Annotated in this window: 110 protein-coding genes and 4 tRNA genes (2 of these 114 cut by a window edge); 61 read left to right on the top strand and 53 right to left on the bottom strand. The window is 34.9% G+C overall.

Going from position 1 to position 115,343, the window contains the following annotated elements; genetic code table 11:
• The 9 genes from AC1DY0_RS06075 to AC1DY0_RS06035 all read right to left on the bottom strand — a co-directional run.
• Positions 1-396 carry the 5' end (the start) of a PstS family phosphate ABC transporter substrate-binding protein gene (locus AC1DY0_RS06075; protein WP_477187746.1) on the bottom strand. The gene continues 552 nt to the left of window position 1, outside the view, so only the first 396 of its 948 coding nucleotides appear in the window; the start codon lies at positions 394-396; its stop codon lies beyond the left edge, outside the window.
• Between the two features lie 92 nt (positions 397-488).
• The gene (locus tag AC1DY0_RS06070) at positions 489-3,101 is read right to left on the bottom strand and encodes a TonB-dependent receptor (RefSeq protein WP_477187745.1); all 2,613 of its coding nucleotides are present in this window, start codon (positions 3,099-3,101) and stop codon (positions 489-491) included.
• Positions 3,102-3,355: 254 nt separating this feature from the next.
• Positions 3,356-3,769, bottom strand: coding sequence for an RrF2 family transcriptional regulator (locus tag AC1DY0_RS06065; protein WP_477187744.1), 414 nt, complete (start codon positions 3,767-3,769; stop codon positions 3,356-3,358).
• Between the two features lie 339 nt (positions 3,770-4,108).
• Entirely contained in the window at positions 4,109-6,598 is a 2,490-nt protein-coding gene (locus AC1DY0_RS06060; protein WP_477187743.1) for a WG repeat-containing protein, read from the bottom strand.
• A gap of 192 nt (positions 6,599-6,790) precedes the next feature.
• Positions 6,791-7,618, bottom strand: a complete 828-nt coding sequence (locus AC1DY0_RS06055; RefSeq protein WP_477187742.1) for a TPM domain-containing protein — start codon at positions 7,616-7,618, stop codon at positions 6,791-6,793.
• Positions 7,615-8,052 (bottom strand): TPM domain-containing protein, encoded by a 438-nt coding sequence (locus tag AC1DY0_RS06050; RefSeq protein ID WP_477187741.1) that lies wholly within the window; start codon positions 8,050-8,052, stop codon positions 7,615-7,617. Before AC1DY0_RS06050 ends, AC1DY0_RS06055 begins: the two co-directional genes overlap by 4 nt.
• 43 nt (positions 8,053-8,095) lie before the next feature.
• Positions 8,096-8,683: a LemA family protein gene (locus AC1DY0_RS06045; RefSeq protein WP_477187740.1), complete on the bottom strand. Its 588-nt coding sequence runs from the start codon at positions 8,681-8,683 to the stop codon at positions 8,096-8,098.
• Between the two features lie 41 nt (positions 8,684-8,724).
• Positions 8,725-9,060 carry a MerR family transcriptional regulator gene (locus tag AC1DY0_RS06040; RefSeq protein ID WP_111411317.1) on the bottom strand — a complete coding sequence of 112 codons (336 nt, stop codon included), beginning with the start codon at positions 9,058-9,060 and terminating at the stop codon, positions 8,725-8,727.
• An 85-nt stretch (positions 9,061-9,145) separates the two neighbouring features.
• Entirely contained in the window at positions 9,146-10,123 is a 978-nt protein-coding gene (locus AC1DY0_RS06035) for a M23 family metallopeptidase (RefSeq protein ID WP_477187739.1), read from the bottom strand.
• A 355-nt stretch (positions 10,124-10,478) separates the two neighbouring features.
• Between AC1DY0_RS06035 and alaS the strand changes: the two genes are divergently transcribed.
• From alaS to AC1DY0_RS06020, 3 genes are all read left to right on the top strand, one after another.
• Positions 10,479-13,109: an alanine--tRNA ligase gene (gene alaS, locus AC1DY0_RS06030; RefSeq protein ID WP_477187738.1), complete on the top strand. Its 2,631-nt coding sequence runs from the start codon at positions 10,479-10,481 to the stop codon at positions 13,107-13,109.
• Between the two features lie 176 nt (positions 13,110-13,285).
• Positions 13,286-14,101, top strand: a complete 816-nt coding sequence (locus AC1DY0_RS06025) for a hypothetical protein (protein ID WP_477187737.1) — start codon at positions 13,286-13,288, stop codon at positions 14,099-14,101.
• Between the two features lie 20 nt (positions 14,102-14,121).
• Complete coding sequence (locus AC1DY0_RS06020) at positions 14,122-14,889, top strand: hypothetical protein (protein WP_477187736.1); 768 nt, start codon at positions 14,122-14,124, stop codon at positions 14,887-14,889.
• Between the two features lie 98 nt (positions 14,890-14,987).
• Here AC1DY0_RS06020 and AC1DY0_RS06015 read toward each other — a convergent pair whose 3' ends face one another.
• Positions 14,988-15,638 carry a hypothetical protein gene (locus AC1DY0_RS06015; protein ID WP_477187735.1) on the bottom strand — a complete coding sequence of 217 codons (651 nt, stop codon included), beginning with the start codon at positions 15,636-15,638 and terminating at the stop codon, positions 14,988-14,990.
• Between the two features lie 5 nt (positions 15,639-15,643).
• On the bottom strand, positions 15,644-16,492 hold the full coding sequence (locus AC1DY0_RS06010) for a hypothetical protein (protein WP_477187734.1): 849 nt from the start codon (positions 16,490-16,492) through the stop codon (positions 15,644-15,646).
• A gap of 549 nt (positions 16,493-17,041) precedes the next feature.
• Here AC1DY0_RS06010 and AC1DY0_RS06005 point away from each other — a divergent pair.
• The 5 genes from AC1DY0_RS06005 to tamL all read left to right on the top strand — a co-directional run bounded on the left by AC1DY0_RS06005 (position 17,042) and on the right by tamL (position 26,814).
• Positions 17,042-17,545 carry a hypothetical protein gene (locus AC1DY0_RS06005; protein WP_477187733.1) on the top strand — a complete coding sequence of 168 codons (504 nt, stop codon included), beginning with the start codon at positions 17,042-17,044 and terminating at the stop codon, positions 17,543-17,545.
• 129 nt (positions 17,546-17,674) lie between these two features.
• On the top strand, positions 17,675-18,637 hold the full coding sequence (locus AC1DY0_RS06000; RefSeq protein ID WP_477187732.1) for a GSCFA domain-containing protein: 963 nt from the start codon (positions 17,675-17,677) through the stop codon (positions 18,635-18,637).
• Between the two features lie 2 nt (positions 18,638-18,639).
• The gene (locus AC1DY0_RS05995) at positions 18,640-19,260 is read left to right on the top strand and encodes a DUF4230 domain-containing protein (protein ID WP_477187731.1); all 621 of its coding nucleotides are present in this window, start codon (positions 18,640-18,642) and stop codon (positions 19,258-19,260) included.
• 206 nt (positions 19,261-19,466) lie between these two features.
• Entirely contained in the window at positions 19,467-24,530 is a 5,064-nt protein-coding gene (locus AC1DY0_RS05990; protein ID WP_477187730.1) for a translocation/assembly module TamB domain-containing protein, read from the top strand.
• Positions 24,520-26,814: a translocation and assembly module lipoprotein TamL gene (gene tamL / locus AC1DY0_RS05985; RefSeq protein ID WP_477187729.1), complete on the top strand. Its 2,295-nt coding sequence runs from the start codon at positions 24,520-24,522 to the stop codon at positions 26,812-26,814. The genes AC1DY0_RS05990 and tamL overlap by 11 nt, the downstream gene beginning before the upstream one ends.
• A gap of 439 nt (positions 26,815-27,253) precedes the next feature.
• Here the strand turns inward: tamL and AC1DY0_RS05980 are convergent, their stop codons facing one another.
• The 7 genes from AC1DY0_RS05980 to AC1DY0_RS05950 all read right to left on the bottom strand — a co-directional run bounded on the left by AC1DY0_RS05980 (position 27,254) and on the right by AC1DY0_RS05950 (position 35,382).
• Positions 27,254-29,017, bottom strand: coding sequence for an aromatic amino acid hydroxylase (locus tag AC1DY0_RS05980; protein WP_477187728.1), 1,764 nt, complete (start codon positions 29,015-29,017; stop codon positions 27,254-27,256).
• 227 nt (positions 29,018-29,244) lie between these two features.
• Positions 29,245-29,637, bottom strand: coding sequence for a group III truncated hemoglobin (locus tag AC1DY0_RS05975; protein ID WP_477187727.1), 393 nt, complete (start codon positions 29,635-29,637; stop codon positions 29,245-29,247).
• 81 nt (positions 29,638-29,718) lie between these two features.
• Positions 29,719-30,963 (bottom strand): threonine ammonia-lyase IlvA, encoded by a 1,245-nt coding sequence (gene ilvA, locus AC1DY0_RS05970; protein ID WP_477187726.1) that lies wholly within the window; start codon positions 30,961-30,963, stop codon positions 29,719-29,721.
• Positions 30,964-30,994: 31 nt separating this feature from the next.
• Complete coding sequence (locus AC1DY0_RS05965; RefSeq protein ID WP_477187725.1) at positions 30,995-31,516, bottom strand: ACT domain-containing protein; 522 nt, start codon at positions 31,514-31,516, stop codon at positions 30,995-30,997.
• Between the two features lie 335 nt (positions 31,517-31,851).
• Entirely contained in the window at positions 31,852-32,415 is a 564-nt protein-coding gene (locus AC1DY0_RS05960; RefSeq protein WP_477187724.1) for a DUF4136 domain-containing protein, read from the bottom strand.
• A 381-nt stretch (positions 32,416-32,796) separates the two neighbouring features.
• The gene (locus AC1DY0_RS05955; protein ID WP_477187723.1) at positions 32,797-34,776 is read right to left on the bottom strand and encodes a urocanate hydratase; all 1,980 of its coding nucleotides are present in this window, start codon (positions 34,774-34,776) and stop codon (positions 32,797-32,799) included.
• 429 nt (positions 34,777-35,205) lie between these two features.
• Positions 35,206-35,382 carry a DUF5522 domain-containing protein gene (locus AC1DY0_RS05950; protein ID WP_348823460.1) on the bottom strand — a complete coding sequence of 59 codons (177 nt, stop codon included), beginning with the start codon at positions 35,380-35,382 and terminating at the stop codon, positions 35,206-35,208.
• Positions 35,383-35,475: 93 nt separating this feature from the next.
• On the opposite strand from AC1DY0_RS05950, the gene AC1DY0_RS05945 reads away from it, so the two are divergent.
• The 4 genes from AC1DY0_RS05945 to hemL all read left to right on the top strand — a co-directional run bounded on the left by AC1DY0_RS05945 (position 35,476) and on the right by hemL (position 39,059).
• On the top strand, positions 35,476-35,817 hold the full coding sequence (locus tag AC1DY0_RS05945) for a hypothetical protein (RefSeq protein WP_477187722.1): 342 nt from the start codon (positions 35,476-35,478) through the stop codon (positions 35,815-35,817).
• A gap of 89 nt (positions 35,818-35,906) precedes the next feature.
• Positions 35,907-36,800: a 1-aminocyclopropane-1-carboxylate deaminase/D-cysteine desulfhydrase gene (locus AC1DY0_RS05940; RefSeq protein WP_477187721.1), complete on the top strand. Its 894-nt coding sequence runs from the start codon at positions 35,907-35,909 to the stop codon at positions 36,798-36,800.
• A gap of 64 nt (positions 36,801-36,864) precedes the next feature.
• Complete coding sequence (locus tag AC1DY0_RS05935) at positions 36,865-37,698, top strand: glucosaminidase domain-containing protein (RefSeq protein WP_477187720.1); 834 nt, start codon at positions 36,865-36,867, stop codon at positions 37,696-37,698.
• 74 nt (positions 37,699-37,772) lie between these two features.
• On the top strand, positions 37,773-39,059 hold the full coding sequence (gene hemL / locus AC1DY0_RS05930; RefSeq protein ID WP_477187719.1) for a glutamate-1-semialdehyde 2,1-aminomutase: 1,287 nt from the start codon (positions 37,773-37,775) through the stop codon (positions 39,057-39,059).
• Positions 39,060-39,167: 108 nt separating this feature from the next.
• On the opposite strand, the gene AC1DY0_RS05925 is transcribed toward hemL, so the two are convergent.
• On the bottom strand, positions 39,168-39,608 hold the full coding sequence (locus AC1DY0_RS05925) for a hypothetical protein (protein ID WP_477187718.1): 441 nt from the start codon (positions 39,606-39,608) through the stop codon (positions 39,168-39,170).
• A gap of 126 nt (positions 39,609-39,734) precedes the next feature.
• Between AC1DY0_RS05925 and AC1DY0_RS05920 the strand changes: the two genes are divergently transcribed.
• The 5 genes from AC1DY0_RS05920 (at position 39,735) to AC1DY0_RS05900 (ending at position 44,557) form a co-directional block, all read left to right on the top strand.
• A complete protein-coding gene (locus AC1DY0_RS05920) occupies positions 39,735-40,109 on the top strand; it encodes a hypothetical protein (protein WP_477187717.1) in 375 nt (124 codons plus the stop codon).
• A 112-nt stretch (positions 40,110-40,221) separates the two neighbouring features.
• Positions 40,222-41,022, top strand: a complete 801-nt coding sequence (locus tag AC1DY0_RS05915; RefSeq protein ID WP_477187716.1) for an MbnP family protein — start codon at positions 40,222-40,224, stop codon at positions 41,020-41,022.
• A gap of 152 nt (positions 41,023-41,174) precedes the next feature.
• Entirely contained in the window at positions 41,175-42,215 is a 1,041-nt protein-coding gene (locus AC1DY0_RS05910; protein WP_477187715.1) for a cytochrome-c peroxidase, read from the top strand.
• Between the two features lie 6 nt (positions 42,216-42,221).
• The gene (locus AC1DY0_RS05905; RefSeq protein WP_477187714.1) at positions 42,222-43,190 is read left to right on the top strand and encodes a transporter family protein; all 969 of its coding nucleotides are present in this window, start codon (positions 42,222-42,224) and stop codon (positions 43,188-43,190) included.
• Between the two features lie 197 nt (positions 43,191-43,387).
• The gene (locus tag AC1DY0_RS05900; protein WP_477187713.1) at positions 43,388-44,557 is read left to right on the top strand and encodes a molybdopterin molybdotransferase MoeA; all 1,170 of its coding nucleotides are present in this window, start codon (positions 43,388-43,390) and stop codon (positions 44,555-44,557) included.
• A gap of 4 nt (positions 44,558-44,561) precedes the next feature.
• Here AC1DY0_RS05900 and AC1DY0_RS05895 read toward each other — a convergent pair whose 3' ends face one another.
• From AC1DY0_RS05895 to AC1DY0_RS05825, 15 genes are all read right to left on the bottom strand, one after another.
• Positions 44,562-45,023: a GyrI-like domain-containing protein gene (locus tag AC1DY0_RS05895; protein WP_477187712.1), complete on the bottom strand. Its 462-nt coding sequence runs from the start codon at positions 45,021-45,023 to the stop codon at positions 44,562-44,564.
• A gap of 30 nt (positions 45,024-45,053) precedes the next feature.
• Complete coding sequence (locus AC1DY0_RS05890; RefSeq protein WP_477187711.1) at positions 45,054-46,019, bottom strand: D-2-hydroxyacid dehydrogenase family protein; 966 nt, start codon at positions 46,017-46,019, stop codon at positions 45,054-45,056.
• Positions 46,020-46,051: 32 nt separating this feature from the next.
• Positions 46,052-46,378, bottom strand: coding sequence for a putative quinol monooxygenase (locus tag AC1DY0_RS05885; protein ID WP_477187710.1), 327 nt, complete (start codon positions 46,376-46,378; stop codon positions 46,052-46,054).
• A 169-nt stretch (positions 46,379-46,547) separates the two neighbouring features.
• Positions 46,548-47,006 carry a VOC family protein gene (locus AC1DY0_RS05880; protein ID WP_477187709.1) on the bottom strand — a complete coding sequence of 153 codons (459 nt, stop codon included), beginning with the start codon at positions 47,004-47,006 and terminating at the stop codon, positions 46,548-46,550.
• A 64-nt stretch (positions 47,007-47,070) separates the two neighbouring features.
• Complete coding sequence (locus AC1DY0_RS05875; protein ID WP_477187708.1) at positions 47,071-47,484, bottom strand: VOC family protein; 414 nt, start codon at positions 47,482-47,484, stop codon at positions 47,071-47,073.
• Between the two features lie 70 nt (positions 47,485-47,554).
• Positions 47,555-48,082: a GNAT family N-acetyltransferase gene (locus AC1DY0_RS05870; protein ID WP_477187707.1), complete on the bottom strand. Its 528-nt coding sequence runs from the start codon at positions 48,080-48,082 to the stop codon at positions 47,555-47,557.
• 80 nt (positions 48,083-48,162) lie between these two features.
• Positions 48,163-48,993: an SDR family oxidoreductase gene (locus AC1DY0_RS05865; protein WP_477187706.1), complete on the bottom strand. Its 831-nt coding sequence runs from the start codon at positions 48,991-48,993 to the stop codon at positions 48,163-48,165.
• A gap of 354 nt (positions 48,994-49,347) precedes the next feature.
• The gene (mnmL, locus tag AC1DY0_RS05860; protein WP_477187705.1) at positions 49,348-50,298 is read right to left on the bottom strand and encodes a tRNA modification radical SAM protein MnmL/YtqA; all 951 of its coding nucleotides are present in this window, start codon (positions 50,296-50,298) and stop codon (positions 49,348-49,350) included.
• Between the two features lie 94 nt (positions 50,299-50,392).
• Positions 50,393-51,400 carry a GTP 3',8-cyclase MoaA gene (gene moaA / locus AC1DY0_RS05855; RefSeq protein ID WP_477187704.1) on the bottom strand — a complete coding sequence of 336 codons (1,008 nt, stop codon included), beginning with the start codon at positions 51,398-51,400 and terminating at the stop codon, positions 50,393-50,395.
• Positions 51,390-52,304 carry a bifunctional molybdenum cofactor biosynthesis protein MoaC/MoaB gene (gene moaCB / locus AC1DY0_RS05850; RefSeq protein ID WP_477187703.1) on the bottom strand — a complete coding sequence of 305 codons (915 nt, stop codon included), beginning with the start codon at positions 52,302-52,304 and terminating at the stop codon, positions 51,390-51,392. Before moaCB ends, moaA begins: the two co-directional genes overlap by 11 nt.
• Before the next feature lie 82 nt (positions 52,305-52,386).
• Complete coding sequence (locus tag AC1DY0_RS05845; protein ID WP_477187702.1) at positions 52,387-52,833, bottom strand: molybdenum cofactor biosynthesis protein MoaE; 447 nt, start codon at positions 52,831-52,833, stop codon at positions 52,387-52,389.
• Positions 52,834-52,867: 34 nt separating this feature from the next.
• On the bottom strand, positions 52,868-53,935 hold the full coding sequence (locus AC1DY0_RS05840) for a ThiF family adenylyltransferase (RefSeq protein WP_477187701.1): 1,068 nt from the start codon (positions 53,933-53,935) through the stop codon (positions 52,868-52,870).
• A gap of 141 nt (positions 53,936-54,076) precedes the next feature.
• Entirely contained in the window at positions 54,077-54,319 is a 243-nt protein-coding gene (locus AC1DY0_RS05835) for a MoaD/ThiS family protein (protein ID WP_477187700.1), read from the bottom strand.
• Entirely contained in the window at positions 54,316-54,885 is a 570-nt protein-coding gene (gene mobA / locus AC1DY0_RS05830; RefSeq protein WP_477187699.1) for a molybdenum cofactor guanylyltransferase, read from the bottom strand. The genes AC1DY0_RS05835 and mobA overlap by 4 nt, the downstream gene beginning before the upstream one ends.
• Positions 54,886-54,893: 8 nt before the next feature.
• Positions 54,894-55,223, bottom strand: coding sequence for a winged helix-turn-helix domain-containing protein (locus AC1DY0_RS05825; protein ID WP_477187698.1), 330 nt, complete (start codon positions 55,221-55,223; stop codon positions 54,894-54,896).
• A 319-nt stretch (positions 55,224-55,542) separates the two neighbouring features.
• On the opposite strand from AC1DY0_RS05825, the gene AC1DY0_RS05820 reads away from it, so the two are divergent.
• A complete protein-coding gene (locus AC1DY0_RS05820) occupies positions 55,543-56,340 on the top strand; it encodes a DUF5995 family protein (protein WP_477187697.1) in 798 nt (265 codons plus the stop codon).
• 83 nt (positions 56,341-56,423) lie between these two features.
• Here the strand turns inward: AC1DY0_RS05820 and glgA are convergent, their stop codons facing one another.
• The gene (gene glgA / locus AC1DY0_RS05815; protein WP_477187696.1) at positions 56,424-57,650 is read right to left on the bottom strand and encodes a glycogen synthase; all 1,227 of its coding nucleotides are present in this window, start codon (positions 57,648-57,650) and stop codon (positions 56,424-56,426) included.
• Between the two features lie 499 nt (positions 57,651-58,149).
• On the opposite strand from glgA, the gene AC1DY0_RS05810 reads away from it, so the two are divergent.
• The 4 genes from AC1DY0_RS05810 (at position 58,150) to AC1DY0_RS05795 (ending at position 62,125) form a co-directional block, all read left to right on the top strand.
• Complete coding sequence (locus AC1DY0_RS05810) at positions 58,150-59,247, top strand: AI-2E family transporter (RefSeq protein WP_477187695.1); 1,098 nt, start codon at positions 58,150-58,152, stop codon at positions 59,245-59,247.
• Positions 59,248-59,523: 276 nt separating this feature from the next.
• On the top strand, positions 59,524-59,946 hold the full coding sequence (locus AC1DY0_RS05805) for an SRPBCC domain-containing protein (protein ID WP_477187694.1): 423 nt from the start codon (positions 59,524-59,526) through the stop codon (positions 59,944-59,946).
• 33 nt (positions 59,947-59,979) lie between these two features.
• Positions 59,980-61,509, top strand: coding sequence for a glycosyltransferase family 39 protein (locus AC1DY0_RS05800; RefSeq protein WP_477187693.1), 1,530 nt, complete (start codon positions 59,980-59,982; stop codon positions 61,507-61,509).
• Between the two features lie 127 nt (positions 61,510-61,636).
• Positions 61,637-62,125 carry an SRPBCC family protein gene (locus tag AC1DY0_RS05795; protein ID WP_477187692.1) on the top strand — a complete coding sequence of 163 codons (489 nt, stop codon included), beginning with the start codon at positions 61,637-61,639 and terminating at the stop codon, positions 62,123-62,125.
• A 106-nt stretch (positions 62,126-62,231) separates the two neighbouring features.
• Here the strand turns inward: AC1DY0_RS05795 and AC1DY0_RS05790 are convergent, their stop codons facing one another.
• A complete protein-coding gene (locus tag AC1DY0_RS05790; protein WP_477187691.1) occupies positions 62,232-63,083 on the bottom strand; it encodes an AraC family transcriptional regulator in 852 nt (283 codons plus the stop codon).
• A gap of 137 nt (positions 63,084-63,220) precedes the next feature.
• Between AC1DY0_RS05790 and AC1DY0_RS05785 the strand changes: the two genes are divergently transcribed.
• Together AC1DY0_RS05785 and AC1DY0_RS05780 are read left to right on the top strand one after the other, a co-directional pair.
• Positions 63,221-64,180 carry a phytanoyl-CoA dioxygenase family protein gene (locus AC1DY0_RS05785; protein WP_477187690.1) on the top strand — a complete coding sequence of 320 codons (960 nt, stop codon included), beginning with the start codon at positions 63,221-63,223 and terminating at the stop codon, positions 64,178-64,180.
• 63 nt (positions 64,181-64,243) lie between these two features.
• Positions 64,244-64,864, top strand: coding sequence for an HAD family hydrolase (locus tag AC1DY0_RS05780; protein WP_477187689.1), 621 nt, complete (start codon positions 64,244-64,246; stop codon positions 64,862-64,864).
• A gap of 129 nt (positions 64,865-64,993) precedes the next feature.
• On the opposite strand, the gene nadB is transcribed toward AC1DY0_RS05780, so the two are convergent.
• On the bottom strand, positions 64,994-66,535 hold the full coding sequence (gene nadB, locus AC1DY0_RS05775; protein ID WP_477187688.1) for an L-aspartate oxidase: 1,542 nt from the start codon (positions 66,533-66,535) through the stop codon (positions 64,994-64,996).
• A 2-nt stretch (positions 66,536-66,537) separates the two neighbouring features.
• Positions 66,538-67,464 (bottom strand): quinolinate synthase NadA, encoded by a 927-nt coding sequence (nadA, locus tag AC1DY0_RS05770; RefSeq protein WP_477187687.1) that lies wholly within the window; start codon positions 67,462-67,464, stop codon positions 66,538-66,540.
• Between the two features lie 261 nt (positions 67,465-67,725).
• Here nadA and AC1DY0_RS05765 point away from each other — a divergent pair, with 261 nt between their 5' ends.
• Positions 67,726-69,546, top strand: coding sequence for a hypothetical protein (locus tag AC1DY0_RS05765; protein WP_477187686.1), 1,821 nt, complete (start codon positions 67,726-67,728; stop codon positions 69,544-69,546).
• A 61-nt stretch (positions 69,547-69,607) separates the two neighbouring features.
• Here AC1DY0_RS05765 and AC1DY0_RS05760 read toward each other — a convergent pair whose 3' ends face one another.
• The 9 genes from AC1DY0_RS05760 to ric all read right to left on the bottom strand — a co-directional run bounded on the left by AC1DY0_RS05760 (position 69,608) and on the right by ric (position 77,632).
• Positions 69,608-70,351 carry a DUF3667 domain-containing protein gene (locus tag AC1DY0_RS05760; RefSeq protein WP_477187685.1) on the bottom strand — a complete coding sequence of 248 codons (744 nt, stop codon included), beginning with the start codon at positions 70,349-70,351 and terminating at the stop codon, positions 69,608-69,610.
• A gap of 111 nt (positions 70,352-70,462) precedes the next feature.
• Positions 70,463-71,191, bottom strand: coding sequence for a hypothetical protein (locus AC1DY0_RS05755; RefSeq protein WP_477187684.1), 729 nt, complete (start codon positions 71,189-71,191; stop codon positions 70,463-70,465).
• 61 nt (positions 71,192-71,252) lie between these two features.
• Positions 71,253-71,687 (bottom strand): RrF2 family transcriptional regulator, encoded by a 435-nt coding sequence (locus tag AC1DY0_RS05750; protein WP_477187683.1) that lies wholly within the window; start codon positions 71,685-71,687, stop codon positions 71,253-71,255.
• Between the two features lie 271 nt (positions 71,688-71,958).
• A complete protein-coding gene (locus AC1DY0_RS05745) occupies positions 71,959-72,408 on the bottom strand; it encodes a CopD family protein (RefSeq protein ID WP_477187682.1) in 450 nt (149 codons plus the stop codon).
• Between the two features lie 174 nt (positions 72,409-72,582).
• On the bottom strand, positions 72,583-73,806 hold the full coding sequence (locus AC1DY0_RS05740) for a hypothetical protein (protein WP_477187681.1): 1,224 nt from the start codon (positions 73,804-73,806) through the stop codon (positions 72,583-72,585).
• A complete protein-coding gene (locus AC1DY0_RS05735) occupies positions 73,803-74,525 on the bottom strand; it encodes an anaerobic ribonucleoside-triphosphate reductase activating protein (RefSeq protein ID WP_477187680.1) in 723 nt (240 codons plus the stop codon). The genes AC1DY0_RS05740 and AC1DY0_RS05735 overlap by 4 nt, the downstream gene beginning before the upstream one ends.
• The gene (gene nrdD / locus AC1DY0_RS05730; protein ID WP_477187679.1) at positions 74,479-74,646 is read right to left on the bottom strand and encodes an anaerobic ribonucleoside-triphosphate reductase; all 168 of its coding nucleotides are present in this window, start codon (positions 74,644-74,646) and stop codon (positions 74,479-74,481) included. The genes AC1DY0_RS05735 and nrdD overlap by 47 nt, the downstream gene beginning before the upstream one ends.
• Before the next feature lie 119 nt (positions 74,647-74,765).
• The gene (locus AC1DY0_RS05725) at positions 74,766-76,871 is read right to left on the bottom strand and encodes a ribonucleoside triphosphate reductase (protein WP_477187678.1); all 2,106 of its coding nucleotides are present in this window, start codon (positions 76,869-76,871) and stop codon (positions 74,766-74,768) included.
• Between the two features lie 29 nt (positions 76,872-76,900).
• Positions 76,901-77,632, bottom strand: coding sequence for an iron-sulfur cluster repair di-iron protein (ric, locus tag AC1DY0_RS05720; protein WP_477187677.1), 732 nt, complete (start codon positions 77,630-77,632; stop codon positions 76,901-76,903).
• Positions 77,633-78,065: 433 nt separating this feature from the next.
• Between ric and AC1DY0_RS05715 the strand changes: the two genes are divergently transcribed.
• From AC1DY0_RS05715 to AC1DY0_RS05660, 12 genes are all read left to right on the top strand, one after another.
• The gene (locus AC1DY0_RS05715; protein WP_477187676.1) at positions 78,066-78,500 is read left to right on the top strand and encodes a c-type cytochrome; all 435 of its coding nucleotides are present in this window, start codon (positions 78,066-78,068) and stop codon (positions 78,498-78,500) included.
• Between the two features lie 106 nt (positions 78,501-78,606).
• Positions 78,607-79,941 (top strand): cbb3-type cytochrome c oxidase subunit I, encoded by a 1,335-nt coding sequence (locus AC1DY0_RS05710; RefSeq protein WP_477187675.1) that lies wholly within the window; start codon positions 78,607-78,609, stop codon positions 79,939-79,941.
• A gap of 471 nt (positions 79,942-80,412) precedes the next feature.
• The gene (locus tag AC1DY0_RS05705; RefSeq protein ID WP_477187674.1) at positions 80,413-81,204 is read left to right on the top strand and encodes an AAA family ATPase; all 792 of its coding nucleotides are present in this window, start codon (positions 80,413-80,415) and stop codon (positions 81,202-81,204) included.
• A 68-nt stretch (positions 81,205-81,272) separates the two neighbouring features.
• Positions 81,273-83,048: a nitric oxide reductase activation protein NorD gene (locus AC1DY0_RS05700; protein ID WP_477187673.1), complete on the top strand. Its 1,776-nt coding sequence runs from the start codon at positions 81,273-81,275 to the stop codon at positions 83,046-83,048.
• 143 nt (positions 83,049-83,191) lie between these two features.
• Positions 83,192-84,157 (top strand): DUF438 domain-containing protein, encoded by a 966-nt coding sequence (locus AC1DY0_RS05695; protein ID WP_477187672.1) that lies wholly within the window; start codon positions 83,192-83,194, stop codon positions 84,155-84,157.
• A 373-nt stretch (positions 84,158-84,530) separates the two neighbouring features.
• On the top strand, positions 84,531-85,112 hold the full coding sequence (locus AC1DY0_RS05690) for a cytochrome c oxidase subunit 3 (RefSeq protein WP_477187671.1): 582 nt from the start codon (positions 84,531-84,533) through the stop codon (positions 85,110-85,112).
• 2 nt (positions 85,113-85,114) lie between these two features.
• Complete coding sequence (locus AC1DY0_RS05685; RefSeq protein ID WP_477187670.1) at positions 85,115-85,357, top strand: cytochrome C oxidase subunit IV family protein; 243 nt, start codon at positions 85,115-85,117, stop codon at positions 85,355-85,357.
• Positions 85,358-85,485: 128 nt separating this feature from the next.
• Complete coding sequence (nirK, locus tag AC1DY0_RS05680) at positions 85,486-86,946, top strand: copper-containing nitrite reductase (RefSeq protein ID WP_477187669.1); 1,461 nt, start codon at positions 85,486-85,488, stop codon at positions 86,944-86,946.
• A gap of 28 nt (positions 86,947-86,974) precedes the next feature.
• A complete protein-coding gene (locus tag AC1DY0_RS05675; RefSeq protein ID WP_477187668.1) occupies positions 86,975-87,352 on the top strand; it encodes a c-type cytochrome in 378 nt (125 codons plus the stop codon).
• A 27-nt stretch (positions 87,353-87,379) separates the two neighbouring features.
• On the top strand, positions 87,380-88,150 hold the full coding sequence (locus tag AC1DY0_RS05670) for a formylglycine-generating enzyme family protein (RefSeq protein ID WP_477187667.1): 771 nt from the start codon (positions 87,380-87,382) through the stop codon (positions 88,148-88,150).
• A gap of 41 nt (positions 88,151-88,191) precedes the next feature.
• Positions 88,192-88,824 (top strand): SCO family protein, encoded by a 633-nt coding sequence (locus AC1DY0_RS05665; RefSeq protein ID WP_477187821.1) that lies wholly within the window; start codon positions 88,192-88,194, stop codon positions 88,822-88,824.
• Positions 88,825-88,835: 11 nt separating this feature from the next.
• Positions 88,836-90,110 (top strand): alginate export family protein, encoded by a 1,275-nt coding sequence (locus tag AC1DY0_RS05660; RefSeq protein ID WP_477187666.1) that lies wholly within the window; start codon positions 88,836-88,838, stop codon positions 90,108-90,110.
• A 72-nt stretch (positions 90,111-90,182) separates the two neighbouring features.
• On the opposite strand, the gene AC1DY0_RS05655 is transcribed toward AC1DY0_RS05660, so the two are convergent.
• The 4 genes from AC1DY0_RS05655 to lysS form a co-directional block, all read right to left on the bottom strand.
• Positions 90,183-90,389 carry a hypothetical protein gene (locus AC1DY0_RS05655; RefSeq protein WP_477187665.1) on the bottom strand — a complete coding sequence of 69 codons (207 nt, stop codon included), beginning with the start codon at positions 90,387-90,389 and terminating at the stop codon, positions 90,183-90,185.
• 99 nt (positions 90,390-90,488) lie between these two features.
• Positions 90,489-90,800 (bottom strand): type II toxin-antitoxin system RelE/ParE family toxin, encoded by a 312-nt coding sequence (locus AC1DY0_RS05650; RefSeq protein WP_477187664.1) that lies wholly within the window; start codon positions 90,798-90,800, stop codon positions 90,489-90,491.
• Positions 90,782-91,018 (bottom strand): hypothetical protein, encoded by a 237-nt coding sequence (locus AC1DY0_RS05645; RefSeq protein ID WP_477187663.1) that lies wholly within the window; start codon positions 91,016-91,018, stop codon positions 90,782-90,784. The genes AC1DY0_RS05650 and AC1DY0_RS05645 overlap by 19 nt, the downstream gene beginning before the upstream one ends.
• 126 nt (positions 91,019-91,144) lie before the next feature.
• A complete protein-coding gene (lysS, locus tag AC1DY0_RS05640) occupies positions 91,145-92,842 on the bottom strand; it encodes a lysine--tRNA ligase (protein ID WP_477187662.1) in 1,698 nt (565 codons plus the stop codon).
• A 313-nt stretch (positions 92,843-93,155) separates the two neighbouring features.
• On the opposite strand from lysS, the gene AC1DY0_RS05635 reads away from it, so the two are divergent.
• Both AC1DY0_RS05635 and lipB read left to right on the top strand, forming a co-directional pair.
• Complete coding sequence (locus tag AC1DY0_RS05635) at positions 93,156-93,896, top strand: hypothetical protein (protein WP_477187661.1); 741 nt, start codon at positions 93,156-93,158, stop codon at positions 93,894-93,896.
• A gap of 104 nt (positions 93,897-94,000) precedes the next feature.
• Positions 94,001-94,702: a lipoyl(octanoyl) transferase LipB gene (gene lipB / locus AC1DY0_RS05630; RefSeq protein WP_477187660.1), complete on the top strand. Its 702-nt coding sequence runs from the start codon at positions 94,001-94,003 to the stop codon at positions 94,700-94,702.
• Positions 94,703-94,720: 18 nt separating this feature from the next.
• Here the strand turns inward: lipB and AC1DY0_RS05625 are convergent, their stop codons facing one another.
• Positions 94,721-95,380 carry a ribonuclease HII gene (locus AC1DY0_RS05625; RefSeq protein ID WP_477187659.1) on the bottom strand — a complete coding sequence of 220 codons (660 nt, stop codon included), beginning with the start codon at positions 95,378-95,380 and terminating at the stop codon, positions 94,721-94,723.
• A gap of 383 nt (positions 95,381-95,763) precedes the next feature.
• On the opposite strand from AC1DY0_RS05625, the gene AC1DY0_RS05620 reads away from it, so the two are divergent.
• The 5 genes from AC1DY0_RS05620 (at position 95,764) to AC1DY0_RS05600 (ending at position 101,543) form a co-directional block, all read left to right on the top strand.
• Entirely contained in the window at positions 95,764-97,731 is a 1,968-nt protein-coding gene (locus tag AC1DY0_RS05620) for a putative porin (protein WP_477187658.1), read from the top strand.
• A gap of 120 nt (positions 97,732-97,851) precedes the next feature.
• A complete protein-coding gene (locus tag AC1DY0_RS05615; RefSeq protein WP_477187657.1) occupies positions 97,852-99,213 on the top strand; it encodes a pyridoxal-phosphate dependent enzyme in 1,362 nt (453 codons plus the stop codon).
• 78 nt (positions 99,214-99,291) lie between these two features.
• A complete protein-coding gene (locus AC1DY0_RS05610) occupies positions 99,292-99,774 on the top strand; it encodes a 3'-5' exonuclease (RefSeq protein ID WP_477187656.1) in 483 nt (160 codons plus the stop codon).
• A 149-nt stretch (positions 99,775-99,923) separates the two neighbouring features.
• Positions 99,924-101,195 (top strand): DUF2851 family protein, encoded by a 1,272-nt coding sequence (locus tag AC1DY0_RS05605; RefSeq protein ID WP_477187655.1) that lies wholly within the window; start codon positions 99,924-99,926, stop codon positions 101,193-101,195.
• A gap of 120 nt (positions 101,196-101,315) precedes the next feature.
• Complete coding sequence (locus AC1DY0_RS05600) at positions 101,316-101,543, top strand: PspC domain-containing protein (RefSeq protein ID WP_264565269.1); 228 nt, start codon at positions 101,316-101,318, stop codon at positions 101,541-101,543.
• A 77-nt stretch (positions 101,544-101,620) separates the two neighbouring features.
• Here AC1DY0_RS05600 and AC1DY0_RS05595 read toward each other — a convergent pair whose 3' ends face one another.
• Positions 101,621-103,099, bottom strand: coding sequence for an amino acid permease (locus AC1DY0_RS05595; RefSeq protein ID WP_477187654.1), 1,479 nt, complete (start codon positions 103,097-103,099; stop codon positions 101,621-101,623).
• Positions 103,100-103,323: 224 nt separating this feature from the next.
• Here AC1DY0_RS05595 and AC1DY0_RS05590 point away from each other — a divergent pair, with 224 nt between their 5' ends.
• From AC1DY0_RS05590 to rpoB, 17 genes are all read left to right on the top strand, one after another.
• Positions 103,324-104,238, top strand: coding sequence for a ComEA family DNA-binding protein (locus tag AC1DY0_RS05590; RefSeq protein ID WP_477187653.1), 915 nt, complete (start codon positions 103,324-103,326; stop codon positions 104,236-104,238).
• 17 nt (positions 104,239-104,255) lie between these two features.
• The gene (locus AC1DY0_RS05585; protein ID WP_477187820.1) at positions 104,256-105,395 is read left to right on the top strand and encodes an acyl-CoA dehydrogenase family protein; all 1,140 of its coding nucleotides are present in this window, start codon (positions 104,256-104,258) and stop codon (positions 105,393-105,395) included.
• A 256-nt stretch (positions 105,396-105,651) separates the two neighbouring features.
• Complete coding sequence (gene rpsU / locus AC1DY0_RS05580) at positions 105,652-105,849, top strand: 30S ribosomal protein S21 (RefSeq protein ID WP_477187819.1); 198 nt, start codon at positions 105,652-105,654, stop codon at positions 105,847-105,849.
• A 74-nt stretch (positions 105,850-105,923) separates the two neighbouring features.
• Positions 105,924-106,823 (top strand): tyrosine-type recombinase/integrase, encoded by a 900-nt coding sequence (locus tag AC1DY0_RS05575; RefSeq protein ID WP_477187652.1) that lies wholly within the window; start codon positions 105,924-105,926, stop codon positions 106,821-106,823.
• A 33-nt stretch (positions 106,824-106,856) separates the two neighbouring features.
• A complete protein-coding gene (gene hpf / locus AC1DY0_RS05570; RefSeq protein ID WP_326398857.1) occupies positions 106,857-107,159 on the top strand; it encodes a ribosome hibernation-promoting factor, HPF/YfiA family in 303 nt (100 codons plus the stop codon).
• A 91-nt stretch (positions 107,160-107,250) separates the two neighbouring features.
• Positions 107,251-107,324 (top strand) — tRNA-Thr (locus tag AC1DY0_RS05565).
• Between the two features lie 30 nt (positions 107,325-107,354).
• Positions 107,355-107,435: transfer RNA gene (locus AC1DY0_RS05560), tRNA-Tyr, on the top strand.
• 62 nt (positions 107,436-107,497) lie between these two features.
• A tRNA-Thr gene (locus tag AC1DY0_RS05555) sits at positions 107,498-107,569 on the top strand.
• Positions 107,570-107,623: 54 nt separating this feature from the next.
• Entirely contained in the window at positions 107,624-108,811 is a 1,188-nt protein-coding gene (tuf, locus tag AC1DY0_RS05550; RefSeq protein WP_477187651.1) for an elongation factor Tu, read from the top strand.
• Positions 108,812-108,867: 56 nt separating this feature from the next.
• Positions 108,868-108,938: transfer RNA gene (locus tag AC1DY0_RS05545), tRNA-Trp, on the top strand.
• A gap of 18 nt (positions 108,939-108,956) precedes the next feature.
• Positions 108,957-109,154, top strand: a complete 198-nt coding sequence (gene secE / locus AC1DY0_RS05540; RefSeq protein WP_116763649.1) for a preprotein translocase subunit SecE — start codon at positions 108,957-108,959, stop codon at positions 109,152-109,154.
• Positions 109,155-109,163: 9 nt separating this feature from the next.
• The gene (gene nusG / locus AC1DY0_RS05535; RefSeq protein ID WP_077370832.1) at positions 109,164-109,715 is read left to right on the top strand and encodes a transcription termination/antitermination protein NusG; all 552 of its coding nucleotides are present in this window, start codon (positions 109,164-109,166) and stop codon (positions 109,713-109,715) included.
• A 66-nt stretch (positions 109,716-109,781) separates the two neighbouring features.
• Positions 109,782-110,219: a 50S ribosomal protein L11 gene (gene rplK / locus AC1DY0_RS05530; protein ID WP_035639405.1), complete on the top strand. Its 438-nt coding sequence runs from the start codon at positions 109,782-109,784 to the stop codon at positions 110,217-110,219.
• A gap of 13 nt (positions 110,220-110,232) precedes the next feature.
• Entirely contained in the window at positions 110,233-110,922 is a 690-nt protein-coding gene (gene rplA / locus AC1DY0_RS05525) for a 50S ribosomal protein L1 (RefSeq protein ID WP_072944426.1), read from the top strand.
• Between the two features lie 22 nt (positions 110,923-110,944).
• A complete protein-coding gene (gene rplJ / locus AC1DY0_RS05520; protein ID WP_477187650.1) occupies positions 110,945-111,445 on the top strand; it encodes a 50S ribosomal protein L10 in 501 nt (166 codons plus the stop codon).
• A gap of 94 nt (positions 111,446-111,539) precedes the next feature.
• Positions 111,540-111,908 carry a 50S ribosomal protein L7/L12 gene (gene rplL, locus AC1DY0_RS05515; RefSeq protein ID WP_077370834.1) on the top strand — a complete coding sequence of 123 codons (369 nt, stop codon included), beginning with the start codon at positions 111,540-111,542 and terminating at the stop codon, positions 111,906-111,908.
• Between the two features lie 269 nt (positions 111,909-112,177).
• A protein-coding gene (gene rpoB / locus AC1DY0_RS05510; protein WP_477187649.1) for a DNA-directed RNA polymerase subunit beta crosses the window boundary here: on the top strand, positions 112,178-115,343 show its 5' portion. The gene runs 647 nt beyond the window's last position; 3,166 of the gene's 3,813 nt are visible here — the first part of the coding sequence; it begins with the start codon at positions 112,178-112,180; its stop codon lies off the right edge, out of view.

The following is a 115,343-nucleotide window of genomic DNA, read 5'->3' as shown; positions in this document are numbered from 1 at the left end:
GAATGCTTCTTTTTTCACACCTTTTTGGTATAATACTTTTCTATAGGGACTTGTTGCGCTTATGGTTGGAATTACTGCATCTTTGGTAACGGCTACGGCAAAAGCTCCTTTTTTGTATTCTGCTGCATTAAGTTCGCGTGATACTAATCCAATATCGGTTACTTTAGATAACACATCCGTTATTCCTTTTCCGGCACCACCAGCCTGAATATCAATTTTAACTTTTGGGTGTGCTTTTTTAAATTCTTCCGCCCATTTTACAGTAATAGGATATAATGCAAATGCTCCAGAAATACTGATGTTTCCAGATAAATCTTGAGCCGAAACTTTATTGGTTGTTAAGTTTGCTGCTATTAATGCAATTATAAGTAATAATGCTTTTCTATGTGTTTTCATCTCGTCTTTTTATTTTAATTGAAAATAATTTATAAATCACAAAGCTAACTTGGCGATTATGTCAAGTTAACTTTGCGATTTTTAATGATTTATTATAGAGAGTACTTCAGTGTGATACCATAAGTGATTTGATCTCCTAATACTGCTGCGTATTGTCCTGAATTTCCTCCGGCAGGCAACAATTGTTCGTAATAATTTTTATTTAAAAGGTTGCGTCCCCAAACGTGGATGGACAAACCTTCCGATGCACGGAAACCTAGACGACCATTAAAGATACCATAACCAGGAACTACTAAGTACTTAGAAGCAGAAGGGCTTGATGAGAATTCTGAGCGTGCATAACCATCAAGTGCTATAAAGAATTTACCAGCATTTGAAAAGAATTTTGCATCTTTAGTGTATTCACCACTTAAACTTCCTGCCCATCTTGAAACTCCAGGTAGATCGGTTCCCGAAACATCTTTATAGTTTACAGCTTTTCCATCAGCAGTAGTAGTTCCAGTTTCTTCTAATGGAAGTGGTGCATTGGTGAATTTAACATACTTTCCATCAGAGTAGGTTGCAGCTCCGTAAAGTGTAAAATGTTTATTAACATTAATACTTGCATCTAGTTCTAAACCTCTTACACGTACTTCATCTGCATTCGCAAGATACCCACGATTCACTCCCAATTCAGCAGCTTGAACATTCGTTTGAAAATCTTTGATATTTGTATCGTAGTAGGTCAAGTTCAATATTGAATTTTTGAAAGGAGAAGTTTTTACTCCAAATTCATAATGGTTTACATTTTCGGGCTTAACTACCGCAAGATCACTTAGAGTCTGACCCGCTGGCGGAGTAGGAAGTCCCGCTACATTCACACCAACTGGTTTGTAGCTTTTGGCATAAGTACCATAAGCATTGATTTTGTCAGTTGCTTTATAAGATACTGTTATATTTCCAGAAAAGTCAGTGTCATCAATATCTGTTGAAAATTGCTGATCAGTATAAACAGCTTTTTTAATAGCTAATAATTGAGGATCGGTAGTTTGAAGACCTCCGTATGTTTTACGGTTATAATCTGCAATTTTTTTATCAAAATTGTATCGTAAACCTGGTAATACATGTAATTTTTCAGTTACTGCCCAGTCCAATTGACCGAAAACTGCAGTACTTGCTGAATGTATTTTGGCATCGGTTTTTATACCGTATCCTTCAAGAAGATCAGGAGTTTGCCATAATGCTAATGGTACAGGCGTACTTACACCATTGTTATTATAATTAACGCTTTGTTGAGAAAATCTCCATTGAGCATCACCTGATTCTTCTGTACCTTTTGTTTTTGATGTTTGGTCGATAAAAAAGAAGCCTGCAACACCTGTTATTCTTGATGTAATTTTTCCTGCATAACGAACCTCTTGTGTTATTTGTGTTTGTCTTGAAGGATTTTGCGATTTAGCAAGTACCTGTAAGCCTGTAAAATCCCTATCGTTGGATGGATCCCAAGTCCAAAAACGCCATGCTGTTGTTGAGGTAAGTGTTCCGTTTCCAATTTTGGTGTCAATATTAAGGGATGCTCCGCCTAAATCTTGATTGGAACGCCAAGGCGTATCGTGGTCAATCTTACGGTCAAAGGCATTCAAACTTGGTAGTTGATAATTCAAATCGGCAATAATTGCATCAAATTGACGGTAAGGTTTTCTTTGTGTAGGTGCAACACCTGCAACAACTTGGGCATATCCGTCATTATGTTGAGTGGTAATGTCTCCCGCCAATGTAATATTGGTTCTTTCTGATGGAGTAAAAAGTAATTGTCCTCTAATACCTTGATTGTTCAACGTGTTTGTTGGTTTTCCTGTTGCAATATTATCGATTATACCATCACGTTGTGTGCCAGAAAATGACAATCTACCGGCTACTTTTTTACCCAAAGCTCCAGTAACCGAAGCCTTTGCTTGTAGGTATGCATAATTTCCGTAACTCACTTCGAAATCAGCACCTGAGGTGAAACTTGGTTTTCTAGAAGTGATGTTAAAAGCACCAGAAGTTGTGTTTTTACCAAACAAGGTTCCTTGAGGTCCACGCAGCACCTCAATTTGCTCTACATCGATAAAATCAAGAGTTGTAGCGGCTGGACGTGCATAATAAACACCATCCACATAGAAACCTACACCAGGATCAATACCGTCATTGGTAAGTCCGAATGGAGAACCTAGACCACGGATGTTGATACCTGTATTTCTTGGATTTGAAGAATAAAGTTGTACAGACGGAACCAATTCTTTTATACGGTTCACGTTGAAAGCACCTGTTTGTTCTGCTTGTTTTCCAGTTACAACTGATATCGCAATTGGAACATCTTGCACTTTTTCGATTCGGCGTCTAGAGGAAACCACCACTTCAACCAAAACATTTTCGCCTTCAGGTGTTAGGCTTATTTCTAATGGAGCTTCCGTTGGTTGGTAGATTTTTATTTCTTTGGTTGTATAGCCAACATATTGTATTAAAAGGGAAAAAGGAAGTTTTTCGTGAGTGTCAAGGGTGAATTTCCCATTGGCATCAGAGACTGTATTGTATTTTGTTCCTTTTATGACAATGTTTGCACCAGACAAAAAATTATTTTGATTGTCAGTTACGACACCTGTAACTACGCTTTGTGCAAAAGAGGTTGAAAAAATAAATAGTAGTAATAGGGTTGTAATCGTTTTTATAGATATAGTTCTCATTATTTTGTATATTATATGTAATTAGTAGAATTTAAAATAAAATTTTTTTAAGAGTCTAGCACATACACATACACATCACTTGAGTGATATTTTTTTCAATAGTTGAAAGAATTGTTATCTTATTTGTTTTCCTGACTTCAATTTTTTTGTTTGTAATTGTTTGCATAGGGATAAATTTGATTGTTAATCATACGTTAATTCGATGCAAATATATATAAATTCTACAAACTTAGTATAGTTTAGGAAATATTTTTTTATTTTTTTACCAATGAGGCGATAGTAATGCCTTGCATTGCTTTCAAAGTCTCGTCGCGAATAGCCACTAATCCGTGTCGTAATGAGCACTCAGACTCGCTTACGCAGTCTGAACAACGTTCGTAAAAATTTAAGGATGCGCATGGAAGTAATGCAATCGCACCGTCAAATAATCGGTGAATATCGGCCAAAGTGATACTTTCTTTGTCTTTTAAAAGATAATATCCTCCGTATTTTCCTTGCTTGCTACCTACAAAATGTCCTCTTTTTAAATCCAAAAGTATTTGCTCCAAAAACTTTTTTGGAATAGAAGCACCTTCCGCAATTTCAATGGTTCTTGAAATATGGTTTTCATCTTGTTGCGCTAAATATAGAAGCGCTTTAAGGGCATATTTGGTTTTATGTGAAAGCATTCTGTGTGATTAATTTTTATAATGATATAAAATTCAATGAATTCTTCTGGAGAATACATTTATGAGTCAAATATAGACTTTTTTTTAATTTTTTTAATTTAATTTTCAAACAAACTAATCCTTGTGGTATCTCAGTTTAGGAGTGTTATGCCATTTTTGTTTGAGGAGCTTTATCCAGCTGTACACTATATCTGTTGTCCCGAACCCCGGGACAACAGGATGCCGTTTCCATCTGGGCTAGGGGATTAGTTTTCATAATAAACCTTGTTGCTTAAAATACAAAAGAGAATCCGTAGTGAACTCTCTTTTGTGTTTTTAACCCACTTCCTTTTCGTTAGTTTAATAATCAGATATTTCAAAATTGCGATACATAAAATAAGAGCTAATCCAAAAGCCATTAACTTTTACAGCGTTTCTTATTATTTTTTCCATTAATCGCGTATCACCATAAGCATGGTCACTGGTTCTTGTATTTGTTACAATACCATTGTTGTCAATATAAGTATAGTCATTTACGAGTTTTAATGATGCTTTATTATAAAATCTATCGTCATTCCATCTGTCCAGTTTGAACTCTAATAGTTTTTTATAATATTCTTTCGCAATCATATCTTGATTTGGAGTGTATTGAAGAGACTTTCTATCAAATATATTTGTCGTTAAATAATAAAGGATATGTTTTGAAGGAGCAATTTTTGTACAAAAAGTCATTAACTGATCATTTTTGGGATTATCCAATGCTTCTACTAGTGCAAATTTTAATTCATCAAAAGTTTTATAGCCGTCATGGATATTCATTTCTTTTTTTACTCCTGTGTAGACTCCTTTGTTATTTATAACTCTCATTATGTTTTTATCGAAAGTTAATGTTTGACTACCTTCAAAATTAGCTACATCATCGAATGTGTCCACGCATAAGGCTTTACCATTTTCATCAATGATTTTGTATTTGTTTTTGATTTTAGCCTTAAAAATATTTTTTGAGTCGTCTATTTTTGCAATAAATTGATAACCAAAATCAATCAAAACTTTATTTTTTAGTGAAATCAATCCCCATTTGCCATTCTTTTTCGCAGGCAGAATAATTTCTTTGCTAGCATATGGGCTTGCTAAGTCAAAACTGAGGTCATCATATAAAAAAGGAACGAGGATTGTGTTTTTATCATCAACAATTCCAAACTTATTATTTTTTGAAGCAATAAAATAGCTATTCGTCTCAACAGTCAGTTTTTGTTTTATTTTGCTATAAATCTGAGGAAGAGATTGCTTTTGATTTATTTCATCATAAACGCCATAATTGTTTTTTGTGTCTTGAAGAAATAAAAATGATTTTTGAGTATCAAAAAAGGGACATACTAAATTATCTTCATTAAGAATGTAACCATATTTTTTGATAGAATTATCATAAATAGTTTTACCATCAGTATTGATAATGGAATAAGTTGTGCCTTTTATAGCTGATAGTAATTTGCTTTTATCGTTATCCGATTCAAAAATAAAATCATACTCTGGCTTTAAAATTATCGAGCCATCTTTTTTGTATAATCCACATTTTCCATCTTTAGTTTTGCCACAAATAAAGTTCTTCCTTTCAAAAATGTATTCAAAAGCAATAGGTATTATTTCTTTATTTGATAAGTTTATTACTCCTGTCAAATCATTGTTTTTTACTTTAAATAAATTTTTGAAACTATCAGCATCTGAAAGGAACATATTAAAATCATCTATTTCGTCATACATTGGAGGAATTAAAATTTCTCCTTTTGCAGAAGCCCAGCCTTGCTTTTTGTTTTTTTTAATTTTGAACTCACTCTGCATTCCCATAACTTGAATGTCATCATATTCTAATGGCAATATTTGATTGAGTTTGTAATCAACCATACCCGAAAGACTGCCTTTTTTTAATTCAATAAATCGAGTGCCATCACAATTAATAGCATCGTAGTCTATGTCAATTTTTTGCTTTGTTTTTGGTAAATAAGCTCCTTTCTTTTTGTCTTTTTCAACGATTATAATGCCTCTCATATAATCATTGTATATTTTATCCATTTCATCATCATAAATTCGGATGCCATTTTCAATTAATCCTTTTTTTGGACCAATTTCTGTTATGAAAATATCTTGAGGAACAGAGTTTATAAAATATTTATTTTTATCGAGTAACTTTTTTATATAGTCATTCTCATTTAATTTTTTTCCCTCTGTCGATATATTATCATAGATAGGTTCCAAAATTAATTTTCCTCCTACAATCAGGCCCTTTTTGGAGTCTTTCGAAATAATGGCTGAATTTCTATATAAATAAATATTGTCAAATGAATAATTGGATACGGTGTTATCTAGGATTAATTTTAACTCCTTCTTTTCATCTCTAACTAGAGTTGTTTTTGATGCATTATTTGAATAAATAATTTTAGAGTATTTGATAGGTAATAATGGAATTCCCTTGTCTGTGAAAGTGCCATATTTATTGTTGAGTTTTACAATATAAGATTGTATTCCATTGCCAATGGAATCATATTTGGTTTCCAAAATAGATTCCCCTTTTTTATTTATGATACCAAATTTATTATTGCTTTTTACTTTAAAATCATTTTCTGAAAAATCGATATAATCATAAGTGGGTTTTACAATTACAATATTGCCTTGCTTTATGCCATATTTATTGTTCTCAGTGAAAATAGCTGGATTTGTATTATTAGAATCAGGTGCATCTTCTACTGTTAGGTAGAAGTCATCAGTGTCTCCTTTAACAGATTGCGTAGGAACTTGAGAGTGAGCAAAAAGAAAATTAAATACTATAAATGCTAAAGTGAAAAGTTTTTTCATAGACACCATTTTTGAAAAGAAATAAGATTATTTATTTCCTCAAACTTAATAGAAAATGATTAATAATTTTTACTTTTTTTTGTTTAATAAGTAGATATAGTTTTTAAGTTACTGGATTTTAAGAATTGTATATAAACAAATAAACCACTCGATTTGAGTGGTTTATTTGTTTATATAAATTGCAATAGTTTTTTACCAGCCTCCGCTAGAACCTCCACCGGAGAATCCGCCACCACCAAAACCACCACCGAAGCCACCGCCTCCGCCTCCGAAACCGCCACCAGACGATCCGCCAAAACCACCACCTCCGCCACCTCTTCCGAGACTGCTTAGGATAATGACATCAAGTAGGCTAGGGCCTCCACCGCCGCGGTTTCCAGAATTTCCACCACCGCCAGCATTTTTGTTTTTGGAAAATAAAATCAAAACAATAATAACTATAACTATGATCGGTAAAATTGGAAAATCTTTTTGTTTGGTTTGCTTGCGTTCGCCTTTGTATTTGCCTTTGAAAACATCAATAATGGCATTGGTACCTTTGTCTAAACCTTGGTAATAACTACCAGCTTTAAACTCAGGAACGATAATGTTTCGAATTATTTCTCCCCCAGTTCCGGCGGTTAGCCTATCCTCTAAACCGTAACCAGGATTGATAGCTATCTTTCTTTCGTTTTTTGCCAAAAGAATAATAACTCCATTATCATCTTTTGCTGTTCCACCAATTCCCCAAGTTTGCCCCCATTTAGTTGCTAGTTGACTAACATCTTCATTTTTGAGGCTCTCTATAGTGATTACTACAATTTGAGTAGTCGTAGAATCAGAATATTTGATAAGTTTTTCTTCAAGTTGGGCTTTTTCTTCTGGACTTAGAACATTGGCATAATCATAAACCGAAGTTTGAAAACTAGGTTTCTCCGGAATCGTAAATTGTGCAAAAATTGAATTTATGCAGAAAAAAAACAGAATTATTTGTAGCCATTGGCTTTTGACTTTCGTCTTTTGACTTATGACTTTCTTCATCCTTTTGATATTTCGTTTGATAATTCGTTGGTGTCGCCTTCTTGCCAAGGAAAATGCTTTTTCATTTCTTGACCGGCTTTTAAAATACCATCAATTAATCCTTGTTTGAAATTTCCCTGTTTGAATTGTGCAACCATAACATCACGGGTACTGTCCCAAAAGGTATTGGTAACAACATCGTTGATGCCTTTGTCTCCACAAATCACAAAGGTTTTGTCTTCAATAGCCAGATAGATTAAAACACCATTTTGTAATTCGGTTTCATCCATTTTTAATTCATGAAAAACTTCCATGGCACGATCATACGCATCTAGGGAAGTTGTTTTTTCTATATGAACTCTAATTTCGCCAGAAGTGTTTTTTTCGGCTATTCGAATAGCTTCCACAATTTCTTGTTCATCTTCTTTGCTTAAAAAATCTTCTACTTTTGACATCGTATAGTTTTTAAAAACCCCGCCATGGCGGGGTTCAGTTTTTTTAGAATTTTACTTCAACAGGTTTTTCTGCACCAGTTACTGCTTGGAAATATGCTTTTTCTTTGAAACCAAACATTCCTGCAAACAAAGAGTTAGGAAACGTTTTGATGTGCGTGTTGTATGGCATAACAGCTTCATTGAAACGAGTTCTTGCAGTCAAGATTTGATTCTCAGTACTGGCCAATTCGTCTTGTAATTTTAAGAAATTAGCATTGGCTTTCAAATCAGGATAACGTTCTACAGAGACTAATAATTTAGACAAAGAGCTGCTTACTCCACTTTGAGCTGAATTGAACGCAGTCAATTGTTCTGGAGTGATGTTACTAGGATCAATAGTTACTGCTGTTGCTTTAGCACGTGCTTCGATTACTGCTGTTAAAGTGCTTTTTTCAAAATCTGCGGCTCCTTTAACTGTGTTTACTAGGTTTCCAATAAGGTCATTTCTTCTTTGGTAAGCTGTTTGCACATCTCCCCATGATTGCTCAACGGTTTGACCAAGTGTAACTGCTGTATTGTTAATTCCTTTAACCCAGCTGTAAATTCCGATGATTACTACTGCTACTATAATCCAAGGCAAAAATCTTTTCATGTTTGTTTAATTTAGAGTTTGTTTGTTGTTTTAATGTATTGTTATTGTAATTCGTTTTTAATGTTTATTAATTGCATTTTTATGGTTTCTAATTTACTGATAATTTCAAATTTATCCATTGTTTTCTTTTGGCCTTCTTTCAAATGGATTTTGGCACCTTCTAAAGTAAAACCTCTTTCTTTGACCAAATGATAAATAAGCTGCAGGTTCTTGATGTCTTCCGGGGTGAACATTCGGTTTCCTTTGGCGTTTTTCTTTGGTTTCAGAATGTCAAATTCACTGTCCCAAAATCGAATTAGGGAAGCGTTTACATCAAATGCTTTGGCGACTTCGCCTATGCTGTAGTATCTTTTATCTGGTGATAATTCTATGTGCATTTTTTTATTAATTATACTATTTTTGAAATCTAAAATCTAAAGTCAGCAATCTAAAATGCTTCGCCAGTTCGCTTCGCTCGGGTCGTTAATCTAATGATTGATTTTCTTGGTTAGCTATTTTTGAAATAGCAACGTATTCCACAGCCGAAATATTGCCATAATAAAAATTTAATGGGTTCACTACTTTTCCGTTTTTATGTACTTCGTAATGTAAATGTGGTGCTTCGGAACGTCCTGTGCTACCTACATATCCTATAATGTCTCCTCGTTTTACTGATTTTCCTGGGCGGCAATTGTATTTACTTAAATGTCCATAAAGGGTTTCGTAGCCGTAGCCGTGTCTTATAACAATGTGATTCCCATATCCCGAAGCGGTATTGTCGGCTTGGGCGACAACTCCATCGCCTGTGGCGTAGATTGGTGTTCCTGTTTTGGCCGTAAAATCCATTCCTTCGTGCATTTTTCTTGCCTTTGTAAATGGGTCTGTTCGATACCCGAAACCGGAAGCCATTCGTTTTAAATTTTCATTTTTCACGGGCTGTATCGCGGGAATTGCCGATAACAGCTTGTCCTTGGCTTTGGCTAATTTTATAATTTCATCCAATGATTTGGATTGGATTGCCAATTCCTTGCTCAACGCATCTACCCTTTCGGTGGTGCTGGTTACTAGTTTTGAATTGTTATAACCTTGCAAAGCAGCATAACGGTTTATTTTAGAATAGCCTGCTTTTCGTTCTTCTTCCGGAATAGCGGCTGTGTTGAAGTAAACGCGGTATAAATTGTTGTCTCGATCTTCAATATCTTCTATTACATCATCTACTTCGTCCATTTTTTTGTTTAAAATGGCATAATTCAATTTTAAATTTTCAATTTCCCGCGCTTGCAAACGGTCTTTTGGGGTGTCAAAATAGGGTGTGTTCAATAGTATTATGAAGGTCAAAAATCCAAACAATGCCGAGGCTAATAAAAACAGAACGGCAAAGCCAACTTTTCTTCTCTTTCTGATTTTTATTTTTCGATATGCCAGATTTACGGAATCGTAATAATATTTTACTTTCGCCATATTTTAAAATACCCTATTTTTGCAAATTAGTTAAAGAGTAAGTCGAACAAATTTAATAAATGTTTCAGTTGTTCGGGTCTTTTTTTAAATAATAAATGAATTTGGAGATGCTAAGATTCTAAGGTACTAAGAGACTGAGTTTTTTAGCTTAGATAAAGCTCTTGATACAACGGGTTCGCGTGAGGGATAGAAGCTAGCTACCGAAGTAGCGCGGATAGCCCGACAGCATTAGGGAAAGGGGCCGAATAAGCGGTTGCTGGATTTGGCCCCTTTTTCTAATGGTGGCACGTCCAAGAGGTTAAGTTTTTAGATTTAGAAACAAAAAAATAAACGAAATACTGAATATACAGCAAAAATGAAATCACAAGACGTACGTAAACAATTTTTAGATTTTTTTGAAAGTAAAGGGCATTTAATTGTTCCATCTGCACCGATTGTTCTTAAGGATGATCCGACCTTGATGTTTAATAACTCGGGAATGGCACAGTTTAAAGAATATTTTCTAGGCCATGGAACTCCAAAAAGCAACAGAATTGCCGATACGCAAAAATGTCTTCGTGTTTCCGGAAAGCATAATGACCTTGAGGAAGTGGGGATTGACACGTATCACCACACGATGTTTGAGATGTTGGGAAACTGGTCTTTTGGTGATTATTTCAAGAAAGAGGCAATTCACTGGGCTTGGGAATTATTAACTGAGGTATATAAAATTCCAAAAGATATTCTTTATGTTTCGGTTTTTGAAGGAAATCCAGATGAGAATGTACCTTTCGACCAAGAAGCTTGGGATATTTGGAAAACATTGATTGACGAAGACCGAATTATTCTTGGAAACAAGAAAGATAATTTCTGGGAAATGGGTGACCAAGGACCTTGCGGACCTTGTTCCGAAATTCACGTTGATATTCGTTCTGCTGAAGAAAAAGCTTTGGTTTCAGGAAAATCTTTGGTAAATAATGATCACCCGCACGTGGTAGAGATTTGGAACAATGTATTTATGGAATTCAATCGTAAAGCCGATGGTTCTCTAGAGAAATTGCCAGCTCAACATGTGGATACAGGAATGGGATTTGAGCGTCTTTGTATGGTTTTACAAGGGGTTCAGTCAAATTATGATACTGATGTTTTTACACCGCTAATCAGAGAAATCGAAACGATTACGGGAACTAAATATACAATTAAGGCTAAAGACGAAGCCGAAGATAAAATAAATATTGCGATTCGTGTAATTGCAGATCACGTTCGTGCGGTTGCTTTTGCGATTGCCGACGGTCAGTTGCCATCGAATACAGGAGCTGGTTATGTAATTCGTAGAATTTTGCGTCGTGCGATTCGTTACGGTTTTACTTTCTTGAATACCAAAGAGCCTTTTATCTATAAATTGGTTGAAACTTTGAGCGCTCAAATGGGTAGTTCATTTCCAGAAATCAGATCTCAAAAAGAGCTTTGTGCTAATGTGATTCGTGAGGAAGAAAACTCGTTTTTACGTACACTAGACCAAGGATTGATTTTGTTGGACAATATAATAGCAAATTCAAGCGAAAAAGTTATTTCAGGTAAAAAAGCTTTTGAATTGTATGACACATATGGTTTTCCTATTGATTTAACAGCTTTGATCTTGTCTGAAAAAGGCTTGTCTTTGGATGAAGCTGAATTTGAATCGGAGTTGCAAAAACAAAAAGAGCGTTCTCGTGCGGCTTCAAAAGTAAAAGCAGGAGATTGGCAGATTTTGAGAGAAGACGATGATGAGGAATTTATAGGGTATGACCACACCGAAGCTATGGTGAAAATTACTCGTTATAGAAAAGTTGAAAGTGCCAAAGACGGAGAGATTTTCCAATTGGTATTTAATATGACTCCGTTTTATCCAGAAGGTGGTGGACAGGTAGGAGATAAAGGATATTTTGAAACCGGAAACGGGGACGTTATTTATATCATTGACACTAAGAAAGAAAATAATTTAATTATTCATTTTGTAAAAGATTTGCCTAGTAATGTTTCCGAAACATTCAAGGCTATAGTTTATGAAAACCAACGATTTGAATCGGCAGCAAATCACTCGGCTACCCACTTAATGCACCAAGCTTTGCGAACTATTTTAGGAACACATGTGGAGCAAAAAGGATCTTTGGTAAACAGAAACAATTTGCGTTTTGACTTTTCGCATTATGCTAAAGTTACCGATGATGAGATTCAGCAAGTAGAGGATTTTGTAAATGCAAGAATTCAAGAGCAATTGCCATTAATAGAAAGACGTAATGTTCCTTTTGCGCAAGCGGTTGAAGAAGGTGCAATGGCATTGTTTGGAGAGAAATACGGTGATACGGTTCGTGCTATTAAATTTGGAAGCAGTATGGAATTGTGTGGTGGAATTCACGTAAAAAACACTGCTGATATTTGGTATTTCAAGATTGTGAGCGAAGGTGCTGTTGCGGCGGGAATTCGTCGTATTGAAGCGATTACTTCGGTTAAAGTAAAGGAATATTTTGCAAGCCAGTCTGAAAAATTAACAGCGATTAATAGTCTGTTGAAAAACCCACAGGATAGTATAAAAGCTGTTGTTTCATTGCAGGAAGAAAATGCAAAATTGAAAAAGCAATTGGAGGTTTTATTGAAAGATAAAGCCAAAAATATGAAAGGCGAATTGGCTAAAGAATTACAGGAGATTAATGGAATCCAATTCCTTGCCAAACAAGTTGATTTGAGTCCGGAAGGAGCTAAAGATTTAGCTTATGAATTGGGTACTTTAGGAACTAACATTTTCTTAGTTTTGGCTACAGCCGATGCTGGAAAACCAATGTTGTCTTGTTATATCTCCAAAGAATTGGTTGCTGACAGAAAACTAAATGCGGGCCAAGTGGTTCGTGAATTAGGTAAATACATCCAAGGTGGAGGAGGAGGACAGCCTTTCTTCGCTACTGCTGGAGGGAAAAATACAGACGGAATTGCTGAGGCTTTGGCTAAGGCGGTTGAGTTTGTGAAGTAGATTTTAAAGATTAATTCCTTTTGTAAAGGTGTTTGATTTTATATATAACCTTGAATAATCTGTTAAAAGATTATTCAAGGTTTTTTTGTAAATAAATTAGTTGGCGAATTAGTGCTTTTAATTTGCTTCATAATGTTTTTATGATTTTTTTTGTAAAAAAATAATGATATTAAATTATGAAAAAATTACTTTATTTATTTTGTGCTTCTTTATTAGTGTTTACTTCTTGTTCATCTGATAGTTCAGATTCAACAGCAGAGGCTGTACTTTTAATAAAAGAAATTACAAGTGATAGTTGGGGTGGAACGGATATAATTATTTATAATGGTAACAAAATTGTTAAAGAAGTAAGGTCAGTAGATGCTAAAACCGAAACTAAAACCTACCTATACGATGGCGATTTAATCATAGAAGAAAAAGAGGTTATAAAGAATGGTTGGGAATTTTGGGAGATTAATTCTGTAGCATACAAATATGAGAATGGAAAGCTTGTCTCTGTATTGTCTAAAAGGAGTGATCGCTGGACTTCGGAGGGGACTTCGTTACATGACATAAATTTTTATAAGATAGATTTTGTATATAATTCTGATGGTACTATATCTGCAAAAAATTATAGGTTTGATAATGAAGGTAATGCTCAGATAAATTATCTAAGTAAATATTTTTTTCAGGATGGTAACATAGTGAAGTTGGAATGTTTTGACACGGACGGGAATTTTGTAAATTCGACCGTTAATAAATATGATAATAGAAAAAATCCTTTTTCAAATATTGTAGGTTTTAGTCAGTTGTATGATAAGTATTACCGCTATACAGGGAGAAATAATTTACTTGAATCTACTTTTGCTTCAAGTTCATACACTGAAAATGTTAAATATACATACTCCTATAATTCCTATGGATATCCTGACGCGATGACTGTGTCAGAGATTGATACTACAAACGGTATTGTTACTAATACGCATGCTTTTAATACTCAATATCATTACTAAAAAATTAACAATACATTGCAATGAAAAAAATATTTTATTTATTTACTGCTTCTTTATTGGTGATGACTTCTTGTTCCAATGATGATAAAGAAGATACTGCAATTAATAATTCTGTATTAGTGAAAAAAGCAATTATGAAAGACGGTACATCGTCTGATTTTTTTGAATATAGCTACAATGGAAATAAGCTGACAAGGATAAGTCCAAGTTTTAGTAATAATGCCTTTATTGATTTTACTTACAATGGCGATTTAATAAATGGTAGTAAAAGATATGATGAAAATAAAGTTTTACTATTTGAAATGATTTATGAGTATGACAGTAAGCAAAGATTAATAAGTGAAAAACTGCTTAGTAAATTTTATTATTCTGGAAACAAAAGAGTATTTGTTTATAATTCTGATGGTACAATTGGCTATACAGAATTCACTGGGGATTTAATAAACCAGGACATAATAGTTATAACAGGTAAGGTTTGGCTAAATGATCAAGGCGAAACTATAAAAGTAGAAGAATATAAAGATAATGTATTATTTTCAAAGACAGAATATACATACGATGATAAAAATAATATTTTTAAAAATATTCTCGGTTATAACAAGATAAATTTGTTAGGGGATTTAGGGAAAATCCATAATATACTAACCTGTAAAAAATATAATTCTAGTGATGTTTTAGCTTACGGTTATTCAAATAAGTACAGCTATAATTCGGCTAATTATCCTGTTTCTGTAATTACTACTTTTGAAGATGGTGGAGTCGGCAATAGTGAATGGGTTTATTATTAATTTGTATTTTTAAATTTTTGAATTAATAAAATTGTACCCCCAAATACACCATTCTAATATTGGAGTATTTGGGGTTTTCTATTTGCTTTATTTTCTATTTAAAACTTAAACCAAGCATAGGGTTCATTACTAAAATCCAATGCTCTTGGTAAACCATCTCCAGGAGTTACTTTTAATTCAGGTTGGAGAGATGGGTTGGAAGGATATTTTTTGCCGTCAAATTTTACAACTCTATTTTTGTGGCCACTATGAATGAATAAGTTTTTCCAGCCAGAAGATTTTTCAGTATCAATCACAACAGGATAATCTGCAACAGTAAATTTGGAAATGACTGCGCCTTGATTGTCTAAAAGATATTGAGTGCAACCTCCAGAACCACAAAAATAAGGACCGGTTAAACCTACTAGGATCTCTTTCTTGCCATCATCATTCAAATCATATTCAAAGAAAATAAACTTCTTACTATAATCATCAATGATTTTTTTAGAAAGATCGTCTTTGTATAGATTTTGTAAAGTCAATCGAACAATATTGGCAGTTTTCAAATTTGAAGAATTGATGCCATATTGTCCTGCAGGGATTGTATCTGTAGGGTCAGGATCAATAATACTGTCTTTAAGTTTAGCTGAAAGCGTGTCTTTGATAACAGTCGCTGTGTCTATGGTGTTTTGGCTTTCGCTTGTTTCTTTTTTACAAGAAATAAACGTAAGAGTCAAAAGAAGTACTAGAGTTAAGATTTGCTTAGTCATATGTTTTATTTTACATAGATTGGACTTCTTTTCAGTAAGTAGGTAACGGTATCCATCCAACTGTCTTTTATTTTAAACATAGGCTTTCTGTTTTGAGTATATATTTTGGAATTATTTTTATACATATCAAAATAGACGTGATAATCAAACAATAATTGGGTATTGGTATTGGCAACAGTAGCTTCATTTGCTTTTACTTTATTGTCGTTTACTTTTGCGTTTTGCGAAGTATAAGCTGTTGAGGTTTGATTTTGAGTTACTGTATAGGATACTTTTGCTGCAACGATATTATCTACTCCAAGTATTTTGTGAAGTTCGTCTATTGGAGTTTCATCTATGTTTTTATGATCAATACCTGCTTTTCGCAATAAACTATTGGTTGTTCTTAAATCCTGAACCGTCAACGGTAATATATTCGAAGATTTATCCAATAGTTTGTTGTAGATGTCGTTTTGGGCAAATTTTGACATTTCTTCTGAGTCGGTCATATTTTCAGAATTCACAAAAGGCACAGGCAATACGGCGATTGTATTCGTTTTGAAAGTTGCAGCCTGATTTACTGAAGCATTGTTTGTTGAACTTGGAGCACTTTCTATGGTGTTTTCAGCTATGGCAAAAGTTTGTGATCTTCCGCTGGCGAAATCAATTCGAGCAATTTTTGAAACATCAATTACGATAGTCATTGTTTCATTTGGCATCGAATATTCTATTGTTTTGTCTGACATTTTCGAAATGCTACATTCAATGACTTGATAATCTTTTGTGATGATTTTGTCAAGTTTTTTTGCTTGTGAAAAAGCAGATGCTGATAATAAAATCAGCATTAATACGGTAAGTGCTTTTTTTAGAGTCATTTTTTAAAATTTAATTATTAGAATCCTAATTTGTTTTTCAAATCAAGAAGTATTTTACAAGTTCATTTAGGAGTAAATGTTTTTAATTCGCTGATTTTAAGGTTGTTGTTTGTTTTGTGAAGAGTTGCTCTTATTATCAAATTTAATCAATTTAATTGGTCTATTAAAATAGACGGATGTAAATTCTGTATTTTTTATTTGGTGTTTTTTAAAGGCTAAAAATTTATCTCTCTTAATTTGTTTCTTAGGTTTTTTATGATTTTTTTTGTTAAAAATTGGATTTATTAAATTATGAAAAAAATACTTTATTTATTTTGCACGTGTTTGTTGGTACTTGCTTCTTGTTCTAGGGATGATGGTAATTCATCTAATAATGACAATTCACCAGATTCCACTACTCTAATCTTTCCTGAAAAAATAGTTACTGTTAATTATGTTGGACACTTATCAACGGATTATACATATAATGGAAATAAAATAGTCAGTGYGATTTCAGATAATGGCTATAAAAATATATATACTTATACTGGAGATCTAATAACAAAGCTTGTGGAAATACAGAGTGACGGGACTGTGTCTACAACGGAATATTTTTATAGTAATGGTAAACTTTCTTCTAAGACTCGTTTAACAACGGGGGATGTTATTAAGTACCAATCGAATTACACTTACAATACCGATGGAACTATTTCTTATACGGAATTTGCGATAACTCTCAGTACAGGGGATAGATATGGACCTGAATATACAGGGAAGCTTACCTTTAAAGACGGTAATCTTATAAAGGACGAAAAATCACAATCAGGAGCTTACGGTACTTCTTCAACATATGAATATGATACTAAAAACCAGTCATTTAAAAATGTATTAGGATTTAATTTATTACTAAACAATGCACTATCTGTTAATAACTTGGTTAAAAGGACATATGTAACAATTGATGGCACTCATATTTTTACAAATGAATACGAATATGATGCTAATGGTTTTCCGACTGAGGGAAAAAGCTTTATTGACGGAGCTATTGATGGTACAATTAGTATCACATACTAGAGTTTTTAAAAGGCTATAATAAATAGCATTATTTCAAAACCCCAAATACACCATTTTAATATTGGAGTATTTGGGGTTTTGATTTTAAAGTTTTTTTATTTTGTATTTTTGAAAGGTTAAAAACACAAAATGAATTTCAGAACCAAAATCAATATCACTCAAAATCCCAACCCAATAGACTACAATTCCAAAATTGTCTCGTTGGGTTCCTGTTTTGCTGAAAATATGGGAGATAAATTCCAATATTTTAAATTTCAAAGCACTATCAATCCATTCGGAATTATTTTCAATCCGGTTTCGATTGAGAGAATTATTGACAGATTGGTTAATGACGTTTTATTCACCGAAAAAGATATTTTTTTTCACAACGAGCGTTGGCATTGTTTTGAAGTGCATTCGGATTTAAGCCATTCGGATGCAACAGAATTTTTGAAAAATCTGAATCAAATTCTAAAGGAAACAAAGAACCAATTGCAGGAAGCAACCCACGTAATTATTACGTATGGAACTTCTTGGGTGTATCGAAATATTGAAAAAGAGGCCATTGTGGCTAATTGCCATAAAGTACCTCAAAAACAGTTTGCCAAAGAACTGCTAACTGTTGCAACGATTCAGGAAAGTATTACGAATACAATTGATTTGATACAATCGATTAATCCCAATTGTAATTTCATTTTTACCGTTTCCCCTGTGCGCCACCTTAAAGATGGTTTTGTTGAAAATCAAGTCAGCAAAGCACATTTGATTGCATCAGTTTACCACGTTTTAAGGGAATCTAAAATCTGCAATCTAAAATCTGCAACCTATTATCCTTCCTCTGAAATTATGATGGATGAACTCCGGGATTATCGTTTTTATGCCGAAGATATGTTGCATCCAAGTCAAATAGCAATTGATTATATCTGGGAGAGATTCAAAGAATCCACTATTTCAGAAACGACTTATCCCACAATGGATGTTGTCGAAAGCATTCAAAAGGGTTTGCAACATCGACCATTTAATCCCCATTCGGAGAGTCATAAAAAATTTGAAGCCAATCTTCAGTCGAAAATCGCTACATTAGTGGCTCAATATTCATTCATGAAATTTTAATTATGGTAAAGAGAATTTTAGTTGGAGCAGTACTTGTAGTGGCAATAATTTTGGCATTCAAATTCTGTGAATTCAAGAAAGGAGATGATTCAACTTTAGATTACAATACTAATTTGATTCAGCAACAAATCGTGAACGTTGGGAAATTAGTGGTTACCGAAGGACATTTTTCGGAAGTGGTGACTTATAAAAACCAACAGAAATACATGATGGATATGCTCTCATTTGAGAAAAAAGCATTGATAATTGTTAATGCAGATGTTACCGTATCCTATGATTTGCACCAAATGAAATACGATATCGATGAAGCCAATAAAACTATAACAATTCTAAGCATCCCGAAAGAAGAAATAAAGATAAGTCCAGACATCAAGTTCTATGACGTAGAGCAAAGTCAGATGAATCCTTTTACTGGTGATGATTACAATAAAATCAATAAATCAGTAAAGGCCAATTTAGCTAAGAAAATAGAAAAGTCATCGTTGAAGTCTAATGCTCAGAACCGTTTGATAAGTGAACTTTCCAAGATTTTGATTTTGACGAATACAATGGGCTGGAAACTACAATATGACGGTAAAGTCATCGCAAACGAAAAAGACTTTGTAACAAATGTAAAACTTTAAGACTATTTTTTTAATTTTAGTATAACTAATTAAATTATTGTATTTCTGTTTAATAATTAAAGGATTTCGCAATAATTCTGAAACATATTACAGGAATTGTATAACTTATTAAATTATAGTTATTGCATATTTGTAGATTCAGAAATTCCTAAATACAGGGTAGGAATAGTCAAAATTTAAGCGCATTTATTTACAAAGATTTTTATATGAACAAAAAACTAAATTCTTTTGTAAAAAAAGCACTGCGTATTATGCTTTGGAGTGCTGTTACAATTGTGATTTTTTTGTTGTTCATTATAATATTGATTCAAGTTCCGGCCATTCAGAATTTTACTAAGGATAAAGCACTCACTTATCTCAATGACAAACTTAAAACTAAAAGTTCCCTAGATAGGATTGCAATTAGTTTCCCAAAAACTATAATCCTCGAAGGTTTTTATTTTGAAGATCAACATAAAGACACTTTATTGAGTGGAAAACGGTTGGAGATTGATATCGATTTGTTTAAAATCATCAATCATAAAATAGAAATAAACTCCATTGAACTTGAAAACACAACTGCCAATATATCCCGAAATAAAGATTCTGTTTTTAACTTCGATTATATAATTAAGGCATTTGCTTCTACCGAACCAAAAGATCCAAACAGTGAACCCTATGTTATATCAGTTGTTGATGTGGATTTAAAGAACATCAAGTTTAAATTCAAAGACGATTTATCAAAGAATGACATAAAAGTAAAACTTGGTGATTTCAGCACAAAATTCAAAGAATTTGATTTAGACAAAATGGATTTCAATATTCCATACATTGATTTGAATGGATTGAATGTGGTCTTAAATCAGGATCTAGTTGAGAAAATCGCCAAAGTCTCAGTTAAAACAATTGATACTATTTCCAAAAGAAGCGATTTTAATTTGGAACTAAAAAAAATCACATTGTCTAAAATTAATATTGCTTATGACAATAAAGATTCCAAAATGAATTCCAAACTGACTTTGGGAAAACTAAAACTTTTGGTAAATGATTTGGATATAAAAAATCAGATACTTGATTTTGATACATTTGAAGTCAAAAATCTAAAGGGAAATCTACTGCTTGGTAAAAAAGAAAAGCAAATAAAAACACCCAATTTAGACACCATTGCAATTCCCGAAAAAGGTTGGAAAATGAAATTGAAATCTTTGGACTTGCAAAACATTGCTTTCAAGTTTGATGATATGGAATCTCCCGGAATTGCAAATGGAATGGATTACAGTCATCTTGATTTGAATGGGCTTAACGTCAAAGCTGGACATATTTATTTTGCAAATGACACTATTTCGGGACGTGTGAAATCTTTAGCAGTGAATGAAAAAAGCGGACTGAAAATTCAGCAACTTAAAACACAGTTTTTTTATGGACCAAAGGAATCCTATCTGAATGATTTATATTTAAGAACTCCTCAAACAGAATTGAAAGATAAAATAAAAGTGAACTATCAATCGCTTGCCAGTCTTTCAAAAAATATAGGGGATTTGTCGGTTGATGCGAATTTGAGTCAGTCAAGAATTGGTTTTAAGGATGTTTTGCTTTTTGCCCCACAACTTCGAAAAACGAATCCTTTTCAATCGAATCCGGATGCCATTTTATATATCAATTCCCGTGTAAATGGTATGGTAAAAGACTTGAACATTCCTTATTTTCAGATGCAGGGAATTGGTAATACGAAAGTCTCTGTTTCGGGTAAAATCAAAGGACTACCCAATTACGAAAAAGCTTTTTTTGATTTGGATATAAAAAACATAACGTCCTCTTCACGTGACGTAATTTCTTTTGCTCCTGAAGGATCACTTCCCAAAACGATTCGGCTTCCAGAACAATTTGATGCTAGCGGAAAATTCAAAGGTTCCATCAATAATTTTAAAACTAAATTGGTATTAAACAGCAGTTATGGCAAGGCCAATGTGGATGCATTGTTTGATAACAGAATTAAGAACAGTGAAAAGTATGATGCGACAATTGCTTTTATGGATTTCAATCTTGGAAGACTTATTAAGAATGATTCCTTGGGGAAAATCACGGGAAATGCCAAAGTTAAAGGGCAAGGACTGAATCCTAAAACGGCAAATGCTCAGCTCGTAGCCATTGTAAAAAAAGCGAATTTCAATAAATATGCGTACTCTAACATCGCTTTGAAAGGTACGATTACCAAAGGAAATTTTGATGTAAAAGCCGACAGTAAAGATCCAAATCTAAAATTCAAATTGGATGCAAATGGTGGTTTCAAAGATAAATATCCGGCTGTAAAATTAAATCTGAACCTTGACATCGCCGATTTGGAAAAACTGAATCTGCACGCCGGCCCGTTGAAACTTCGAGGAAACGTTATTGCCGATATTGCCAACAGTAATCCCGATTATTTGAACGGAGAAATTGTAGCTTCTAATGTTCAAATTTTGCAGGATACAGAACCGATTGTTTTAGATAAGGTTAAAATTATTGCTTTTTCAGATAATCAAAAAAATAATATAAAAATAAGCTCTCAATTTATTAAAGCTGAAATTGACGGTAAATACAAACTGACCACACTTTCGGATGCAATTCTAAATTCATTGTCAAAATATATAAATGTTCAGACTGCGAAATACAAACCCAATTCGGAGAAACAACAATTTACCTTTACTATTGCTGTTCAAAATGACCCTATTTTATATAAATTGATTCCAAAGTTGACAGGACTGGAACCTTTAAACATTTCTGGAAAATACAATAGTGTAGGGGATACATTGGAAATAAAAGGAACAATTCCGAAAATTATTTATGCCAATAATACAATATCCGACGGAAAAATAAATGTCGAAACCAAGAATAATGTCTTAGAATATCAAGTTTCTGTAGGGACGATTGAAGGCGGGCAATTTAAAATTCCGTTGACAAGTTTGTCGGGAAAAGCCGAAAACAATATCCTTTCGTGTGCTTTGCAGGTAAAAGATAAAGACAAAAAAGACCAATATTTTATTGCAGGTGAATTGCGTCACGAAGATTCAAAAAATGTAATTAAACTGAATGCGGAAAACTTGGTTTTGAATTATGATAAATGGAATATAAATCCGGAAAATGCAATTGAATTCGGAGGCCAAAGACTTTATATCAATAAATTTTATTTGGATAATTCGGGCAACGAACTTAAGATTCAATCTCAAGAGAATCATGATAATTCACCACTTCACGTTGATTTTGTAAATTTCAAAATGGAGACAATTTTGAATATGGTGAAGAAAGAAAATTTGGGAGTGCAGGGTTCAATAAATGGTTCTGTCGTATTCGAAAACGTGATGACAAACCCCATTTTTACTTCGGATTTGACCATTGATAAGTTTGTCTTTGGAGGAGAAGCTGTTGGAAATATCGGTTTAAAAGTGGATAACAAAACGGCAAATATTCTTTCGGTAAATATGACCCTTTCCGGTGAAGGCAACGATCTCGCCCTTTTGGGAACATATAGGGTTGACAGCGAAAACTTCGACCTTAATTTGGATGTAAATCAATTAAATGTCAAAAGTATTCAAGGGTTTTCGTTTGGAAACATAACCGATGGTAAAGGTTCATTGTCAGGGCAATTTAAGATTACCGGAAATATTTCGGAACCAAAAGTAAATGGAGAATTGTTATTTAAAGACGCCGGATTCCGAATAACAAAGCTCAATTCTTATTTTAGCGTAAATGATGAAAAAATCGCTTTGCGAAACGAAGAAATTACATTCGACAACTTTTCGATTTATGATGAAAATGGAAATGAATTGGGAGTAAACGGTAAAATGACAACGCAAAATTTTAGGGATTTTAATTTTGATTTAGCCGTAAAAGCGGATGATTTTAGGGCAATACATTCTAAAGTTACCGATAATGATTTGTTTTACGGCGATCTTTTTTTGGATACCAAATTAAAGATTGGAGGAACGCTTGACAACCCTGTAGTCAATGGAAATATTGAAATAAATGACGAAACAAAATTCACGGTTGTACTGCCACAAACCGATCCTTCTATTGTTGACAGGGAAGGAATTGTGGAGTTTGTAGATGAAGATAATCTGTATTTAAAACAAACGGTTGAATTGCAGAAAGAACTGAATCAATCGAAATTAATTGGAATGGATGTGTCGGTTGCCATTACTATTGATAAGGAAGCCGAATTTACGTTGGTGATTGATAAAGGAAATGGTGATTATCTGAATTTAAAAGGGGAAGCCGAACTTACTGCAGGAGTTGACCCTTCCGGAAAAACTACGCTTACAGGTAAATATGAGTTTGATAGTGGTTCTTATGAAATGAATTTCAATATGATTAGACGAAAATTTGATATTCAGAAAGGCAGTTATATTATTTGGAATGGGGAGCCAACGATGGCTACTATGAATATTACGGCAGTATATAAAGTCAATACAGCACCATTGGATTTGCTAAGCGATCAACTTGGAGCAGTAACTCCCGAGGTTAGAAACTCATACAAACAAAAAATACCATTTCAGACTTTATTGAAAATGAATGGCGAATTGCTAAAACCTGAAATTACTTTTGATATTGTTTTACCTGACGGGAATTATGATGTTTCGTCGGATATTGTAAGCGCATCCCAAACAAAATTGGAACAGCTGAGACAAGATCCGTCAGAATTAAACAAACAGGTATTTGCCTTGTTATTGCTAAATAGATTCGTAGGCGAGAATCCTTTTTCCAGTGAAAGCGGAAGCACAAGTGCTGAATATCTTGCGAGACAAAGTGCCAGTAAAATACTTTCGCAACAATTAAACGATCTCGCTGGAGATTTAATTGCTGGCGTTCAATTAGAATTCGATTTAGAGTCGACCGAAGATTACACTTCAGGGGCGAAAGAGACTAGAACCGATTTGAATGTAGCGGTTTCAAAGAAACTTTTGAATGACCGATTAAAAGTTACCGTAGGAAGCAGTTTTGGTGTCGAAGGAGAAGAACGGGCCAATGAAGATGCGTCCAATATTGCAGGTGATGCTTCTTTAGAATACCAATTGAGTAAAGATGGAAGATACATGATTCGGGCGTATAGAAAAAACGAATACCAAGTTGCGATTCAAGGCGAAATTGTAGAAACAGGCGTTGTCTTTATCATCACAATGGAATACAACAAATTCAAAGAGCTTTTTAAACGAAGCGCCAAAGAAATTGAGATAACGAAAAAGGAACAACTTCGTAAAGAAAAAAAGAGATTAGAGAAAGAGAAGCAAAAAGCGAAAGTATCTTATGCAAAGTAAACATTCAAAATATCTTTTAATCCTGTGCTCATTCTTCATTTTAGGATGCGGTAATGCCAAGTATTTGCCTGAAGGTGATTTGCTTTATACAGGCGGTTCCGTAAAAGTTGAGGATTCAATTATAAAAAGAAAGGACAGGAAAGCATTAGAAACTGAATTGAAAAATCTTTTACGCCCCAATCCTAACAAACAAATATTGGGACTAAGACCAAAATTATTAATTTATAATTTGGCAGGAAAACCCACAAAAGATAAAGGTTTCCAGTATTGGTTAAGTACCAAAGTGGGAGAACCACCCGTTTTATTCAGCAAAGTGGATTTAGAGTATAATGCTTCTGTCTTACGGAATTATACCGAAAACAGAGGCTATTTTAAAACAAAAGTACAGTCAGATTCTACTAGACATGGAAAAAAAGCCACAGCAGAATATACCGTTTGGCCTTCAAAACAATACAAAATTAAAAATGTTTCCTTTCCTGATGATTCCACTGCTTTGGGAAAATCGATTGCTAGAACTCAAAGGAGAACCCTTTTGATTCCGGGTAATCCTTATGATTTGGAAGTTATAAAATTGGAACGCGAACGCATCGATGCCAGATTAAAAGAAAAAGGATATTACTTCTTTAATCCTGATTATATTTTGGCTCAAGTAGATAGTTCCAAAGGTGATCACGAAGTCAGCATTAGACTGAAAATAAAAGAAGAAACGCCATCCAAAGCGAGAAAACCCTATACCATAAATGAAATCATTGTTTATCCGAATTATTCAATTCTGACGGATAGTATTGCCTATAAAAAGGAAGATATTGTACAGTACAAAGATTTTACGATTATTGATTCTGCCAAGACTTTTAATCCAAGAGTTTTTGACCGCACTTTGTATTTTAAAAAAGGCGATTTGTACAACAGAAAAAATCATAACCTTTCCTTAAACAGGTTTGTGAATTTAGGGACTTTTAAGTTTGTAAAAAATGAATTTAAAGTGGATGATTCAATTCCAGACGCCTTAAATGCCTATTATTATCTGACGTTGTTACCCAAAAAGTTCCTTCGTTTTGAAGTAGGAGCCAGTACCAATTCGGCTGGATATACAGGAACTGAAGCAAAAGTTAATTGGAACAACAGAAACTTTTTTGGCGGTGCCGAATTGTTTACGCTTTCCTTATTTGGAGGTATTGATTTTCAGGTTTCGGGTCAGAATGGAGGACACGATATTTATACTTTTGGTGGAGAAGCCAGTTTGATTTGGCCTCGATTAGTGGCTCCTTTTAAATGGCAAAATTCGAGCGAATTTGTTCCCAGAACAAAAGTGCTTCTCCGTTATGAACGCCAAAGCAAAGCCGATCAGTATACTTTGAATTCTTTCAAAACTTCTTTCGGCTATTTGTGGAAAGAGAGCGTCAGAGCAGAACACGAATTGAAAGTGTTGGAAATTAATTATGTAAGTCCAAAAGACGTAACGGATTCATATCTAGAAGAAATTAAGACAAATCCATCATTGGGAAAAGTAATTGAAAAGCAATTGATTTTTGGACCTACCTATTCGTATACTTTTACCAATACGATGCAAAAAAGAAAGAAACATACCGTTTATTTCAATGGTGAATTGGATTTAGCGGGGAATATTACAGGCTTGCTAATGGGAGCAAATGCCAAAAAAGGCGATACCATCAAGTTCTTTGATGTGCCTTTCAGCCAATTTGTAAAAGTCAAAGGAGATTTCAGACATTACTTAAAGCTCGGTGAAAATAGCAAGTTAGCCACTAGATTTATTGCGGGTGCTGGATATGCCTATGGGAACAATACTGTGATGCCATCCTCCAGGCAGTTTGTAGCCGGTGGCCCCAATAGTCTCCGGGCCTTTCGATCACAATCAGTAGGGCCGGGAAGTTATAAAAATCCAAATCCAAATCCTGATTTTTTGCCAGATGAGACAGGAGATATAAAATTAGAATTCAATACCGAATATAGAACCAAATTATTCAGTATCGTAAACGGAGCACTGTTTTTGGATGCGGGAAATATTTGGCTTTTAAATGAAGATAAAAACAAACCCGGTGGTCAGATATCAAAAGATTTTATGAAAGAAATAGCAGTCGGAGTGGGAGCAGGACTGCGTTTTGATTTTTCTTTTTTAATCCTGCGAACCGATCTCGCTTTTCCAATCAGACAGCCTTATTTGATTAACGGAAGTAATTGGGTGATTGATGCTGTCGATTTTGGAAGCGGATCTTGGAGGAAAGATAATTTAATGCTTAATATTGCTATTGGTTATCCTTTTTAATGACTATCCTCTGTGTTTTATTATGAATTTTTGGAGCAGAATGATTAGGCTTTTTAGGGAAACATCGTCCCGCTTTCCATTTCAATCTTATAAGCCGAACCCCGGCACAAAAGGATTTTTACTTCAATCGGGGCTCTAAGGGGAAAGATATTGCCATTTTTGCAATTAGACTACTGTGTAAACTGTGTCATAGCGGGAAACGAAGCAACCTCACTATCTATTCCGAAAAGTAAACGCAACACCTATACCCAATATTGTCATCCCGAGGAACGAGGGATCTCCGCAATACTATTCGACAAAGAGGCTCATTTTTTACTTAGATTGCGGAGATCCCTCGTTCCTCGGGATGACAAGTTTGCGGGTAGTTGGGATGTTAAAAAAAACACGAATTACAGTTTCCATAATTCGTGCTAATTCGTGCAATTCGTGTTTTATAATTCTAATGTGTAGTTTCTTCGTTCTCAAAAATCAACTCCAAACCATTCGAAATTAATTTCTCGATTTCAGGACGTTGTTTTTTAAGGTTTTCCAAATGCAAAAGTATTTGTTGCATTAAATTTGTTTCATTTCGAGTATTTAAAAGCTCAATCAATTCCACAGAAAGTAACCAATCATTTGGGTGACTATTTTGAAGTTTTTCAAAAATAGGTTCCAATGAAGCTGTTGTGTCATTCGATTCGCGAATGCTTCTTACGGTTTGGTACAATACTTCCAGATCGTCTCTTTCGGCAGTTTGTTTGGCTTTAATGGTTTTGCTCGAAGGAACGTGCGAAATCAAATTAAAACTGCTTACATCGGCTGGCCCAGAAAAAGCCGAAACAAGTTTTTTGCCCACGGCCATATCATAATTCCCCCATTCTGGTTTGAATAAAATAGTGTCTCCGTGTGTAACCGTACAGTTTTTGAAACAAATTAAGATAATCTCTCCATGTAGATTCCTTTTTCCGGTAATGATTTCTCCAACGACTTTTATATCACCTTCAAATTCCAGAGTGGCAGTTTGTCCTTCATAAACGCCATATGCTTTTAAGTCACGTGGACTCATATCTTCAATGGCTAGATTAATACCTTTTAGTTTTCCTATTGGACTACCAAAACCTTCCGGATGTGTAATCGTTCCGTGACCAACCAATTCTTTTTCGCGATATGATAAAGCAGTTTCACCTGTGGTTTGAAAGTAAATTGGTTTTCCTTCCTGTTCGATAACATTCGTGAAAACTCCCGAAATCTGTAAGCCAGTACTCATTTCAATAGTTCCCAATGCTTTCGAATGGATTAGTTTTTTAATGCCTGACAATCCTCCTGTACGCAAAGCCATAGTATTGGCAAACTCTTCCAATATCAAACTCAAATAAGCAAAATCTGGAGTTACATAAAGTTGCGGTTGTAATTTGGTAATATCAAAACTTTGGTGAACTGCTGAAAAATCATAAGGGATTTTCTTTACATTATCTGTCATACACCAAGCGCTTTCGCCAATGGATGACAATAAACCGGCTCCGTAAATTTTAGGGTTTTCCAATGTACCTATTAAACCATATTCAACTGTCCACCAATGCAGGTTTCGGATTTGGGCCATTTCTGATAATTCACCCATATTGTTTTGAAGGTCCTCAACTGCTTTTTCGGCTGCTTCAATTTCGGCTTGTGGTGTGCCTTCCGCTTCTTTCAAAATAGAAAGTAACCGAATGGCCTCATACATTTCGTAATCTTTATGCGAAGAAATGGCTTTACAACCTATTTCGCCAAAACGACGCAGGTATTCTGCATATTCTGGATTCGCAATGATAGGGGCGTGGCCGGCACCTTCGTGAATAATATCCGGTGCGGGAGTGTATTCAATATGTTCGAGCTGGCGAATGTCTGATGCAATTACCAAAACATTATACGCTTGAAATTCCATAAAGGCATTTGGTGGGATAAAGCCATCAACTGCCACAGCAGCCCAGCCAATTTCGGTAAGTATGCGGTTCATACCATACATGCTCGGAATGTTGTCTACTTCAATACCCGTTTTTTTCAATCCTTCAAGATAGGAACTGTGAGCTACCTTAGAGAGATAATTCACGTTTTTACGCATTACATAACGCCAAACTGCTTGATTAATTGGAGTGTAATCGCTGTAATCCTGAGCTTTGATAAACTGTTTTAAATGTTTAGGCAATCGTTCTAATAGTGGATTGCTTTCTATTTTTTTGTTCATAACGAAATCGATGTAGTTTATATGCAAAAGTACAATTTAAAGAAGCTAAAAGGAAGCTTTGTAATAGAAATTATTTTTCCACTTCTTCAAATCTTTTTATTGGTTTTATTAGTGCAACAAATGCAATATAATGGTTTTAAAAAATAAATTACCGCAGATTCACTGATTGTATTGTTTTATAATCTGTGAATCTGCGGTAGTTTTCTAATTACTTTTTGTTTCTGTTTTTACAAAAGCGGATGCTTCGCTTCATGTCTGAAATACTCAATTTTGTGATGGAACATTTCTGCCATCATTTTGCCTCTGAGTTTGGCTTCATCAGCATTTTTACCTGTAAATATACTATCCACAGTTTTAGTAAAAATCTCCATCCAGCGGTTAAAATGTTCTTTCTCGACAGGAAGTTGTTTGTGAGGTGGAAAAGGACTTCCGGAATAGGTGTGTTCTTCCAGTAGAATAGTTTGCCAAAAGCGGTACATTTTCTCTAAATGTTCTGGCCAGCGGTCGCCTATTTTTTCATTGAAAATAGATCCTATCAATTCGTCTTTTCTCACATTCGAGTAGAATGTATCTACCATTAATTTGATGTCTTCTATGTTTGTTATGTCTTTATTTGTCATTGTTTTTTTGAATAAAATAGTCTACCCAAAGGTAGATTATAATTAGAAAATCGACTAAAAAAGAACTGTTAATTTATCCTGTTATCCTATCAATTGGGTAAATAGATCATGTCTTTCGTTGAGGTATTGGTATTCGAATCCTTTGGCATTCATGTTGGTTTTTATGGCATGAATATCATTTGGATTCTTTAATTCCAAACCAACCACAACCGATCCTACTTCACGACTATTCTTTTTTGCAAACTGAAAATAAGTAATGTCATCATCTGGGCCCAAGATGTCGTTTACAAATTCCTTCAATGCTCCGGGACGTTGTGGAAACTGAATCATGAAATAATGCATCAATCCTTCATAAAGCAAGGAGCGTTCTTTTATTTCGGCAGTTCTTTCGATGTCATTGTTGCTACCGCTGACAATGCAGACAACTGTCTTCCCTTTTATTTCTTCCTTGTAAAAATCTAAGGCTGCTATCGTTAATGCTCCAGCAGGTTCTACTACCATGGCTTCTTCATTGTACAATCGCAATATAGTAGTGCATACTTTTCCTTCGGGGACCAGTATAATGTCGTCTAAGTTTTTTTGGCAAATGTCAAAAGTCAGATCGCCCACTTGCTTTACAGCGGCTCCATCTACAAATTTATCGATGGTGTCCAGCGGAGTATTTTTGTGGTTGGCAATTGAAGTTTTCATCGAAGGAGCGCCTAGAGGTTCTACTCCAATGATTTTAGTATTAGGACTTAATTGTTTGAATACGGTCGAAAGTCCTGATGCCAGTCCACCACCGCCTATGGGTACAAATACATAATCAATAGGTTCTTTGTAAGTGTCAAGGATTTCTAATCCAACAGTGCCTTGGCCTGCTATCACTTCTAAGTCATCAAAAGGATGAATGAAGGCTTTGCTGTTTTGTGTGGCGTCAGCTATTGATTTTGCATAAGCGTCATCAAATGTATCGCCAGTCAAAACAATTTCTACATATTTTTTTCCAAACAATTGAACTTGTTTTACTTTTTGCTTGGGTGTCGTTTTTGGCATATAAATTTTGCCCATTATTTTTAAAAGATGACAAGAAAAAGCAACGCCTTGCGCATGATTTCCAGCGCTGGCACAGACAATTCCATTTTCTTTTTCGGTATCCGTTAAGGAACTTATTTTGTTATAAGCTCCTCTTATTTTGTAGGATCGAACGACTTGCAGGTCTTCACGTTTTAGCAAAATATTTGCCCCAAATTCCTCCGATAAATTTAAGTTTTCAATCAGGGGAGTAGAAGGAACTACATTTTTAAGTTGTTTTTGCGCCTGTTGTACGGCTTTAAATAAAGTCATTTTTTTAGTATTTGGAATTTAAAACTCTTAATTAAAAGAAATTCATTGGTTCTAATTCAGTTATTTTTGTAGCTAATTGTTGGATTATTTCTTTGTGCGTTTTACTAGTATAAAGGCAATAGCCAGTTTCCTGAATAATTGGAAAGGCATTGATAATTGATGCGACTTGTTTTTCTTTTTCTTCCGAAAAAGTATTTAAATTTTGGTTGTCAGGAACCGCTTTTTCATTTTTATAGGAAGAAAATTTCTTTATGGCGGTTTCATCTGAATTTGGAAACTTTAATAGTAGAATTTGGTGAGTAGAAAGCTCAGCTTCAGTCTGTAAATAACATTTAAAAACTTCAATAACTTTTTCCATTTGATACACTATGTTTTGAACTGCTGCTTCTGTTTCAATAAGCGTAATCGTAAAACGATATAAATTTACTGTTTTACAAAAAACTACTAAGAAGCTGTTTATGTTTATTTTTCTTCGAGTCAAAATAAGGGCTACTTTATTGATTAATCCTTCCTGTTTTTCGCTAAAAAGTGTTATTGTGAATTCTTGTTGCATAGCTGAATAGTTTGTTTTTGTTTAAAAAAAAAAGCCTTCCTCGATTTGAATTGAGAAAGGCTTTATTAGAAAATAGAATCCTGACTCGTCATAAAAAACGAATAATGATAATTACTATAATGATAATTGTTGCTGAATTTTTCATGTTTTTCTAAAATAAAAAACCTCCCGATGTGGGAGGTTTCATAAATGTATATTGATTACTTATTTATATAACACCTCGCTATAATTATCGAATGATAATTATAATAATGAGAATGATGATGTTAATTAAGTTTTTCATTTTTTATTGCTTAGACTGTAAATGTATTCATTTTAGTGAATTGAACAATAAATTATTTTTTCTTTTCTTTATTTTCCTTTGTTTCGGGTTTTGCAGGAGGATATTGTGCCAAAATTTGGGTTACAATATCATTAACTATCGCATCTTTTTCTGCCATGTCTTTAGAAAGGGTTCCAGTACCCTCACCTTGCCAGATTAGTTCTTTCTTTTTGGCGTCGATAAGGTCAATGTATAATGTGCCTTCAGTAGATGAACTCACATAAGTTTGTCCTCCATACATATAAGGATTCCAGCCATAACCCCAACCGTAACCCCATCCAGCATTGAATTGGTTTACGCTGATTTCTTCTCGAGATTTGGTAAAAATATTAACTAATAAATCGGGAGTTTCACTTTTGGTAAATCCTTTGGCCTGTAATTGTTGGTCGATGGCATTCAGTATTCTTTTTTTGTCCAAATCAGAAATTTCGACTTTGTCAATTCCGGATTTCATAAAAGCAAAAGTTTTGTATTGTGTAAAATCAACTGATCTGTCATAATCAGAATATACTTTTACAGTGTCGCATGAGGAAACGATGAAAAGTAGTAATAAGGGCAGGAGCTTAAATGTTTTCATGTGTTATGTGATTAATGTTGAATTAAATTTAGCGCAAAAATCGTACCAATTTGGTTACTCTAAGGTAGTTAAAAAAAATGATTTTTCAAAGATCTCTACCAAATACATTTGTTTGCAGTTAGTTGTTTTAGCCCTGATAGTAGTGGAAAGCATTTTTTGATAAACGAGTATTTTTTTCTTGAACAAAAAAAGCGACCAAAGGAAGCTCTTTTTGTTCTTAGAAAAAAACGAGTTTATGAAAAATCTTGAAGCGAATAGCAGGATTAGCTGCTGAAAATTTCTTTAGATTTTATTTTTATCTGCTGAATCTGCAAAAATCTGCGTGCCAATTTTTTTTTATGTCACGCAGATTCAGCAGATTTAAAATGATTTTTATGTGCTTTATTCTAATAATTTATCATCCACCAAATTTGGTAGTGTCACCTTCAACAACGGTTCTACTTCCATAGCACGTTTTATGGCAAAAACAGCGCCTTCGTTTCTGGCCCAGCTGCGTCTTGAGATTCCGTTATTGACATCCCAAAAAAGCATAGAAGCCAAGCGTCTAGAAGCTTCTTTGGAACCGTCAAGCACCATTCCGAAACCACCGTTGATAACTTCACCCCAGCCAACGCCACCACCATTGTGAATGGAAACCCAGGTAGCGCCTCGGAAACTGTCGCCAATCACGTTTTGAATCGCCATATCGGCAGTGAAACGAGATCCGTCATAAATATTGGAAGTTTCTCGGTAAGGCGAATCAGTTCCCGAAACGTCGTGATGATCACGGCCTAAAACTACCAATCCTATTTCACCTTTGGCGATAGCCTGATTGAAAGCTTCGGCAATTTTAACACGACCTTCGGCATCGGCATATAAGATTCGGGCTTGAGAACCCACAACCAATTTATTTTCTTGCGCACCTTTTATCCACTGAATATTATCCTGCATTTGTTGCTGAATTTCTATCGGAGCTGTTTTGGCCATTTCTTCCAATACATGGCAGGCGATAGCATCTGTTTTGGCTAAATCTTCAGGCTTTCCAGAAGTACAAACCCAACGGAAAGGCCCAAAACCATAATCAAAACACATAGGTCCCATAATGTCTTGTACATAACTTGGGTATCTGAAATCAATATTATTTTTAGCCATAATATCAGCACCAGCACGGGAAGCTTCCAGTAAAAAGGCATTTCCGTAATCAAAGAAATAGGTTCCTTTGGCCGTATGTTTATTAATAGCTGTTGTGTGACGACGCAATGTTTCCTGTACTTTTTCCTTGAATAAATCAGGATTATTTGCCATCATATCATTGGCTTCTTCAAATGAAATTCCAACTGGATAATATCCTCCAGCCCACGGATTGTGAAGCGAAGTTTGGTCAGAACCCAAATCAATATAAAGGTTTTCTTCGTCAAATCGTTCCCAAACATCCACCACGTTTCCGAGATACCCGATAGAAACGGTTTCGTTATTGGCTTTCGCCAAAGCAACTCTTTTGACTAATTCGTCTATATCTTCAACCACTTCATTAATCCAGCCTTGACTGTGACGAATATGAGTGATTTTTGCATTTACCTCGGCACAAACCGTGATGCAGCCTGCAATATTTCCTGCTTTTGGCTGTGCACCACTCATTCCTCCCAATCCTGAAGTTACGAATAAGCCGCCTTTTGGACTGCGTTTTATTTTTCTAAAACCATTCAAAACCGTGATTGTCGTTCCGTGTACAATTCCCTGCGGGCCTATGTACATATAACTACCTGCGGTCATTTGCCCGTATTGGGAAACTCCCAAAGCATTCATTTTTTCCCAATCATCAGGTTGAGAATAGTTAGGGATTACCATTCCGTTGGTAACCACAACTCTTGGTGCTTCTTTGTGGGAAGGAAACAATCCCATCGGATGCCCGGAATACATTGTCAAAGTTTGCTCATCGGTCATTTCCGATAAGTATTTCATCGTCAATAAATATTGTGCCCAGTTCGAGAAAACCGCACCGTTCCCTCCATAAGTAATCAATTCGTGCGGATGTTGCGCCACCGCATAATCCAGATTGTTCTGAATCATAAGCATAATGGCTTTGGCTTGCTCGCTTTTTCCAGGATATTCCGAGATTGGTCGGGCATACATTCTATAATCGGGACGCAAACGGTACATATAAATACGTCCGTACGTTTCTAGTTCGTTGCGAAATTCAGGGATTAATTCAGCGTGGTGTTTTGGCTCAAAATAGCGCAAAGCATTCCGAAGCGCCAGTTTTTTCTCGTCGTCCGACAAGATTTCTTTCCGTTTCGGCGCGTGATTAATGTTTGCCTCATACGGTTTTGGCTGTGGTAATATAGAGGGGATTCCTTGTTGTATTTGTTCTTGAAAAGTCATTTTTTTGTTTTTAAAATCTAAAATTAAATTTGTTCTAATGAGCAACACTTTGGGCGTGACCACAATAGAAAAAGGGGCTGATATAGGTGGGTCTTGAGTCGCCCCTTTCCCTATTGCGGTCGGGCTATCCACGCTACTTCGGTAGCTAGTTTCTATCCCTCACGCGCATCCGTAAATCAAGACCTTTTTTGGAAAATTAGAAATAACTTTTTCAAAAGATTTCTAAATATTCAATTGTCTTTGTTGCTTTTGTATGCACTAAAAAACAATATCGGCTAGGGATACCGTATATCCGACCTGTGGTAGGACTTGTGGATTTTAATTTTATATTTTAAAGAAAGGATGTCCATTTATTGCTGAAATATTTAAAATGCTGTTTTCTGAAATCTAAATTCTGACTTCTGAGATCTTTATTCTATTATCTTTACTCTATTTTCTAATTTCCCCAGTTTTTTTGTCAAATCCGTAGGGACAATGACGACAACCACTTTTGCAACAATACCCTCTTTTCAAATGGTATTTTTCTGTAAAGCATTTGTATCCTTCGGGAGTGTAATAAAAATCTTCTCCCTCAGTTAATTTATTTTCATTACTTTGTTCTGCCATTCTTTATTTATGCTTGAAATTCGCAATTAGGCGATTGTGTTTTTCTTTAATTTGGACTAAATTGCCTGTACAAATCTATAAATTTTATAACCAATGTTTGTTATTGTTGCCAAATATTTAATTCCTAAAGGATATCGCGGGCTAACAGTCTTTCCTTTTGTGTTTATAAAATATGCATTTGATTCCGAAAATAAAGTACTTGTCAACCACGAAAAAATCCATCTTCGGCAGCAATTGGAATTATTGGTGTTGCCTTTTTTTGTTTGGTATTTTGTGGAATATGCGGTACGTTTGCTACAGTATAAAAACGCCAATTTGGCCTATAGAAATATCAGTTTTGAAAGGGAAGCTTATGACAATGAACAGCATTTGAATTACCTTGAAACGAGAACATTTTTTACTTTTTTAAATTATTTGCGAGAAAATAGGAAATAAAAGGTCTCACCGCAAAGGCGCAAGGTCGCTAAGTTTATTTTCTTTGTGCCTTGGCGTCTTAGCGGTAATAAAATAATAAATACTAAATTTTGAATCAGAAAATAACATACGAACTACCTAACGGAATTTCACTTGAGATCAAGCGGGAAGATTTGCTTCATCCTTTTATATCGGGGAATAAATTTAGGAAGTTAAAGTACAATTTGCTTCAGTCCAAAATCGAAAAACAAGAAACTGTATTGACTTTTGGTGGCGCTTATTCCAATCATATTGCTGCGGTTGCTTATGCAGGAAAAGAACAGGGGTTTAAAACCATCGGAGTAATTAGAGGAGAGGAATTAGGTGATAAAATTGCCGAAAATCCAACTTTGCAGTTTGCCAAAGAATGTGGAATGCAATTCGAGTTTGTGACCAGAGAAGCCTATCGATTCAAAACCGAACCTGATTTTATAGCCAACTTACAACAGAAATTCGGATCGTTTTACCTTGTCCCAGAAGGCGGTACTAATGAGTATGCCATAAAAGGATGCGAAGAAATACTCACTGAAGAAGACGCTAAGTTTGATTATATATGTTGTGCGGTAGGAACGGGAGGTACCATTTCGGGGATAATCAACAGTGCATTTCCACACCAAAAAGTTTTGGGATTTCCAGCATTAAAAGGAGACTTTTTAAAAGATGAAATTCGTAAATTTGCCACCAACGAAAATTGGGAATTGATAACCAATTATCATTTTGGAGGCTACGGAAAAGTAAATGAAGAACTGATTCAGTTTATAAATCAGTTTTATAAACAAACACAAGTTCCATTAGACCCCATTTATACTGGAAAGATGGTTTTTGGCGTTATAGATTTAATTCAGAAAGACTATTTTCCCCATAATTTCAAAATTCTATTGATTCATACAGGAGGATTACAAGGAATCCAGGGAATGAATACGCTTTTGAAAAGCAAAAACAAAACAGTGATTCAATTTCAATAGCAATGGCAAAAAACAATGTCAAATATCGAATAAATGTCATATAACAATATTTTAAAGTAAAAATATGTTTAAAAAAATAATTTTATTTCTTGTAATTGCAACTTTCATAAGCTGCGGTTCTTCAAAATCAACAATTCAAACCACAAAAAAACCTGTAGGATGGAAATATTCCAAACCAATCCAAAACGGGAGTAGTAATAGTAGTAGTAAAGCGACCACTCAGTCCACTTCAAAACCATTGTCCACAAATGAAATGACCTATGGTTACATTGCGCAATACAATGCAGTTGCGATGTCCAATATGAAAACTTATGGAATTCCTGCCAGTATTATTTTGGCACAAGGAATTCTGGAATCAGGTTCGGGACAAAGTGATTTGGCAACGACAGCGAATAATCATTTTGGAATCAAATGCCATAACGATTGGACAGGTGATAAAGTCTATAAAGATGATGATTCTGCAAATGAATGTTTTAGGAAATACAATCAAGCTTCGGAGTCTTATAAAGACCACGCAATGTTGTTGACTGGAAAAAAGAGATATTCGAATTTGTTTACATTATCCAAAGGGGATTACAAAGCATGGGCAAAAGGTTTGAGAGAAGCTGGATATGCAACTGATCCAAGATATCCTGAAAAATTAATAGGCTATATAGAAACCTATAATTTAAGTCAGTACGATGCCAAAGTTTTAGGAAAAGAGATGGCAAAGGAAGAATCCAAAGTAATACTTCAGGATAATTTTGGCGCTGATGAAGCCAGTTTGTATGAAATCCAAAAAGGAGATACTTTTTATTCCGTTTCCAAAAAATTTAATTTAACGGTAGAAGAATTAAAACAGAAAAATAATCTAACAGAGAATACACTTTCAATTGGACAGAAGTTGATTGTGAAATAAGTTTGCAGTATTCAGTTTTTAGTATTCAGTCAAATCTAAAATCTGAAGCCAAAAATCTAAAATTTTAAATCGTAATGATATACCAAAGAAGTAGTCAGCTTTTTGCTGAAGCAGAAAAAGTAATTCCGGGAGGAGTAAATTCACCAGTAAGAGCTTTTAAAGCCGTGGGAGGGACACCAATATTTGTAAAAAGTGCCAAAGGAGCCTATTTGTACGATGAAGACGGAAATCGATTAATCGATTATATCAATTCATGGGGGCCAATGATTTTGGGCCATTCCTACGAACCTGTAGTTGAAGCCGTAATTGAAAAAGCCAAATTGGGGACATCTTTCGGGATGCCAACGGAACTGGAAACACAGATTGCTGCACTTGCAGTTTCAATGGTTCCAAATATAGATAAAATCCGTTTTGTGAATTCCGGTACAGAGGCTTGTATGAGTGCGGTGCGTTTGGCTCGCGGTTTTACCAAAAGAGATAAAATCATCAAATTTGCTGGTTGTTACCACGGTCATTCCGATTCGTTTTTGATTCAGGCGGGGAGTGGTGCTGTGACTTTTGGAACTCCAAACAGTCCTGGTGTAACAGTAGGAACTGCCAAAGATACTTTGCTTGCCAAATACAATGATTTGGAAAATGTGAAGACTTTAATTGAAGCCAACAAAAATGAAATTGCAGCCATAATTGTAGAGCCTGTTGCCGGAAATATGGGATGTATTCCACCTGTTAAAGGATTTTTGGAAGGATTGCGCGAATTGTGTACTGCAAATGGAATTCTACTGATTTTTGATGAGGTAATGACAGGTTTTAGATTGGCTAGAGGTGGAGTTCAGGAATTGTTCAACATCAATGCAGATATTGTTTGTTTCGGAAAAGTAATTGGGGGTGGATTACCTGTTGGAGCTTTTGCGGCACGCGCTGAAATTATGAATTTCCTTGCACCATTAGGACCTGTTTACCAAGCGGGAACGTTGTCTGGGAATCCATTGGCAATGGCGGCTGGATTGGCTATGTTGCAGGCATTAGATAATGACCGTGAAATTTTCAAAAGACTGGAAGAGAAAACTGCTTATTTAGGGGCTGGAATCGAAAGAGTTTTGAAAGCCAATAATGTTGTTTTTACAATAAATCAAATAGGTTCTATGATTTCGGTTCATTTTGATGCGAATCCGGTAACCGATTTTCAATCTGCTGGAGCAGGAGATAATGAAACTTTCAAGAAATTCTTCCACGGACTAGTTGCCGAAGGAGTTTACATAGCTCCATCAGCCTATGAAACTTGGTTCATCACCGATGCGCTGACTTATGAAGACTTGGATTTTACTATTAATGCAATAGATAAAGTTTCTAAAACGTTCTAAATAACGTCAAATAATAAAACATAAATTCCACTCATTTGCCCAAATTAATTGGCGCAAATAAGTGGAATTCATATTTGGGATCAAAAAGGATTCAATCAAAATTATTCTCTACATTCCTCCACTTCTTCTTTCTTTCATTTTCTCTTTCATTTTTTCTTTGTTCTCTTCTCTTATTGCAAGCCATTTTTTGTATTGGTCGGCAGATAAGATGGCTTTCATTTTAGCTTCAGTATCTGATTTTTCGGTTTGCATTTTATTTTTAAAAGCTGTTCTTTCTTCGGGAGTTAGTTTTTCTCCACTGGCTTTTCGGGTGTCTTTTTGAGCTTTTAGTTCTTGGGCTTTGGCACTTTTTTCTGCTAAAATTTTACCTACGGCTTCTTGTTGTTTGGCATCCAAAGTCAATTCTTTGGTCAGATGAGCCAAATGTTTTTGCTGACGTTGTTCTGGAGTCATTTTTTCCATGTCGGCTTTGTTTTGTTGTGGCCTGGTTTCTTGTGCAAATCCAGTCAATCCTATTCCCAATACTAAGGCAATAATTAATTTTTTCATGTTGTTTGTTTTTAAGTTATAGGGATAAGATGACTGTAATGGTCAAAGGTTTAATGTTTTAACGTTAATTTGTGAAAAACTGATTTATGTCATTTATAATTTAAAGCGCTGTGCTATCTTTGCACCGTGAAAAACTTTGTATTCATACTTATCATTGCTATTTTTCTAAAGCCGATTTTTCCGGTTATAGAATACGTGGTCAATTATGAATACATTTCTAAGGTACTTTGCGAGAACAAGGCAAAGCCAATGATGCATTGTAACGGAAAATGTCATCTGATGAAAGAACTGGCTAAGGCTGCCGAAAATGAAAAGCCTGCATCTTCCGATAAAAAAGGATATTCTCCTGTTGTTGAACTACTGTTTTTTCAAGAAATCAAGACTTTTTCTATTGCTTCTGTATCATTTTTGGATAAAGAAAACAATAGCAATACCTATTCCAATTTATATTCCAATTCCCATTTGGAATCCCTTTTAAGACCGCCGATTTTTATTTCTTAGATTTTATTAAAAACACACTTTTGTGTCAATAGTTGCAAATGGTATTCATCGTTTGTGAACGTTGTTGCGCACGCACCCATTTTAAATAAATTAAGAAATACTAAACTAAATGATGAAAAACATAATAAATAAAGCAATTGCTATTTTAGCAATGGGCACTGTATTGGTAAGCTGTTCTAATAATGATGATGAAGCAATTACAGGTACTGGTAAATTAGTAGTGGAATTTGATAATGCTTTTGGATCAAATGACCTTATTTTGGATACACAGGCCAACACGACTTCACAAGCAGAAGTTTTAAAAATTAGCCAAATAAAGTATATCATCAGTAATATTGTTTTGACAAAAGCTGATGGTACAACGATTATTTATCCAAAAAGTGATAGCTATTTTATTGTTGATGAAGCGACAGACGATAGCCACGAAATCGAATTGGAAAATATCCCTGCAGGCGATTACACCAAAGTAAAATTCGGAATTGGTGTAGACAAGGCTCAATGGGAATTGGGTGCTACTGGTCAAGGAGATTTCCTTACTCAAGCACAGGATGCAGGAATGTTGTGGAGTTGGTCAGCTGGTTATAAATTTGTTGATTTTGAAGGAACTTTTACATCAGCAACCGTAACTACCGATACCTCATTTATGGTTCATACAGGACAAACCGGAACGGACTATAACTATACAGAAGTGACTTTGACTTTGCCTTCAAATGCTTTGGTGAGAACCACAATTACTCCTGAAATCCATGTTATCGCCGATGTGTCTAAAATCATTGACGGAACCAATAAAATCAAACTTTCAGATAACAATATGGGAGGTATGGGAGCAATGATTATGGGAGGCACTCAATTACCTTTGATTACTGCCAATCTAAACGGAATGTTCTCGGTAGCCCACGTACACAACGACTAATAAGTTGCTAAATTTTTAGGAGCAGAAGATTGGTTTTCATAACAACTTTTCTCCCGCTATTGCCTTTATCCTCGCTGAAAAAGGCGAGGGATACCGGCGCTATCGGGGCTATTCCAGAAGTTTAGTAATTCTTTCAACATTCAAAAAAAAACATGAAAAGAATATATTTTCTGTGTTTAATTATACCATTATTTTTAAGTTGTTCCAATGATATTGATGACAACTATATTGATGTGCCATTAGCATTTACTGTTCCTTCCAACTTCCCTCCTTTGGCTTACAATGTTGCATTGAATCCACCAACAGAGAAAGGATTTGAATTGGGCAAAAAATTATTCTACGACGGAAGATTGTCTTCGGACGGATTGGTTTCTTGTGGTTTTTGTCATATTCAGGAAAATGCTTTTACGCATCATGGTCACGTTTTTAGTCACGGAGTAGGAGATAATATTGGGACAAGAAATACTCCACCAATACAGAATTTGGGTTATCAAACAACCTTTATGTATGATGGTGCTGCTTCGCATCTCGATTTGCAGCCTGTTATTCCGTTTACAAGTCCAATCGAAATGAATGGTAATTTCACCGATGCCATTGCTATGATGAAGTCAGATGTAACCTATCAAAAATTGTTTGCGTCTGCATTCAAGGACGGGCAAATCAATTCCGAGAATATGCTGAAAGCCCTTTCGCAATTCATGCTGATGGTAACTTCCAGTAATTCGCGTTTCGACAAATACCGTCGCAAGGAATCGGGCGGGACTTTGACAACAGAAGAGTTGGCAGGTTATGATATTTTCAAAACCAAATGCAGTTCCTGTCACGCCACAGATTTGATGACTGACAATTCGTTTAGAAACAACGGCTTGGCAATCAATCCAAAGTTAAATGATATAGGGCGTTATCGAGTGACGCAACTGGCAACCGATTATTATAAATTCAAAGTGCCTAGTTTGAGAAACGTTGAAAAGACAGCTCCATATATGCATGATGGACGTTTTGGAACTTTAAATGCGGTTTTGGAACATTATGCTTCTGGTGTAAATGACTCCGAAACATTGGATCCCATTTTAAATCAAAATGGTAAACTAGGAATCGCTTTGACCAGCCAAGAGAAAACGCAAGTAATTGCTTTTCTAAAAACATTAACCGACAATCAATATCTAACCGATAAGCGATTTTCAGAATTTTAAATTAAAATGAAAAAATATTTTTTTATAATCCTAGCTTGTAGTTTTCAATTAACTTTTTCAAATCCTTTGAAGGATAGTATTTATGCCAATAAATTTCATAATCTATTATTGCTTAGCGAATATGAATATGAAGACTGTGATGCCTGCGGTTGTTCTGCCAGTAGCGGTGGATTGGGTTTTGGTTCAATGCTAAATTCCAATTTTGTGGGAGTTCGGTATTTGAATCAAAGCTACACCAGTAAAGACGGAATTTTTGACAATTCGCCTTGGGTGGACGAAAATTTCAATACAATCCAGATTTGGTCGAAAATACCAATTACCGAAAGAATTCAAATTTTTACTTTGATTCCTTTTCAGCACCATAGCCGAGAACTGACAACAGGAAAAGAAGAAATTCAAGGATTGGGAGACATTACAGTGATGGGAATGTACACCTTGTATCAAACCCATAAAGACAGTATTACTTTGACCCATAAATTCCAAATGGGTGGTGGTGTCAAAATGCCTACCGGAAAGTTCAACGAGGCTAATAATCTTGGAACAGTTAATCAAAGTTTTCAAGTGGGAACGGGTAGTTGGGATTACCTTTTGGTAGCTGATTACGTCATCCAAAAAAACAATTTGGGACTGAATTTATTAATGGATTACACCATCAAAACTGAAAATAAAAGAAACTATCAATATGGAAACCAACTCAATTACGGAGGATTGTTGTTTTATTTATTGGAAGCCAATACCTTAAAAATAATGCCTCATTTGGGGTTGGTTGGCGAAGTGTATGATTCCAATAAACAGCACGGACAAGAATTGCCTAATACGGCTGGTGATGTATTGTTCAGTAAATTTGGTCTTGAAATTGGAAAAGAAAAGTTCTCTCTTGGAATGAGTGCCATGCTTCCGGTTACTCAACATTTGGCAGGCTCCAATATTGAAGCAAATTATCGTTTAATGTTCAATTTGAATTATAGTTTATAATGTAAAAAATTAACCGTAAAGAGCGCAAAGGGAGAGCAATGTTCGCAAAGCTTTGCGGTCTTAGCGTAAATCTTAGTGTTCCTTGCGGTTAATCAAACTACAACTATGTTTTTTGTTACAATATTTCATTTTATTTAGAACAACTGGGTAAAGTCATTTCCGAATTGTATTTTTGAATATCATAAAAATTATAACGCATGATTTCCGTTCAAGAAGCCTTTTCGATATTAGAACATAATTTGCCAGCTTTACATAAAGTGGAGTATTCTCTTTCTCAAGCCAGAAAACATATTTTGGCAGAATCACTTTTGTCACCTATCAATATGCCGCCTTTTCGACAATCGGCGATGGATGGTTATGCTTTGTGTTTGCATGATGATTTGGTTTATGAAATTGTAGGCGAAATAAAAGCGGGTGATTCTCAGTTGGTAGAATTAATTCCTGGGCAGGCGGTGAAAATTTTTACTGGAGCAGCTATACCGGATTCGGCACAAGCTGTAATTCAGATTGAGAATGTAGCGGCAAACGGAACACAATTGTTGCTGGATGAGTTGGTATTGCCAGAAACAAATGTTAGACCCATTGGAGAGCAAATTTTGGCTGGAGATTTGGCACTCGAAAAAGGAACTTTGTTGAATTCAGCAGCGATTGGTTTTTTGGCTGGACTTGGATTTACAAAAGTGAACGTTTATAAAAAGCCAAATATTGGAATAGTTGTTACAGGCAATGAATTGGCCAAGCCAGGTACACCACTAGAACACGGAAAAGTATATGAGAGTAACGGAATAATGTTGGAATCGGCATTAATTGATGCTTATTATGACTCAGTGATGATATACGAAGTCAATGACGATTTTGAAAACACCAAAAATATACTCCAAGATGCGATAACAAATAATGAGATGGTTTTGGTTTCTGGCGGAATATCGGTTGGGGACTATGATTTTGTGGCAAGGGCTTTAAAAGAACTTCACGTGCAAACTTTATTTCACAAAGTAAATCAAAAGCCAGGAAAACCATTGTTTGCAGGAAAGCTGAACAATAAAATGATCTTCGCATTGCCTGGAAATCCTGCGGCTTGTCTAACTTGTTTTTATGTGTATGTTTTGCCCACATTGGCAATTATGTCAGGTGCTGAGGTAAATTACAAACAAGCAGTTTTGTTTTTGTTAGCAAATGATTATGAAGTAAAAAACACCCGTTGTCAATTTTTGAAAGCGAGTATCAGTAATGGTGAAGCACAAATTTTGTCACATCAAAATTCATCCATGCTGAATTCTTTTTCAGTTTCAAACGGATTGATTTATGTACCTCACGGCCATTATGAATTGAAAAAAGGGGATAAAGTTGAGGTGTACTTGTTGTAGTTTTTTAATGGATTGAAATGTATATGTCAACTTCTGCATAGCTCCAATCTTTACTTCTTTCATCATAAACTTCAAAATCAGTTTTATAAGCTCTTGGAATATTTGAAGACCAAATTTCTTTCCAAGCGTTTATTAGGCAATTGGGCATTTCGCCTTTGGCAATTATCTTTTGATAAACTTGATTTGGAATAATCAAGCTATCCATTCCCGTTGGAGTTATTGTGTCTATTGCTACTTTACATCCAATGAAGTAAGAAAAGGGTTGTGTATGATCTCCTTCATATTCATGATAAACGGCTACTATTTCATTAGTTAGTTTGCTTGGGATTTTATTGATATAATTCTCTTTTTCAAATTTCTGCCATAAATTTTCACAATCAATGCTAGATTGACCATTAATATTGCTTGTTTTTCCGTTTAAAGCCAAACCAATCAATTTAATTTCATCCAATTGTAATTTATCCATAGCGTGTTTTTAAGTTGTATGTAATATCTGTTATTCTAAAACCTCAGGATTTGCAATATTTGAAGGATTTCCGTTTATATAATTGATTGCATTTTCAAATGCTTTTCCAAAATACAGTTCATAACCGTTTTTCTCTACATATCCCAAATGAGGTGTACAAACTACATTGTCCATCTGAAGCAGTTCAAAACTGGTGTCATAAATGGGTTCTTCTTCGTAAACGTCCAATCCTGCGTATGTCGGTTTCCCTTTTTTTAATGCATTGATCAAGGCTCCTTCTTCTATCAATTCAGCACGTGCCGTATTGATAAGAATGGAGTTTTCTTTCATACGCAAAAGATCATTTTCTTTTACAATGCCATTTGTAGCTTCGTTCAGACGCAAATGGAGAGTTATGATATCTGCAGTTTCAAAGAAATTCTCTTTAGAGCTTGCACTGTCAAATCCGTCTTCTACTACTTTGTTTCTGGAATTTTCACTTCCCCAAACCAAAACTTTGGCACCAAATACATTGGCATATTGCGCAATCTTTTGGCCTATTTTTCCATAACCCCAAACACCAATTGTTTTACCATGAACGGTAGAGCCAATATTCGTTTGCCATTTACCCATTTTCATGGCTTCTATTGCTTGGGGAATCTGTCTTACGGTATTCATTAACAAAGCCCAAGTTAACTCAGCTGGTGCGATTGGAGAGCCTATGCCTTCGGCAACGGCAATATTATGGTCAGTACAGTCTTTTAAATTTAAATGATTGGAGATTTTCCCCGTTTGGCTAATCAGTTTTAAATTTGGCAGCAAATCAAGTAATTCTCGAGTGATTTCGGTTCTTTCTCTTGTTAGAACTAAGATTTCGGTATCTTTTAATAATTCAGAAAGTTTTTGAGGATCTTTTTCTGTTTTATGGAGTATTTGCACATCTTGGTCTTTCAATAAACTATAACAGTCTAAATTTTTGATTGTATTTTGATAATCGTCTAATACCGTTATTTTCATTTTTATGTTTTTTTGAGATATAGAGATAAATGCTACATACCCTCTTTATTGGCAGAACCAATTAAACGAACATCTGTAAGTTCCAATGATTTAACCATATCCTTAACAGCTTCTTTATATTTCTTAAAATGTGTTGTTTCTATATGCGATTTGTACGCTGCTGTATCAGCATATATTTCAAGAATTGTAATTTGTGAAGGGTCGTTTTTGTCGGCAACGGCGTAATAAGTTAGTACACCTGGCTCAACACGAACAGCAGTCGTCATTTGTTCTTTTAACGCAGTATTATATTTTTCTAATTGCAATGGGTCAACTTTAATTTTTGCTATGCGAACCATTTGAATTTTTTCCTGTGCCATAGTATTAGTACTAAATAAAAGCGTTAGTGTAATTAAGATAACTAACTTGCTGAGCAATTTAATTTTGCTAAACTGTATCTTATTAGTTGCTTTGAGGGTCTTCATATTTTATTAATTTTTGAATTAAAAAAGCATTGTTATTTGTGGAGGCAAATCTCTTAAGACACTTTTATTTCTGTGCAACACTATTTACCTCAATCCAATATCCATTTGGATCTTGGAGATATATTTGTTTGATGCCATCTGCACGAATAGTTATTTTATTTAGGTTGCCTTCCCAGTCATTGTATTTTATTTTGAGTTTATCCAGTTTACTGACAAAGGAATCAAAGTTTGGAGTTGTCATTCCAAGATGGATTGCTTTATTAATTGTCACAGGTTCTTTTACGATTGAGATTAGGTGCAATTCTTTTCCTTCTCCTAATGCAAACCAGCGAATACCTTCCTTTTTTGTTCTATTGGTAATTTCTTGAAGACCAAGTGTGTTTTTGTAAAAATCACAGGTAGTGTCGAGATCTTTGACTGAAAGGGATACATGATTGAATGAAAAATTGAACGAAGTATTATCCTGTGCCTGAATAGAAGCATTAAAGGAAAGTACAATAATGAAAAGGAATATTTTACGCATAGTTGTTTATTTGTTATTTTAATAATTACTGCTTTTTGCAGTTGTTATGAGGTTTTAAGTTCGTTTAACTTTCACTGGGTTCCCAAAGTTCTATCTTGTTTCCTTCAGGGTCCATAATATGAACAAATTTGCCGTAATCATACGATTCAATTTCATCAAGTATCGTCACGCCATTTTCTCTTAAATTTTTGACAAGTCCTTCAATATTTTGAACTCGATAGTTAATCATAAACTCTTTTTTGGATGGAGAAAAATAGGCGTCTCCTTTTTTGAAAGGGCTCCATTGAAGAGCGTTTATCTCGTCAGGTTTGTTAATGTTTCGGGATTCAAAAGTTGAACCATAGTCATTAATTTCAAGGCCTAAGTTTTGTCCATACCATTCTCTCGTCTGTTTAGGATTGTCTGTAAAAAAGAAAACACCACCAATTCCTGTCACCTTTGGGGTTGGGTTTTCTGTTTTGTTATTATGATCTTCCATGTTGTTTGTTTTTTAGTGGTTGAGTTAGTGATCAAATTACAATTTTTTCATTTTATATGTTTTTGCAATGTTATTGTGTCAACGTAAAAATATTTAAGTTAGGATTTTCTTTGTCCCTTTCTATTGATTTTAAAAAATTTAATTTTAAAAGAAGATTAGTTGAATCCTGATTCTCGTAATGTGTAAAGGCAAGTATTTTTTTAAATTTTAATGTCTCAAACACGTAGTCAATTACTACTTGCGCCGCTTCTTTCATTATTCCTTGTCCTTGAAATTGCGTCATTAGTTCATACCCAATTTCACAACTATTTTTTTCGCTTGAAAAGTCAAATAGGCAAATTGTCCCCACAAGTGTTTTTGTGTCTGTCAAGGTAATTGCCCAATAAAGCGAATTGCCTTTTCTAATGTTATTATTGATTTTGTTGATAAAATTTCTAGCATCTTCAATGGTTTTACATAGTTGTCGATCAAGAAACTTGCTAGTTTCTGGGTTAGAACGCAAAGCAAAAATATCTTGGTGGTCGTCAATTGATAATTGTCTGAGAGTTAATCTTTCAGTTGTCAAAATTGGAAATGTCGCAGAATTCAAATTTGTCATTCAGTTATAGTTATATTTTCTTGTACTTGGATCGTCATAACCTGACAGCTAACGTTGTAGTTGTTGGTGGTAGTGCATTTTTATTTCGGTGATGATTCTCCATACCAATATTCGGCTGTTACACCTCCGTCCATTAAAAAATCACTTCCTGTTATAAATGCTCCATCTTGTCCCATTAATAAATTTGCAACATTTCCAACTTCGTCAGGTGTCCCTGCTCTACCAACTGCACAAGAGTTAATCATTTTTCTATAGCCATCTCCCCTCGGTCCATTTAGTTCGTCTTTTGCAAGTGGTGTAATTATGATTCCTGGACTAATTGTGTTAATTCTTGCACCTCGTTTCCCCCAACGAACTGCTTCCGCCATTACTCTCAACGAATTCCCTCTTTTTGAAAGTTGATAAGAATGAAGTGAGTCTTTTATTTTGTCTAGCTGAAGAAATGGCAATGAAAGTAATTCTTCTGTTGGTGTAGTCGCAAGTGCTTTGTTTTGTTCTACTGACAAGGGTTCTAATCTGTGTCCTGATTGAGAAGCGATAACAACTCCTGAACCGCCTTGAAAAATTACTTTTCCAAATTCTTCAAGTACAATTGCAGTTCCGTATAAATCAACTTTCAAAATTGTCTCGGGTGAAGCTTGTGATGGTGAAACTCCTGCTGTATGAATTAATCCTACAATATCGCCTAATTCTAAAGCAACCTTAATCATCGAAAGTACCGATTGTCTCGAAGAAACATCAACTGTCGTGGTGCTCACTACAAAACCTGCTTCACTTAAAACTACAGAAGCCTTGTCAGCATTTGTTTCGTTTAGGTCTGCAAGTAAAATGTGTTTACCTGCTCCAATTCGCCTTACAATTGCTTGTCCAATTGAACCTGCTCCAATTACAACTATTATTTTTTTATTCATTATCTGTCACTGTTTACGGCTTTGTTCGGTTGCATTACTACCAACTTATTTATATGTGTGACTCTATCGCACATATCTGCCTCATATCAGGTATATTAGGTGTGATATAGCACAGTATCAAATATACAGATTTATCATAGTAAATTGTGAAAACAGTTTTTTATCTGAATGTATTTCAATTCAAAAAATCTTTATTTTACTTAAAAATTCTTGTAAGTTTTGTGAGGGACAGCAGCAAGTTACCGAAGTAGGCGGATAGCCCGACAGTATCAAGCAAAGGGGCCGAATCACCGTTTATGCATGATTTGGCCCCTTTGCTTGATGGTGGTACGCCCAAATGACACTTAAGATTCTCTACAGATTGCTGTATTCGGAACCTTGTATAATGCCTCTTTTTTCAATTGTGGAGTCAATATAATGTTGGATTTCGGATTTTTTGAGTCCCCAATTTGGTGCGATGAGTAAATCCCATTCGGAAATTCCGAAGAGGCGCTGAATGACAATGTCGTGGCGCAGTAGCGGAATTAGGTCGCAAAGCAAATCGGTGTATTGTTCCAAAGTGAAGAGCGGGAACGGGTTTCGCTTGTAGTGCACGCCCATGATCGAGCCTTCTACGATGTGCAGATGATGGAATTTTACGAATTTTATTTGGGGAAAACGGTTGATTTCAGCGATGTAGTTGAGCATCATTTCGCGGGTTTCCCATGGGAATCCGAAAACGGTGTGCACACACAAATCGATGGGACTGTCTTTTAATAATTCCACTGCTGTGATGAATTCGGCGTGGGTACAGCCTCGGTTTATTTTTTCCAACGTTTCGTCATACATCGATTCCATCCCCATTTCGAGATCAACATCGAATCGGTCGCAATAACTTTCGAGCAATGCCACTTTTTCGGCATCGATGCAATCAGGACGCGTTCCTACTGAAAACCCGACAACTTCTTCTGGATTGAAAGACAAAGCTCGGTCATAGATTGTTTTTAAATAATCGACATGGGCATAAGTGTTGGTATTGGGCTGAAAATAGACAATGAATTGGTCGGCTTTGTATGCTTTTTTGGCACGCTCCATTCCCTGAAGCAATTGGTCTTCTATCGTTGGAGCTTTTCTCGAAATATCTGGAGTGAAGGAATCGACGTTACAATAGGTGCAACCGCCGTAGCCTTTTAGTCCATCGCGATTGGGACAACTAAAATTGCCGTCGACTATTACTTTGAAAACTTTTTTTCCGTTGTATTTTTCACGAAGATGGGAACCGTAATTGTTGTACCCTTTTTTGTTGGACTCTGTTTTTGCATTCATTTTGCAAAGTTATTCACTATTATATAGTGCCAACAATGACTTTTATCAGGGATTTTACTAAACAATCTCTCGCTAAGACTCAAAGAAAAAAAATCTATCCCCCAATCTTAATCATACTCCTGTTTTGAGAAAAAAGAAGTGGATTTTGGAATTTAGTATCATCGTCCATTCCACCACGCATGGCGTGTTTTGATTTTATGTTTTGAAAAATTAGCGGTTCGATTGATTCTCCTGCACGCAAGGTGTCTAGCAATGAGGTTTCGGTATTCGAAAACAAACAGTTTTTTAGTTTTCCGTCTGCGGTTAAGCGGATACGATTACAAGTACTGCAAAAAGGATTTGTCACGGAACTGATTACCGAAAAACTTCCTTGGTATCCATCAATTTTATGGTTTTTGGCAGTATCATTAGGTTTATCCTGGATGCGTTCTACCTTTTGTTCGTTATAAAAAGCATTGACTTGCGAAAGGATTTCGGCATAGCTTACCAGTTTTTCCTTATTCCATTGATTGCCATCAAAAGGCATAAACTCAATAAACCTGATTTGGATATTTCGGTCTTTGGTCAACTCAATAAAATCGATAATTTCGTTATCATTAAACCCTTTGATAACAACTACATTTAGTTTTACCTTGAAATTATTCACTTCCAATAAATCGAGATTTTCAATTAGTTTCTCAAAATAATTTCGACGAGTAATTTGATTGAATTTATCTTTTTTCAAACTGTCGATACTCACGTTCAAGGTGGTAATTCCGGCTTCCTTGAAAGTATCTATGAATTCGTGCACTAGGATTCCGTTGGTTGTCAAAGTCAATTCGACGCCCAGTTTTCCTAATTGTTCAATAATGGTTTTGGCATCTTTTCGCACCAAAGGCTCACCACCGGTCAAACGGATTTTAGTCACGCCGAGTTTTACGAAAGTTTGGGCAATGGTAACAATTTCCTCTGCAGTCATCAGATGCGCTCTTGGCGTAAGCGCAATCCCTTCGGCTGGCATACAATAAGTGCATCTCAAATTACAGTGTTCTGTAATCGAAATGCGGAGGTAATTGTGCGCTCTGCCGTGGTTGTCCTGCATTGGATTTGTTTTATTTTCCATGGTTGAAACCATTTAATATTTTGAATAAATGCAATACGGAAGGAAATACGGCATCTATAGATTCGCTGGCTCCAGCTGTTGATCCTGGCAATGCCATAATCAATGTATCACCTTTGAAACCGACTACACTTCTAGACAACATTGCATAAGGAGTTCTGTCCTGTCCGTATGAGCGAATGGCTTCTTCAATTCCTGGAATGCGTCGGTCGAGCATTGGAATAATAGCTTCGGGAGTGACATCGCGATTGGATAAACCCGTTCCACCAGTTAGGATAATCAAGTCTTTATTAGCGGAACATAATTTGTTTATCGTTTCTTGAATATCGGTAACCTCATCTGGAATTACGGAATAATTCGAAACGCTAAGGCCTAGTTTTTTTACTTTATCCGAGATTACTTTTCCGGCTCGATCTTCTTTTTTTCCTGAAGCTACAGAATCTGAACAAACGATTACCGCTACCGATAAATCGAGGTCTTCTTTGACTCCATAGTCGGATTTTCCTCCTTTTTTGTGAAGTAGTTTTATGGTCGAAATTTCGACTTGTTTGTCGATAGGTTTTAGCATATCATACATCGTCAAGGCCACTATTGAAGCACCGTGCATGGCTTCGACCTCAACTCCTGTTCTGTAAATCGCTTTGACAGTTACTTTTATCAGTACCGAATCTTCCAGCATTTCATATTCAATTCCTGTAAACTCAATCGGCATAGGATGACAGTCTGGAATGGAGTTTGAAGTGTTTTTTACAGCAAACAAACCCGCTGTTCGTGCAACTTCTAATACGTCGCCTTTTGGAACTGTTTTGTTCAAAATGGCCTGCATTGTTTCCGGCGAACCTACTTTTACGATTGCTTGGGCTGTAGCCGTGCGTTGTGTGATTATTTTATGGGTGATATCTACCATTTGATTTTATATTATTGGCCACGGATGACACTGATTAAACTGATTCTCACTGATGATTAAAAAATCTGTGGCAATCTGTGTTTTATGTATTTTTTTTCCAAGTATATGTTTCATCTGCAAAAATTTCTTTTCCGAAGATGGCTGTCTTTTCTTTTATTTCTTCCACCAAAAACTCTAAAGCTTCGTAAACCACTTTTCGTCTTGGCGCTGAAACAAAAACAAACAAACATATTTCGCCTGTTTTTACAGTTCCCAAACTGTGATAAATATGTAGGCAAGACAACTCATACTTGGCAAAAGCCGTTTCCCGAATTTCGTAGAACGATTGTTCTGCCATTTCTTCGTAGGCTGTGTATTCAATAGCGGCAACTGTTTTTCCTTCAATCACATCAGCGCGAACTTGACCCAGAAAAATATTGTGAGCACCAATCGTGGTTTTGCTTTGGTGTTTGGCAATTGAATTCCCTATGAACTCGGATGTTATCTGTCCTTGAATAAATGAACTTTTTTTAGGTTTATCTGTTGACATGATTATTATTGTATATTTTTTATTTTTTAAAATATTATTGCAATTGATTCTTCAAAGATTCAATTCCTTTTCCTAAATGAAAAACTCCAACAAATCCAGATTTTTGAAGATAATTCATTGCGGCTAAACTGCGTTGACCTGTTTGACAAAACAAAACAATTTCCTGATTTTTGTCCAATTTCTTACTATAATCTTCTAATGTGCTCAAAGGAATCCGAATAACATTCTCTCCTTTAAATTCAGGTGTTTCGTTCAGTTCTCGAATATCAATAACAACGATTCCTAATTGGTTACATTTTTCTAAAAAAGCTTTGGGAGTTAAATCTTCTACTGGCTTTTTACTGTTCAAAAGCAGTCTGCCTTTTATAATTCCTTTTTCGATTGCTTTTGGATTTTTGGCAAAACTGATTATTTGGGTTTGAAAACAAAGTCCATCGTAGTGCAATAGTTTTCCCGATAACACTTCTCCTATTCCGAGTATTATTTTGAGTACTTCGGTAGCCTGCAGTGTTCCGATTGTGTTTGGCAAAACGCCCAAAACTCCAGATTCAAAGCAATTAGGAACTATATTCAATCCTTCCTGTTCCGGAAATAAACAACGGTAACTTGCTCCATTTTTATAATTGAATACCGAAACCTGACCTTCAAATTTATGAATCGAAGCATACACCATCGGAATCCCTTTGGCGATAGCCACATCATTAATCAAATAACGAACGGCAATCACATCCGTGCAATCGACAATTATTTGATATTCTCCCACTATTTGGGCTGCGTTTTGTGCAGTGAAAAATTCTGGAAAAGCAACCACATTAATCTCTGGATTGAGCTCCAAAATTACTTTCTTCGCAGTCTCAGCTTTACTTTTTCCACAATCTTTTAAAGTGTATAATAATTGCCTGTGCAAATTGGTTTCGTCCACCACATCACCATCAACTATTCCTATATTTCCAACTCCAGCAGAAGCCAAGTTTTGCAAAACGGGACAACCCAAACCACCTGCGCCAATTACCAAGACACGAGCGTCCTGTAATTTTTGCTGACCCATTTCTCCTATTTCCTGGAGAATTATTTGTCTGGAATAGCGTTTGGAATTTGTCATTTTTATTTTTAAATATTGAAACTTTTTAAAAACATATAAGTCATATAAGTTTTTATTGTTTCTTTTTTAGATTTCTAAGTCAACTAAAAAATAGTAGCCTATATTTTTTTATCTAAAATCTGAATTCTGTAATCTTAAATTTTACCCTCCCGCAAACGGTGGCAAAAAAGCAATTACGTCTTTGTCTTTTATTGTGCTTTGCAAACTACTCATCGCTTGATTAACCGCAATGGTATAGGTTGTATTTTGCATGTCTTGGTAACTGCTTTCTATTTTTGATTTTAATGCAGAAACTGAAATAGTATCTTCTTCAAAAGTGAATTGCTCCTCTTTCAATTGCGTGATATCAGCCAATAAACCAAAATATTTTAGTGTTATGGTCATTTGATTAAATTTTGATATTCTTCTTGTGTATTTATATTTTGTACTTGATTGCTCCATTTTTCAGGAACTTCAATAGTTTGGTGTTTGACATCTTCAATCACTTGTCTCAATTTCAACTGATTTCCAGCCATGTGTTCGCCAAAAACAATTCGCATCGAGCGGTCATAAACTCCTATTAACGGATTTGTTTTATCTCCACTTTTGGTTTGTGTAACCATATATGTTTCGTCGTGGTTTTGTATCAGCCATTCTAATAATTCTGTAGATACCATTGGTACATCAATACTCAAAACCAGATTTACTTTGGTTTTAGATTCTTTCAACGCTGTATAAAGTCCACCTACTGGGCCTTTGTTTTCAATTATATCTTCAACCCTAGGAAAACCTAAAGCATCATATTCTTTATTTTCCGATACAATTAAAATATTAGAACCTACTATCGGCTGTAAAGCATCGCAAATATGCTTGATGAATGTTTTTCCCTTCAAATCCAACAAGCCTTTATCTGTTCCCATGCGTTGGCTTTTCCCGCCGGCTAATAGTATTGCCGTAATCTGATTTTCCATAATTTGATTTATAAAGAATGTTTTTTAAGTTGCAAATCCAGAAATTTCCAACAAGCAACATTGATTTTTTCAAAAGACTCAATAAGCAATTTACCATATGGAGTCACTACAGTACCGCCACCCCTATTTCCTCCTACTTGAGTAGCTATTAAGGGTTCTTTGGAAGCTTTATTCGACGCATCAATTAACTTCCATGCTTTTTGATACGAAATATTCATCTCCTTTGCAGCCTTATTGAGTGAACCTGTGGACTCTATCAGTTTTAACAACTGAATACGTCCTTCGCTAATGAGAATCCCCTCATCAGTTTCAATCCAAATTTTGCTCTTGATTTTCATATGTAAACACCTATTGAATTTTTATTGGTCATATGTAATTAACTCCAATTTATTTTTTTTAGTGGAAGTCGTTGAACCTAGTTTCGCATAACTGCTTTTTGTAGTTACTACGAATTAACTGCCATGCTCATTTCAAAGTCGATAATTTTCGTTATACTTTTACAAATATAACGAAATGAATATATCTAAAAAATAAAAAAACAGTTTCTCACTATATATTTTGTTATAAAAAATAGCAGGATAATTACGCCAAAAAAAGCAACTTGAAGAATAAAAATAATTATATTCGCTCTTCCTTTACAACCATAACCAATTATAAATGAATATGAAACAAGCCACAACTATTGACGAAGTCATTCTATTTTTGGATGAGATAATTGAGACATCAAAACTGGAACAAAGTGCAATCGGCTTGTTTGCCACATTATATCGAGAGGTTACCCTAAAAATCAAACAAGGCATTGACGATGGCTCTTTTCAGAATGGGGAACGAATGGAAAAGCTGGATATTATTTTTGCCAATCGGTATTTACAAGCATATTACCAATACAAAGCAAAAGAGAAACCTTCGGAGTGCTGGGAATTCTCTTTTAAACAAGCAGAAAGCTATTGGCCAATAGTAGTTCAACATTTACTACTTGGAATCAATGCCCATGTGAATTTAGATTTAGGAATAGCCTCTGCCTTAGTCAGTACTCCAGAAGATATCGAAGACTTAAAATCCGATTTCGATCAAATAAATACTATCCTTAGCAATCTGGTAGGAAGTGTTGAAAAATGCTTAATTAAAATCTGGCCAACGCTTACTATTATACTAAAATTATCGGGCAAAATAGACAATTTCTTTATTGACTTTAGCATGAAAACCGCAAGGGATGGTGCTTGGAAATATGCCAATGAATTTGTGGTACTTCCAGAAAATCAAAGAGAAGCCAGTATACAGGAAAGAGATGCGAAAATCACCAAAATCGCCCGATTGATTTCAAATCCAGGCTATTTAGTAAGCGGTATTTTTAAATTCATTCGATTGTTCGAAAGAGGAACCGTTGCCCAAAAAATTATTGACTTACAAATGATTGAAGAAAAACAAGTGGAATGCATAGTCGCTTTATACTGATATGAATTCGAAAAGCCTATAAAAAAACCGCAATCCCGATTGATATTTTGAGATTGCGGTTTTTATCATTTAAATATAAATATCTAAGCTTGTTCTTTCACAAACCTAGCAATTACTTCCTGATAATAGTTAAATGTAATTTTAGCAATAGACTCCCAACTAAACTGTTTCAATACTCTTACTCGACCTGCTTTTCCCATTGCGGTTGCTAATTCTTCATTATCCAATAATGCATTTACTTTGGTCGCAAATGCTTTTTGAAAAGCTGTCGGATCCAGTGGATTAAAGTTCGTTCTCGAAACACTTTCCAGCGAAATCAAATATCCAGTTTCTCCCTCAACAATTATCTCCGGAATTCCGCCTACATGACTACCTACTACAGGTGTTTCACAAGACATAGCTTCTAGATTGATAATTCCAAAAGGCTCGTACAAAGAAGGGCAGGCAAAAACACGAGCATGACTGTACAACACTTTGACTTTGTCGCGTGACAACATCTCCGAAATCAAAATCACTCCTTTTCTTTTCGTTTTCAATTGATCAATAAGCGTTGAAGTTTCAAGAGCAATTTCTTCAGTATCAGGAGCACCTGCACAAAGCACAATTTGACAATCTTCATTAAAATATTGAGCGGCTTCTATCAATTGCGAAATCCCTTTTTGACGGGTAATTCGCCCCACAAAAAGTACAAACGGAATATTTGGATCGATTCCGTATTCTCTCAATAGGTTATCATCGAAAGTAGGTTTGTAGAATTCTGGATCAATTCCGTTATGGATTACGGTCACTTTTTTGGGATCGACACCATAAGCTTCCACTACATCGGTTTTCATTTGTTCGCTTACGGCAATCACGCCATCTGCAGTTTTATAAGCATTGGTTTCAATCCATCGGGACATAAAATAGCCATTTCCCAACTGCTCCACTTTCCAAGGGCGATGCGTTTCCAAACTATGAGTGGTCAATATCAGCGGAACCTGCAATAATTCCCTAGTAAAAACACCAGCCAAATGTGTGTACCAAGTATGGCAATGAACAATATCGGCTTTTGGAGTCGCCTGAGCCATTTCGACATTTCGACTTAAATTATGAAACATCTTGATGTGTTCGTTTTCCGGGTCAACCATTTTAGTCAAACAAGAATTTATTCCCTCTACATGCATGGAGTCCTTGTTTTCTTTTTGGTCACCAAAACACCGAACTTCGACTTGACCCAATTTGGCCAATTCGTGACTTAAAAAATCAATATGAACTCCTGCTCCGCCATAAATATTTGGCGGAAATTCATTGGTATAAAGCGCTATCTTCATTTACAGTATTTTTTAGTTTACAATATTCGACACAAGAGCAATCTTTTAAACCTGAACTCTTCTACTGTTTTTTCTTTTTTAGATTATGACAAAAAAGCAAAATGCCAACCCTTAGCCCCGATTGCTTCGCCAGTTCGCTTCGCTCGTGTGAAGTGGAAATCCTTATAAGTCTCGTCTTTTTGGACGAGGCTTATAAGATTGTAACGGATAGCGGGACGATGTTGACTAAAAAGCCAAATCTTTCTGCTCCAAACTTAACAATCGAACTTCGGGCTTTAAAACATTGAAATGCATCAAAATATCAATTTAGTAAAAATACGAAACCGCAATTTAATTCGTACGGAAACCTACCATTATTTTAAAAACATTTTTCACCAAGATTCTAAAAAAATTAAACTTTCCACAAAAGACATCATTATTTAATATTGATAATTACTACATTTTAACTAGATTAGCGTAATAATACAATTCCCCTTTTATTCATTAAAATAACCCGAATATGAATCAAAATAACTCAAATTTCAACAGTTTCAATTTTGAAAAAATTGCCGATACCCTTATCCGCCTCGGAGTATTATTTTTGCTGATAGGTTGGTGCTATGATATCCTGAAACCCTTTGTTTTAATCATAGTATGGGCCATAGTTATTGCCGTAGCATTGAGTCCCGTTTTTGAATCACTAGTAAAACTATTTAGAGGCAAAAAGATTTTTGCTACTATTTTTCTAGCGTTGCTATTAATCAGCATCTTAGTCATTCCAAGTATATTAGTGACCCAATCATTATATGAAGAAATTAACAACTTTACAGCTTCCTATCAGGCAAACGGGCATTTAATTCCGCCACCAGGGGAAAGCACCAAAAGCTGGCCAACGTTTACAAAACCCATAGTGGACATTTGGCAAACAGCATCAGTAGATATTTCCAAAGTCATTATCAAATATTCTGACCAGTTAAAAGTCGTTGGCGAATGGTTGTTGCTTGCCTTGGCCGGAATTGGAAAAGGTATTCTGCAATTCATTGTCTCCATCATCATTGCAATGGGATTATTGTTGTATTCTAAACCGCTAACATCTGTTTCCAAAAACATTTTTATCAAATTAATAGGTAAAAATGGTGAGCACTACGCATTAATCACCGTTGCCACCATCCGCAATGTCGTAAAAGGATTTTTGGGAGTTGCATTAATTCAGTCGATGATGGTGGGAGCTGGATTTTTTATAGCTGGAGTTCCCTTCGCTGGAATTTTCACCATTATCTGTCTTATCCTTGCCATTATACAAGTTGGAATTGGCCCCATTGCCATTCCAGTCGTAATCTATATGTTTTCGGTTACCGACACTACTACCGCAACCATCTTGGCAATTTGGATAGGTATAACCTTGATTTCTGACAATATCCTAAAACCAATCTTTTTGGGAAGAGGCAATCCACCGGCTCCAATGCTTGTGATATTCCTTGGTGCCATTGGAGGTTTCCTATACAACGGATTCATTGGGTTATTCCTAGGCGCGGTTATCCTTACCTTGGGCTATAAATTCTTCCTTTCTTGGATAAAAATAATAGAAGAAGAAAATGAAGAAAGTATAGAGGCATAATTTTCTAAAAATACAATTATAGTTTGGGCGTGCCACCATCAAGCAAAGGGGCCAACTCATCATAAACGTTGAGTTCGGCCCCTTTGCTTTATGCTGTCGGGCTATCCGCCTACTTCGGTAGCTTGCTTCTATCCCTCACGCAGCTCATAAGATATTTAGTAAAAATGAGAGGTGAATCCTTTTAAAGAAAGCTCTTTTATTGTAGTTAAAATCTTTTATATTTACGTTGTAATTAATGATAATCAACAGTATATAGAATAACTAAATCAAATAAAAATGATAACAAGTAAATCTACAATTCTCATCAATGCGACTAAACAAAAAGTTTGGGATGCTCTTACTAAACCCGAATTGGTTAAAAAATGGCAATACGGCAGTGATCTTTTGACGGACTGGAAAGTTGGCAGCGAAATTAGATTTAGAGTGGAGTGGGAAAACAAAGTATTTGAGCAATGGGGCAAAATATTAGAAATCATTCCAAACGAACTCATAAAATACAGTTTGTTTTTTCCAAGACCAGACCTTGAAGACAAAGAAGAAAATTATTTCATCATGAGTTATGTTATTTCGGAATGGGAGAATATGGTAAAACTCGAAATTGTAAAAGAAGATAACAGACCTGGAGCGGTAAAAGAAAAAGAAAGTGATGAAGAAAATCCAGTTTTAATTGCTTTAAAAGAAATTATAGAACAGAGTTAAGAAACGTCAACAATAACAACAGACTTGGATCTAATGAATAAAAAAACTTTACTATTATTCGGCTTCATCATATTAAAATTTGTTCTGCAATATTCATTGATAAGTGACGACTACGATTTGCAGCGGGATGAATATTTACACCTTGACCAAGCGCATCATTTGGCTTGGGGTTATTTATCGGTTCCGCCTTTTACTTCTTGGATTTCGTATATTATTTATCTTTTGGGGAATTCGGTTTTTTGGATTAAATTTTTCCCTGCTTTATTTGGAGCTTTGACCATTGTTGTGGTTTGGAAAGCAATCGAAGAATTGAAAGGTAATTTGTTTGCTTTGGTTTTGGGAGCAACTTGCATATTTTTTTCGGCGCTTTTAAGGCTGAATACTTTATATCAACCCAACTCTTTTGATGTATTGTGTTGGACGACTTTTTATTTTATTTTAATCAAATACTTCAATACCGAAAACACAAAATGGCTTTTCATTGCTGCAATCGTATTTGTCTTTGGTTTCCTGAATAAGTATAATATTGGGTTTTTGATTATTGGATTGATACCCGCTCTTGTCTTGACTGAACAACGAAAAATATTTGGTCAGCCTAAATTGTATATTGCACTTGTTTTAGGGTTGTTTTTAATTGCTCCAAATCTTTTATGGCAATACAATAATAGCTTTCCCGTGATTCATCATTTAAAAGAACTAGCTGATACGCAGTTGGTTTATGTGGATAGATTGGATTTTTTAAAGTCACAATTGCTCTTTTTTATCGGTTCTTTTTTTGTCATTGTTTCAGGATTATTAGCCTTGTTACTCTACAAGCCGTTCCAAAAATACAAGCCGTTCTTTTGGAGCATAATTTTCACACTTGCGGTTTTTATGTATTTAAAAGCCAAAGATTACTATGCAATTGGACTTTATCCTATTTATATTTCTTTTGGTTCCGTTTATTTGGCGGAACAGTTAAAAGAAGGCTGGAAAAGGTATTTAATGCCCGTTTTAATTCTAATGCCAATACTGCTTTTTATTCCAATGTACAAATCGTTTTTTCCAAACAAAAGTCCCGAATACATAGTTAATCATGCCAAAGCATATCAAAAATTTGGATTGCTTCGATGGGAAGACGGAAAAGACCATTTCTTGCCCCAAGATTTTGCTGATATGTTGGGTTGGAAAGAATTGGCTATGAAAGTGGATTCTGTTGCAGCATCGCTTCCGGATTTGGAGCACACTTTAATTCTTTGCGATAATTACGGACAGGCAGGTGCCATTAATTATTATACTAAGAACAAGAAAGTGGTAGCCCATTCCTTCAATGCCGATTATATCAACTGGCTTCCTTTGGATAATGAAATTAAAGATGTCATTTTGGTAAAAGAGAATGACGATGATGACAAAGGGAGAAAAAGGGAAATTCCAATATTTGACACTGTTTATTTGGCAGGCAAAAGAATTAATAAATTTGCCAGAGAACCCGAAATTTCCATTTACGTATTGCGTGGTGCAAAGGTGGATGTGAGTAAGCGAATAAAAGACGAAATGGAACGGAAGAAAAATTACCAGAATTAGTTTATGTTTTAACAATGATCAAAATTAAGGTTGTCCAAATCAGCCCGCCTAAAAGTCTATTTTTATATGTAATTAATTGATAATTAAGTAATAAATTTGTTATGTAGAATTTTAAAAGCATATAAAAATGGAGACATCAGATTTTACCACAACCTTATTAGTTGACCAAACTCCTGAACAGGTATTCAAAGCCATCACAAATGTTCGCGGATGGTGGTCCGAAGAAATTGAAGGCAACACCGAGAAACTTAATGATGAATTCACATACCACTATGAAGATGTTCATTATTGCCAAATCAAATTGACCGAAGTCATTCCAAACAAAAAAGTGGTTTGGTTTGTGAAGTACAATTATTTTAAGTTTACCAAAGACAGAAGCGAGTGGACAGGAACCAAAATGAGTTTTGAAATTTCTGAGAAAGATAGTAAAACAGAAATTCGCGTTACACATCACGGATTGGTTCCAGAATTTGAGTGTTATGATATCTGTAGTAATGCCTGGACGCAATACATTCAACAAAGTTTAAAGAACTTAATTACCACCGGAAAAGGTCAACCTAACGCTACCGGTAAACCAACAACGGAAGACGAAAAGAAATTTAGCGCTACGAAGTAATTTGGCTATGAGTAAATTTTCAACCTGTATAAAAAAAGTAAGCTCTGAATTATAAATATTTCAGAGCTTTTTTGTTTTATAAACCTGTTTTTTCTGTAATAATTGTCTAATTCACTCCTGAAAGTATTGTTTTTTTGAATGCTGAAGGAGTTTCTCCAACCAATGATTTAAAAAGTTTATTAAAGTAGGACATACTTTCAAACCCAACGGCATATCCTACTTCTGATACATTATGATCTTTTAAAAGTAAAGTTTTGGCTTGAGTAATTCGGTATTGATTTACAAATTCAGTGAATGTCATATTCGTCTGTTTTTTGAAATAACGACAAAAAGCAGCTGTACTCAAATGTACAATTGAAGCAATGACATTAACATCGGGTTTTTTTTCATAATTCTCATGAATGTAATCGTATATGGTACCCATTCTGATTTTATCATTCATGAACATCTTTATTCTTGTGTCTTCAGTATTCAATTGATGCACTTCAGAAGATCCTGCCATTATATTTAATATTTCAAAAAGGATCAGTAAAGAATTAAAATTATTCTGAGACTGCATTTCTTTGAGTTTTGCCACCACTTGTTCTTTTGTCTTTCCATAAAAAGAAAGACCTAAATAAGCTTTGTCAAAAAGAGCACGGATGTCTGCAAACTCGGCGGTAGGGACAATCAGATTTGATAAAAAATCTTCTTTGAGCTGAACTACAATTTGTTTGTACTCTGTTTGCAAGCCATAGTCGAAATTTAGATGAGGAACATTGGAACCTATTAATACGAGGTCACTTTCTACAAAACTTGAAATGTTTTTGCCGACATGACGAATACCTGCAATAGCTTCAACATAGACTAATTCGAATTCTGGGTGATAATGCCAGAAAAAAAAGTTCCGTAAACTAGGTGTAAAAACACGAAATGATTTTCCGGGTTGGATCGTAATTTCTTCTTTCTTTATTTTCATTGTAGCTTCATGTTAACTATATGTTGACATAAAATTAGTTAAAAATGTCAATATAGAGCGCATATAGATCATTTTAGAATTTATTCACTGCCGATATTACGCTGAACTTTGCTTTATCAATTTTAAATAATAAAAAAATGGAAACAATGACAATGAATAATGGGTTGAATGAAGCACATAAAGAAATTCCTGGAAACCCATCTGTTGCAACAAGTAGTAAAGTAAAATTAAGCGATCGTTCTAATGGCGAAAAACTGCGTGTATTAACGGAAGAAGAATGGACTTTTTGGATTCATAATGGTTATGTAGTGGTGAAAAACGCGGTGCCAAGGGAACAAGCAGAAAAGCTTGCTGATTATCTATGGGAATATGAAGGGAAAAAGGCTAATGATGCTGAAACTTGGTATAAGCCAACACTTTCAATGAAAATGTCAGAACTCAACAATACTGGGATGGTGGAGATATATAATCATCAGTATTTGTGGGACAACCGTCAATTTCCTAAAGTTCATCAGGCTTTTGCTGATATCTGGGGAACTGAAAAATTGTGGGTTACTATTGATCGTGCCAACCTTAACTTACCAATTCGCCCAGGACATGAATATAAAGGTTTTATTCATTGGGATTATGATCCCGAAACTAAACCGCAAAATGTTCAGGGTGTATTGGCATTGGCAGATCAAAATGACGAAAACATGGGAGGTTTTCAATGTATTCCTGAACTCTTTAGAACGTACGATACATGGAAATTGACACAGCCTGAAGATCGTGATCATTTCAAACCTGATACTACTGGTTTTGAAATGGTAAAAGTCAAAATGAATGCAGGTGATTTGTTGATTTTCAATAGCTCACAACCTCATGGGATTAGACCAAATAACAGCGAAAATGCAGTTCGCATTGCTCAGTATATTGCTATGGTGCCCGCTGATGAAGACAATGAAGAAATGCGTCAATGGAGAATAAACGCATGGAAAAATAAACACGTGCCAGAAGGCCACGCTTTTCCGGGTGATCCTTTGAAAAGAGAAAGTAAACAACCAATTGCAGAGCTTTCAGAACTTGGAGAAAAACTTCTTGGACTTAAAAAATGGTAAATACTGCTGCGACGATTAAATAATCTTCGTTAATTTTGAAATTAAACTCAAGCTATCAAAAAGATGAAAAAAGCTTTAATATTAGACTTAGATAACACACTGTTTTCAACTCCGTCCATTGGGGATAAACTTTTTGCAGATCTTTATTATCTACTTGAAATCAATAATAACGAGTTTGAAGGGGATTTGGAAGATATTAAAAATGACATCAATAGAAAACCTTTTACTGTGGTTGCTAAACAGTATAATATGAGTCAATTACTGTATAATGAATCATTGCAATTATTGGTTAATCTTACTTATAATGAACCTATTGAGCCATTTCTAGATTATAATGAAGTAAATAAAATAGCGTGCGACAAATTTTTGGTTACATCCGGTTTTCCGAAATTACAAAACAGCAAGGTGAGACAGCTTGGAATAGAAAACGACTTCAAAGAAATATACATTGTGGATACCGTAATGACCAATAATACAAAGAAAAAAGTCTTCGAAGGCATTCTGCAAGATTTTAATTATGATGTCTCCGAAGTATTGGTAGTAGGTGATGATCCTGAATCCGAAATCTTAGCTGCTCAAGAACTAGGAATTGATGCTATAGTTTATGACAAATTAAACACATATAAGAATTACTTAGCAACCCCTAAAATTTCTGATTTCAGCCAACTTCAAAATTATTTATAACTCAATATAGTTTTTGTAATAATCAAGATGTCTATTGTTTTATTATTCTTTATTGCATAGCAAATTAAAAACTAAAAAGTCCCTAAACATAACTGCCAAGGGACTTTTTTAAATTTATTTTTTAAACGTTTATTGTTTAATATCCTTCGATTCATATTTTACAAATCCGCCACAATTGCCATTACGGTCAATAGATTGCTGAACGATAAGATTGCCAATATCTATCATATTATTCAATTCGTATAAATCGGTACAAGGAAGATGATTTTGTATCTTCTCGTCAATTTCGTTTTGCAGATTTTTAAGGGTCTCTTTAGCTTTTAATAAATCCGAATCAAATCGAACGATGCCCGCATTCTGACGCATCAACAATTGCAGTTTTGCTTTTGTTTGGGTGATGTATTCGGGAGCGATTTTTGTTTTGTTTTGGATAGGCCATTCCGGGATAATATTTGCCGTTTTTGGAGCGATAAAAGGATTTTCGGCCAAATAATGGTATATTTTGTCCGAGTAAACCAAAGCTTCTAATAGGGAGTTTGAAGCTAGTCTGTTGGCACCATGTAAACCTGTTCTGGAACATTCGCCACAGGCGTATAAATTTTCTATAGATGTTTTTCCGTTAATATCTACGACTATTCCGCCACACAGATAATGCTGGGCAGGAACAACAGGAATCCAATCTTTCTCAAGGTTAATACCTACTTTTTTGCAATGCTTATAAATCATTGGAAAGTGGTTTTTGAAACCTTTCATATCCAAGTGTGTACAGTCCAAATACACACATTCATCACCTGATTTTTTAAGTTCCAAATCGATGCTTTGGGAAACAATGTCTCTTGAAGCGAGATCGCCTCTTGAGTCATAATTTAGCATAAAAAAATCTCCTTTTTTGGTTCTCAAACGAGCACCAAAACCGCGAACAGCCTCGGATATTAAAAATTTAGAACCTCCGGTATTATCAAATAAAGCCGTTGGGTGAAATTGTATAAATTCCATATCTTGAATTGCAGCATTGGCACGATAAGCCATTGCAATTCCGTCTCCAGTGGCAATAATGGGGTTGGTGGTATGTCCATATAGATGACCAATTCCGCCAGTTGCCAGCAAAGTAAAATCAGATTGATAAGTGATTATCTCGCTAGTCTTTTCGTCAAGGGCATAAGCGCCAATACAACGATTATCTTGTGTTATCAATTCAAGTGCAAAGTGATGATCGAGAACGGTAATGTTTTCTTTTTGCATTACTTGTTCCAAAATGGCACGTTGAATTTCATGACCCGTTTGGTCTTTGTGATGTACAACTCTATTTTCAGAATGGCCACCTTCTTTGCCTAAATCAAAAGTGCCTTTGGCATTTTTGTCAAATTGGGCACCCCATTCAATAAGTTCTTTTAATCGTTTCGGGCCTTCGGTAACAACCATTTTAACTACAGTTTCGTCACATAATCCATCACCGCAAATCAGAGTGTCTTCAATATGTTTTTGATACGAATCTTCCGTTTTATCAGTAACAATGGCGATGCCTCCCTGCGCGTATTTGGTGTTAGACTCGTCCGCATTTGCTTTGGTAATAATGGTGATGGTTCTCTCAGGAAAACGATTGGCCATTTTTAGAGCAAATGTCAGACCAGCTACTCCAGAACCTATAATTAAATAATTGGTTGTAATCATTACTAAGATAATTCGAGCATGCGTTCGATAGGGATTAATGCTTTTTCTCTAATGTCGTCTGGAACATTAATTTCCGGAGTTTCATTTAGCAAGCAGTCATATACTTTTTGAAGGGTGTTCATTTTCATATATCCACATTCGCTGCAAGCACAGGTATTATCCTCGTTTGAAGGTGCTGGAATCAGTATTTTATTAGGAACTTCCTGTTTCATTTTATGCAAAATACCTGCTTCGGTTGCAACAATAAATTTATTGCTTGGATTGGTTTTTACATAATTGATCATCCCTGCGGTTGAACCAATATAGTTGGCTGTTTTTAGGATATGCGTTTCAGATTCTGGGTGCGCAATAATTTGGGCATCTGGATTTTGTTTGTACAGAGCGATTAATTTATCTAAAGAAAAAGCTTCGTGAACCACACAAGAACCGTCCCAAAGTAGCATTTCTCTACCCGTTTGTTCCATTACATATTTTCCTAAATTTTTATCTGGAGCAAAAATGATAGGTTTGTCTAATGGGATGGATTGTACAATTTTAACGGCATTGGAGGAAGTAACCACAATGTCTGTCAATGCTTTTACTTCGGCTGAACAGTTTACATAAGTTATAACAATATGATCAGGGTGTGCTTCCGTAAACTCTTTGAACAAAGGAGCAGGACATGATTCGGCTAGCGAACAACCTGCTTTCAAATCAGGCAAAATTACTTTTTTGGTAGGGTTTAATATTTTGGCAGTTTCTGCCATAAAGTGAACTCCTGCGAAAAGGATAATATCGGCATCTACTTTCATTGCTTCTTGGGATAGTCCCAAACTGTCTCCTACATAATCTGCCACATCTTGAATATCGGATTCTTGATAATAATGCGCTAAGATTACCGCATTTTTCTCTTTTTTCAATTCCAATATACGTTCTTTAAGACTTTTCATTTTTTAAAAACTTTAATGGTGTTTTTTTTAATTGAAGATTAATTTCTATGCAAATATAAGGTAAAACTTTGAAGCTACACGTTTCTGTGGGCTTTCTAAAAGTTTCAAAAAAAATGTTTTTGTTAAAAAAATTGCCTTTGTGGTTTTCGCAACCCGCAAATCTATTACAATATGTTTCTTGGGAGTATGACATTTATCAGTTTTTAAGCAAATTACTATGGTGATATTTGCATAAAGTTTAATAAACCAATTTTATTACCTATGACGACTAAAAAACAACTACATACTTTCCATATTCCAGTGATGGGATTGGCCTATACTATTGATAGTCCGATACGTGTGGCTCAATATGGAATTTCATCCGTTGTCTCTATTATAGACGACGATTTGATTGAAAGAATGAATGCTTTTTACAGCGAAAAATTCAAAATTCCTTATCAGGAAATCACAGAAAAGATTCATGATTATCGTGCTGAACGTGTTACTTCTTATTTGAATTTAATGGACACTATCGTAAAAGATAAATTCGAAAAATTCAAAGCAGAATTAGCCGAAAGCAAACAGGCTTTGGAGAATTATATCGCAATGTTACCGAATAAATCAGAGATCAAAAAAGGACTGCAAGATTTAATCGACGACGGAATTGCTTTTAAAGATACCATCAAAAATTACCTTGAAGAAAATCTTTCCGCTGGTGAAATTGATGTTAATATCATGACCAAAGTAGATAAAGAAAATTTTATTAAAAACGAACAATTGCCCGCTGAGTTTAATGATGCTCATGCTTCACTTCGTGGTTTTGCTAATAGTAATTTGTCATCATCAGTGGTGCTTTCTGCAGGGATGAACCCTAGATTGTATGCTTATTTTGAAAACTTCCCTGTTTTTTATCCGGATGACAATAATAAATTGCAAAAGAAAATTATCCTGAAAGTAAGCGATTTTCGTTCGGCTATGATACAAGGAAATTTCTTGGCCAAAAAAGGACTTTGGGTTTCTGAATATCGAATCGAGTCGGGTTTAAATTGTGGAGGTCACGCCTTTGCTACCGATGGGTATTTGTTAGGACCTATTCTTGAAGAATTCAAACAAAAGAAAGAGCAACTAATACAATCGGCTCATGAGTTGATGATAAAAGCATTGGAAATAAAAGGATTGCCTGTTCCTGAGACTCCATTAGAATTAAAAATTACTGTGCAAGGTGGTGTAGGAACGGCCGAAGAACATGACTTTTTATTGGAACACTATCAAGTGGATTCTGTGGGTTGGGGGTCGCCATTTTTATTAGTTCCCGAAGCTACTTCTGTTGATGCGGAAACAAGAGCATTATTAGAAAAAGCCAAAGAAGACGATTTTTATTTGAGTCATATTTCACCTTTGGGAATTCCATTCAATGCGGTAAAAGGAACTACGAATGAGTTTTTTAAACAAAAACGTATCGAAGAAGAAAAAGCGGGAAGTTCATGTCCTAAAAAATTCTTGGCGCTGAGCAAAGAATATGGACCAAAAGGAATGTGTCCTGCATCTAAAAAATACCAAGATTTAAAATTGGAGGAATTGGATGCCGTTAAGGATTCGTTATCCAAAGATGCTTTTGATAAAAAGAAAAATAGTATTACCGAGAAATCGTGTCTTTGCGTAGGTCTGGCCAATGCTTCTTATCTTGAAAATAACATTAAAATAAAAGGTCAATCCCAAGGAGTAGTTATTTGTCCGGGTCCTAATTTGGCATATTTTGACAAAGAAGTTTCACTTTTGGATATGGTAAAACACATTTATGGAAATGCTTCCGTACTAGGAAACAATGATCGCCCAAATGTAATTATCAATGAATTGAAAATGTATATGGATTATCTGAAAAATGAAATCAATGAATTTTCAGAACAAATCACAGCAGCCCAAACAAAGAAATTGAAGGCTTTCAAGAGCAATTTGAATGAAGGGATTGAATATTACCAATCATTAATTGCATCCAATAATTGGTTTGAAAAAAATAAACAAAGTATTGAAAGACAATTGAAACAATATAAAGAAGAACTGATTGATCTTTGTATTCCAGAACAAGTGGCAATAGCAGTTTAAATACTATTTTAATTCTAAAAAAGGCTTGATTAAATCAAGCCTTTTTTTTATGGATTTTGGTTTAAATCTTACCCATAATGAGTAGTGTAAAGATAGCAATCAAAAATACTATAAACCAGAAGATCAAATGGGTTAATAGTGTTAAAAAGAATGTTTTAGTTTTTGATAAATGGTTGAAAAATTGAACATTGGTCCAAAAATACAAGACAAAATCTATGAGAATTATTATTTTGGTTATTGTAGTGATTGCTGGAGTTCCACTGTAATAATAGAATACCGGGATAAATAATAATGAGATATATAACTTTTGTGCAGCCTTGTAAGTATTGAGAATGAAATATTCAAAAAAATTATAGCCTTGTTTTCTAAAAGTAATAATGGTGCCGATAGTATGTAAGGGTATAAATGCTATCGTAATCCAAGCAAAATGGGATTGCATCCACTCCCCAATTTTTACAGGATCAATATGGACACTGGGGTCAACTTGGGTGTTTGTTTTTACAATTAACTCAATGTGAAGCAAATGAATTAAAGCTACATATGCTGTTGCCAATACCATCACTAGGGAAAGAGGTTTAAAATGTTTAACCCTTTTTCCCTCTATAAATTCTCGAATCGAATGACCTGGTCTGGTGAACAGTTGTTTGCCTGTGTAGGTTATTCCATTGTCAAAATGTAATAATCCATGCTGAATATCATGCCACAAAAAGTGCAGGTTTATAGGATGAGTCTCTGCAGTTTGTCCGCAGTTACTGCAATAATGTCCTTTATATGTTTGATGGCAGTTTTTGCAAGTGGTATTCATTTTCTGTCGTTTTTAGTCTTTGTAAAAAAATGGAAGGAAAATCATTTTTAAGTAAATATAGTGGAATAATTAAAAAGTTTTAAAAAGCCATAATGATAATTGATTTGTTTATTAGTCTTTAAACAACGTTTCGCCTTTGACTAACCAAGCAAAACCAAAACTTTCAATGGCCAAGGTTTCCATCCAAAAGGTCAATGGAAATGTTTTAAAATAGCTTGGATGAATTATTTTAAGGGAACCTGCAAATAATGTAAGTAAAGCCAAAAGCATCAAAACACCACAAGTTCTGTAAATTCGGTTTCGGATGATTTTATTTGTACCTCTTTTGCTTGGTGATTTGTCTGATTTAGTAAACAAAAAGAAAGACATATAGGATAGGCATAAAAAAAATAATGCCGCAGATGTGTAATGAAAATAAACTCTGAAATCACTGTTTGGTAAAATCGTAACAGCATATTTTTTGGCAGTATCACCACATATTTCCGTGATATTATTAGTTGGAAATAAAACCACCAAAAGCGCAAAAATTCCAGCGAATAGGGAAATATAGAAATCAACAGGTTCTTTGCCTTTGTAAACAATCAGAAAAAAGGCCAATAGGCTTAAAATGATGACAAAAATGCCACTCACGCGGGTATAGTAATAATGGCTAATGGATTCTAAAGGATGTTGCAGCCCATTGTCAAGGTATAGGAATATAAATAAAAGCAAGGGCATCGCCATTCCCAAAACACCAATAATTTTCCGAAGTGTCAAACTATTGGTTAGCCAAATGCTATTGTCTTCTTTGTAATCTACTTTTAGAAGAGTAGTTAAGTTGGATTCCTTAGATTTATTCATGATAAATTGGGTTAAGTTCAGTTACTTAAAAAAATATCATGTAAATATAAGATTACTTTTATTAGTATCGTAAAAAAGTATCCCCGGTCTTAATACCCAATGCTAACTCCTCTAGATTTGTATTTTCGAGCATAAAAGCCAACTCATTTCGGATGGATTTGAACTTTTCATGCATCGGGCAGGGATGGTCTTCAGAACAATGGGTCAGGCCTAAACCGCAGCCCGTAAAAACGCGGTCGCCTTCAAGGGCATTTACTATTTGTGCCAGTTTGATCTCTCTCATCGTTTCCCTGGGAATTTCGAAACCACCACCAACTCCTTTTATGGAATTTATAATGTTGTCTTTCGATAATATTTGAAGAATTTTGGCTGTAAAAGCTTCGGGGGAATCAATCTTTTTGGCAATGTCTTTGAGTCCAACTCTTTTGTTCTGATAAGATTCAGAAGCTATGAAAATTGTAGCTCTAATGCCGTATTCGCAGGTTTTGGAAAACATAATCGGTTTTTTACAAATTTAAGAAATAAGTTTTATTCCCCATAGTAATAAGGGCAAAGGTTTAGGTGTTTTTTAATCAAAATTTTCATTTTTTGGGCGTGCCCCTTCGTGAAAAACTTCGGGTCGGGCTTTACGTTCCCGCTTTTTTTCTTTATCAATTCCCACGGGTTTAAACCCGTGGGAATTGATAAAGAAAAAAGAGCTCCACGGCAACCCCTCACGCAAGCAACTGTTGAAAACGAATCGTCGTTAACTTATGAACTTTAGAATATTAAAATCCACCAAAACGCACATAAGATCCGAAAATTAGCATCAAAACACCAATGAAGGTGACAGATACAATATGAAAAGTCATTTCGGGCAATTTATCGGGATTGTTTTTTAGTTTTGGTAATACTCGAAATTGTGCGCTCAATGCGAAAAGTACGGTCAGCAAAAGCAAAAGCAATTTTGTTGAAACCACTTTTTCTATAGGCGTAGCAAAATGAAACCAATATCCAATGCTTACGCCATATTTATAAGCCATCAGGATTCCGGTGACCACCAACAAAAACAATGCAGTCATTCCCACTGGTTCGTACTTTCGTTCATAGTCGAGGATTATATTTTGATTTTTCTCCTTGAGAGCCTGTGGTAAATGACCAAAAACAAGTAATAAATGGCCTCCGACCCAAATACTCGCGCACAAAAGATGAATGATTAACAATAAATGATGACTCATATAATTTTTGGTTTAAGTTTAGGGGTTAATTTTTAAAGATATAAGTCATATAAGTTTTTTTAGTTGAATGAAATAAGTTAAATCAGAGTTCATTTAAGTATGCTCAAAATAGACTTTTAGGGACTTTTTTTTTCTTTTTTAAGTTTCTAATTGATTTTTAAATACTTATATGACTTATATGTTTAAAATTAGCATTGTTTTATTTTTGAATGAAATTCCAATCGTAAGCATTAAAAGACCTACCGGCAAAAAGATACTTGACAGAAATAAATTTTGATAATAATTCGGAAATGACACATTATTCAAAAACAGCCAAATACCCTGAAGGAATAAAAGAATTTCGGTAGCTACAAAACCCAATAAAAAAAGGATTGTCCCCCATTTTTGAATCGAATTTTTCGAGTTTAAATAATTATTTTGAAAGGCAAAACCAAACAGAAAACCTGTGATAATTCCCAACATGGTCAAATGAATGTATCCAATGACAAAATTCCGAATCTGATGCGAAACCTGTGTTAGTTCTGGAACCAAGACAACTAATTGAATTAAGATTTTTAAGGCTAATGATAGTAAAGCAAAACGGTAAACGATTTTTTCCAATGAAGACAATGGGGAGAAGAACGTTTGAAATTGAGTTTGAATAATTTGTATAAAAAGGATTGCAGAAAATAATTGGAGTACAACCCCAACTACATTTATCCAATAAAAGATAGGATTCGAAAGTGACCAACTCACAGGTAAAGCCAATGTCAATACAGTTCCAATAACGAATAAATTATAAAACAAACCGAATTTTTTCTCGTCTATGTTCATTTTTGATTGCTTGAAAAACAAAGCCAAAACGGCAAACATAAACCAACCGTTAAACTGAAAATGAAGGAAAAACTGAATGGCAATTTGATAAAAGGCACTTGCTTTTCCCATCAATCCTACTGCGGGACCCAGACACCAAACGCCCAATGTGGAAAACATCATGAAAAACAAAGCTGTTCTCAGCATTCTTTTTTCTGGAAAAGTGGCAGGTTTTGCATCTTTCCAAATTAAATGGCAGAAATAGTAACTGCAAAAAATATGCAAAGTCGAAAAAAGAATAGACACAAAAGCATATCCTTGTGCCGGAAAATCAATCATCATACCAACAACGGCAATTTCTGTTACCCAAAATAATCGGTTATAAATGGGCTTTCGTTGTGCTTCTTTGGGAACAAAAAAATGAAAAATCAAACAGTACAGCATCAAATACACCCAACCCAACATAGCGACATGTGAATGGCCATGCATCAAAAACTGAAAATTGACTCCTTCAATAGGCGAAACATACATCCATCGAAGCAATAATCCCATTAGCGAAGCGATGAAAAAATTAATAAAACAAACTAAAATCCAACTCTTTCTCATAATGATCCTCTAAAATGCACTTTAATTTTTTCTGTTGAAAGTTTTTCTTTTTCTAATTCTTTGAACGAATGTCCGAGTTTCTCAATGGTCGGCGCTCCATTTACAAAATGTTGGATATAATAATTTCCTTCATAACCTGATTTTTCCAAATAGGTAATCATCTCTTGAATATCATTTTTGCTCAACAATTCGGAATGCACCGTTGTACGTACTTCAAAAGAAATTCCACTTTGAAGTAATAAAAGTAATGACTTTTCGAAGGGAATAAAAAGTTTCGACTGTGTTATCTTTTCGAAATTCTCCGGCATAGCCTTAAAATCCAACGCGACGTAATTGATAAGCTCTTTTGTGATGAGTTCTTCCAGTACTTTGGGTTGTGAGCCGTTGGTGTCAATTTTGACTAAGAATCCCATTTTTTTGACTTCGGCGATAAATGAAACACTCTTTTTATGTAACAAGCATTCCCCTCCGCTAAACACTACAGCATCAAGCAATTGTTTTCTGCTTTTCAGGAATTGAAGTGATTTTTCAAATGAGATGGTTCCTTTCCCAAAAACAATTTCAGGATTGTAACAATAAAGACATCGCATATTACAGCCTGCAAACCAAAGTATGCAAGCTGATTTATGTGGGTAGTCCAATAAAGTAAAAGGGGTTAAGCTATAAATAGGATTAGCAACACTTTCCTTCTGTAAAATGAGTTCGTTGTCTGTGTTCACCTTTTTTTCCTATATTAAAACTTTCTACGGGTCTGTGGTAGCCCATTACTCGTGTGTACACCAAACATTTGGTGCGCAATTCATGATTTTGCTCTAAAATCTGGTTGGTTGTTAGTTTCATATTTTATGGTTTTTGATTGTTTAAATTGTTCAGAAGTTTAGAGAGGTTATGAGTTTAGAGAGTTTATACGAGACTAAAAGAAGCTAAACTTTCTAAACTTATAAACTCCCTAAACTTTTTTATACTTCAAATAATTTTGCTTTTTCCTCAATTATGATCTCGTCGCATTTTGGACAATATTCATGTTCTCCGTTCAAATAGCCGTGTACTGGACACACGCTAAACACAGGTGTTACTGTAATATAAGGCAATCTGAAATTCGTAATCACTTTTTTGACAAACTGTTTGCAGGCTTCCGGTGAGCTTATTTTTTCGCTCATGTACAAGTGTAAAACTGTTCCTCCAGTGTATTTGCATTGCAATTGATCCTGCAGCATCAAGGCTTCAAATGGATCTTGTGTAAAGTCTACTGGAATTTGAGAACTGTTCGTGTAATAAATATTTTCTTGCTGTCCCGCCTGAATAATATCATCAAAACGTTTTTTGTCTTCTTTGGCAAAACGATAAGTCGTTCCTTCGGCTGGAGTGGCTTCGAGATTGTATAGATTTCCGGTTTCTTCTTGGAATTCTTTCATTCTATTGCGAATGTGATCTAGTATTCCAGAGGCAAATTCAATACCGGTTTCTGAGGTTACGTTGTCTTCATTATTGGTGAAATTCTCAATCATCTCGTTCATTCCRTTWACACCAATAGTCGAAAAGTGATTTCTGAAATGTTGCAAATAACGTTTAGTGTATGGGTACAATCCACGATCATACATTTCTTGGATAAACACTCTTTTTTTCTCCAAAGTCGATTTGGCGATATATAATAGTTGATCCAGTTGGGTGTATAATTTTTCTTTATTTCCTTTGTTCAAATAACCCAAGCGAGCCATATTGATGGTCACCACACCAATGCTCCCGGTCATCTCGGCACTTCCAAAAAGACCGTTACCACGTTTCAACAATTCACGTAAATCAAGTTGCAAACGGCAACACATACTACGAACCGCATTGGGTTTGTAGGCATTTTCATTTTCAATCTGATTTCCATTTTCATCTAAAATATACTGGCTTCCTATGAAATTCTGAAAATAGGAAGAACCAATTTTGGCCGTGTTTTCAAAAAGTAAATCAGTGTTTTCTCCATCCCAATCAAATGCTTCGGTAATATTTACCGTTGGAATAGGGAAGGTGAAAGGCTGTCCATTGGCATCACCTTCGGTCATAACGGTATAATAGGCTTTGTTGATGAGGTTCATTTCTTTTTGAAAATGCTCATATCTCAACTCTGTTACTTTGGACACGCCTCTTTTTCGAGCTCTAATTAATAAATCTGAAGTTTTGTTGCTCTCAAATATATGATAGTCGTTTTTGGTCGGAATCTGTGTTTTTAAATCGTCCGGAACAATCCAATCCAAAGTGATGTTGGTAAAAGGAGATTGTCCCCAACGTGCAGGAACATTGAGATTGTAAACAAAACCTCTAACTGCTTTTAAAACATCGTCAAATCCTAAATTATCTTTAAAAACATAAGGAGCAAGATAAGTGTCAAAAGAACTAAAAGCTTGTGCTCCTGCCCATTCGCTTTGTAAAATTCCTAGAAAATTAGCCATTTGCCCCAAAGCTTCCCTAAAATGAGAGGGAGGTTTGCTCTCCACACGACCTCTCACACCATTGAAACCTTCGTTTAGTAACACACGTAAGCTCCAGCCCGCACAATACCCTGTAAGGCAATCCAAATCATGAATGTGGATGTCGCCATTGCGATGTGCATATCCTTCCTCTTTGGTATAGACTTTATCCAACCAGTAATTGGCAATTATCTTTCCAGCGACGTTGTTGACCAATCCGGCATTAGAATAAGAAGTATTTGCATTGGCATTGATACGCCAATCGGTTTGTTCTATATATTCACGAATAGTTTGTGTGCTGTCCACATAAGTGGTGTCTTCATTTAGTCCGTTAACATGTTCGCGCTGTAACTTTCTAGTGTGTCGAAACAACATGAAAGAACGCATTACATCGAAGTAATGTTTCTCGTATAACTTCTTTTCAATTAAGTCTTGGATCTCTTCAACAGCCCATACTTCTTGGCCTTCCAGTTGGATAATTATGCTGTTATAAACACTTTCATCAACAACTATAGAGACACTCTTGAAACTTTTTTCAATTGCATCTTTGATTTTATAACTTTCAAATGGCTTGTATTTTCCATTTCTTTTGATAACGTAGTTCTCCATAGTAGTTGATTTTTTGTGTTTGACATTGGTTATAATTGTGCCGAAAAATCCTTTTCGAGCTTGGTTGCTTTTGGGAATAAAATATTATTTTCCAAATGGATGTGTTTGTGCAAATCGGCCTCAAATTCCTGTAGCATAGCAAATGTTACTTTATAAGTATTACATCCGTCAGCTGGTGGGGTATAGTTATTACTTAGTTCTGCTATTTTTCTAAAACGCTCTCCTTCGGCATCGTGTTCGTGCATCATCATAGCGATCGGATTTTCGACAGTTCCAAAATGAGGTTGCTCAATTAATTCATCCGAAATAGAAGCACTGACCATTTTTTTGATAAAAGGAAACAAAATCAACTCTTCTTTTTTCATGTGTTGCGCCAATTCACCTGCACATCCTTTGAAGAGGTCATTTATTTCTAATAATTCAGGATGATTGGCTCCATGCACTCTGCTTAATTTGTCTAAGAATTGAAGCAAGGTTGGTGTTTTTTCTGAAACATAACGGTGATGCGTTTTCTCGATATAATCAGCTAATAAATCAATCGGCCATGAATTGAAATCGATTCCAGAATCACTTTTTGATGATAAAATTGTTTCAATTTCCTGTGCTAAATCATCAGGATTTACTGTTTTTTTTTCGCATGCTTCTTCAATACTTCTATTGCCGTTGCAACAAAAATCAATACCATATTTTGAAAATAATGCTGCAGTTCTAAAGTCTTTTGCTACGTATTCACCTATTGTGATTTTTTCTAAAGTTTCCATTATTGTTATTTTTTATAATTAAAATTTATAGGTACAAAAATAGATGTTTTTTAAATAAAAGACAAATTTATCCTTAATTAAATATATTATTTTTTTATTTGTGTAAATGTTTGAATAAGAAATGAATGAGACTTGGGTGGTCTGCTGTTTTTGACTATGTAATTTTACGATTATTTGAAAAGTCTGAACATGATAAAAGTCATATTTTGGACATGACTTAAGAACATTCTGTTGTTGAAAACTTATCTCATGGACAATTTTAAAAGTTTGTTTTTTATCTCGTATGGAGATAACCTCCAAAAAAAATATTTTAAAAAAAATGACAATTATTACAATAAAAGACAAAAACATCTTTTATATTTGCATTTAAATAAAAGACAAAATTATCCTTTATTTAAAAAAAGAATTATTAACTAACAAAAAACAGATTATTATGCTTTCAAAATCACAAGCACGAGCATTTTTTCTGGGAGGAACTTTGGTCACCTTTTTAATCTTTATTGGATTGACCGTTTATTCGTTTATGCCCAGAAATGATCAAACCAACTACAAGGCGATTGACAAACAAGTAGTGAGAGGAAAAGAAATTTGGGAACACAACAACTGCATGGGTTGCCACACCATTTTGGGAGAAGGAGGCTATTATGCTCCGGAATTGACAAAAGTAATCGACCGCAGAGGCGAAGGCTATGTCAAGGCAGTATTGATGTCACCAGTACCATGGGCACCAAACGGACGGAAAATGGTTGTCTATAATATGAGCGAAAAAGATGCCGATGCCGTTGTGGCCTACTTTAAATGGATCGGGAAGATTGATTTGAATGGTTTTGACCGTATCGTTTCTCCTTTAGCTAAAGAAAATAATTAAATTATACAATTATGAAATCGCTAATAAGAACAAGTTTGCGGATGCAAACACCGATTAAAAACAAAGCGATAACATATTTGACCTCTAATAAATAAATTCTACAAATATGAAATATAAATCACAAAAAGTAGCCTATTGGTTTTTTGCACTGTGTATGCTATTGTTCTCACTGCAGATTGTCTATGGTTTTATCATGGGCTTTGATCGAATAGGTATTCAAGCATTGCACGATGTTATACCTTTTAATGTTGCCCGAGCGGTACATACTAATTTATTGGTAGTATGGTTGTTGACTGGTTTTATGGGAGCGGCCTATTATATTATTCCCGAAGAAGCGCAACGCGAACTGATAAGCGTTAAATGGGCTTATGTACAATTAATTTCCCTAGCCGTTGTTGGTGTTGTGGCCATTGTAGGTTTCCACTTTAACCATTGGGAAGGAAGAAAGTTTCTTGAGATTCCGAGAGAATTGGATTTTCTGGTAGTCATTAATGTATTGCTGTTCTTAGGGTTGATTTTAGGAACGCTTTTCAAAGGAAAACGCCAAACAACAACCGCATTGGTACTGTCAATGGGATTATTGTTTGCGGCATTGCTGTATCTTCCTGGAATGATTTGGTTTGACAGTCAGGTGATGGATTCATTCTTCCGTTGGTGGGTAGTTCACTTGTGGGTTGAAGGTGTTTGGGAATTGATTATGGGAGGTATTCTTTCGTATTTATTAATCAAATTGACTGGTGTAGATAGAGAGGTAATCGAAAAATGGCTTTACGTAATCGTTGGTTTAACATTCCTTTCTGGAGTTTTAGGAACCGGACACCATTATTACTATATAGGAGTAAACAAAATTTGGTTGATTGTTGGTGGTATTTTCTCTGCACTAGAACCTTTGGCTTTCTTAGCAATGGCATTGTTTGCAGTGAATATGTATCGTAAAGGAGAAAAAAGTCATCCCAATAAAATTGCGTTATTCTGGACAATAGGTTCTTCAATTGTATCTTTTGTTGGCGCCGGGTTGCTTGGTTTTGCGCACACTTTGCCACAAACCAATTTGTACACCCACGGAACATTGGTTACTGCCATGCACGGACACTATGCTTTCTGGGGCGCTTATGCAATGATTGTTTTGGCAATAATCAGTTATGCTTTGCCAAATTTAACAGGACGAAAAAGATACCAAAGTGCAACAGGAATGGCTGCTTTCTGGCTATCAAATATTGGAATGTTGGGAATGACAGTTGCTTTTGGAGTAGCTGGAGTCGTGCAAGTGTATTTGGAACGAAAAATGAAAATGGAATTTATGGTCGTGCAAAACGAAATCAGCATTCACTTTGTGGTATTATTGATTTGCGCAACGATGTTTACGACTGGAATTGCATTGTTTGTTTATGATTTCATCAAATACGGACGTCCAACAGATGAAGCTTTAGAAATAAAATAATCATTTGGGCGTGACCACGTTGAGCAAAGGGGGCTACTTTAAAGACCGCTTATTTGCCCCCTTTGCTCAATGCGGTCGGGCTATACGCGCTACTTTGGTAGCTTGCTTCTATCCCTCACGCGGCTTCACGGCTTTCAAGATATTTTTCTTCTTGTCAAATAATTTGTTGTCCTGCAAGGTTTTTTTCAAACCTTGCAGGTATGAATACTAAGATAAGACACAAAAGTGAGTTTACATCAGCCAATAGTTGGTTGCTCACTGGTTATCCTGCAAGGTTTTTTTCAAACCTTGTAGGTATGATTACCGAATATAAGATACCTACAAGGTTTGAAAAAACCTTGCAGGAAGAGAAAATTACTAATTCAGCCCTTTTTTTCAACCGGAACGTTTTGATAATAGTTTTTGACCTCCATTTCCATAAAAAACGATTGTTTTACGTTTCGGTTTTTTTCAAAAAAATCTAAAAAAAATATGTTAGTAGATACTTTAATACCCGCACCATATTACCACACCGTAGGCAAAGAAGTCGAAGTCTTTGAACATTCCTATAAAAATAGAATTCCGTTCCTGTTGAAAGGGCCCACCGGAACCGGTAAATCCCGTTTCGTGGAATATATGGCGCACCGATTGGAAAGAGATTTGATTACGATCAGTTGCCACGAGGAAACATCTTCAACCGATTTGATCGGTCGATTCATCATCAAAGGAGCCGAAACAGTTTGGCTGGACGGTCCGTTAACCACCGCCGTAAAAGAAGGAGCGATGATCTATCTGGATGAGGTTGCCGAAGCCCGTCCCGATGTGATTGTGGCCATTCACTCCCTTACCGATCACCGACGCATACTGTATATTGACAAGCTGGGAGAAACCATCAAAGCGCACGATAATTTTATGTTGGTTGCCTCTTTTAATCCTGGCTATCAAAGAGGTTTTAAGGAATTGAAACCCTCAACACGCCAACGATTTGTAGCTTTTTCTTTTGATTATCCGGAAGCAAAAATTGAAACCGAGATTTTGGTTAAAGAGACCAATATTGATAATGACACAGCCAAGAAGCTAGTGGCCATTGGCAACAAAATTAGAAATCTTACCGAATTGGGATTGACCGAAACGGTTTCGACTCGACTTCTGGTTGATGCCGCCAAAATCATCCACAGCGGATTGCCAAAACGATTGGCCGTTCACGTGGCCGTTGTTGAGCCTCTAACAGATGATTTGCAAACATTGGAAGCACTGAAAGATTTGTGCAATTTGATGATTTAAAAATAGTTTCAAGTTTAAGGTTTCAAGTTGTTGTAGTTGCCTAAACTGAATACTGAAAACTAAAGAAAATGGGTTTCGAGATAGATGAATATTTAGTTGGGAAGTTTTTCAAGCACTTAAAAAGCAGAAAAAAAATAAGTCCCGAAATTGAAGCCAGAACGGTGACGCTTACTGATATAAAACCACGTTTGACTATTATGGCGCGTGCTTTGACAGGAAATCCAATTGAAATATTTCCCGCCGAAAGGGAAGGAGGATACAAAAACAATAATTTTTTCCTTCCAATTTCGTTTGCCGAATTCCCTACTCTGGAAGAGAATCTTACTTTTTATCATTTTAGAATGTTGTATCTCAGCGTGCAACAGCGCCTGAATTACAATTGGACAGCCGAAGAAATTGAACCGGAATTATCACTTTCACAGCAAAGAGCATTCGAAACATCTGATGCGGTTCTTGCCATTTTGTTTCAGGAGTTTTCTATAGGGGAATCCTTTTTGGCGTATGCCAAGAATCATTTTATCCAAAATTCAGATGCTAAAAAGGAACCTGACTTTTCTTGGCTTTTTGGTAAATGGATGAAAAATGAACTGGTAACCGATAGTGAGAATGTGTTGCAAAATTTCTCAGACAAGACCAAGAAACCAATTGAGATTCAGCCTTTGACTACTCTTAAAGCAAAAGCCGTTGAGGAAGTCATCACAGTGGAACTTGACAAAAAACAACAAGAAGATTACGTGATGCTGCATAATTTTGAAAAAGTGGAAACCGCCGAAGAATTCAACGGTAATTGGCGTGATTTTGACGGATCAGATGAGTTGGAAGACCATCAGGACGCATTGGAGGAACTGAATATGAAATACACTGTTCGCGTTGATGACACGGCACATTCCGTTTATCAATCTGATTTTATGGAAAACACCACAATTTCCGAAAGCGCTTCCGTGGATGAAAAAGGATTTCACCATTCCTATGATGAATGGGATTTTAGCAAAAACACCTACAAAGAAAATTTTTGCAAAGTATATCCAAAGTTACAGTTAAAGACCGATGCCGATTATTACAAAAAAACAATAACAAAGAATGCATCCACCTTGATGGGTTTGCGAAAAATGCTGACGAATGTCGACAATAAAATGCAACAGCAAAAAAGGCAAACCCAAGGCGATGAATTTGATATTGATGCCATCACCGATTTGTACGTCGATGTACACTCCCAAAGAACACCTTCGGATAAAATTTATATCTCGAACCGAAAAAAAGATAAAGATTTATCAATTCTGATTCTGTTGGACATCAGCCTTTCTAGCGACGGATATGCAGCCGGAAATAGAGTGATTGATGTGGAGAAAGAAGTTTCCATTTTGTTTGGTGAAATCCTCAACGAATTCAATATTGATTTTTCGATTGACAGCTTTTATTCCAAAACCAGAAATTATTCAACTTACTTGACCATCAAAGATTTTGATGAAAATTGGAATGTTGCCAAACACAAAGTGGGAGCAGTAGAGCCTAGCGGTTACACTAGAATAGGTGCGGCACTGAGACATGCAGGAGTTCGTCTCGATAAACGAAGCACAAAAAACAAATGGGTAATTCTGATTTCAGATGGGAAACCCAACGATTACGATAAATACGAAGGAAAGTATGGAGTCAATGACGTAAAACAGGCGCTCCGTGAACTTAATTCGAAAAACATTAATTCCTACGCATTGGCCATTGAGGCCGAAGCCAAATATTATTTGCCACAAATGTTTGGGCAAAATCACTACCAAATTTTAACGACTCCCGTTGAGTTGTTGCAATCGTTAGTGAAATTATACGAAAAGATAAAACACCAAAAATAAGAATACAATAACCATTTTTTTAATGAACCATTAAGGGATTAAGTCTCATTAAGGTAAAAGTTGCAGTACAGATAAAAACTTAATTTTTCTTAAACTCTTAATGGTTAAAAAAAATCCTTTAATGGTTTTTAAATTTAATTGAAATGACAGAAACAATTCATACACCCAAATTACAGGAAGGTCATCCAGTTTGGATTTACTTTCAGGAAAAAGAATTAATAGTGTCTCTTTTGCAAGAGATTACAAATGTTAATCCATCGATTGATTTGCCAAAATACACCAATGTATTCAATCAGTTGCTTACCATAGAGAAACGATTTGCCCGCAAAGAAAATCAGCTTTTTCCTTTTTTGGAAAAAAAAGGGTGGGTTGGTCCTTCACAAGGAATGTGGTCGTTCCATGATAATTTAAGAGAGCAGTTTCGTTTGATTCAGTACTATCTAAAAATGAATAATCCAGATAATGTTGCAACTAATACCACTTTTTTGGTGGACGGAATTTACAGATTAATGGGAGTTGAAGAAAACGTCCTGTTACCAAATGCATTGGACATCCTTACCGAAAATGATTGGATCGAAATGCGCAAAGGTGAAGAAGAAATTGGTTGGATGTTATGCCAAACCCCACCGCCATTTCCCAAAGTAGAATATATACATCCGAGCGAAGATTTTACCATCAGAGAAATGCCTTTTTCATTGGAAAACACTTCTCATTTTGATGAAGGATATATGACTGTGGAGCAGGTGAATCTGCTTTTCAGAACCATGCCGTTGGATTTGACTTATGTGGACGAAAATGACAGAGTGATTTTCTATAACAGAGGCGAAGAGCGCGTGTTTCCTAGAAGTTCCGGAATCATTGGCCGTGAAGTGAAGTTTTGCCATCCTCCAAAAAGTGTAGGAACGGTTCTCAAAATCTTAGATGAATTCAGAAAAGGAACCCAAAACGAATCTTCTTTTTGGATTAACTACAAAGACCGCCTGATTTACATTCGCTATTTCGCCGTAAGAGATGTCGATAAAAATTACAAAGGAGTGATCGAAATGTCTCAGGATATTACCGATATCAAGAAAATTGAAGGTGAAAAACGATTGTTGGATTGGGAGTGAAAGATTTCATATTTTAAAGTAGATTTTGTGCCAATTTATCGCCTGAATTAGTCTAGACAATTGTTTTGTGCAATAGAACTATATTATTTACATAGTGACACTATACAAATAGTATAGTGTCACTATGTAAATAATATAGCGTTACTATATAAAAAGTATAGTGTCACTATATAAAAAGCATGTGTCGCTATATAAAAAGTATAGTGTCATTATATAAAAGTATAGTGTCGCTATATAAATAGTATAGCGTCGCTATATAGAATAACTAAAAAACTGCAAACCAGATGGGTAAAGTGAGTTTGTGTAATCTGATGTCCAAAATCTGTATTTTGAAATCTAAGTATTCAATCTAAAATCATAAATTTTAAATCAAATGGAAACTCTAAAAATAAATTACAAAAGCATCTATTATCCGCCGGGAGGAATCCTGATGTGGATTATCATTTTTCTTGAACTCATCACTTTCGGAATGGCATTGGTCGCATTTGTGTATTACGGAAGTGAAAACACAGCCGTATTTCATCAGTCAAGAATGCAATTGAACACTGCTTTCGGAGCCGTTAATACCGTTTTCTTATTGACAAGCGGATTTTTTATGGCCAATGCAGTATATCTGTTTAAAGAAAATGAAGTCAAGAAATCATCGGTATTCTTTAAGTTGGCTATGCTTGGAGGATTTTTCTTCTTGGCACTCAAAAGCGTAGAATATTATCATAAAATAGAAAGCGGAATTTCATTGGACACCAATATGTTTTATACCTTTTATTGGTTGTTGACTGGATTTCACGTCATTCACGTGATTATGGGATTGGTTATTTTGGGTTGGACAAATTACGGAATGAAAAAGAAAAACTCCGATACCACTATTGAAGATGTTGAGGCTTGTGCGGCTTTTTGGCACATGTGCGATTTGATTTGGTTACTTTTATTTCCTATACTTTATTTATTTTTTTAGCAATGAAAAATTCACTAATTTTAATCTATATATTGCTGTTAATTACCACTATTACAACAACTTGTGTTTCTAGTTCGTTTGGTGTGTCAGCTTTTATTACCTCTTTGATAATGGGTTTGGCTATTTTTAAATTTCTGTTGGTTGCTTTTCAATTTATGGAATTAAAAAAGGCGCATTCGTTTTGGAAAATCAGTTTAATAATAACTTTAGGATTGCTTGTAGTTTTGATTATTGGGATAAAATAGGAATCATAAAAAAAAGTTAAAAACATGATATTTATCATTAATTTTTTGAATCTCAAATTTTAATTTTACAGTATAATAAAAGACAAAACTATCCTTAATATAAAACCACTTTTTAAAACGAAACAATTATGAAACAATTATTCCATTTTAGCAAACCCTATAAAATTATTGCTTTTGCATTATTTGCAGCTGTTAGTATTTTTTCTTGCGGTAAAAAAGAAGAAAAGCATGACGTTGATTATTACGAAAAAATAAAAGTCGAAGGTCAAAAAGAAGCAGAACTAACAGCACCACCATTTGTTCCAAAACCTGTTGGTGACAGACCTGCGATGCATTTGGTAGTCAATATGGAAATCAAAGAGCAAGAAGGAGAAATGGTCGATGGAACAAAATACATTTATTGGACATTTGGAGGTTCAGTTCCAGGAAGTTTCATTAGAACAAGAGTGGGAGACGAAATAGAATTTCACTTAAAAAATCATCCAGACAATAAATTGCCACATAATATAGATTTACATGCGGTAACTGGACAAGGTGGTGGAGCTGCTTCTTCAATTGTAGCACCTGGACACGAAAAAGTATTTAATTTTAAAGTGCTAAATCCAGGATTATACGTGTACCATTGCGCTACCGCACCTGTTGGGATGCACATTGCAAACGGGATGTACGGGTTAATTCTCGTAGAACCAGAAGGTGGTTTACCACCAGTTGACAAAGAATTCTACGTGATGCAAGGTGATTTTTATACCAAAGGAAGCTATGGAGAGCAAGGTGTACAGCCTTTTGACATGAACAAAGCATTGAAAGAAGAACCGGATTATGTGGTTTTCAATGGTAAAGTAGGATCAATTGCAGGAGATAATGCGCTTACTGCCAAAGTTGGTGAAACTGTTCGTATCTATATGGGTAATGGTGGACCAAACTTACTTTCTTCATTCCACGTTATCGGTGAAATTTTTGACAAAGTTCATATTGAAGGAGGTGATGCTATTAATACTAATGTTCAGACGACATTAATACCAGCTGGAGGTTCTGCCATTGTAGAGTTTAAAGTTGATGTGCCTGGAACATTTATTTTGGTAGATCACTCTATTTTTAGAGCTTTCAATAAAGGAGCTTTAGGAATGTTGAAAGTAACTGGTGAAGAAAATAAAAAAATCTATTCTGGTACAACACAAGAGGGAATTTATTTGCCTGAAGGTGGAAATATTCAAAATATGCCTGAAGGGGAAAAAGTGGCCAAATCTACTGTAGCCAAAACACTTCCTGAACAAATTAAATCTGGAAAAGCTATCTTTGGAACAACTTGTTTTGCTTGTCACCAATCTGAAGGTCAAGGGGTACCAAATGCATTTCCTCCGCTTGCAAAATCAGATTTCTTGAATGCCGATCCTAAAAGAGCTATTCAAGTTGTTATAAGAGGATTGAGTGGTGAGATTACTGTAAATGGCAAAAAAATAAACAGTGTGATGCCAAGTCAAAATCTATCTGATGATGAAATCGCCGATGTTCTAACTTATGTTTACAGCAGTTGGGGTAATAATAAAACAGTAGTAACACCAGCAATGGTTAAAGCTCAAAGAAAATAATAAACACAATTTTAAATATTTATAAGTCATGAAAAAATACATTTTAGGAATAGCATTAATTGGATTAAGTCTGAAAGGTTTTAGTCAAGATGCAAACAAAGGAAAAGGGGTGTATACTAAAACCTGTATTGCTTGTCATCAGGCTACAGGAGCAGGAATACCTGGCGCTTTTCCTCCATTAGCAAAATCAGATTATTTAAATACCGATGTTAATCGAGCTATTAAACAAGTAATCAAAGGGTCTAATGGTACAATTACCGTAAATGGAAAAAAATTCACTGGAGCTATGCCTCCTCAAGCTTTGAGTGACCAACAAATTGCGGATGTACTTACTTATGTATTTGCCAGTTGGGGAAATAGTAAAAAATCAGTGACTGTAGCAATGGTGAAAGCCCAAAGAAAATAATAAATACTAAAAGCAAAAAGAGCCTCAATGTTCCCACTAAAAAAAATACTAACCTTCTTTTTATTGTTGATTTGCGTTACTCTTTTTGCTCAAGACGTTAAAATGGTACCTATAAATGGGGGAACTTTTGTTCCCCTTTATGGAGCCACAACGAAAAAACCAGTTAAAGTAGCTTCATTTAGCATAGATGTGTATCCTGTTACGAATGCGCAATACCTTGCTTTTGTTAAAAAATATCCAGATTATAGTCGCTCGAAAATGAAAGGATTATACGCAGACAAAAGTTATCTAACCCAATGGGAAAGTGATTTTAGTTACGGAAAAAATAATCTGAGTAATGCTCCTATAACCAATGTTTCCTGGTTTGCAGCCAAGAAATATTGTGAGTGTCAAGGAAAGCGATTGCCTTCCATGGACGAGTGGGAATATGTCGCTATGGCCGATGAAAAAAGATCTGATGCCCGTACCAAAGAGGAGTTCAACAGATACATTTTATCTTGGTACGAAAAACCCAAAACGTATGCCAATCCTGTTGGACAAACCTTTAAAAATTATTGGGGTGTCTATGATATGCATGGTTTAGTTTGGGAATGGACATCGGACTTCAATAGCATTTTTCTTTCGGGCGAATCAAGAAAAGATAAGGACACCGATAAGAATCTCTTTTGCGGAAGCGGATCAGTAAATGCGACTGATTTGATGAATTATGCCGCTTTTATGCGTTACGCTTTTAGGGGAAGTCTGAAAGCTAATTATACTACAAAAAATTTAGGTTTTCGATGTGCTAAAGATAAATAGTAACTTTCGAGACCCAACCAAAACCAAATAAAATGAAATCAATGTTAACCCAAAACCAAAAAGGAATTCTGAAAAAAGGATGGTCTTATTTATTTGTTTTGCCCATCTTAATCCTTATTTTTGCGTTCCAGAGTTGTAATAAAAAAGAGACTGTAAATAGAGATAAACCTATTTCGGATTTGTCTATTTATAATTTGCCTTCCAAATGGACGAATCAAAATGGCCAAAATATCGAAATGAAAGATTTGAGAGGGAAAGTGCTAGTCATGGTCATGATTTATACTTCCTGCAAATCGGCTTGTCCTCGTTTGGTGGCAGATATGCGTAATATCGAATCGCGTTTGCCAGAGAATGTCAAGGAACATGTGAAATTGGTGTTAGTGAGTATTGATCCCGAAGTAGATACGCCAAAACGATTAAAAGAATTTGCGATCGCCAATAAAATGGATGGTGAACAATGGGAGTTTTTGAGATCTACGGAAGAAAATACAAGAGAGTTCGCAGCGGTTTTGGCTGTCAATTATAAAAAAATTGCACCACTTGAATTCTCTCATTCTAATATTATAAGTGTTTTTAATGCCGAAGGGGAATTAGCCTATCAACAAGAAGGATTAGGAGTAAACTCAGATGAAACCATAAAAAAAATAACAGAAGAAGCGGTTAAACTAAATTAAAATCCCACCAAATGAAGATATTTAAAATAATGGCACTGGCAGTTGTGTTAATAGCCAGTATGAATACTTTTGCCCAAGAATTTGATGCCAATTTACAAATTAGACCTCGTTACGAGTTTAGGAACGGTTACAAAGCTCCGATTCCTTATGGAGAAACACCAGGTCAGTTTATCTCGGGAAGAACACGTTTGAACTTAAATTTCAAACAGGATAAGTTTGTCACTAAACTTACGATGCAGAATGTTCGTGTTTGGGGAGATGTTGCGCCAAATACCAAATCAGATGCGAATGGAATTCAATTATTTGAGGCTTGGGCGCAATACAATTTTAATGATAAATGGAGTACCCGTATTGGTCGTCAAGTGATTTCGTATGATAATCAGCGTATTCTTGGTGAAGCAGATTGGGCACAACAAGCACAAAGCCATGATGCTTTATCGGTAACCTATAAAGATAAAAAAAACCAATTGGATATGGCACTTGCTTATAATGCAAATGGTGAAACAGATATCGCCACACCTTATACTGTTGCCACTTACAAAGCAATGCAATATGCTTGGTATCATACTGAGTTAGGTAAAATAAATATGAGTTTGTTGTTTTTAAACACAGGGTACGAAAACAAATTAGTGGCTCCAATTCCAACACCAACTCCTGAATTAAAAGTTGATTATATGCAAACTTTTGGTACGTATATGAATACTAAAGGAAAATCTTGGGATGGAAATCTATGGTTCTATGGACAAACAGGTAAAAACACAACTTATACTGTGAGTGCTTTTGACGCAGCCCTTAATTTTAATTATGCATTGACAGATAAGTTCAAAGCTGGTCTTGGATATGAATTCTTATCGGGGAAAAGTCAAGCTAGTACCAGTACCGACATAAAATCGTTTAATCCTATTTTTGGAACCAACCATGGATTGAATGGATATATGGATTATTTCTATGTTGGGAATCATAAAAATTCGGTAGGACTTCAAGATGTTTTTCTGAAATTTGGATACACAGTGGATAAATGGCAGTTTGCTTTATTACCACATGTTTTTAATGCTGCCAATACTGTTTTGGATGCTAATGGAAATGAAATGAACAACTATCTTGGTACGGAAGTCGATTTTACATTTGGTTATTCAGTGCATAAATTTGTAAACATAACTGGAGGTTATTCCCAAATGTTTGCAACAGATACCATGCAAAGACTGAAAGGAGGTGATGTTGATCACACCAACAATTGGGCTTGGGTCATGATTAATGTGAACCCTCAAATTTTTTCTTTTAAATAAAGGTGTTAATTTCTTGTATGAAAAAGGAGCTTGGTAAAAGCTCCTTTTTTTTGTTTTTATAATTGTTACACTTTATAGTTCGGTAAGCCATTCGGAATCTTCTTTGTCAAGTTGATTATGGTAAACATCACTTTCAAATTTTATGTCGTCTTCAATTTCTTTAGCCATTTCCAATTCATTCTCATTTAAATGTTTAATTTCATTTGGATCTAATGGTTGAAGTAAATTCATAATTTGCTTTAGCAAGTCAACATCATCGACAGATTTTAGTTTGTCCACTATTTTTTTTGTTTTAATTCTAAAGTATTCATAACGTGTAGTTTTAAATAGTAAAGTTACAAAAAACAAAAAGGGATTGTTTGGATTGATTTGATGTTTTTAATGCTTTTTTAGAATTTTAAATAGCTTTTTTGGATTTTGTCGATTGTCCCAAAAAGCGACAATAATTAATTCTTTCTCTGTTGTTTTGTAATAAATATTATAATGACCCAAAGTTGAGGTTCTAATATCTTTGTAGTCTGTATTAATAAAATTTTCAGGGTTATTGAGTAGAAATTGTACTCTTTCTAAGATTTGAAAAATCAGTTTTTCAGAATAGGTAGCAGATTTATTTCGTTTTGCCCAATAACTCAATATCTTTCTTCTTTCACGAACGGCTGTATCAGTCCAAATTACTGTTTTGACAACCATTCCAAATCTTCTTTGTCTAATTGCTCTTGCGAAATGACTCTTCCCGCTTTTATATCTTCCTCTCCTTCTTTTACCATATCTAATTCATATTCATTTAAATGGTAAATTTTATCTTCCTCAACTGTCTTTAGTAAAGCCATTATTTTTTTTAACAAGCCCTCGTCTTCTATAGATTTTAGTTTGTCAAATATTTCTAGTTTTAATTCTAAAGTACTCATAAATAGTATGATTTTGAAAAACAAAGTTAAGGAAAGAAAATGAATCTTTGTTTTATAGAAAACTTTTATATTAAAAAAGGGAGCTTCAGTTTTGAAGCTCCCTTTTTTAATATATTTAGAATAAAACTACCCTTTCAATCGACAAGCTTTTATATCACCATCAACAACAACCTCAGTCAAGCCAAGAGCTGAAAGATTTTTCATAGCCTTGTCCCATTTTTTACCACTCAATTCCGATTTGATTTTTAGTAAACCAAATTCCATTTGGTTTTCATTCATCTGCAAAAGAGTAACAATTAATTTTTCATCTTCTTCAAGTTGAACTTGTTTCTTCTCTGGACGCATTTGCGGGAATAATAAAACTTCCTGAATCGATGCATTATTAGTCAAATACATAATCAAACGATCCATTCCAATTCCCATTCCAGATGTTGGAGGCATACCATATTCCAAAGCTCTTAAGAAATCTTCATCGATAATTCCGTTTGCTTCATCATCACCTTTTTCTGCCAAACGCATTTGATCTTCAAAACGTTCACGTTGATCAATCGGGTCATTCAATTCAGAATAAGCATTTGCAATTTCTTTACCACAAACCATTAATTCAAAACGCTCAGTAAGTTCAGGATTATCGCGGTGTTCTTTACACAAAGGCGACATTTCTTTCGGATAATCTGTAATGAAAGTTGGCTGAATATAATTTCCTTCACATTTCGCTCCAAAAATTTCATCAATCAATTTTCCTTTACCCATTGTATTATCAACGTCGATTCCCATTCCTCTTGCAGCTTCAAAAAGCTCTTCTTCACTTTTTCCGGAAATATCAAAACCAGTAAAATGTTTGATAGAATCCGTCATGGTAACACGTGCGTAAGGCGCTTTAAAGTTGATTTTATGCTCGCCAAAAGTAACTTCACTAGTTCCGTTTACAGCAATAGCACAATGCTCAATCAAACCTTCAGCAAATTCCATCATCCAGTTGTAGTCCTTGTAGGCTACATATATCTCCATTGCGGTAAATTCAGGATTATGTGTTCTGTCCATTCCTTCATTTCTAAAGTTTTTAGAGAACTCATAAACACCTTCAAAACCACCAACAATTAATCTTTTCAAATACAATTCGTTTGCAATACGCATGTAAAGCGGAATATCAAGCGAATTATGATGCGTAATAAAAGGTCTTGCCGAAGCTCCACCCGGAATTGATTGTAAAACCGGAGTTTCAACCTCAAGATAACCTGCATCATTAAAATAGCCACGCATAGCAGTAAACAGCTTCGTACGTTTGATAAAAGTATCTTTAACATGTTGATTCACGGTTAAATCTACATAACGCATTCTGTAACGCAATTCAGCATCGTTAAAAGCATCATGAACGTTTCCGTCTTCATCCACTTTTGGTAATGGCAACGGACGCAGCGTTTTACTCAAAAACGTAAAACCACTCACACGGATACATTTTGCACCTACTTGGGTAGTGAACAATTCTCCTTCAATACCAATAAAATCTCCCAAATCGGTCAATTTTTTAAATACTTGATTGTAAAGTGTTTTATCATCACCTTCGCACAAAACATCGCGATTCACGTATAATTGAATACGCCCTTCGCTATCTTGCAATTCTGCAAAACAAGCTTTTCCTTGATCCCTTACACTCATTAAACGCCCGGCAACAATCACTTTTTTACCCTCTTCAAAAGACTCCTTTATTTGCTTCGAAGTATGATTTACAGGAAAAAGATTAGCAGGATAAGGATTGATTCCTAAATTACGTAAAGATTGAAGTTTTTCTCTTCGGATGATTTCTTGTTCTGATAAGGCCATTATATACTGTTTTTTAAGTCCGCAAAGATAACAAATAGATTGCAGATTTTAGAAAGCAGATTTCAGATTTTTTGGAGCAGGAAATTCTCGTGTTTTCAAGAGCATTTCTCCCGCTTTCCGCTACAATCTTTTGTGCCGAACACCGGCACAAAAGGATTTTTACTTCAATCGGGGCTAGTTTACAAGTTTAGTTTTTCATAAGATCTTTAACAAAGCTGCTTTTTGATGTAAAACTGTTAATTATTTAAAAACAACAATAAGAGATGTAAGAAAACTAAGTAACTTCGTTTTCAAAACTTAGAAACCTTTAAAAATGAAAAGATATTTCTTCCTGCTCTCAATTCTCCTAAACGTAAGCTGTCAGGTCACCGAAACCCTTCATCTCAACGCTGATGGAAGCGGAATTGTTGAAGTTGTAAATTTGAGAGACGAATACAGCTATATGCAAATTGCGAAGGAAAACTATTCGAAGGAAGATGTTTACAGAGATACAACTTACGTTTTTGGCGATTATATCAAGAAGCATCATGAAACATTTTCCAGAACACCTGTAGCTGACCAAAAAGTATTTTTGAGATATTCGGAGGTGAAAATTCATAAAAAAGCAAGTTCCTATGATAAGGAATTCCGAGCTACCTATACTCAGAATTTTCATAAAGTATCTGATATAGTTGATCTTTCAAAAACCGATCATTATTTAGACGATATAAAAAAAAATTACGCCTTAAGTGCCGAAGAGCATTATTACAATGTATGCTATGATTATACTGGTAATCGTTTCAATAGAATTGTAACGATTATTGATACACTCGAACAAAAAAAGGAATTTGATAAAATTGAAGGATTAAAAACGGAATATAAAGGATACAAACTGGTTCAGAATTATGTTTTGAATTATCATTTTCCTCGAAAAATCCAATCGGTTTCTAATTCACTTGCCAAAATAAGCGATGACCATAAATCATTAATACTACAATTTCCATTATCCGATTGTTTGCAAAATCCATTGAGCACAAACTTAGAAGTGGTTTTGGAACCCGAAGCTGTAGATTAATAACAGGTTTTCAAAACATTTTTGGTTGAAATAAACATTTGTACCTTTGCAAAAATAAATCTTAGATTCTTAATGTCTAAGATTCTTAGCATCTCAAAGAAAAAATGAACAAAACCATTCAGCTTCAGGATTTAGGGAATAAGGATTATAAGGAAACTTGGGAATACCAAGAAGAATTGTTCAAAGGAATTGTAGATTTGAAGATCCAAAATAGGAGAGAAGACACTGCAATTGCAACACCCAATTATTTTTTGTTTGTTGAGCATCCTCACGTTTATACTTTAGGGAAAAGCGGTGATTTCAGTAATTTGCTTTTATCTGAAAAACAGTTGGAAGCAAAAGGAGCCACTTTTTACAAAATCAATCGAGGTGGCGATATTACGTATCACGGACCCGGACAAATTGTAGGTTACCCTATTCTGGATTTGGAGAATTTCTTTTCGGATATTCATAAATACTTGCGTTTTCTGGAGGAAGCCATTATTCTGACTTTACAGGAATATGGTTTGGAATGCGGCCGAAGCGATGGTGAAACTGGAGTTTGGCTTGGAGTAGGAACACCATTCGCACGAAAAATTTGTGCTTTGGGAGTTCGTGCTTCGCGTTGGGTAACTATGCACGGTTTTGCCCTAAACGTCAATGCCGACTTGGGTTATTTTGATAACATCATCCCGTGCGGGATTCGTGGTAAAGCGGTTACTTCTCTTCAAGTAGAACTTGGTGTCGAAAAAGTAGATGAACAAGAAGTGAAAGAAAAAATCTTAAAACATTTCTCTGATTTGTTTGAATGCTCGATTGTTCGATAGTTCGAATTATCCAACAATCTAAATATCCAATTTCAATTGCTCAGGCAATAACCTAAAACTCATTCTGTGATATTTTGTGGTGCCGTATTTTCTGATGGCATCGCGATGTTCTTGTGTGGGATAGCCTTTGTTCTTTTTCCAATTGTACATTGGAAATTCTTCATGAATTTTATCCATATATTCATCCCGATACGTTTTTGCCAAAACAGAAGCTGCAGCAATACTTAGATATTTTGCATCTCCTTTTATTATACTTTGATTCGGGATTGATTTCAATAATTCGATTTCAGCTTTCGAGAATTGTTTTCCAAAAGTATTTTTCAAACCCAGTTTGGCATTCAATGCTCTATTACCATCAACAATTATAAATTCGGGGGTTTGGGTTAATTTCAAGACACATTCCTGCATTCCTTTCATTGAAGCATTCAGGATGTTTATTTCGTCGATTTCATTTGGATGCAAATGGGTTACTGCAAATGTAATGGCTTCCAGTTCGATGATGGGTCTGAGTTTTTCTCTCGCTTTTTCGCTTAATTGCTTGCTGTCGTTTAAGATTGTATTTTTAAAATCAAATGGCAGAATTACGGCCGCAGCGGTAACTGGACCTGCAAGACAACCACGTCCGGCTTCATCGGTGCCGGTTTCTAGAAGGAAAGAGGAGAAATTATTTTGAAGCATACAAGAATCTTTTCGTGTGGCAAATATTGTAATTTTTTCTTGATTTTCTTTTTTGTGAAGCAAATTGATTTCGGGAAAATAAATGATGTAGTGATTGCATTATATTGTTGCGAGTGCGAGAGGGATAGAAGCAAGCTACCGAAGTAGCGCGTATAGCTCGACAGCAGTAGGGAAAGGGGCGAATAAGCGATACTGTGAGTTAGCCCCTTTTTCTACTGGTGGCTCGCCCAAATTATTTGGAACCGATAAGTTGTGGTTTGTAACTAAATTATGTTTTGTTGTTTGTTCTATAAATTGAGGTGTTTTTTTATTTATACGTTTTTATCCTTTACCTTTGCTTGGTCTATCAGTAAAAATAATTTGCCTAATTATAACCTTTTCAAATGAGAATTTTCTTTTCGTTGTTTTTTTTAGCTTTTCCGATTCTCCTGTTTTCGCAGAAAAATAAACAGTTCAATAGTGCTAAAGAAATTGATTATAATAGTAAATACAATTCTTCGGATTCTATAAAGAAGAAAAAAGCGCCAGAGGCAACTTATGATATGTATCAGATTATTTCGTTGAATAAGGATACTACATACATTGATACTACACAATCTATTCGAAAGGCATATGGTCATAATTATTTAAGGAAAGATAATTTTGGACTTTTGAGTTTTACTAATATTGGTCAAACCTATAATACGCTTCAATACGGACTTAATGGTTTTTCGCCTTATCCCGAATTTGGATTTACAGCAAAACAGTTTAATTATAGCAAGGCCGAAGACATTAGATATGCCAATGTGGCCACCCCTGTAACCGAATTGTATTTTAAAACAACGATACAAAGAGGTCAGTCGGCAGATTCTTATTTTGCTATAAATCCGTCTCCAAGATTGAATTTTTCTATTGCCTATAAAGCGTTACGCTCGGAAGGTAGATACATCAACCAGGAGGCCAAAACGGGGAATTTTAGATTTACGACAAGTTATAATACCAAAGATGGTCGTTATGTTGTTAATGCACATTATGTTGCCCAAAAGATTCAGAACGAGGAAAATGGTGGGATTAGTAATGTAAGTGAATTTGAAAGTGGTGATCCAGCGTTTGATAATAAAGCTCGATTGGGTGTTTATTTTGAGGATGCTATGTCTTTGCTTAAGGGAAAACGTTTTTTTGTAGATCAAACTTTTAGAATAAATCCAAAAAAAGGCAGTAATAATTTATATGTTACTGAACAGTTTAATTATGAGGATATTTATTTTGATTACACTCAAGAAACGATAGCTTCAACAGTTGGAGGAGTACAAGTGAATCGCTATGGAGAGTCCTTTGTGACCAATGGGATTGATGATAAAACGACCTACAATAAAATGTATAACAAAGTGGGGTTAGTGTATGAGAACATGACGTTGGGAGCTTTTACTTTTTTTGTTGATGATTTGCATTCGAATTATTTTTATAATAATATTTTGTATCTAGATACAGAAACTGTTCCTAATTTGTTAAGCCAGACCATAAACACAGTTGGTGGACAATATAATTATCGCAAGGACAAATGGAATGGGAAGGTTTTATATTCCAAATCAGTTACGAATCAAAATTTGTACAATTTTGATGCTTCGGCAATTTATGATATTAATGATGAGAATCAAATCTCTTTTAGATATCAAAATATGAATAAATTGCCTAACAATAATTATAATTTGTACCAAAGTAGTTATAGAAAATACAATTGGTCAAACGATTTTGTGAGTGAAAAAATAAATGCTATCAGTGTCAACGCAGACACTAAATGGGTGTCATTGTCTTTGCAACTGAATTCGATAAATGATTATTTGCATTTTGCTGATGTTACAACAGATGCAGAAAGAGCAGTGGGCACACAAATAGTGGCGCCGGCTCAATATGGTAAAGCAATTAATTATGCATCTCTTAAAGTTGCAAAAGAGTTTGTTGTTGGTAAATGGGCTTTAGACAATACTTTGTTATTCCAAAAAGTGGATCAATCAGATCTTATTTTGAATGTCCCTGAATTTGTGACTAGAAATACGTTGTATTATTCGGATCATATGTTTGATAAAAAATTGTTTTTCCAAACCGGTGTGGAGCTGAATTACTTTACTAGTTATTATAGTAATAGTTACAATCCTTTGATTGGTGAGTTTTTTGTTCAGGATAGAGTGAAGATAGGGAATTACCCGCTTCTTGATTTTTTTGTAAATGCAAAAATTCAGCGTACACGAATTTATTTAAAGGCAGAACATTTTAATTCACTGTTTTCAAAAAACAATTATTTATCGGCACCCGATTATCCGTATCGTGATTTCTTAATTCGTTTTGGATTAGTTTGGAACTTCTTCAACTAATTTAGAACTCAGTCTTTAAAAGTTAAGTTTATAATTAAAAAAATGATTAATTTTGCTTTTGTATACAAACTATATGTAAATAGTATGGTTTAAAAATAACCCCCAATAAAAAAGACAAAAATGGAATACTCAGAAAATATATTAGGAACTATTGGGAATACTCCATTAGTAAAACTCAATAAAGTGACTGCTGAAGTAGATGCTTTGGTTTTGGCCAAAGTGGAGACATTCAATCCTGGTAATTCGGTAAAAGACCGTATGGCTGTAAAAATGATTGAAGATGCCGAAGCAGATGGACGTTTGCAACCAGGAGGAACAATAATTGAAGGAACTTCTGGAAATACAGGAATGGGATTGGCGCTAGTTGCCATTATAAAAGGATACAAATTGATTTGTGTGATATCCGACAAGCAGTCCAAAGAAAAAATGGATATTCTTCGTGCAGTTGGAGCCAAAGTAGTAGTTTGCCCTACTGATGTGGAGCCAACTGATCCACGTTCGTATTATTCGGTTTCCAAAAGATTGGCTCAAGAAACACCAAACTCCTGGTATGTGAACCAATACGATAATTTGTCAAATACATTGGCGCATTATGAGCAAACAGGGCCAGAAATTTGGAAGCAAACAGAAGGAAAGATTACTCATTTTGTGGTTGGTGTTGGTACAGGTGGGACGATTTCTGGTGTTGGTAAATTCTTAAAAGAGAAAAACCCAAACATCAAAATTTGGGGAATTGATACTTATGGTTCAGTGTTTAAGAAATATCACGAAACAGGTATTTTTGATGAAAATGAAATATATTCCTATATCACCGAGGGAATAGGTGAAGATATTTTGCCTAAGAATGTTGATTTCTCCCTAATTGATGGATTCACTAAAGTAACCGATAAAGATGCTGCTGTTTATACTAGAAAAATTGCACTCGAAGAAGGAATATTTGTTGGGAATTCGGCTGGTGCTGCAGTAAAAGGTTTGTTGCAACTCAAGGAACATTTCAAACCAGAAGATGTGGTTGTGGTATTGTTTCATGATTCTGGAAGTCGTTATGTTGGAAAAATGTTCAATGACGACTGGATGCGTGAAAGAGGATTTCTAGAAGAGGATGTGACCAAAGCCGAAGATGTTATCAAAGACCATATCGATAAACCTTTGATTGTTGTTCGTACCGAGGAATTGGTTTCACATGCTATTGACCGTATGCGCAAGTACAATATTTCGCAAATTCCAGTGGTAGATATTAATGGATTTGTTGGTTCTGTTGATGAAACTGATCTGTTCAGAAGTTATATGGCCGATAAAAATGTAATTGATAAGCCTATTAAAGAAGTAATGGGAAAACCTTTTCCTGTTGTTAAATTGAGTACATCAATCGAAGAAGTTTCCAAGTTTTTCACCAAAGATAATGATGCTGTTTTGGTCGAACTTGAAAATGGAAACCATCAAATTATTACAAAATCAGACATTATTAAGGCGATGAAATAAATTTATTTGGATTGCAGATTTTGTACTAATCATTGAAATCTGCAATCTAAAATCTGCAATCTAAATTCTAAAATTCCCATGACTTTCACCGCAATAGATTTTGAAACTGCAACAGCTTATCATCCTTGCTCTGTAGGTATTGTTACCGTTGAAAATGGAGTAATTATTGATGAGTTTGTGACTTTAATCAAGCCGCCCAATAATGAATATAATCCTTTCACGATACGAGTGCATGGAATATATCCTAGAGACACAGCAAACGCCAAAACTTTTGTTGAAATATTTCCCGAAATTCAAAAAAGACTGCAAAACAGAACCGTAGTAGCACATAATGAAAGCTTCGATCGCAATGTTTTATCCAAATCAATGGCGCTTTATGGTCTGAACTACGAGGATTTGAATATAGGTTCTCGTTGGGAATGTACCGTGAAAATATATAAAACCAAAGGTTTAAAACCTACCACTTTGAGTGATTGCTGTAGAGCCATGAAAATTCAGTTGAATCATCACGAAGCCTTATCGGATGCTCGGGCTTGTGCCAAATTGTATTTATTGAGATAATTCTTTTCAATACTATTCAAAATCTTTTATTCTCACATTTATCTAATGATTAAAAAAAACAGTTGAAATATCTGTCTTTTTTAATTTTGTAAGTTAAGTTGTTTGTTTTTTTTTATTACTTTAGATTAAAAGTATAAAAAGCTAACACAATGAAAGAAGATTTCCTCCACTACCTTTGGAAGTTCAAAAAGTTTGATACTTTAAATTTAAAAACCTGTAACCAAGAGGAAATCACGATCAGTAATGTGGGACAGTATTTAGAATTGGCTGGTCCTGATTTTTTTAATGCCCAAATTACTATTGGAAATCAAAAGTGGGCAGGAAATGTAGAAATTCATATCAAATCATCCGATTGGTATATTCATCATCACGAGAAAGATGCGGGTTATGAAAATGTAATTTTGCATGTCGTTTGGAATCACGATACCGAGATTTACAGAAGTAACAATTCAGAGATTCCTGTTCTCGAACTCAAAAAATATGTTAGTGCAGATATTGTAAATAATTATCAAAAGTTGCTGACTCCCAAATCGTGGATTTTTTGTGAAAAGCAGTTAAAGGAAATTCCTCAATTCACATTAATCAATTGGCAAGAACGTTTGTTTTTTGAACGTTTGGAAAGAAAGGCTAAGCCTATCTTGGAGTTGTTGGAGTCAACTAACAATGATTGGGAAGCAGTTTTGTTCTGTCTTTTGGCAAAGAATTTTGGTTTGAATACCAATGGAGAAATATTTCTTAAGATAGCTCAATCTATTCCTTTTTCTGTAATACGAAAAGAATGTTTTGAAGTGGAGAATCTGGAATCATTATTGTTTGGTTCCGCAGGATTATTGGATGCTGAGAAAGAAGATGCGTATTTCAAAGATTTAAAATTCAGATATTTTTATTTGCTTCATAAACACCAAATTGAGAAAAGGTGTATTGAACCCGTTCAGTTTTTTAAACATCGGCCAGATAATTTTCCCACGATTCGGCTTTCACAATTAGCCAATTTATATCACAAACAGCAAAATCTATTTTCGAAAATAAGTGACTTGAATTCTGTTGAAGCTATTTATGAAGTTTTTAGTGTTTCGGTAGCTGCCTATTGGCAAACCCATTATCAATTCGATAAAGAAAGTCCGAAGAAAAAGAAAGCGTTGACCAAATCTTTCATGGATCTGATTATTTTAAATACAGTTATTCCTTTACAATTTGCATATGCAAAAAGTCAAGGAAAGGAAATTTCAGAAGATTTAATTACTATTTTAAATGATGTTGAGTCTGAAAAGAATTCAATTGTAGAGAAATTTAGTTCTTTTGGTCTAAGGGCAAAAAATGCATTTGAAACCCAGTCATTATTGCAACTCAAAAATGAATATTGTAATAAAAACAAGTGCTTAGAATGCGCTATCGGGATGGAGTTGTTAAAGAATAGTTAGGAATAAGAAAATTTCGATTTGATTTTCAATTTTTAAGTAATGTATTTAGAACTTTTTCGGTCATCAACCGATAGTATTAAAAGATTCTGTAATTTTGTTTATAATTAATAATTCAAACCAATGCGAGCAGTAATACGATTGAAATTTTTTTTAGAAAAATATGGTTTCCATGTTTCTTCTCGTTTGGCCGATAAATTAGGAATGCGTGTGACAAGCGTTCGTTTGTTTTTTATTTACATCTCTTTTGTAACGGCAGGTTTGGGATTTGGAGTTTATCTTACATTGGCTTTCTGGATTAGGCTAAAAGATTTAATTAGAGCCAAGAGAACCTCTGTTTTTGATTTGTAAAAGTAATTTATAAAGCATAAAAAAAGGGATTTTAAAGTGGTTAAGCTTTAAAATCCCTTTTTTATTTATCTGTGAAATTATTCTTTAGTCTTGTTTAGCACACTGTTTTTCTTGCCATAAACAAAATAGAAAACGATTCCTAAAGCCATCCAAACAAAAAGTCTCAACCAGTTCGTCCAACCTAGTCCGTACATCATAGCACAACATACAAATACTCCTAAAAGTGGTACGAAAGGTACAAGTGGAGTTTTGAATTCTCTTATCATGTTCGGTTCTTTTTTTCTTAAGATAATAACAGAAATACATACAAGAACAAAAGCAAATAAAGTTCCAATACTTGTCATATCCCCAACAATATCTCCAGGAATAAAAGCAGCAAAAGCTCCAACAATTATTAGAATAGCAAGATTTGCTTTGTATGGTGTTTTGTATTTTGAATGTAAATCGCTAAAAGCTTTAGGTAGTAAGCCATCTTTACCCATAGAGTAGAAAACTCTTGACTGTCCTAATAACATCACTAAAATAACAGATGAAAATCCTGCTAATATAGCAACGGTAACAAATTGGGCAAGCCAGTTGTAGCTTTCTCCCATCGCATGTATTATTGCATTAGCAACAGACGCTTCCTTACCGCTAGTTCTAAAGAATTCAACTGGTTCAAGACCTGTTAATACATGTCCAAAAAGAATGTATAAAACGGTACACACTGCTAAAGATCCTAAAATACCGATTGGCATATTTTTTTTAGGATTGATAGTTTCTTGTGCGGCAGTACTCACTGCATCAAATCCGATGAAAGCAAAGAAAACGGTACCAGCAGCACCTAATATTCCCATAACTCCTCCATAGGCATGTCCTACTCCGTGTTCGTCAGTGAAAACATCTGTTGGTGGAATATAAGGGGTATGGTTTGCTGGATTAATGAAATGCCATCCCAATACAATGATTAGTATTACAATTAGAACTTTAACGACAACTATGATTCCATTTACCACAGCTGATTCATGTATCCCTTTTATCAATAATAAACTGATTACTGCAACTATAAAAAGAGCAGGTAAATTTATGATTCCGTGTTCTCCTGTTAGTGATGTTTGAAATGGAGAATGACAATAAGCAAAGGGTATGGGGTCCACGTGTAGTACATTTGTGAGTAAATTATTTAGGTATTCACTCCAGGCAATTCCCACTGTTGCAGCACCCACCGCATATTCAAGAATTAAATCCCAACCAATAATCCAGGCTAAAAACTCACCCATAGTAGCATAAGTGTAGGTGTATGCACTTCCTGAAATTGGAATAGAAGACGAAAGCTCAGCGTAACACAATCCTGCTAATGCACAGCCGATGGCGGCTACAACAAAGGCTATTGTTACTGATGGTCCTGCACTTTGTGCAGCTGCGGTTGCTGTTCTAACGAATAATCCAGCACCTATAATTGCACCGATTCCTAATGCAACTAATGACCAAGCGGTTAGGGTTCTTTTTAATCCTTTTTCAGAATCAGCAGCTTCGGCTAATAGTAGAGCTAATGGTTTTCTTTTCCAAATAGACATGGTTTTTATGGTTTAAATGTTATTAAGCGCCAAATGTATTGTTTTTTATAAAAAATAAAAATTATAATTTCATTTAACTAACAAATTAATGATGTATGCAGCTTTTTTATTTAGAAAAAAAATAGTACGAATGTATTTCAGGTATTTAGTTGTTAATTAAAATTAATATTTTTCTTATAAAAAATACTGACTTGTAAATAATTTTTCATATTTTTAGATTTAAAATGTTTCGCTTAAAACATGTGATTTCAATTATGACTTTTAACACTATCAAAGATTTTTTTAAATTTTCACGTGACCAGCGAACAGGGATTTTTGTTTTGTTCGGAATTATTATAATTCTTCAATTGGTTTATTTTTTTGTTGATTTTAATCCAATTGAAAAAGAATACTCTGACAAGCAAAAATGGCTTTCTCTACAATCGGAAGTTGATGAGGTAAAAATGCATGATCTGAATGATAAACCTAAAATGTATCCTTTTAATCCTAATTTTATTTCAGATTACAAAGGCTACAAACTGGGAATGTCTGTTCAAGAAATTGATCGGCTTCTAGATTTTAGAAAGGGAAATAAGTTTGTTAATTCTGCCAAAGAATTTCAAGGTGTAACAAAAGTTTCAGATTCATTATTGAATGTAATTTCTCCATTTTTCAAATTCCCTAATTGGGTGAATAATAAAAAAGAGTTCAAGGAGTATAAATATGATCAGAATTCGGCTTTCGCCAAAAAAGAGAAAATAGCTTTAATCGATATTAATCAAGCCACGAAAGAAGATTTAATTAAAATAAATGGAGTGGGTGAGGTGATTTCACTTCGCATTTTAACTCAAAAAGAAAAATTAGGAGGATTTGTCTCTATGGAGCAGCTTAAAGATGTTTGGGGTTTGTCTCCAGAAGTAATTCTGAATTTAAATACTCATTTTAAGATTGAAAAGCTTCCTAATTTGAATAAAATTGATGTCAATAATGCCTCAATAAAGGAGCTTTCTCAGTTTTTTTATTTCAAATATGACTTAGCTAGACAAATTGTAAAATATAGAAGCATGAACGGTGATTTTAAAAATATTGAGGATTTGATAAAAATTAACGGCTTTCCTGTTGAAAAAGCAAATTTTATTGCCTTATATTTGGACTTTTAATATAAAAGACATTTATGATGAATTTTGATTACAACGAAACACAATCTTTAATAGCTCAATCTATAAAAGATTTTGCCGAAAAAAATATTAGACCATATATAATGGAGTGGGATGAAGCTCAAATTTTTCCAATTCCTTTGTTTAAAAAACTTGGTGAAATGGGATTTATGGGAGTTTTGGTTCCAACTGAATTAGGAGGCTCAGGATTGGGTTACCATGAATACATCACAATTGTGGAGGAAATTTCAAAAGTTGATCCTTCTATAGGATTGTCTGTTGCAGCCCATAATTCATTATGTACTAATCATATTTTAACTTTTGGAAACGATGAACAAAAGAAAAGGTGGATTCCGAAACTGGCAACGGCTGAGCATATTGGAGCTTGGGGCTTAACAGAGCACAATACAGGATCCGATGCAGGTGGAATGAATACTACTGCTGTTCGTGACGGTGATTTTTGGGTAGTAAATGGAGCTAAAAACTTTATTACACATGCTATTTCGGGAGATATTGCCGTGGTAATAGTTCGCACAGGTGAAAAGGGAGATTCCAAAGGAATGACTGCATTTGTATTCRAAAAAGGAATGCCTGGATTTACTTCGGGTAAAAAAGAAAATAAATTAGGAATGCGCGCTAGTGAAACGGCCGAATTGATTTTTGATAATTGTCGTATTCCGGATTCTAATAGATTAGGTGAGGTTGGACAGGGATTTGTTCAGGCTATGAAAATTCTTGATGGTGGACGTATTTCAATTGGAGCTTTATCGTTAGGAATTGCAAAAGGCGCTTATGAAGCAGCTTTGAAATATTCTCAAGAAAGACATCAGTTTGGGCAGCCTATTTGTGAATTTCAAGGAATTTCTTTTAAATTGGCTGATATGGCTACCGAAATTGAAGCCTCAGAATTATTATTGCATAAAGCAGCTTTCCTTAAAGAGCAGCACAGACCTGTAACGACATTAGGTGCAATGGCGAAAATGTATTCATCAGAGGTTTGTGTGAAAGTGGCCAATGATGCGGTTCAAATACACGGTGGGTATGGTTATACCAAAGATTATCCGGTAGAAAAATTCTATAGGGATTCAAAATTGTGTACCATTGGAGAAGGAACTACCGAAATTCAAAAACTGGTAATTTCCAGAAATTTATTGAAATAAAGATTAGGGCGTGCCACCATCCTGATTAAGGGCTAATTCTCGGTCTGATTATGTGCCCTTTAATCAGGATGCTGTCGGGCTGTCCGCCTTTACTTCGGTAACTTGCTTCCATCCCTCACGCTTGACCAAAAATATTTTCGGTTTTGATGCTATTTTTGGAACTATTGAAAATAAATTTAAAAAAATAAAAATAAAGTGCTCAGAATTCAAAATAATGTTTAATTTTGCCGACTTAACGAAAGGGGGTGATAAAATTATGTTAATTATACCAATTAAAGACGGAGAAAATATCGATAGAGCACTTAAGCGCTACAAAAGAAAATTCGATAAAACTGGAACTGTAAGACAATTAAGAGCACGTACTGCTTTTATTAAGCCATCAGTTATCAATAGGATGAAATTCCAAAAAGCAGCTTATATTCAAAATATGAGAGATAATATCGAGAATATCTAATACATCACTGCATTTTAAAATAAAATTACCGTTAGTAATTAAAGTTTCTTAACTTTGATGCTAACGGTTTTTTTATGGCAACAAATAATAAAGATGGATTTAGAGATTATCTGCAATTAGAAAAAAAATATTCTCCACATACCATAAATGCTTACTTAAATGATATAACTTACTTTGAGTCATTTAATAAGGAGTTCTTTGAACAAGACACTATAGAGCAGGTTAATTACAATCAGATTAGAAGTTGGATTGTTTCGCTTGTTGAAGATGGGGTTTCAAATAGTACTGTAAACAGGAAGATAGCTTCCTTAAAAGCTTTTTATAGATTTCTTTTAAAAATAAAACAAATCCAAATTAATCCGTTGTTGAAGCACAAAGCTTTGAAAACAGAAAAAAAACTTCAAATACCTTTTTCGGAAAAAGAACTTACGGAGGCGTTGTTACAAAATTCGAATTCTGAAGATTTTCAGGAAATAAGAGATGTGCTGATAGTGGAGTTGTTTTATACTTCAGGAATTCGTAGGGCAGAACTTATTCATTTGAAATGTTCGAATGTCAATATAGTAGGTAATACTTTAAAGGTATTGGGGAAAAGAAATAAAGAACGTATTCTTCCAGTTTTACCAGTGGTAATACAGCGATTGTTGTTGTATATTAAGGAGCGTTCTTTGTTGGAAACAATAGTAGATGAGGATTATTTATTTCTAACAAAAAAAGGGTTAAAATTGAGTGATTCTTTTGTGTATCGTTTAATTAATTCATACTTTAGTACTGTCTCCGAAAAGGTAAAAAAAAGTCCTCATGTATTAAGACATACTTTTGCGACTCACTTGTTAAATAACGGGGCCGATTTGAATTCAGTTAAAGAGTTATTAGGACATTCTAGTTTAGCTTCTACGCAAATTTATACCCATAGCAGTTTGTCTGAACTCAAAAAAGTATATCAAGAGGCGCATCCTAGGAATAAAAAATAACTCTGAAATGTTTAACCATTAAAAAGATTGATTATGAAGGTAAATGTTCATGCAGTTAACTTTACTGTTGACAAAAAGCTAGTAGATTTCGTTCAAGAGAGAATGGATAAATTGGAAAAATATTATGACAGAGTGGTCTCTTCGGATATTTTTATGAAAGTGGAAAAGACAAGTGAGAAGGAAAATAAAATTGTCGAAATAAAGATTAATGTCCCTGGAGATGATTTTTTGGTTAAAAAGCAGTGCAAATCCTTTGAGGAAGCAGTCGAACAATCTGCGGAATCTCTAGAGCGATTACTGGTAAAACGTAAAGAAAAGTTAAGAACACATATTTAATTAAATTTTTTTTCAAAAAATGTTTTGATTAAAAGATAAAATCTCTACATTTGCAGTCCGTTAGAAATAGCGGACTTTTTTTATTGATATTGCCAGCGTAGCTCAGTTGGCTAGAGCAGCTGATTTGTAATCAGCAGGTCGTGGGTTCGAGTCCCTCCGCCGGCTCAAAAGGCGAAAGTTTTAATAGAAAAAGTTGGGGAGATACTCAAGCGGCCAACGAGGGCAGACTGTAAATCTGCTGTGTGAACTTCGCAGGTTCGAATCCTGCTCTCCCCACAAGAATGATTTTTAGTTTAGAATTCTAAATTGAAAATCATTAAATCCTTAACGAGGATTCTGCCGACTTAGCTCAGGGGTAGAGTGCTTCCTTGGTAAGGAAGAGGTCACGGGTTCAATTCCCGTAGTTGGCTCAAGTAAGTAGGAAATTGAAATAAATATATAAACTAGATTAAAAATTAAGTAAAATGGCAAAAGAAACCTTTAACCGTTCGAAACCACACTTAAATATTGGTACGATCGGACACGTAGATCACGGTAAAACTACTTTAACAGCAGCAATCACAAAAGTGTTATCTGATGCTGGTTACTGTCAAGCAAAATCATTTGATCAAATTGATAATGCTCCTGAAGAAAAAGAAAGAGGTATTACAATTAATACATCACACGTAGAGTATGAAACTGCTAACCGTCACTACGCACACGTTGACTGTCCTGGTCACGCGGATTACGTAAAAAACATGGTTACTGGTGCTGCTCAAATGGACGGTGCTATCCTTGTTGTAGCTGCAACTGACGGACCAATGCCACAAACACGTGAGCACATCCTTTTAGGTCGTCAAGTAGGTATTCCTAGAATGGTAGTTTTCATGAACAAAGTGGATATGGTTGATGATGCTGAATTATTGGAATTAGTTGAAATGGAAATCAGAGACTTATTGTCTTTCTACGAATATGATGGTGACAACTGTCCAGTTATTCAAGGTTCTGCTTTAGGAGGATTGAATAATGATGCTGCTTGGGTTCCTAAAATTCTTGAATTGATGGAAGCTGTAGATTCTTGGATCGAAGAGCCAGTTCGTGATACTGAAAAACCATTCTTGATGCCAGTTGAAGACGTATTTACAATTACAGGTCGTGGAACTGTTGCTACAGGTCGTATCGAAACTGGTATTGCTAATACAGGAGATGCTGTTGAAATCATTGGTATGGGAGCTGAAAAATTAACTTCTACTATTACAGGAGTTGAGATGTTCCGTAAAATCCTTGATAGAGGTGAAGCTGGAGATAACGTTGGTTTATTGTTAAGAGGTATTGATAAAGAATCTATCAAAAGAGGAATGGTTATCATTAAGCCAGGATCAGTAAAACCACACGCTACTTTCAAAGCTGAGGTTTATATCTTGAAAAAAGAAGAAGGTGGACGTCATACTCCATTCCATAATAACTACCGTCCACAGTTCTACGTACGTACAACTGACGTAACAGGGGTTATTACTTTACCAGAAGGTGTAGAGATGGTAATGCCAGGAGACAACTTAACTATTAATGTTACTTTGTTAAGCCCAATCGCAATGAGCGTAGGTTTACGTTTTGCTATCCGTGAAGGTGGTAGAACTGTAGGTGCAGGTCAGGTAACTGAAATTGTAGCTTAATACTATAATAAATACCAAAACCAGTGTCGTTTTGACGACACTGGTTTTTATTAACTACGGGCGTAGTTCAAGGGTAGAATAGCGGTCTCCAAAACCGTTGATGGGGGTTCGAATCCCTCCGCCCGTGCAAAATAAACTAATCACTATGACAAAAGTTGTTAATTACATATCAGAATCATTTGAAGAATTAAAATCAAATGTAACTTGGCCAGCTTGGGCTGAAGTACAACGTCTTACGATTGTTGTTGCTGTTTTTTCAGTGGTATTCGCTTTAGCAACATGGGGAGTAGATGAGGTATTTGCAAAAACATTAGCTGTGTTTTTTAACTGGATAAAAGCATAATTTTTTGTAATGGCGGATAATAATATAAAAAAGTGGTATGTCGTTCGTGCAGTAAGCGGACAAGAAAATAAAGTAAAAGCTTATATCGAAACGGAAATTGCTCGTTTGGGTATGAGTGATTATGTTTCACAAGTTCTTGTGCCTACTGAAAAAGTGGTTACTGTAAAAGAAGGTAAAAAATTATCAAAAGATAAGGTTTACTTTCCGGGATATGTTATGTTGGAAGCCAATCTGGTTGGAGAAATTCCTCATATTATTAAGTCTATTACAAGTGTTATAGGATTCTTAGGGGAAACTAAAGGTGGAGAGCCAGTTCCGTTAAGAATGTCTGAAGTAAATAGAATGTTAGGTAAAGTAGATGAGTTGGCTGTTAATACAGATACTCGTTCTATTCCTTTCAACTTGGGTGAAACTATTAAAGTGATCGATGGTCCTTTTAATGGGTTTAACGGTACAGTTGAAAAAATTAATGAAGAAAAGCGTAAACTTGAAGTGATGGTGAAAATTTTCGGAAGAAAAACACCTTTGGAATTGAGTTTTATGCAAGTTGAAAAAGTATAATTTTTGTTACATCTATAATAACCACTGCAATCGCTTCCAATGATTGTCGTGTTAAATTTTTTAAAAATGGCTAAAGAAATTAGTAAGGTAGTTAAACTACAAGTTAAGGGAGGTGCTGCGAACCCGTCGCCACCGGTTGGACCTGCTTTAGGAGCTGCTGGGGTAAACATCATGGAGTTCTGTAAGCAATTTAATGCTAGAACACAAGATAAACCCGGCAAAATATGCCCAGTACAAATTACTGTGTATAAAGACAAATCATTTGATTTTGTTGTAAAAACTCCTCCGGCGGCTGTCCAGTTATTGGAAGCGGCAAAGCTAAAGTCCGGATCAGGTGAACCAAATCGTAAAAAAGTAGCTAGCGTTACTTGGGATGTTATCAAAGCAATTGCTGAAGATAAAATGGTAGATTTAAATGCATTCACAATCGAATCTGCTATGAGCATGATTGCTGGAACAGCTAGATCTATGGGTATAACTGTATCAGGAGATTCTCCTTTTTAATTAAGAGAAAGACATGGCAAAATTGACAAAAAAGCAAAAAGAGGCTGCTTCAAAAATTGAAAAGAACAAATTATACTCTTTGAAAGATGCTGCTGCATTGATTAAAGTTATTGCTTCTGCAAAATTTGATGAGTCTGTTGATATCGCTGTTAGATTGGGTGTAGATCCAAGAAAAGCGAATCAAATGGTGAGAGGTGTAGTTACTTTACCTCACGGTACAGGTAAAGATGTTAAAGTATTAGCATTGGTTACTCCAGATAAAGAAGCGGAAGCTTTAGCAGCTGGTGCAGACTATGTAGGTCTTGACGATTATTTACAAAAAATTAAAGACGGTTGGACAGATGTTGATGTAATCATCACTATGCCTGCTGTTATGGGTAAATTAGGTCCATTAGGTCGTATTTTAGGACCTAGAGGTTTAATGCCTAACCCTAAAACAGGTACTGTAACTATGGATGTTGCAAAGGCTGTTGCAGAGGTAAAAGCTGGTAAAATTGACTTTAAAGTTGATAAAACTGGTATTGTACATGCAGGAATTGGTAAAGTTTCTTTTGGAGCTGAGCAAATTTATGACAATGCACACGAAATTATTCAAACATTAATCAAACTTAAACCAACTGCTGCTAAAGGTACCTACATTAAAGGTATTCACCTTACAAGCACTATGAGTCCTGCGATTGCATTGGACCCTAAAGCAGTATAATTGGTAGTTAATAATTTTTAGTATGACTAGAGAAGAAAAATCAATCGCGATTGAAGATTTAACTGCGCAGTTAGCTGGTACAAATATTGTTTATGTATCTGATATTTCTGGACTGAACGCAGAAACTACTTCAAACTTGAGAAGAGCTTGCTTTAAAGCAGGTATAAAATTAGAAGTAGTTAAAAATACTTTGCTTGCAAAAGCAATGGAAGCTTCTGATAAAGATTTTGGTGATTTACCAACTGTATTGGCTGGAAATTCTGCAATCTTTATTGCGGATGTTGCAAATGCACCTGGAAAAATCATTAAAGATTTCAGAAAAAAATCTGACAAGCCTGTATTAAAAGGAGCTTACATTAATTCTGAAATTTACATCGGTGATAATCAATTAGAAGCATTAGCTACTATTAAATCAAAAGAAGAGCTTATCGGCGAAATCATTGGATTATTGCAATCACCAGCTCAAAGAGTTATTTCTGCTTTACAAAACCAATTCGCTAATAGCGAAGAGGCTGAGGCATAATACTCAAAACAGGGAATTTAGTTTCCTTGTTGCTTAAAATAGCGCACAATAAATAAATTATATTTTTACAAATCATTTTAAAACGATAGAAAAAATGGCAGATTTGAAACAATTCGCAGAACAATTAGTTAATTTAACTGTAAAAGAAGTTAACGAATTAGCAACAATATTAAAAGATGAGTACGGAATCGAACCAGCTGCTGCAGCTGTAGTAGTTTCAGGTGGTGGAGAAGCTGCTGCTGAAGAAGCTCAAACAGAATTCACAGTTGTATTGAAAGAAGCTGGTGCTTCTAAATTAGCTGTAGTAAAATTAGTTAAAGAACTTACAGGTTTAGGTTTGAAAGAAGCTAAAGATGTAGTTGATAGCGCTCCAAGTAACGTTAAAGAAGGTGTAACTAAAGAAGAGGCTGAAGGTCTTAAAAAATCTTTAGAAGAAGCTGGAGCTGTTGTTGAGTTAAAATAACTCTTACATAGTTTAGAATTCGGTTTAGGTCTTGAGTTTAGTCACTCAATGACCTAAACCATTTTTCGTATAATAAAATTATAACAAGTTTTATTATAATAATAGTTTAAAATACGAAAAAGTTTTTGATCAATACGAAGAAAAAAAATTGAACTGAATTTTACCTATTCATTTTTAAAGATGTATTGATTATAAAAAGAAAGGTATCAATTAAACATTGTGTTTTTACACAAAAAACTACTTTTTTTTAATCAAAATTTTGTCCATTGATGATAACAAATCAGACTGAAAGATTGAATTTTGCCTCTACAAAAAATATTCCTGACTATCCAGATTTTCTAGATGTTCAGGTAAAATCGTTTAAAGATTTTTTTCAACTAGAAACTAAATCTGACGAAAGAGGCGACGAAGGGTTATACAACACCTTCATGGAAAACTTTCCAATTACAGATACAAGAAATAACTTTGTATTGGAATTCCTAGATTACTTTGTAGATCCACCACGTTACACTATTCAAGAATGTATAGAAAGAGGTCTTACTTATAGTGTGCCTTTAAAAGCAAGGTTGAAACTATATTGTACCGATCCTGAACACGAAGATTTTGAAACTATTGTGCAAGATGTATATCTTGGAACAATACCTTATATGACACCAAGTGGTACTTTTGTTATCAATGGAGCTGAGCGAGTTGTGGTTTCACAATTACACCGTTCTCCTGGTGTTTTCTTTGGACAGTCATTCCATGCAAATGGAACAAAATTATATTCTGCGAGAGTTATCCCTTTTAAAGGATCTTGGATAGAATTTTCTACAGATATCAATAGCGTTATGTATGCTTATATTGATAGAAAGAAAAAATTACCTGTTACAACTTTATTCCGAGCAATTGGTTTCGAAAGAGACAAGGATATCCTTGAGATTTTCGACCTAGCTGAAGAAATTAAAGTTTCTAAAACAGGACTTAAAAAATATATTGGTAGAAAATTAGCTGCTCGTGTTTTGAACACTTGGCATGAAGATTTCGTTGATGAAGATACTGGCGAAGTTGTTTCTATTGAACGTAACGAGATAATCCTTGATAGAGATACTATTATCGACAAAGATAATGTGGAAGAAATCATTGATTCAAACGTTAAATCTATTTTGTTGCATAAAGAAGATAATAATCTTGTTGATTATTCTATCATTCATAATACATTACAAAAAGATCCAACAAACTCTGAAAAAGAAGCTGTTGAGCATATCTACAGACAATTGCGTAACGCAGAACCGCCTGATGAAGAAACTGCTCGTGGTATTATAGATAAATTATTCTTCTCTGACCAACGTTACAACTTAGGTGAAGTAGGTCGTTATAGAATTAATAAAAAACTTGGTCTTGATACTCCAATGGAAAAGCAAGTGCTTACCAAAGAAGATATCATTACTATCGTTAAGTATTTGATTGAATTGATCAACTCTAAAGCTGAGATTGATGATATTGATCACTTATCAAACCGTCGTGTTAGAACAGTTGGTGAACAATTGTCTCAACAATTCGGTGTTGGTTTAGCACGTATGGCTAGAACCATTAGAGAGCGTATGAACGTTAGAGATAACGAGGTGTTTACACCTATAGATTTGATTAATGCTAAAACATTATCATCTGTTATCAACTCTTTCTTTGGAACAAACCAGTTATCTCAATTTATGGATCAAACGAATCCATTAGCTGAGATTACGCACAAAAGAAGATTATCTGCACTTGGACCAGGTGGACTTTCGAGAGAAAGAGCTGGATTTGAGGTTCGTGACGTTCACTATACGCACTATGGACGTTTATGTCCAATTGAAACTCCAGAGGGACCAAACATTGGTTTGATTTCTTCTCTTGGTGTTTATGCTAAAGTAAACGGAATGGGTTTCATTGAAACACCTTACCGTAAAGTAACTAATGGTGTGGTTGATTTAGATGCTACTCCTATTTACTTAAGTGCTGAAGAAGAAGAAGGAATGTTAATTGCCCAAGCAAACATTAAAATGGATGCTACTGGTAAAATTACTGCCGAAAACGTAATTGCGCGTCAAGAAGGTGATTTTCCTGTAATTGACCCTTCTCAAGTGCATTATACAGACGTTGCTCCAAATCAAATTGCTTCGATTTCTGCTTCTTTGATTCCTTTCTTGGAACATGATGATGCGAATAGAGCATTGATGGGATCAAACATGATGCGTCAGGCCGTACCATTGATACGCCCTGAAGCTCCAATTGTTGGTACCGGTTTAGAGCGTCAAGTAGCTTCAGATTCTAGAGTTTTAATTAACGCTGAAGGAAATGGAGTTGTTGAATACGTTGATGCTAATATTATCACTATCAAATACGATCGTTCTGAGGAAGAAAGAATGGTAAGTTTTGAATCTGATGAGAAAACATACAACTTAATTAAATTTAGAAAAACCAATCAAGGAACAAGTATCAATCTTAAACCTATCGTAAGAAAAGGGGACAGAGTGATTCCTGGTCAAGTATTGTCTGAAGGATATGCTACTCAAAATGGAGAATTAGCTTTAGGTAGAAACCTTAAAGTTGCATTTATGCCATGGAAAGGTTACAACTTCGAGGATGCGATTGTTATTTCTGAGAAAGTGGTTCGTGACGATATCTTTACCTCTATTCACGTTGATGATTATTCATTAGAAGTTAGAGATACAAAATTAGGTAACGAAGAGTTGACGAATGATATACCAAACGTTTCTGAAGAAGCTACAAAAGATTTGGATGAAAATGGTATGATTAGAATTGGTGCCGAGGTTAAACCTGGTGACATTCTTATCGGTAAAATTACTCCAAAAGGGGAATCAGATCCTACTCCAGAAGAGAAATTGCTTCGTGCAATCTTCGGGGATAAAGCAGGTGATGTAAAAGATGCTTCATTGAAAGCTTCTCCTTCTTTACACGGTGTAGTTTTAGATAAAAAATTATTTGCAAGAGCAGTAAAAGATAAACGTAAACGTACTCAAGATAAAGATGCTTTAGGGGCACTTGAAATGGAGTTTGAAGTTAAGTTTGTTGAGCTTAAAGATAAATTAATTGAGAAACTTTTCAATATTGTAAACGGAAAAACTTCTCAAGGTGTAATGAATGATTTGGGTGAAGAAGTTTTACCAAAAGGTAAAAAATATACTCAAAAAATGCTTTATGCTGTTGAAGATTTTGCTCACTTAAGTAAAGGTCAATGGGTTGCAGATGATGTGACTAATAAAATGGTTAATGATTTGATTCATAACTATAAAATTAAATTGAACGATTTACAAGGTGCTTTACGTAGAGAGAAATTCACGATTACTGTTGGTGATGAATTGCCATCAGGAATTTTGAAATTAGCTAAAGTATATATTGCTAAAAAACGTAAACTGAAAGTTGGGGATAAAATGGCAGGGCGTCACGGTAACA

The organism is Flavobacterium sp. P1_E4 (assembly GCF_056405915.1).
This window is presented reverse-complemented; position numbering and strand designations above follow the sequence as displayed.

Excerpts from the sequence above, each read along its gene's own strand:
- AC1DY0_RS06070 (WP_477187745.1), bottom strand. The coding sequence starts at position 3,101 with ATGAGAACTATATCTATAAAAACGATTACAACCCTATTACTACTATTT.
- AC1DY0_RS06065 (WP_477187744.1), bottom strand. The coding sequence starts at position 3,769 with ATGCTTTCACATAAAACCAAATATGCCCTTAAAGCGCTTCTATATTTA.
- AC1DY0_RS06060 (WP_477187743.1), bottom strand. The coding sequence starts at position 6,598 with ATGAAAAAACTTTTCACTTTAGCATTTATAGTATTTAATTTTCTTTTT.
- AC1DY0_RS06055 (WP_477187742.1), bottom strand. The coding sequence starts at position 7,618 with ATGAAGAAAGTCATAAGTCAAAAGACGAAAGTCAAAAGCCAATGGCTA.
- AC1DY0_RS06050 (WP_477187741.1), bottom strand. The coding sequence starts at position 8,052 with ATGTCAAAAGTAGAAGATTTTTTAAGCAAAGAAGATGAACAAGAAATT.
- AC1DY0_RS06045 (WP_477187740.1), bottom strand. The coding sequence starts at position 8,683 with ATGAAAAGATTTTTGCCTTGGATTATAGTAGCAGTAGTAATCATCGGA.
- AC1DY0_RS06040 (WP_111411317.1), bottom strand. The coding sequence starts at position 9,060 with ATGCACATAGAATTATCACCAGATAAAAGATACTACAGCATAGGCGAA.
- AC1DY0_RS06035 (WP_477187739.1), bottom strand. The coding sequence starts at position 10,123 with ATGGCGAAAGTAAAATATTATTACGATTCCGTAAATCTGGCATATCGA.
- alaS (WP_477187738.1), top strand. The coding sequence starts at position 10,479 with ATGAAATCACAAGACGTACGTAAACAATTTTTAGATTTTTTTGAAAGT.
- AC1DY0_RS06025 (WP_477187737.1), top strand. The coding sequence starts at position 13,286 with ATGAAAAAATTACTTTATTTATTTTGTGCTTCTTTATTAGTGTTTACT.
- AC1DY0_RS06020 (WP_477187736.1), top strand. The coding sequence starts at position 14,122 with ATGAAAAAAATATTTTATTTATTTACTGCTTCTTTATTGGTGATGACT.
- AC1DY0_RS06015 (WP_477187735.1), bottom strand. The coding sequence starts at position 15,638 with ATGACTAAGCAAATCTTAACTCTAGTACTTCTTTTGACTCTTACGTTT.
- AC1DY0_RS06010 (WP_477187734.1), bottom strand. The coding sequence starts at position 16,492 with ATGACTCTAAAAAAAGCACTTACCGTATTAATGCTGATTTTATTATCA.
- AC1DY0_RS06000 (WP_477187732.1), top strand. The coding sequence starts at position 17,675 with ATGAATTTCAGAACCAAAATCAATATCACTCAAAATCCCAACCCAATA.
- AC1DY0_RS05995 (WP_477187731.1), top strand. The coding sequence starts at position 18,640 with ATGGTAAAGAGAATTTTAGTTGGAGCAGTACTTGTAGTGGCAATAATT.
- AC1DY0_RS05990 (WP_477187730.1), top strand. The coding sequence starts at position 19,467 with ATGAACAAAAAACTAAATTCTTTTGTAAAAAAAGCACTGCGTATTATG.
- tamL (WP_477187729.1), top strand. The coding sequence starts at position 24,520 with ATGCAAAGTAAACATTCAAAATATCTTTTAATCCTGTGCTCATTCTTC.
- AC1DY0_RS05980 (WP_477187728.1), bottom strand. The coding sequence starts at position 29,017 with ATGAACAAAAAAATAGAAAGCAATCCACTATTAGAACGATTGCCTAAA.
- AC1DY0_RS05975 (WP_477187727.1), bottom strand. The coding sequence starts at position 29,637 with ATGACAAATAAAGACATAACAAACATAGAAGACATCAAATTAATGGTA.
- ilvA (WP_477187726.1), bottom strand. The coding sequence starts at position 30,963 with ATGACTTTATTTAAAGCCGTACAACAGGCGCAAAAACAACTTAAAAAT.
- AC1DY0_RS05965 (WP_477187725.1), bottom strand. The coding sequence starts at position 31,516 with ATGCAACAAGAATTCACAATAACACTTTTTAGCGAAAAACAGGAAGGA.
- AC1DY0_RS05960 (WP_477187724.1), bottom strand. The coding sequence starts at position 32,415 with ATGAAAACATTTAAGCTCCTGCCCTTATTACTACTTTTCATCGTTTCC.
- AC1DY0_RS05955 (WP_477187723.1), bottom strand. The coding sequence starts at position 34,776 with ATGACTTTTCAAGAACAAATACAACAAGGAATCCCCTCTATATTACCA.
- AC1DY0_RS05950 (WP_348823460.1), bottom strand. The coding sequence starts at position 35,382 with ATGGCAGAACAAAGTAATGAAAATAAATTAACTGAGGGAGAAGATTTT.
- AC1DY0_RS05945 (WP_477187722.1), top strand. The coding sequence starts at position 35,476 with ATGTTTGTTATTGTTGCCAAATATTTAATTCCTAAAGGATATCGCGGG.
- AC1DY0_RS05935 (WP_477187720.1), top strand. The coding sequence starts at position 36,865 with ATGTTTAAAAAAATAATTTTATTTCTTGTAATTGCAACTTTCATAAGC.
- hemL (WP_477187719.1), top strand. The coding sequence starts at position 37,773 with ATGATATACCAAAGAAGTAGTCAGCTTTTTGCTGAAGCAGAAAAAGTA.
- AC1DY0_RS05925 (WP_477187718.1), bottom strand. The coding sequence starts at position 39,608 with ATGAAAAAATTAATTATTGCCTTAGTATTGGGAATAGGATTGACTGGA.
- AC1DY0_RS05915 (WP_477187716.1), top strand. The coding sequence starts at position 40,222 with ATGAAAAACATAATAAATAAAGCAATTGCTATTTTAGCAATGGGCACT.
- AC1DY0_RS05910 (WP_477187715.1), top strand. The coding sequence starts at position 41,175 with ATGAAAAGAATATATTTTCTGTGTTTAATTATACCATTATTTTTAAGT.
- AC1DY0_RS05905 (WP_477187714.1), top strand. The coding sequence starts at position 42,222 with ATGAAAAAATATTTTTTTATAATCCTAGCTTGTAGTTTTCAATTAACT.
- AC1DY0_RS05900 (WP_477187713.1), top strand. The coding sequence starts at position 43,388 with ATGATTTCCGTTCAAGAAGCCTTTTCGATATTAGAACATAATTTGCCA.
- AC1DY0_RS05895 (WP_477187712.1), bottom strand. The coding sequence starts at position 45,023 with ATGGATAAATTACAATTGGATGAAATTAAATTGATTGGTTTGGCTTTA.
- AC1DY0_RS05890 (WP_477187711.1), bottom strand. The coding sequence starts at position 46,019 with ATGAAAATAACGGTATTAGACGATTATCAAAATACAATCAAAAATTTA.
- AC1DY0_RS05885 (WP_477187710.1), bottom strand. The coding sequence starts at position 46,378 with ATGGCACAGGAAAAAATTCAAATGGTTCGCATAGCAAAAATTAAAGTT.
- AC1DY0_RS05880 (WP_477187709.1), bottom strand. The coding sequence starts at position 47,006 with ATGCGTAAAATATTCCTTTTCATTATTGTACTTTCCTTTAATGCTTCT.
- AC1DY0_RS05875 (WP_477187708.1), bottom strand. The coding sequence starts at position 47,484 with ATGGAAGATCATAATAACAAAACAGAAAACCCAACCCCAAAGGTGACA.
- AC1DY0_RS05870 (WP_477187707.1), bottom strand. The coding sequence starts at position 48,082 with ATGACAAATTTGAATTCTGCGACATTTCCAATTTTGACAACTGAAAGA.
- AC1DY0_RS05865 (WP_477187706.1), bottom strand. The coding sequence starts at position 48,993 with ATGAATAAAAAAATAATAGTTGTAATTGGAGCAGGTTCAATTGGACAA.
- mnmL (WP_477187705.1), bottom strand. The coding sequence starts at position 50,298 with ATGAATGCAAAAACAGAGTCCAACAAAAAAGGGTACAACAATTACGGT.
- moaA (WP_477187704.1), bottom strand. The coding sequence starts at position 51,400 with ATGGAAAATAAAACAAATCCAATGCAGGACAACCACGGCAGAGCGCAC.
- moaCB (WP_477187703.1), bottom strand. The coding sequence starts at position 52,304 with ATGGTAGATATCACCCATAAAATAATCACACAACGCACGGCTACAGCC.
- AC1DY0_RS05845 (WP_477187702.1), bottom strand. The coding sequence starts at position 52,833 with ATGTCAACAGATAAACCTAAAAAAAGTTCATTTATTCAAGGACAGATA.
- AC1DY0_RS05840 (WP_477187701.1), bottom strand. The coding sequence starts at position 53,935 with ATGACAAATTCCAAACGCTATTCCAGACAAATAATTCTCCAGGAAATA.
- AC1DY0_RS05835 (WP_477187700.1), bottom strand. The coding sequence starts at position 54,319 with ATGACCATAACACTAAAATATTTTGGTTTATTGGCTGATATCACGCAA.
- mobA (WP_477187699.1), bottom strand. The coding sequence starts at position 54,885 with ATGGAAAATCAGATTACGGCAATACTATTAGCCGGCGGGAAAAGCCAA.
- AC1DY0_RS05825 (WP_477187698.1), bottom strand. The coding sequence starts at position 55,223 with ATGAAAATCAAGAGCAAAATTTGGATTGAAACTGATGAGGGGATTCTC.
- AC1DY0_RS05820 (WP_477187697.1), top strand. The coding sequence starts at position 55,543 with ATGAATATGAAACAAGCCACAACTATTGACGAAGTCATTCTATTTTTG.
- glgA (WP_477187696.1), bottom strand. The coding sequence starts at position 57,650 with ATGAAGATAGCGCTTTATACCAATGAATTTCCGCCAAATATTTATGGC.
- AC1DY0_RS05810 (WP_477187695.1), top strand. The coding sequence starts at position 58,150 with ATGAATCAAAATAACTCAAATTTCAACAGTTTCAATTTTGAAAAAATT.
- AC1DY0_RS05805 (WP_477187694.1), top strand. The coding sequence starts at position 59,524 with ATGATAACAAGTAAATCTACAATTCTCATCAATGCGACTAAACAAAAA.
- AC1DY0_RS05800 (WP_477187693.1), top strand. The coding sequence starts at position 59,980 with ATGAATAAAAAAACTTTACTATTATTCGGCTTCATCATATTAAAATTT.
- AC1DY0_RS05795 (WP_477187692.1), top strand. The coding sequence starts at position 61,637 with ATGGAGACATCAGATTTTACCACAACCTTATTAGTTGACCAAACTCCT.
- AC1DY0_RS05790 (WP_477187691.1), bottom strand. The coding sequence starts at position 63,083 with ATGAAAATAAAGAAAGAAGAAATTACGATCCAACCCGGAAAATCATTT.
- AC1DY0_RS05785 (WP_477187690.1), top strand. The coding sequence starts at position 63,221 with ATGGAAACAATGACAATGAATAATGGGTTGAATGAAGCACATAAAGAA.
- AC1DY0_RS05780 (WP_477187689.1), top strand. The coding sequence starts at position 64,244 with ATGAAAAAAGCTTTAATATTAGACTTAGATAACACACTGTTTTCAACT.
- nadB (WP_477187688.1), bottom strand. The coding sequence starts at position 66,535 with ATGATTACAACCAATTATTTAATTATAGGTTCTGGAGTAGCTGGTCTG.
- nadA (WP_477187687.1), bottom strand. The coding sequence starts at position 67,464 with ATGAAAAGTCTTAAAGAACGTATATTGGAATTGAAAAAAGAGAAAAAT.
- AC1DY0_RS05765 (WP_477187686.1), top strand. The coding sequence starts at position 67,726 with ATGACGACTAAAAAACAACTACATACTTTCCATATTCCAGTGATGGGA.
- AC1DY0_RS05760 (WP_477187685.1), bottom strand. The coding sequence starts at position 70,351 with ATGAATACCACTTGCAAAAACTGCCATCAAACATATAAAGGACATTAT.
- AC1DY0_RS05755 (WP_477187684.1), bottom strand. The coding sequence starts at position 71,191 with ATGAATAAATCTAAGGAATCCAACTTAACTACTCTTCTAAAAGTAGAT.
- AC1DY0_RS05750 (WP_477187683.1), bottom strand. The coding sequence starts at position 71,687 with ATGTTTTCCAAAACCTGCGAATACGGCATTAGAGCTACAATTTTCATA.
- AC1DY0_RS05745 (WP_477187682.1), bottom strand. The coding sequence starts at position 72,408 with ATGAGTCATCATTTATTGTTAATCATTCATCTTTTGTGCGCGAGTATT.
- AC1DY0_RS05740 (WP_477187681.1), bottom strand. The coding sequence starts at position 73,806 with ATGAGAAAGAGTTGGATTTTAGTTTGTTTTATTAATTTTTTCATCGCT.
- nrdD (WP_477187679.1), bottom strand. The coding sequence starts at position 74,646 with ATGAAACTAACAACCAACCAGATTTTAGAGCAAAATCATGAATTGCGC.
- ric (WP_477187677.1), bottom strand. The coding sequence starts at position 77,632 with ATGGAAACTTTAGAAAAAATCACAATAGGTGAATACGTAGCAAAAGAC.
- AC1DY0_RS05715 (WP_477187676.1), top strand. The coding sequence starts at position 78,066 with ATGCTTTCAAAATCACAAGCACGAGCATTTTTTCTGGGAGGAACTTTG.
- AC1DY0_RS05710 (WP_477187675.1), top strand. The coding sequence starts at position 78,607 with ATGAAATATAAATCACAAAAAGTAGCCTATTGGTTTTTTGCACTGTGT.
- AC1DY0_RS05705 (WP_477187674.1), top strand. The coding sequence starts at position 80,413 with ATGTTAGTAGATACTTTAATACCCGCACCATATTACCACACCGTAGGC.
- AC1DY0_RS05700 (WP_477187673.1), top strand. The coding sequence starts at position 81,273 with ATGGGTTTCGAGATAGATGAATATTTAGTTGGGAAGTTTTTCAAGCAC.
- AC1DY0_RS05695 (WP_477187672.1), top strand. The coding sequence starts at position 83,192 with ATGACAGAAACAATTCATACACCCAAATTACAGGAAGGTCATCCAGTT.
- AC1DY0_RS05690 (WP_477187671.1), top strand. The coding sequence starts at position 84,531 with ATGGAAACTCTAAAAATAAATTACAAAAGCATCTATTATCCGCCGGGA.
- AC1DY0_RS05685 (WP_477187670.1), top strand. The coding sequence starts at position 85,115 with ATGAAAAATTCACTAATTTTAATCTATATATTGCTGTTAATTACCACT.
- nirK (WP_477187669.1), top strand. The coding sequence starts at position 85,486 with ATGAAACAATTATTCCATTTTAGCAAACCCTATAAAATTATTGCTTTT.
- AC1DY0_RS05675 (WP_477187668.1), top strand. The coding sequence starts at position 86,975 with ATGAAAAAATACATTTTAGGAATAGCATTAATTGGATTAAGTCTGAAA.
- AC1DY0_RS05670 (WP_477187667.1), top strand. The coding sequence starts at position 87,380 with ATGTTCCCACTAAAAAAAATACTAACCTTCTTTTTATTGTTGATTTGC.
- AC1DY0_RS05665 (WP_477187821.1), top strand. The coding sequence starts at position 88,192 with ATGTTAACCCAAAACCAAAAAGGAATTCTGAAAAAAGGATGGTCTTAT.
- AC1DY0_RS05660 (WP_477187666.1), top strand. The coding sequence starts at position 88,836 with ATGAAGATATTTAAAATAATGGCACTGGCAGTTGTGTTAATAGCCAGT.
- AC1DY0_RS05650 (WP_477187664.1), bottom strand. The coding sequence starts at position 90,800 with ATGGTTGTCAAAACAGTAATTTGGACTGATACAGCCGTTCGTGAAAGA.
- AC1DY0_RS05645 (WP_477187663.1), bottom strand. The coding sequence starts at position 91,018 with ATGAGTACTTTAGAATTAAAACTAGAAATATTTGACAAACTAAAATCT.
- lysS (WP_477187662.1), bottom strand. The coding sequence starts at position 92,842 with ATGGCCTTATCAGAACAAGAAATCATCCGAAGAGAAAAACTTCAATCT.
- AC1DY0_RS05635 (WP_477187661.1), top strand. The coding sequence starts at position 93,156 with ATGAAAAGATATTTCTTCCTGCTCTCAATTCTCCTAAACGTAAGCTGT.
- lipB (WP_477187660.1), top strand. The coding sequence starts at position 94,001 with ATGAACAAAACCATTCAGCTTCAGGATTTAGGGAATAAGGATTATAAG.
- AC1DY0_RS05625 (WP_477187659.1), bottom strand. The coding sequence starts at position 95,380 with ATGCTTCAAAATAATTTCTCCTCTTTCCTTCTAGAAACCGGCACCGAT.
- AC1DY0_RS05620 (WP_477187658.1), top strand. The coding sequence starts at position 95,764 with ATGAGAATTTTCTTTTCGTTGTTTTTTTTAGCTTTTCCGATTCTCCTG.
- AC1DY0_RS05615 (WP_477187657.1), top strand. The coding sequence starts at position 97,852 with ATGGAATACTCAGAAAATATATTAGGAACTATTGGGAATACTCCATTA.
- AC1DY0_RS05610 (WP_477187656.1), top strand. The coding sequence starts at position 99,292 with ATGACTTTCACCGCAATAGATTTTGAAACTGCAACAGCTTATCATCCT.
- AC1DY0_RS05605 (WP_477187655.1), top strand. The coding sequence starts at position 99,924 with ATGAAAGAAGATTTCCTCCACTACCTTTGGAAGTTCAAAAAGTTTGAT.
- AC1DY0_RS05600 (WP_264565269.1), top strand. The coding sequence starts at position 101,316 with ATGCGAGCAGTAATACGATTGAAATTTTTTTTAGAAAAATATGGTTTC.
- AC1DY0_RS05595 (WP_477187654.1), bottom strand. The coding sequence starts at position 103,099 with ATGTCTATTTGGAAAAGAAAACCATTAGCTCTACTATTAGCCGAAGCT.
- AC1DY0_RS05590 (WP_477187653.1), top strand. The coding sequence starts at position 103,324 with ATGTTTCGCTTAAAACATGTGATTTCAATTATGACTTTTAACACTATC.
- rpsU (WP_477187819.1), top strand. The coding sequence starts at position 105,652 with ATGTTAATTATACCAATTAAAGACGGAGAAAATATCGATAGAGCACTT.
- AC1DY0_RS05575 (WP_477187652.1), top strand. The coding sequence starts at position 105,924 with ATGGCAACAAATAATAAAGATGGATTTAGAGATTATCTGCAATTAGAA.
- hpf (WP_326398857.1), top strand. The coding sequence starts at position 106,857 with ATGAAGGTAAATGTTCATGCAGTTAACTTTACTGTTGACAAAAAGCTA.
- tuf (WP_477187651.1), top strand. The coding sequence starts at position 107,624 with ATGGCAAAAGAAACCTTTAACCGTTCGAAACCACACTTAAATATTGGT.
- secE (WP_116763649.1), top strand. The coding sequence starts at position 108,957 with ATGACAAAAGTTGTTAATTACATATCAGAATCATTTGAAGAATTAAAA.
- nusG (WP_077370832.1), top strand. The coding sequence starts at position 109,164 with ATGGCGGATAATAATATAAAAAAGTGGTATGTCGTTCGTGCAGTAAGC.
- rplK (WP_035639405.1), top strand. The coding sequence starts at position 109,782 with ATGGCTAAAGAAATTAGTAAGGTAGTTAAACTACAAGTTAAGGGAGGT.
- rplA (WP_072944426.1), top strand. The coding sequence starts at position 110,233 with ATGGCAAAATTGACAAAAAAGCAAAAAGAGGCTGCTTCAAAAATTGAA.
- rplJ (WP_477187650.1), top strand. The coding sequence starts at position 110,945 with ATGACTAGAGAAGAAAAATCAATCGCGATTGAAGATTTAACTGCGCAG.
- rplL (WP_077370834.1), top strand. The coding sequence starts at position 111,540 with ATGGCAGATTTGAAACAATTCGCAGAACAATTAGTTAATTTAACTGTA.